The following is a 115343-nucleotide window of genomic DNA, read 5'->3' as shown; positions in this document are numbered from 1 at the left end:
TCCATTTCCCCACCAAGTGAAACTGTCATGATTAAAAGAACCAAAACACTTGCTAAAAAGATAAACCAAAAACTTAGAATCGTCATCCAAGAAGTTTTAAAAAAATAATACAAATTAAGCTTCACTTGATGGAACATATCCGTTCACCTCTTCCTTCGTTAAATAGACGAATAACTCTTGTAAACTTGCTTTACTAACGCTTAAATCACCCGTATCTGACACTTCTTCATCATATAAAACAATTGTTTTCTGGCCTAACATAGATGATTCATGAATGATATTCTTACTAGCTGCAAATTGATCAATCTCCTCTTTATTTCCAGACAAAAGAATATGCTTATCCGCTAAATCATCAGCTTTCTCATGCAACATCAGCTTGCCATCATGTAAAATGACTACCTCTTCAAAAAGTTTGCTTACCTCATCAATTAAATGTGTTGACAATATGATTAAACGAGGATTATGTTGATATGATTCCAACAATAAATCATAAAACATTGACCTAAAAGAAGCATCTAATCCAATATACGGCTCATCAAAAATAGTAATTGGAGAAAGACTGGCAAGCCCAACAATGATTCCGAGAGCTGAGTACATCCCTTTCGAAAGCGTCTTAACCTTTTGCTTTTCCTCTAATCGAAAGGATTTCCGTAAATACTTAGCATAATCCATATCCCAATTCGGATGAAATTTAGCAGAAATATTTAAGACATCTTTCACCTTAAACTTCTCGTGAAAATTATGACTCTCCATAATTAAACAAATATCCTTTGTTACTGGAAAGTGATCAAATGGCGCTTTGTCATTAATAGTCAGCCTTCCATCTGTCGCAGGAAAATGTCCGGCTAACATGCGCATAAGAGTGGTTTTCCCTGCTCCATTTTTCCCTAAAAGGCCAATGATTTTCTCTCCGTTTAGCGTTAGAGTCAAATCATCAAGGGCTTTTTTATGTGCATACCGTTTAGTTAAGTTTGTTGCTTTCATTTCCATTTTGAAACGCCTCCTTAATCCATGTAGAAAGCTGTTCTTCCTTTAATTCGATCCGCTCTGCTTCTTGTAACATAGGTTTGACATATTGATCATAAAATTGATCTTTTCGCTTTTTTAAGACAATTTGCTTGGCCTCTTCTGTCACAAACATTCCAACTCCTCGCTTTTTAAAAATAATGTGTTGATCGACCAGCAGGTTAATGCCTTTTGCTGCAGTTGCCGGATTGATTTGATAATGCTTTGCAAATTCATTTGTTGAGGGAATGCGGTCGTTGGCTTTTAATTCGTTTTCGATAATGTTAGTCTCAATCAATTCGGCAATTTGTTGAAAAATCGGTTGGTCTTCTTTAAGTCGTTCTGTCAATATCTTGTTCACCACCTAACTGGTTAGTTACTTATGTAATTAACCATACAAGAATATGGAATAAACCTCAAGCCCAATTTTAAAAGCGACAAAAATAATTTATGATGATGTGTACTAGAAATTGCGATATAGCTCTATAATGATGATCGTAAGAGTTTATGGGAGATAAATTTAGGTCAAATAGAGGAGACGATTCGCTGAGGAATTAAAGGATTTTAACTTCCAGAATTAAAAATAAGCAACTGGAATATGCCCTTTCTATCGGACGGTGAAAGCGTGAAAGAGAACTCTTTAGCAGGTATCACTTTTGCGTCCTACCGGTGAAGGGGATATATTCCAGTTGCAACTATCAGTGTATAATTCTTCTAGTTTCGTCCAGTACGAATGATTTGCTGCATCATTTCCATATTGGGATATTGGACGTCTTCATATTGCTTGCAAACTTTCTCCGTATCATATGGAACACGGACATTTGTAACAGATATACCATCAGAGATGTCGACCATAGTGTATGAAGCTTTCGGAATTCCATCAAATGGAAGACCAACACTGCCTAAATTGATTATGGTTTTTCCATTTATATGTCTGGTGTATGCTTTATGAATGTGTCCATATAAGTAAATGTCAGCTTCTGCATTTTTCATTAATTTCTGTTCAAGTTGGCCGTCAGATTGGTCTGGAAGAATGACCTCAAACAGGCTATCTGGTGTGGCATGAAAAGCATGAAAACGAACTTCACCTAGTTCGAAAGCTAACTCAGTGGGCAATTGTTCTAAGTATTCGATATCTTTTGTTTCTAATTGTTCTTTTATCCATGCTTGTTCTACTTGCATCATTTTTAGTGCTTTATCAGGTACTTCTCCTTGTTGTACACCGCGAACAACCCATTCATCAGCATTCCCCTTAATAACTTGGGCATCTAAGGATTGAACCATGTCCAGGGCACGTTTTGGCTCAGGTCCGCGATAGGCAATGTCACCTAGCACACAAATTTTGTCAACTCGTTGTTTTTGTATGTGTTGAATGACAGCGTCTAATGCGACGGCGTTTCCGTGAATATCTGAAATAAATGCTATTTTCATCTTCTATCACCTCTATGGATATCTTACGAAAAAACATTGGAAGTGCCAAGTCATAACAAAATTAATTTTTTGGAATAAAATACCTGTAAGTAAATATTGCTTGTTTTTACATTGTTAGATTAGGGAATATTGATAGAGAGGAGGGTTATTAATATGATTTCATTTATTAAAGGTGATGTTCCTCCATTTATCAAGATGGAATTAGAAACCTTATTTCAAAAATTAAGTCCCTTAATAAAAAAGAATACACAATATATTATATTTGCATTACCATTGCTTTTTATTTCGGTTTTTAATTTGATTTTCTTCTTGTTTTTTGGAGGATTTTCAAATGGTGTAATGGCGATATTGTTAGTTTATGCCTTAATGGCATCTGTTGGTTTAGCTTTATATAAAGAATCTAAGCACATTAAAAAGCAAATTCGGTCATTAGAAATAGAACACATGGTCAAGCGTATTCAAAAAAGTGAAGTGGTGAACCGTTACCAGAAAGATAATTATATTACTGTTATTAAAAATAATCCAAGACTTAGCTTGCACACTTTTATGAGCTTTTTAGCCGAAGAAAACGAAAGACAAAAAATAACCGAATAATAATAAAAATCCGGCAGGCTAAAAGAGCTTGCCGGTTTTTTATTTTATATAGTTAGGGGAATGCTTTAGATACCGCTTCAGAAATACACTTCGCGATTAGAAGATAGATAAGTGCAACTACGTCTCTAACTTCGCCTTTATATTTTATCGCGATAGGCTCGAGGAGAGATGCTGTATTGTTTTTTAAAAACTCGGTGAAAATAAGAATAGGAGCCAAATCCACAATTTAGGGCAATATTTTCTAATGTCATGGTGGTATATTTCATCTGATTAATGGCAGCAGAAATACGAATGCTTTGTGCATAATCAATTATCGTCTGCCCCACATGTTCCTTAAATAAGTGAACACTTCTCGAAACGCTTAAATGACAGTGATCAGCAACATCCTGTACTTTAAAACCAGGTGTTGTGGCATGTTGCTCAATAAAACGCATCATTCGTGTGACAACATAAGGCCTGTTCGTATTCACTTTTTTGGAGTCAAGCACTCTTTCCAGCGATACACACAAGGCTTGTAGTAAATAATGAGTGAGTTCGCTATTTCTTTCTTTATAGGGCCTGCGCTCTTCAATGATTAGGTGATGCCATAAATTCAATAATGTGTCATCCATTTCAATTTTAGAGAAGTCTGGAGAGTGTTTAAACCGTTTATCGATCCATTCTCCTTCACAGTATAAATGAAAGTCTCCACTTTTTTGTCCATCATCCACAAATAGTTCATATTGCTCCCCAGGCTTTATAATCAGAAGATCCCCTTTTTCAATCTCTCGCTTTTTCCCATTTAAAACGACTTTAGCAGTTCCATCTGTTTGCAGTCGGAATAAATAGGCGGCATAACGTGAATGATGTGAAGTATACATTCGTTGATTGTGATAAGCATATCCGCAAAAACCGATTTTCATGTAAAACACCACTTACTTTAGCAAAATAGTTCATGTATTCATTATATCATTTATGTTCAAAAAACCAATTATTATATATTATATAGTCAAATATGAAATGTGTAGGAGGAAAGAGCAATGAATGTTCTAGTATGGAATGAATATCGACATGAAAAACAAAATGAAACCGTTGCAAAAATATATCCTGAAGGGATTCACGGAGCGATTCAATCCTTTTTACAGACAGATGATATAGAAGTTAGTACTGCTACACTAGATGAGCCTAATCATGGGATAACAGATGAAAGACTAAAGGAAACAGATGTTTTAGTATGGTGGGGACATCAAGCCCACGATGAAGTAAGTGATGACATTGTGGAAAAAATTCATCAACACGTCCTACAGGGTATGGGTCTCATTATCTTACACTCTGGGCATTTTTCTAAAATATTTAAAAAGTTAATGGGAACAACATGTGACTTAAAATGGCGTGAAGCAGACGATAAAGAGCGCATGTGGGTAGTAGATCCTTCACACCCGATTGCAGAAGGAATTGGACAATATATTGAAATTGAGAAAGAAGAAATGTATGGCGAGCATTTTGATATTCCAGCACCTGATGAATTAGTATTCGTTAGCTGGTTTGAAGGCGGCGAAGTATTTCGTTCAGGCTGTACATACCAAAGAGGACATGGTCGAATTTTTTATTTTAGACCAGGACATGAAACATATCCAACATACTATCACGAAGATGTACAACGAGTGATTCAAAATGCAGTACGTTGGGTGAGTCCTGTTGATAGAACATATTCCACTTATGGTAACGCCAAACCTTTAGAAAAAATTGAGCCAAAAGAATAGAGGAGGAATTGGGAGATGAGTAACTTAAAAGTAGCAGTTATTGGATGTGGGAGTATTGCCATTCACCGTCATTTACCAGAATATGATGCAAATCCAAATGTGGATATTACTGCAGTATGTGATATTGTGGCAGATAGAGCGAAGGAAGCAGCAGAGAAATATGGGGCAAGCGCCTATACCTCTTATGAAGAAGCGATAACAGAGAGTGGTGCAGATCTTGTAAGCGTATGCACTCCAAACTACTTACATGCGCCTGTATCCATTTTTGCGGCAGAGAATGGAAAGCACGTTCTTTGTGAAAAGCCAATGGCTACTTCAGAAGAAGAGGCGGAAACCATGATTGCTGCAAGTGAAAAGGCAAATAAGAAGTTAATGATAGCACACAATCAGCGATTTGTTGCAAGTCATCAAAAAGCAAAAGAATTAATTCAAAATGGAGACTTAGGGAAAGTGTATAGCTTCCGTACGACATTTGGCCATGGTGGTCCAGAAGGCTGGAGCATTGACGGAGCAGATAGCTGGTTTTTCCGTAGAGAAGAAGCGTTTATTGGTGCACTTGGCGATTTAGGTGTACATAAAGCAGATATGATTCGCTACATTTTAGGAACGGAATTTATTGAGGTAGCATCCATGATCGAATCTTCAGCTAAAGAAAACAGTGATGTGGATGACCAAGCTGTATCTGTATTGCGCAGTCAAAATGGCATTATCGGTACATTAACGGCTAGCTGGGCATACAATGCCGGTGAGGATAATTCGACTGTTATATATGGGGAAAAAGGGATACTTCGTTTAGAAGATGATCCGAACTATAGTTTAATTGCGAGCTATACAGATGGTTCAAAGGTAAATTATGAATTAGGCCAAATTCAATCAAATGACGGTGGCGGACAAACATCTACAGGAGTTATTGATCATTTTGTTGATAGTGTCCTAAACAATTCAAAACCATTAATTGATGGGGAAGAAGGATATCGATCATTAAAGATTATTTTAGCAGCACTAGAAGCAAATGAAACAAAGAAAAATATTTCATTGTAATGGAGGGATGACAGAGTGAAATTAGGAGTATTTACTGTATTATTTGCAGAAAAAAACTTTGAAGAAATGCTTGACCATGTGAAAGCAAGCGGCCTTGATGCAGTAGAAATCGGGACAGGTGGTTATCCAGGTGATGCTCACTGTAAGATTGACGAATTGCTAGAAGATGAAAATAAACGTAAAAATTATCTACAAGCAGTGACAGACCGTAGTTTAACCATTAGTGGTTTTAGTTGTCATGGTAATCCATTAACGCCGGATCAAGCCTTTGCTGAAGAAAGTGATACGATTCTTCGTAAAACAATTAAATTAGCAGGGTTAATGGAAGTGCCTGTCGTTAATTGTTTTTCTGGAACTCCAGGCGATCATGAAGGGGCTAAATCTCCAAATTGGCCAGTAGCACCTTGGCCAGCAGAATATGCGGAAGTTCTAGAATGGCAGTGGGAAGAAAAGCTTGTCCCTTATTGGAAGGAAATTGGGGGATTAGCTGAAAAACATAACGTTAAGATTGGTATTGAATTACATGCAGGCTTTTTAGTTCACACTCCATATACGATGTTGAAACTTCGTGATAAAACAAGCCCAGCAATTGGTGCTAATTTAGATCCAAGCCATTTATGGTGGCAAGGAATTGACCCAGTAGCAGCCATCAAAATTTTAGGAAAAGAAGATGCAATTTACCATTTCCATGCGAAAGACACTTATATTGATCAAGATAATGTAAATATGTATGGGCTAACTGACATGCAGCCGTATAGCAACATCCAAACAAGGGCGTGGAGTTTCCGTTCTGTCGGCTGTGGTCATAGCTTACAAGAATGGTCAGATATGATTAGTGCATTACGTACATTTGGATATGATTATGTAGTTAGTATTGAGCATGAAGATCCACTTATGTCCATTGATGAAGGATTTAGCCGTGCGGTACAAAATTTAAAAGCTGTCAATATTAAAGAGTCGCCTGCAGAGATGTGGTGGGTGTAAAAGAAGGGAAGAGGTATTATGGCATTACGTGTTGGATTAATTGGAGCAGGAGGTATTGCCACGGATGTGCACTTACCTGCATATCACGCTGTTCCAGAACAAGTAGAGGTAGTTGCGGTTGCCGATGTGGCTTACGATAGAGCCAAACAAGTAGCGGAGGATCATCATATCGCTCAGGCTTTTGATAGTTATGAAAAAATGCTGGAGCAAGTAGATTTAGATGCAATTAGTGTATGTGTTCCTAATAAATTTCATCGAGATGCAGCAATCAGTGCCTTAAACGCTGGATGTCATGTGTTATGTGAAAAACCTCCAGCTATGAACCAGCAGGAAGCCATAGAAATGGAACAAGTTGCAAAAGAATCTGGAAAATTATTAATGTATGGATTTCATTACCGCTTCCAATCTGAGACCCAAGCAGCTAAACGTTTTATCGATGCTGGAGACTTTGGGGAGATTTATGCCGCAAGAGTGCAAGCAATCAGACGTCGTGGAATCCCTGGATGGGGAGTTTTTACGAACAAAGAATTGCAAGGTGGCGGACCATTAATTGATATCGGTGTTCATATGTTAGATACAGCACTTTACTTAATGGGATATCCTGAACCTGCTGCCGTGCTTGGCCAAACACATCAACAGCTCGGTACGAAAAAAGGGGTAGGACTATTAGGTGATTGGGATTATCAAAATTACACAGTCGAAGATATGGCTGTCGGAATGATAACTTTTAAAAATGGAGCTTCGATTACACTCGAATCTGCCTTTGCTGCAAATGTGGAGAAACGTGACACGATGCAGGTTTCTTTAATGGGAAATGAAGGAGGAGCTGACATTTTCCCATTAAAAATGTATCAAGAAAAGCATAATACATTAATTGATATTACCCCAGCATATTTACCAGAAGTAAATGCACATCAAACAGAAATTCATACTTTTGTAGAGGATTGCTTAAAAGGAAATGTAACAGATCGTTATGCCAAGCAAGGAACAAATATTCAAAAAATAATTGATGGACTTTATCAATCAGCTGCTACAGGTCAAGCGGTTCAATTTTAGACGAGTTATAAAAGAAAAATCAAATATACCTAATATTTTAAAGGAGTGTGTATGATATGGGGAAAATCGCCATTCAATTGTATTCTGTTCGTGATCATACGTCAAAAGACTTTATAGGAACACTTCGTCAATTAGGGGATATGGGATATGAAGCAGTACAATTTGCAGGTTTTTTTGATACACCAGCTGAAGAATTAAAACAAGTGATGGATGAATCAGGACTTGTAGCAGCTGGCAGTCATATGCCCTTTGACACCCTAACTGGCGAGCAATTAGATGCTTCTTTGGCCTATAACCGAACAATCGGAAATGACTTAATCATTTGTCCGATCTTGCCAGAAGAGTACCGCCAAGATGAAGCAGGTTATTACCGCGCTGCTCAAGAGTTAAATGAAATTGGACGTAAATGTAAAGAAGCAGGTTTTACTTTTGCTTATCATAATCATAATATGGAATTTTTCGATTTAGGCAACGGAAAACGAGGTTTTGATATTTTGTTTGAAGAAACAGATGCAGAATATGTAAAAATGGAATTAGATTGCTATTGGGTAACACACGGTGGATATGACCCATTACAAACAATTCGTGCCTATGATGATTTAGTTGTTTCCTTACACATTAAAGATATGTTGGAGCATGATGGAGAAAAACGCAGCATAGAAATTGGCAAGGGATCATTAGACATAAAGACATTGTGGGAAACAGGAGAATCTGTTGGTGTTGATTGGTATGTAATCGAGCAGGAGCACTTTGATGGTGATCCATTAGATAGTGCAAAAGTAAATGTAGAAAATTTAAAAGAAGTTATTGCTGAAAAAACAAAATAAGGAATAAAAAACTCGATCGTTAAGGCGGTCGAGTTTTTTATTTTTAACTGGTAAGTATACCTTATGAAGAATATTAAAGGAGATTATTATGATGAAGGGGTAACTTTTTTTATGTGAACAGACTGATTGGTAATACTTCCGATTTTAAGGTGAGTTATGTGGAAGAAAACTACGAATAGAAGTGCTCTAACGATAGTTTTTAGGACAAAAAGAACAGAAAACTGCGAATAGAAGTGCTCTAACGATAGTTTTCAGGGCAAAAAGAACAGAAAACTGCGAATAGAAGTGCTCTAACGATAGTTTTCAGGACAAAAAGAACAGAAAACTGCGAATAGAAGTGCTCTAACGATAGTTTTTAGGACAAAAAGAAAGGAAACTACGAATAGAAGTGCTCTAACGATAGTTTTTAGGACAAAAAGAACAGAAAACTGCGAATAGAAGTGCTCTAATGATAGTTTTAAAGGCAAAAAGAAAGAAAACTGCGAATAAAAGTGCCCTTACATAAAAAAACAGATCAAAACTGCTGATAGAAATGTCTATTAGCTCTACATTCAGCTCTATTAAAGTATTGCAAAAATTAATATATACATTAAATGCAAGCGATATCACAAATAAAGTGATTGATAGAATTGAATGTATAGGGTGTTGAAAAAATAATATCTGTAGAGTAGAATTATAAGTGCAAACGATTGTTCAAACTAATATAGATATATTGAGGGGGAGAATCATGGGGAAGTTTGCGTCATTTGATTTTTGGCAAAAGCTTGGAAAGGCTTTATTAGTTGTTGTAGCCGTGATGCCTGCTGCAGGTGTGATGATTTCTTTAGGAAAAGTTGTTGCTATGGCAGGCGGCGATATACAGTTCTTACTTGCAATAGGAAGGGTAATGGAAGAGCTTGGCTGGGCAATCATCGGTAACTTACATGTCCTTTTTGCCGTAGCAATAGGTGGATCATGGGCGAAAGAGCGTGCTGGCGGTGCTTTTGCTGCATTATTAGCATTCATTTTAATGAATCGTGTAACCGGTGCTATTTTTGGCGTTACCGGCGATATGGTTAACGATCCAGGTGCTGTCACCACTTCATTATTAGGCGACGAGCTTATTGTAGCCAACTACTTTACGATGATTCTAGGAGCACCTGCTTTAAACATGGGGGTATTTATTGGCATTCTCTCTGGTTTTATTGGGGCAAATGTGTTTAATAAATATTATAATTTCAGCAAATTACCGCAAGCGTTAGCTTTTTTTAATGGAAAAAGGTTTGTTCCATTTGTTGTCATTTTATGGTCCGTAATAGTTGCGATCATTCTTTCTTTTGCGTGGCCATTTATTCAAGGGCTGTTAAATGATTTTGGTCGCTGGATTGCTGGTTCAAGAGATTCTGCTCCTATATTAGCGCCATTTGTTTTTGGTACATTAGAAAGGTTATTACTTCCATTTGGTCTGCATCACATGTTAACGGTACCGATCAATTATACAGAATTAGGAGGAACGTATACGGTACTAACTGGATCCAGTTCAGGAAACATTGTTGCAGGACAAGATCCATTATGGCTTGCATGGATTTCTGATCTTAATAACCTGATCGCAGCAGGAGATGTAAACGCATATAACCAATTACTACAAGATGTTACACCTGCCCGTTTTAAAATGGGACAAATGATCTTAGGATCTGCTGGATTAATTGGTGTAGCACTTGCGATGTACCATAATGTGGACAAGGAAAAAAAGGCAAAATATAAATCAATGTTCCTATCCGCAGGTCTTGCTGTATTTTTAACAGGTGTCACAGAGCCCATTGAATTTATGTTTATGTTTGCAGCGCCATTACTTTATGTAGTCTATGCTGTTTTAGCTGGTTTAAGTTTTGCAGTAGTGGATATTATAAATTTAAGAATCCATGCTTTTGGTAATATTGAATTTCTTACAAGATTGCCAATGACTATAAATGCAGGGTTGTTGCAAGATGTTATAAACTATTTTATCGTTTGTGGTGTGTTTTTTGTTTTAAACTATACGGTTTTTTACTTTATGATTAAGAAAATGAATCTGCCTACCCCTGGCCGTGCTGGAAATTATACAGATGAAGAAAGTACAGAACAAAAGGAAGAGTCAAAAGAAGAACAAGGAGAAAAAGATGAACAAACGGTCGCTGCTCGAGTAGTCCAATTATTAGGTGGCAAGAAAAATATAGAAGATGTAGATGCTTGTATGACAAGATTACGTGTAACTGTTCATAATATGGACGAAGTAAAAGATGAAACGGAATGGAAAAAAACCGGTGCATTAGGACTTGTATTAAAGGATAAAGGAGTACAAGCCATATATGGACCAAAAGCAGATGTAATGAAATCAGAGGTGCAGGATTATTTGGGGGACTACTAAGAATGAAATTGTTAACGATTAATTGTCATTCATGGCAAGAAGATAATCAAATGGAAAAAATACAAACTTTAGCAAATACAATACATGAAAATCAATATGATGTTATTGCACTACAAGAGGTCAGCCAAAAAGAGGATGCTCCTATCATGCATAAACCTATAAAAGAAGGCAACTATGCTGCTGTTGTAGTGGAAAAACTGCATGAGTTAGGTTCCAAACAATATCAATTTTTTTGGGACTGTGCTCATATGGCTTTTGATGTGTATGAGGAAGGAATTGCTATTATTACGAAACACCCAATAGAACAAATCAAAACACATGTTTTAACGAAATCTAATGATGTGCGATTTTGGAAAACAAGAATTGGTTTACAAGCAGATATTTTGATTCAAGATAAGTTCTATTCTTTCTTTTCTTGTCACCTCGGCTGGTGGCATGATGAAGAGGAACCTGCAAAGTACCAGATGGATCAGTTAATGCATGCAGTGAACAAGGATCACCATGTCTTTTTAATGGGGGATTTTAATAATGAAGCGCAAAAACGAGCAGAAGGATACGATTATTTGACAAGCAATGGCTGGCACGATACATATACTTTAGCTGAAGAGAAGGATGAAGGTACTACCGTTTCTGGTAATATTGCGGGATGGGAAACCAACAAATCAGATAAACGGATTGATTTTATTTTCACAAACTGCGAAAATGGTGTAAGATTGTCGAATGTTATCTTTAATGGTCGGAATAAAGCGATTATTTCAGATCATTATGGGGTAGAAGTAATAATAGACAGTAAGTCATGACATGGAGGGAAAGCGGTTATGTTTAAAAAATTGTTTAAGAAAAAAGAAGTAAATACAGATTTAGTAGCACCATTAACAGGAAAAATTGTCCCGTTAGAGGAAGTACCGGACCAAGTATTCTCTCAAAAAATGATGGGAGATGGGATTGCGATCGAACCGTCTTGCAATGAAGTCGTATCTCCCATTGATGGAGAAGTAGTCGATGTGTTCAAAACAAAGCATGCGATTAGTATGCGGACAGATGGCGGTGCAGAAATACTAATCCATATGGGGTTAGAAACGGTCCAGTTAGATGGGGACGGATTTGACATTAAAGTAGATAACGGCCAAAAGGTAAAAAAAGGAGATGCGTTAGCTGCATTTGATTTGGATGCTGTATCCGAAAAAGGCTACAAAACCATTACACCAATCATTTTACTGAACGGTGATGACTTCTCTGCAACTAGCAAAATCTCCGAGCAACAAGCAGCTGCAGGACAAGATGTTCTATTTCACATCGAAAAAAAATAAAAAAATCATGTTCAAAACTCGGGTGGTCATATACCATCCGAGTTTTGTAATAGTTCATAATGGATTTATTGAGAGGTGTTTAATCATAATTTAGCTTGATACCTATCAACCCACTCCTCAACTGACATTTTGGAAACTAGTTCGCCAATTAGTTCAAATGGTATTTTCTTACGGTTTGTAAATCGAATACAGCTTTTTCCCATATTTAATTTTGTCGTCATATGCTTTGGGTATTCCTTTTGAAACCAATCAAGCAATTCTTTATCAGCATAGATCCCCATATGATATAAGGCAATATGTTTCTTTTGTGCAGCAATACTGATAAAAGGCAACGGGGTATCTTCTTTGCAATGGTATCCATTTGGGAAAGTAGCTAGTGGCACGACATAAGAAGGCATGCCATATTGCATTTCTAGTTGAAAGCCTGAAGGAATATGTTCATCGATGACCTTTTTGAGTGAAATAAAAGAATCTTTCCATTTTTTATCTACATTTTCGATATAATTATCTACTTCTGACACAATTCACCTCTCCTTTTTCCAATATATGCTTTCATGTTTGATGGTATAATACGGTAAGAATACTTACTAATAGATTTTAACATTTTTTGGGCAGATAGGGGGAAATAAGCATGCATGTAGACATGTCATTCAAGGAATTAAAGTCATATAAAGGGATCAATCCAAAGCCTAATGATTTTGATACTTACTGGGACCGAGCATTAGACGAATTGGAGAAGCAGTCACTAGAATATAAGTTGAAAAAGGCAGTTTTCTCGCCAGCATATGCCACCTGTTATCATTTATATTTTAAAGGGGTAGGAGGTGCGAAAGTACATGCAAAGTTAGTTAAGCCTTCTCCTCACATAGCTACAGGCCAAGCGGTAGTCATGTTTCATGGATATACGGTAAATAGTGGTGATTGGTTAGATAAACTCGCTTATGCTGCACAAGGAATTACTGTTATAGCACTGGATTGCAGGGGACAGGGCGGTTTATCGGAAGATAATTTATTAACCACTGGCACAACGGTACGTGGACATATTATACGAGGATTAGATGATAAAAATGCGGATTCTTTATATTATCGGCAGGTATTTTTGGATACAGTACAAACGGTGAGAATTTTAAAAACTATAGAAGGAGTAGATCCTGATAGAATCGGAGTATATGGTCAATCACAGGGTGGAGCATTAGCGATAGCATGCGCTGCATTAGAGCCTTCTATTAAACATGTATATGCTGTATATCCGTTTTTATCTGACTATGAGCGAGTATGGCATATGGATATCCATAACACGGCATATAAAGAGATTCGATATTTTTTCCGTTGTTTTGATCCAACTCATCAAAACCATCAGAAAATTTTTATGAAGTTGGGCTACATTGATATTCAACATTTAGCAGATCGAATCCAAGCAAGTGTGGAATGGGTAATAGCGATGCGTGATGTCATGTGTCCCCCATCCACACAATTTGCTGTCTATAATAAGATTAGATCTACTAAAAATATGCTCATTTACCATGAATTTGATCATGAACATTTGCCGAATCAAGTAGACCATTCATACCAGCAATTTGTCGATAAGTTGTAGATCTTTTTATGATGAAAGCCTCACGTTACTTTTTTAATTTTAGCTGTTTATGTTAGCTAATATAACGAAAACATAGATTTCCATGTCTAAACATTTATAATGATAATGAGTCATATTTACCAGGTAATATGTCATATTTTATACAAGATAGACTGATTTAGATATATGAGGAGCGTGGGGCTAGTGGTCAATAGATTATTTACTAAGAAGAGGAATAAGCAGGATGTTCAGTTTATATTATCAAAGGTAGCCGAAGGGGATTTAAGTATTCGATTATCGAATGTAGCTTCTTCTAATGATAATCATTCAACTAATGGGATGATACGAAAGACAATCGCTGGATTAAAAAATCTAATCAATATGGTGAGTAAATCATCGACAAAGGTTCATGATCGTGTTCTTGTTATATCTGATAAATCACAAAATATCACCTATTCTATTCATTCTATCAACGAAACATTGAATGAGTTAACACAAGGGATTCAACATTCGGCAGAAGAATCTACGTTGATTGCAGAAGAAATGAACGGTATCCATCAATTTGCGGAAGAATTAGTCGATCAAAATGACAATATTATGAGTTCCAGTCAATCTGTGAAGGCGGCTGTTCATAATGGACGTGATTCTGTAAAGGAATCCGTTGATATGATGAGTAAGTTAGAAAGCGAAAGTAAAAATAATGAAATCGGGATGAATCAGTTATTAGATGCATCTCAAGAGATTTCAACTATTTCCAATGTGATAAGAGATATCGCAGAACAGACAAATTTACTAGCATTGAACGCAAACATTGAAGCAGCCAGGGCAGGAGAGCATGGTAAAGGTTTCTCTGTTGTAGCGGGTGAAGTTGGAAAGTTAGCTTCACAATCCAAACAGGCGACAGAAAAAATTGAAGCACTGGTATCTAGTCTATTAGATGAAATTAATCACACATCTAATAGGACGAATGCTGTTTTAGAATTGGTGCAAAAAGGGTCTGATAGTATTTCAAATTCTAACAAAGCATTTGATGTAGTGGAAGAAGAATTAACACAAATTCAATCACAGATAAAACGTACAAATAATGAAGGAGTTAAATTATCAGAAAGCACGGAAAAAATTACCGATTCACTCAATCATACGACAGCTATTATAGAAGAAATTTCTGCTGGGAGTGATGCCATTTTAACGTCTGTCAATGAGCAACAAACGAATATAGATGGAATGAACCAATCTATACAGGAAACAGTAGAGTATACGAATACGTTATCAGCTGTCGTTTCTCAATTTAAACTCCCTGATGCGAGTAGTACTCACACTCATCAAAATAAAATTGAAATGCTGTTAGAGCAAGCTTTAACAGTTCGCGGTATTATGATGAACATGATTCAATCAGAAGATCATCAAGAAATATTAAATTGGAATGACAAAAAAGAAAAAGCAGAACAACAACTTCGTGAAAGTATAAAAAATATGAGGGAAATTTCCTTATCTCAACAGGATCAAGTTTATTTAGATCAATTTGAACAGGCTTGGGATCATTTTAGTGAAATAAAAGATGTAAATGCTGAATTAATGTTAGAAGGAAAATTTGAACAAGCTCGTTATAACCTAGTGAATAAGGGACGTGAAAACTTTAAATACGTTTTAGACGAGGTGACTAGTTGGCTGGACTAATCATTTACATTTAATCGTTGTCTAAATTAGTTTAATATTAAAATTACATATAAAGACAACGAAAGGAGCTTGCTGGTGGATATTAAACATTTGCAGTATTTTATTGAAGTAACGAATACAACAAATTTCACGCAAGCAGCAGATAATTTATATATTACTCAACCTGCCCTGAGTAGAATTATTAAGTCTTTAGAAGATGAATTGGGTGTTTCATTATTTATTCGCTCTCGAAAAAAAATACTTTTAACTGACGCTGGTGAAGTATTATATAAATATGCATCTATTATTACAGAGCAAATCGAAAGCTTAGAAATGGAATTGGAACAACTCCAAACATTAAAGACAGGTCATATACGTATAGGACTTCCAACAGTTGTTAATTCGTTCTTTTTTTCAGAACTGATTGCAGCTTTTCATCGGGAATATCCAGCTGTCACTTTTCAGTTAGAAGAAAATGGATCAAGAATAGTAGAAGAGAAAATCTCTAATGGAAGTCTTGATTGTGGTGTCGTTGTGCTAACTAATAGCCAGAACATGTTCGATTATTATACATTCGTAAAAGAAACGCTGACACTTGTTGTGCCAACTAGTCACCCATTTGCAGGAAAGAAACAAATATCGCTAAAAGAGTTAAAAGATCAATCTTTTATAATGTTTAATCAAGATTTTGAATTACGAAACCGGATTATGAATGCATGCAAGGAAATAGGTTTTCATCCTAAGATTATATCAGAGACGTCACAATTAGATTTTATCGAAGAAATGGTAGCATCTAATGTTGGAGTAACCCTTTTGCCGGAAAGTACGAGCAAGGAATTAACGAGTAAGATCACAACAGTTCCCGTCGTACACCCTGTTATAGAATGGAACCTTGCTTTTATATGGAAAAAAGACTCTTATTTATCACAAACAAATAAAAAATTTATAGCTTTTGCAAAAGAAAAATTGCTACATAGCAGCTCCTAAATGGGCAAAATTCAGGTAGTTCCTAACTCACCACCTGAATTTTGCCCATTTTTTGCTTTATCAGCTATTCCTGTGAGGAAAATGAGAATTTATATCGTGTTACCGATGAAGTGAATTCGACGTAGATGCCACGATTAGGAAGATAGATAAGTGCAACTACGGCTCTGCTGTCGCCAAAGGCTCAGCAATCACCGAGTTTTCTTTGTGTTCGCTTCCATGTATTTTTGTTATGAAGAGGATAATGGATCGGTATTGTACTTGTGAAGATAGCGAGGATTATAATGAAATTGTAAGCAATTTAAGACATTACTATATGTAAATAATAGGAGTGACCTCATATGGAAGCAAAAAAAATGAAAGATACTCGTGTTGTACAAACCGATCAAGTATTAATAAACGATTTAAATAATTACCATTCATTATTTGGTGGTGTATTAATGAAGAAAATGGATGCGTGTGCGACACTTTCCGCTAGAAGGCATTCTCGAATAAAAGAATGTGTCACAGCCTCAACAGATTCTGTTCATTTTCTTGAGCCTATTCGCCAAAGTGATTCTGTATGTATTGAGTCCTTTGTTACTTATACAGGAAAAAGTTCTATGGAAATTTTTTGTAAAGTTATTGCAGAAGATTTGGAAACTGGTGATAGAAGGTTTGCTGCTACTGCATTTTTTACCTTTGTTGCATTAGGAGCTGATAAACGGCCAGTGAAAGTTCCAGTCGTGTTACCTGAATCAGACGAAGAAAAGTATTTGCATGAAACAGGTGGAGAAAGGATTAAAATTCGTAATGTAAAAAGGGAGCAAAATATTGACCTTAAATCAAAGCTTTCTTTAAGTAAACCTTGGGATTAATATTTAAAAGGAGCGATATCATGATTATTTCAACTAATATACAAGAGTTGTATCAGGCGAAACATGCCATTAACCAATTAAAATCAGAAAACCCTATATCATATCAAAAATTTATCCATGCCATTCAATTAACGAGACAGTTACAATATGGATTTCAATACATGGGTTGCTTGTTAAATGGTGACGACCCTAGTAACTTCAGTCCCACGGATCAGGATAGTTATGTATTAACGATCTATGAACAAGAAATAAATAAACTGAAATACGACCGAGATTTTGATGCTGTCAAGCGGCTCTTAGAAAGTCATAAACATGTTAGCTATGATTATATTTGTAAATTAATATTAGGGGAACAACCTGAGATGTTGGCAGGACCAGCTGTAGTCCGTTAACTCAACACTCTAGAAACAGTCAAATCGAAGCAGATTTGGCTGTTTTTTATTAATTAGCGTTTGATATGGACCTTGACTTTTATAAGTTGTTAGAATTTAAAAAAAGATGATTAAGATGTATGAAGCGCTTGTCATTATGTATTATTCCGTTTAGAATCAAAACTATCTTAGAAGGAAATTGCAGACTATATTTATTTAAATGTTAGTTATCGTATAAGATTTTATATTTAAAAGCGTATAGGATAAAACACATTTATCTTGGAAAGTTGGATAGGAGTGGGTAGAAGTTGAATGTTAAAATAAATAGAAGGAATTTGTTCCATGTTATGAGCAAAAACGCAGATGCCCATATGGAAAGAATCAAGCAATACATTGAGCAAATGGGAGACGCTTTTTTGGAAGAGTCGTCGAAGCCGAACTTATCATTTGAGTTGTATCGACAATTTAGGAAAAATGGAGATCGTCAAGGATATGAGGATGTTTATTTTGAAAGAAGAAAGCGATTAACAACATTTGGCTTGTTAGCTTACCTCTATCCGAATGAACGAAAATATGTAAGCGCATTAGAAGAAGAGATATGGCAAGTGTGTAATGAGTTCACGTGGTGCCTGCCAGCTCATATTAATCCATCATTAGAAGAACAATCATTTGAAGAATATAAAAAAGGCTCATATCTTCCATATACCGTTGATTTATTTGCATCAGAAACTGCATTCACTTTGGCTGAAATGACGTATTTATTTGCAGATCTTATGGATCCTTTTTTAATAGACAAGGTGAAGATAGAAGTAGATCGAAGAGTCTTAACCAATTTTTTAAAAAATGGACCTTTTCATTGGGAGACAGCAACACATAATTGGTCTGCAGTATGCGCTGGTTCGATTGGTATGGCATGCCTATATATTGAAGAGGATAAGGATCGTCAAGAGGAGATTCTGACACGTGTTTTTCATGCGTTAAAGTACTATTTACAGGGGTTTGAAGCGGATGGAGCTTGTACAGAGGGATATGGCTATTGGCAATACGGATTCGGTTATTTTGTGTATTTTTCAGATCTTTTAGCGGTAACTTCCAATGAACAAGTCAACCTCTTAAACCAAGATAAAGTAAAACAAATTGCCTTATTTCAGCAAAGAATTTTTCTAGCAGATGATGTGGTCATTCATTATTCTGATGCCCCGTCTAATAGAGTAAAACCTATGTTAGGTTTTACACACCGTCTTCAAAAATATTTCTCCGAAGTACAAGTGCCGAGAGTCTCTATTGCTCAAGAGGAGATCATTGATCATTGCGGGAGATGGGCACCTGCATTTCGTGAGTTAATATGGTATGACACCACGTTAAAAGAACAGGGTTGGTCTGCCACTACTAATTACTTTGCAGACTCTTCTATTTTTATATCAAGAAGAAGATGGAAGGATAAGCCGTTTTCCTTCTCGGCAAAAGGAGGACATAACGATGAACCTCACAACCATAACGATGTAGGTCATTTCATTTTATTTGGAGGAAATCAGCTTTTCTTGAGGGATTTAGGAGCGGGGCAGTATAATAGAAATTATTTTAGTGATAAAAGATATGAATTTATATGCAACAGTGCAAGAGGTCATTCAATCCCGATCATTAATCATGCTGTCCAACCCCCTGGTAAGGAGTATGCTGCAACAGAGGTATTAATGGAGGAGTCAGAAAAGGCAGAAACATTTAGTTTAAACCTTGATCAAGCTTATAACGATCCAACGTTAAAACAATTCAAACGAACATTCTACTGGAGTAAAGATGGAGAACCAGAACTGATCATGAAAGATACATTTCAATTTACTAATAAACCTATACAAATCGTGGAGCAGTTTGTGATGGAGACGATGCCATATAAAATAGAGGAAGATTTCATCGCATTTTTTGGAGAGGGTGCAACATTACGAATAGTATTTGATAAAGAGACAGTAACGCCTGTGATAGAGGAAATAATGTATAAAAATCATCAAGGGGAGGACGAACCTTTCTTACTCCTAAAATTTGAACTGCAACAACAAGATTTCATACATATAGCATTCTGTTTCCAATTTATCGAATAAAGGGGATGTACTTAATGAATCAAATAGAAAGGATTAAAAAAATACGATTTCCTTATTTAAAATGGAATTATTTAATCTAGTTCCATACGTCCAATATTTTCACTATTAACAAGTCTCAGTAATGAAAACTGGGACTTATTTCTTTTTATTAGTAAAAATGAATCAAGCTAGATGCTATAATAGACTGTATGAAGATTGTCAGTAGGAGGAAAAATTATGGCGGATATCGCTTCTGTTATTTTATTAATTATCGTTTTAATCATTCTATTTATTCCAGCAGTATTTATGCTATTCGGATTTTTTGTAGATCGAAATCAGAAGAGACATGCTGTTCTGAGAAATTATCCCCTTATTGGAAGAGTTCGTTATTTTTTAGAAAGCATTGGCCCCGAATTAAGACAATACCTTTTTACAGAGGATGAAACAGGGAAGCCATTTTCTAGAAAGGATTATCAGGATATTGTGATTCCTGCGAAATATAAGAATCGTTTGTTAGGTTTTGGTTCGAAGCGGGATTTTGATCAACCTGGTTATTACATAAAAAATACGATGTTTCCCAAATTAGAAAATGAATTATCGATTGAACATCAACCATCAGTGAAAACGAAAGTCTATCATATTGAAAAAGAAAATTTATTCTCACGTAAAGAGCATCGCAAGGGCAAAAAGGTATCTCCTTATTTATTAGGAGAGAAGAATGAGGTAGTCATTGGAGAAAAAACAAATCATCCTTTTCATGTGAAAGGCTTGGTAGGGATGTCAGGCATGAGCTATGGTGCATTAGGTGATAGAGCAATCACTGCATTATCGATTGGGCTTGGACGTGCAGGTGGAACGTGGATGAACACCGGAGAAGGTGGTATTTCCGATTATCATTTGAAAGGGAATGTTGATTTAATAATGCAAATTGGCCCCGCATTGTATGGGGTACGTACTAAAAACGGGGAAATGTCATGGGAAGAATTAAAAAAGAAAGCATCGGTTGAACAAGTAAAAGCATTTGAACTAAAGCTCGCTCAAGGTGCTAAAACAAGAGGTGGTCATTTAGAAGCGGCTAAGGTAACAGAAGAAGTTGCTCGTAACCGTAACATTGAACCATTTCAGGAAAGTGACAGTCCAAACCGTTTTCGAGAGTTTAACGATGTTTATGGAATGCTGGATTTTATTGAAAAAATTCGGGATGTGGCAGAAAAACCAGTAGGTATTAAAATCGTTGTTGGACAAGAGAATGATGTACAGGAATTAGCTAATGCGATGAAAGAAACAGGGAAAAAACCTGATTTTATTTCAGTTGATGGTGGAGAAGGCGGGACAGGTGCAACTTATCAAGAATTAACAGATAGTGTTGGACTGCCTATTAAATCCGCTATTCCGATTTTACATCAAGCACTCATTCAAGCAGGGGTTCGAGAAGATGTTAAAATTATTGCATCCGGCAAGTTATTTACGCCAGACCGTATCGCCTTTGTTTTAGCACTTGGAGCAGATTTAGTGCAGCTTGCAAGAGCATTTATGATCACAACAGGATGTATCATGGCACAAGTTTGCCATACTAATCATTGCCCGGTTGGAGTCGCAACGACAAATCCTAAACTCCAACAAGCTTTAAATATTGAAGAAAAGTCCTATCGTGTCACGAATTATGTCATTTCTATCAGAGAAGGTTTGTATAATCTCTCAGCAGCAGCAGGACTTGAGTCTCCCACTCAATTAAAAGAAAAGCATGTAGCTTATAAAGATTTATATGATGTAGTGTATGAAAATCATCTGATGACAAATCAAAAATAGTTTAATATATTAATAATCATGAAAAAGATGGCGCTCTTGTTTCTAAAGAGGCCATCTTTTATATTATGAAAACTGATTATAATGTATCATTTCTGTTCTTTCAATTTTTGTTTTGGGTGCCTTATTCTCAGCTGGATAACCAAGACCAATAATAGCTAAAACTCTCCGATCATCGGGAATGGATAACGTTCGGCGTGCATGATTTTCTCTGCGCTCTGATTCTTCTGGGTCTTCTGCATGATAGACAGCACCGAATGCTCCGCCTAATCCCAGATTGACGGCTTCTAGCCATAAGTATCCTGATGCTATGGAGCTGTCTTGCAGCCAATACTTGCTAATATCAGGCCGGCCAGTAATAGCTATCCCAGCTTGTGCGTCTTTTATCCATGGCATAAATGGTGTCGTATCTCCCAATTCCTTTAATAACTGCTTATCGGTAACCACTATGATATCTTTTGAAGGCAGGTTATTTCCGGTTGGTGCAAAATAAGCAGCTTCCACAACCTTCTGCAATACTTCTTGTTTAATAGGTGTTGGTTTATATTTTGTTATTTCACGTCGGTGCTGAATAGCTTCTAAGACTTCCATTTTCCATCCTCCTTCTCCTTTTTCTATATATTAACATATAAGGAAAAGAAGCCGAATCTATAGCTCTTTATTATGACTGTTTTCAAAAAGGTTGTTGCTTATTTAGGAGTGCTTATATCTTCCTCATTTTTGACACTGCTATAACAAGCTCCGCCAACACACTTCGCTTTCCGCGGGCACCGCTTCAGCTTCCTCGGCAGCAAAGTACGCTACCTGCGGGAACTTCAGCTGGTGCTGTTCCAGCTGGAGTCTACGTATGTTGTCTCCGCTAGTAGTGTGGATCTGATTTTCGAAAGTTTGATCCTCATAGAATCGACGTATTATGAATTTTTTTACTGGATCAGAAAACTATACCACCAGTGGGGGATGAATACCCTCCTACTGATGGAAGTCTCACTTTATTTATTCATATGTCCCAATGATTTCGATGGCCTCTTCCACGAGAGACATATCGATAATTTTATCAAAGTCTAAATCTCCTTTAATGGCACCATTTTGATCATAAAATTCGTACTGATTTTTTACATCTTCTTCAAAAATTCTTCCATCTGGATTTAGTCCAGTAACCCCTACTTCTGTCCAGAGCTCTTTATCTTTTAAAGCAGTATGATTTGCCATAATAGAAATGATTTCGTCTTGATTTCCTGTTCCTTTTATAAAGACATCATGATAATCGCGTACACCTTTTAAATAAGCTGCCATAAATCGAACAGCCACATCTCTTCTATCTGTTAAAAACTTAGGAGATCCTAGTACCATGGCAATTTGTGCTTCCGGTGCATAGTCCGTGGTGTCACCAAATCTACGATGAATTCCTTGATTTTCTCCTTGTGTAATTAATGGTTCGATTTGTAAGGCTAGATCAATTTGTTTATTTCCCATAGCTGACATCATATTGCTGAAGTCAGACATTAAGACAAACTCTACCTCTTCAGGTGAGACTCCCGCATGATCTAGCATTTGGTTGAAAATATAATCATCTACTGCATTTTTAGTGGATACTGCTATCTTTTTTCCTTTCACATCTTCATAATCTGTTATTTCATCCTGCAGATCGTCTCTTACAACAAAGGAAAAGTAGGAACTTCCTTGATTGTTATGTCCTTTGTCTGCAATAAACCGAACATCAATCCCTTGCGCAATCGAATTGAAGAAAGATGCCGAAGAAATTCCACCTGCAACGTCTACTTCTCCTGAGGCAACAGCAGGTAGCATTTCATCACTGTTACCAAATGTAGCAAATTCGACTTCAATATTATACTCATCAAAATAACCTTTATCTTTTGCAATATAAAAACCAGCACCAGATGCAGAGCCATCTTCTGCAATGACCACCTTGGCTGTTTCCTCTAGAGCGGTTAGGCCATCATCACTTTGATTGGAGTTATTGGTCCCTGAGGATTGACAAGCAGCCATGAAGCTAAAACAACTTAACAGTATAAAGATTGTCATCACTTTATTCATCTTAAAACCTCCTTTAAAAATGTTTAATTGTCTGAGCGAGTTTGTTTCACTTCGTTTTGTAAATGATCCCATATATTTAAAAAGGTGTCTGTCATTACGGGATCTGAGCGAACTTTTTCTATTGTTCGCGGTCTTTTCATATCAATTGTAATGTCTTTTACAATTCGTCCTGGTTGTGAGCTCATGAGTAAAATGCGATCACTTAGAAGTAGTGCTTCGTCGATACTATGTGTGATAAATAAGACGGTCTTTCTTGTCTCTTGCCAAATGGTTAATAACTCTTCCTGTAAAATAAACTTATTTTGTTCATCAAGTGCGGCAAAGGGTTCATCCATCAATAAAATTTCAGGATCATTAGCAAAGGCACGAGCGATGCTGACTCTCTGCTTCATTCCACCAGATAGTTCCTTCGGATATAGTCGGCGAAATTTCGTTAATCCGACTTTTTTTAAGTATTGATTAGTACGTTCTTTTATATAAAATTTTGGCAGATGACGCATTTTTAACCCGAACGCCACATTTTCTTCCACTGTTAACCATGGGATGACACCACTTTCTTGAAAGATCATAGACTGTAGTGGACGGTTTTTAGGAGAGCTTTGGATTTCTACATGACCAGTGCTAGGCTTTTCGATATTGGCTAAAATTCGGAGTAACGTGGTTTTTCCACATCCACTAGGTCCTAAAAGACAAACAAATTCACCTTCTTCAATGGACAAAGTAATGTCTTCTAGTGCATCAATAAATCGGTTTCCTCGAATAAATCGCTTTGATAAATGTTCTAACAGAATTTTCGACATGAATACCCCCCCTGATTCTACCCTATTTCCAAGGCAATAATTTTCGTTCGAGTCCACGTAAGACAAGAGAGAAAAAGTAGCCAAAAAATGAAATTAGAATTAACCCAACATACATTTCAGGTAGCAAGAATGCTTTATAGTTCATCCAAATTAAGTAGCCTATTCCTGACGTTGCTCCAATCATTTCAGCTGCTACAATGGTTAATAAAGCAATAGCCTGCCCCATTTGAATCCCTTCTAACATAACGGGGAGGGAACCCGGTAAAGCAATTTTAAAGAAGAAATCTTTAGCATTAGCTTGATAGTTTTTAGCTATATCTACATAAATTTGGTCAATGTTGGCAACTCCAGCTGCTGTATTAATCGCAACAGGAAAAAAGACACTGATGGCGATGGTTACCATTTTGGAAAATTCACCAATCCCGAATAAAATGAGAATAATAGGCAGCATAGCTAATGTTGGAATAGGCATGAAGATCATAATAATTGGGGAAAAAGTATATTTCATAAATTTGTACATCCCCATTAATAATCCAATACAAATAGCTGGTATAACCCCTAATAAAAAACCGAATAAAATCCGAGTTAGACTTACTGTTATATGTTTAAATAATTCTCCTGATTCTGCCATATCCCATAATGTTTGCAGAATTAAAGTAGGCGGAGGGAAAAATCGAGAGTCTAAAATATTCATTTGTGAGAAAATTTCCCATAATAGTAATAAGCATAATGGGGAAGAAATGGTGATGATTTTTTGCGTATTAAATCGATGATGCATAATAACTCCCCCTTTCTGTAAAACCCAATTGGAAAATATGGATAGGTATTTCTATTTGTAGAATATGCATCCGCCTATATAGGTGTGCATCTATAAAAAGAGACTTCCATCAATGGGGGTTTTATGGATGATTGTTCACCGTGATAAAATGGGGCGTTTGTGGATATAAAAAAGCATGTGGAGGGATCCACATGCTTAGGTATATAAGGAGCTTACAGATTGTTGTTCATATAATCGAATAATTCCTTCTGCTACAATTGGTGCAACAGATAATTGTGTGATTTTTTCGATTTTTTGATTTTCGGCTAATGGAATCGTGTTCGTGACAATCAGCTCTGATAAATCAGAGGATGCTATTCGTTCAACTGCTTGTTCTGATAAAACGGGGTGTGTCGTACATGCATACACTTTTTTTGATCCATGCTCAAACAAAGCTCTGGCACTTGACTCAATTCGGCTGCCTGTGTCAATAATATCGTCTAAAATAACTGCCGTTTTATCAGCAACATCTCCTACTATGCTAATAGTAGAAGCATTTTCATTTGGGCCGCGCCGGTCTACAATAGCAATCGGTGCTTTTAATTGATCTGCTAATCTTCTCGCACGTGAAACACTGCTGTGATCAGGTGCCACCACTACGACATCCTCAAGATATTTTTCTAAAAGATAATCTCCAATGGTATAGATAGCCGTAATCGGATCGACTGGTATGTTGAAGAAACCTTGTGCCTGAGGTGCGTGAAGGTCAATCGAGATTAACCTAGTTGCACCAGCCTTTTGTATCAAATCCGCAACAAGTTTTGCTGTAATGGGTTCACGGGCTCGTGATTTACGGTCTTGACGTGCATAACCATAATATGGCATGACAACATTAATGGAACGAGCAGAAGCTCGCTTTAAAGCATCGATCATGATTAGCAACTCCATCATATGATCTTCAACTGGTTTACAAGTAGATTGAATGACGAAAACATCACAACCACGAATACTTTCTTCAATATTTATTTGAACTTCCCCGTCACTAAACGTTTTTACAGATGATTTCCCTAGCTCAATTCCAATATGATTGGCGATTTCTTCCGCTAAAGCAATATTGGAACTTAAGGAAAAAACTTTCAATTTTGTATTATGGTAACTGCTATTCAAGCAAAAGACCTCCTAATTATGTATTCTCTTACTTAAATTATCGCAAAAACATAATAGGGACACAAGTTATCTTGCTCGAATTTGATCAATTAATGTCAAAATTTGCTTTGTTTGTTCAAATAATAGATGTTGACTTTTATCCATACATTCCTGTAAAGTTAGGGGTTTGTTCACAATAGAGAAGCATCCAGCAAATTTTTCTCTTAACTTTTCATTTCGCTCTCCAAGACTACCTGATAAAAGGATAGTCGGTACTTGATGTTGATTAGCAAGTTCTGCAACGAATCCTGGTGCTTTCCCAAAAAGTGTCTGCTCATCACTTTGTCCCTCGCCAGTGAATACCAAATCAGCTTCCTTTATGGCTTCCTCTAAATGAATAGCTTTAGCTATTAAGGAGGCACCTGATTCTAACTTAGCTTGTAAGGCCAAAAATGCAAAGCCTAACCCTCCCGCAGCACCAGCTCCGGGTACATTTTGCAAGGATTGATTAAGTTCACTTTCTATTTTGGTAGCGAAATAAGATAAAGCGTCGTCAAATTGTTGAATTTGTTGATTCGTTGCACCTTTTTGAGGTCCGTAAATGGCACTTGCACCTTTTGGTCCACATAATGGGTTGTCGACATCGCACGCTATGCGAATATCTGCATCGAAAAGTCGAGAGTCTAAGTGGGTGATATCTATCGAATCCAGTTGTAACAAGTCTTTTCCATATGGTCCAATTTGATTTCCATCCTTGTCAAAAGCCTTTAATCCTAATGCTTGAAGCATACCTAGTCCTCCATCATTCGTCGCACTTCCTCCTAAACCAATGATAAAAGATGTACATCCTTGATCTAAGGTATCTAGAATTGCTTCACCCATTCCGTATGTAGTGGTTAAATCTGGATTACGTTTGTCATCAGGCACTTGATATAAACCTGCATGCAGTGCTGTTTCGATAATCGCAACTTTATTATCTAATATAGCATAGTAAGTAGAAATTTGATCACCTAATGGACCAGCAGTTGTAAGCTCCATTTTTTTTCCGTTCGTTGCAGATAAAATGGCAGCAATCGTACCTTCTCCGCCGTCTGCCATCGGCTTTGTGGAAATGTTCGCATCTCTTATATCAAGAATGGCTTCTTTGATAGTTGATGCAACTTCATTTGCAGATAAACTTCCTTTATAAGAGTCAGGGGCAACAACAATGTTCATTTTTTCTCCTCCAAATTCTTTCTTTTTCTAAATATGTATGTACATAAATTATACTCGAGAAAACGGTATCAAACAACTAGAGACATCACTCTATTTCCTTTAGATTAGTGCTAGAACTTGCTCAGGAAAATACACTTCGCTTTCCGCGCGCATGGCAAGCACATTACAGTCATTAGATTGGTAAATGATTCGTACCAGTTTTATGTCGAATAATTTATTAACTGTGTCGTAAACCGACGAGGGATTCAGAGTGAAACAAAAAAAAGAAAGGGAGCAGGGCTCCCTTTCTTTTCATTTGTCCTTTTGATAGGTAAGGACTTGTAAAGTGTGAAGTGATATTGGCTTGTATAGTCACTTTATCCTTGAGATTGGACAAAGTTTTGACGCAATTTTAGTGACTTTCTCATTTCTAGTAAAATAATGGTGAAAGCAATATGTCCATAAACTAAATTGGCTAAGAAGAAGATCCATAAGTAATTTTCACTTGGTGCAATGCCTACTGTTACATACTTAATAAATGTAAACCATGCGGCAAAGACAAAGGGAATTTGCATCAAAGCTGTCTTTTTCCAATTATCTCCCCATAAAACAAAGGGTGTGACACTAAATATCAATAAAAATATTAACAGGATATCCATATAGCTCACCTCAATAATTTTTGGAAGTGTTTACATTATTATAACATAACGTTCAAAAATTTGTAACAATTTATTCATTTTTTGTTCATATTTTTAAAGGTTAATGAAAGAGGGGAGGTATTCAGCACTTGGCTTGATAAAGAAAAACTTGGCTTATCGCCAAGTCTTAATGGCGAAAGCCTTAGTTTTACTTATACTATCAACCATAATATTTTATACTTTCTGATAGTACAAAAAAACCATGAAGCAAAATTTTGCTTCATGGTTTTAAAATGATGAATTAACCTGTGTTACGCAGACCTGCAGCAACACCATTAATGGTTAGTAGTGCTTCCATTAATAATTCTTCTTGTTTTTTACCTTCTTCTTCTTCATTGCGAAGTTGAGAAACAAGTTGAACCTGTAATTGATTTAATGGATCTACAATTGGGTTACGTAAACGAACAGATTCTTTAATATTTTGTTTATGGTCTAATAATTCTTCTTGCCCAGTAATTTGCAGCAAAATATCTTTGGTTACGTTGTATTCCGCTTCAATTTGCGAGAAAATACGTTGACCGATTTCAGGGTCTTTTACCATATTGGCATATTCTCTTGCTGTGGCAAGGTCAGCTTTTGTTAAAGCCATTTGTAAGTTATTAATAGTTGCCTCAAAGAATGGCCAATGCTTGTACATATTTTGTAACAAGTCTAAGTTTCCTGTTTCCTCAATATAAGTCTTGAAGCCAGTTCCAGCAGCATACCATGCAGGTAAAAGTTGTCTGCTTTGTGTCCATGCAAACACCCAAGGGATAGCACGTAAATCTTCAAAGTGATCGCTGCCTTTACGCTTCATTGGGCGTGAACCAATATTTAAGTCACCTAGTTCATGAAGAGGTGTTGCTTGATTAAAGTATTTAATAAAGCCAGGATCATCAAATACTAGTGATTGATATTTTTTCAATGCGTATTCAGAAATAACGCCCATCGCTTCTTCTTCTTCTTTCGTTGGCTGCATACCTTCAGTATTTTGCTGTGAATTTTGATCATTCAGACCCATAATACCAGTAAGCAGGGTAGATGTTGCTTGTTCAAGACTACGGTAAGCAATATCTTCTAATAAATAGCGAGAAGATAGTACTTCACCCTGCTCTGTAATTTTGACACCGTCACCTAAAGTTACTGAAGGCTGTGATAATAGACTAGAGTATAATGGTCCACCACCACGTCCTAGTGATCCACCTCGTCCGTGGAAATATTTTAATTTCACGCCATAGCTTGAAGCAATATCATGGATATCTTGCTGTGCTTTGTAAAGCTCCCAGTTTGCCGTAATATTTCCACCATCTTTACTACTATCTGAATAGCCAAGCATGATTTCTTGTAAGTCTCCGCGAGCTTCTAGGTGCTTACGATATAATGGAATATCGAATAACTGCTTAATCATCTCTGGTCCATTTTTTAAGTCATCAATGGTTTCAAGAAGAGGAGCTACATGAATGCGACTCATTACTGTACCATCAGGATACACGCGATAAAGCCCAGCTTCTTTTGCTAACACTAATACTTCTAGCAAATCACTTACAGCGTCTGTCATACTAATTAAGTATACTTCAATTGCACGAAGCCCAAATGTATCTTGAGCATTTCTGATCATTCGGAAGGTATCAATTACTTCTTGTGTTTCAGGTGAAAACTCATCATAGATGGATATGAGTGGACGAGGATTTTCTAATACACTCATTAATGTTTTTACCTTGTTCTCCTCTGATTGCCCCTTATAGTCATCCGCAATACTTACTTGATGGAAAATTTCTGTAAGTGCTGATTCATGTTCACCACTGTGGTTACGGATATCTAAGGATGCTAAATGGAATCCGAATAAATCTACTTGGCGAATTACCTTGCGTAATAATTTAATTGGATTATGTTGTGGATGATGCTTTGTCATGCTTTCACGAATAAGGTTTAAGTCATCTAACAGATCTTCTGCTTTATCATAACCACGTTCATCATCTTGCTCTGTAAAAGCTAGCTTTTTCAAAATAAGAGAAAGTTTTACTCGGTATACTTCATCATCTTTATGCCAGCCATTTTCTTGTAATGCATTTCTATCTTGCTCAATAGAATCTAAAAGTTCATCACTCACTTTAATTTTAGAAGTGGAGTGGCTTAACTGATCCTTTAATGCATTCAACGCTTCTTTATATTTCTTAAGTACAAGTTGACGGTGACGCTTTAATGTTTCGAAAGTTGTTGTTGCTTTCACATTCGGGTTACCATCGCGATCTCCACCAACCCAAGAGCCAAAACGTAGGAAAGATGGAATATTCCAACGCTGGTTATAGTTTTCATATAGTAAATCTTCTAAGTCGTCATGAATTCTTGGTAAAATATCGAATAATATACGATCAAAGTAATATAGACCGTTAGAAACCTCTTTCATAACTGAAGGTTTTTTCTGTCTGATTTCTTGTGTTTGCCATAAGATCGTGATTTCATTAGCAATTCGTTCTTTAATTATTTTCTTTTCATAGCGTGTATATGCATAATCCCAAGAAGTTAAAAGTTTCGCAATACGTTTATGAATTTGTAAAATCGATCTTCTTGTTGCCTCTGTTGGGTGTGCAGTAATAATTAACTCTAATGAAAGCTTTTCTAAGAGCTCTGTGATTTGCTCTGGTGTAACATTATTGTCAATTAATTGTTTGACACCTGCCTCTAATGAGCCTGGTTGAATAATATTAGTATCTTGTGCCTGGTACTCACGACGTCTGCGTGTACGGTAATTTTGCTCCGCAATGTTTAATAGGTGCAAGTGAATAGAGAAAGCACGAATAACATTTTGGCGAAGACCAGGTTCTAAATCACTAATAGCATTTTTTATATCTGTATTTGTTTCAAGTTCATTTGTTTCACGCAATTCTTTAGATAGACTTCTTATTTTTTTGACAGTGTCTAATAACTGGTCTCCACCTTCATGTAATAAAACGTCATCTAGAATTTTGGTTAAATAGTCCACATCTTTTAATAAAGAAACATTTGATTTTTCGTCAGAAATTGCTCCCATTTATCCCACTTCCTTTCGAAAATTTCAACATATATAGAAAATGTTTCTTTCCATATATTTTTACTAATAAATTGTTGATCATGTTAAAGAAGTCATTAAAAATTGCTTAATGGTCATACAACTGTCTTATGGTTGGAATTGGATAGAGGATTGTGACTTCGATTAAACTATCCTAATATAAATATAGGAATCGTTTGAAAATTTTGAAAAGACTTCAGCATATGTTTAGGTCCAATGTTAATCATAACATGAAATTGTCGAAATGAATAATTTTTATGTCTTTTATATGCTAATGGACTTGACAAAGTCATGTATAATTTGAAGAAGATTTAAATACTTTGCAGGCACCCAATAATATATTTTACGGTAATGTTGGATTTTTCGCAAATTTTTATAGTTAAAAAGGCAGGGGGAAGCAGTCATGACTTATATTTCAGGTGTTCTTCCAGCAGTAAGAAAAATGAAGGATTTTGAAAAAGTAATGGACCATCCGCATAGCGAGTTGTGTATTATATTAGAATCTAGAATTTCTCAACTTCATCAGATCGTAAAATTGGTGAAGAAAAAAGAAAAAAAAATATTTGTGCATGCAGATTTAATTAATGGATTAAAAGTAGATCAGTATGGCATGGAATATTTAATACGAGTGCTTAAAGTTGATGGTATTATTTCCACCAGAGCCAATGCTATTTCCATGGCGAAAAAGAATAATATTGTTGCTATTCAACGGTTATTTGCCATTGATAGCTCTGCTTTAGAGAAAAATATCGAGTTAGTAGAAAAATCAAAACCAGATTATATAGAAGTTTTACCTGGTATTTTACCCTCTGTTATTCAAGAAGTAGTAGAACGTACTGGGATTCCAGTTATAGCTGGAGGTTTTATTCGATCAGCTCAAGAGGTTCAAGCCGCTTTAGACAGTGGTGCTATTGCCATTACTACCTCCAATCCGGAGTTATGGAACAACAACTAATGTTTGACAGCGTTTTTACATTGTTGTATCCTAGCTATTAACAAGTTAAAAAATGTGTCGGAGAGATGGAGTCCACACAGCAATTTTCGTGCTTTTCATTAGAAGAAGTGCGTCTATTCGCTGTGTGTTTTTTTTGTATTAAAAGAAAACGTATTATGATCTATAAATACAAGTAAGATAAATAAACAAAAGGGTACTCTATAAATTAAGAGGTGGATACGTTATGGAAAAGTATATTTTATCAATTGATCAAGGAACAACTAGTTCAAGAGCAATTATTTTTAATGAAAATGGAGAAATCGTGAAAGTTGCACAAAAAGAATTTGAACAATTTTTTCCTAAACCTGGCTGGGTAGAGCATGATGCAAATGAAATATGGACATCTGTTTTAGCTTGTATTACCGACGTGTTAAGAATGGCTGATATTTCACCGTCACAAATATCAGGAATTGGTATTACTAATCAACGTGAAACTGCAGTGGTTTGGGACAAAGAAACTGGGAAGCCTATATATAAAGCGATTGTATGGCAGTCTCGACAAACAGAAGATATTTGTCGAGAGATGCGTGAGGCAGAGTATCAAGATACATTCCGGAAGAAAACGGGGTTACTAGTAGATGCTTATTTCTCGGGAACAAAAGTAAAATGGATCTTAGATCATGTAGAAGGTGCTCGTGAAAAAGCAGATCAAGGTCAATTATTATTTGGAACGATTGATACATGGCTGATTTATAAATTAACAGGCGGAAAAGTGCATGTTACCGATTACTCGAATGCGTCTCGAACGCTTATGTATAATATTTACGAATTAAAATGGGACGAAGAGCTGCTAAAAATTTTAGGCGTTCCTAAAAGCATGCTTCCTGAAGTCAAATCATCATCAGAAGTTTATGGAGAAACAGTTGATTATCATTTCTTCGGAGAGAATGTACCAATTGCAGGAGCAGCAGGAGATCAGCAAGCAGCACTGTTTGGACAGGCGTGTTTTGAAAAAGGAATGGTTAAAAATACTTATGGCACAGGCTGTTTTATGTTAATGCATACAGGAGAAAATCCGGTTCGCTCGGACCATGGCTTATTAACAACTTTAGCATGTGGTGTTGATGGGAAAGTGGAATATGCCCTAGAAGGCAGCATATTTGTAGCTGGTTCTGCCATCCAATGGCTAAGAGATGGATTACAAATGTTTAATGATGCTAAAGAGACGGAAGCATATGCGACAAGGGTAGAATCGACTGAGGGTACTTATATAGTACCAGCCTTTGTAGGTTTAGGGACTCCTTACTGGGATAGTGATGCAAGAGGTGCAGTATTTGGCTTAACAAGAGGAACTTCGAAAGAGCATTTCATTCGTGCCACATTAGAGTCCATTGCTTATCAAACAAAAGATGTACTTAGCGCCATGGTAGAGGATTCAGGTATTGAAGTGAAGTCTTTAAGAGTCGATGGAGGTGCGGTTGCGAATAACTTCTTAATGCAATTCCAAAGCGATATTCTAGATGTCCCAGTAGAAAGGCCTGAAGTAATTGAAACAACAGCTTCCGGTGCTGCTTATTTAGCAGGTTTAGCGGTAGGCTTCTGGGATAGCAGAGAAAATATTCGAGAACAATGGAAAATGAATCAACAGTTTTCAAGTGAAATGGATCAAGCAACGAGAGAAAAATTATATAAAGGCTGGAAGAAAGCAGTTGAAGCAACAAGAGCTTTTAAATAATGGAGATATAAAAGTTGTAACCAAATCAAATGAAGGGGGACCATCCATGACATTCTCAAGTTTAAATAGAAAACAAACGTTGGAGCAAATGGAATCATTGGATATGATTATAATCGGTGGAGGTATTACTGGTGCAGGAATTGCATTAGACGCAGTATTAAGAGGTTTAAAAGTAGCCGTAATAGAAATGCAGGATTTTGCAGCTGGAACTTCTAGCAGGTCTACGAAATTAGTGCATGGAGGATTACGTTACTTAAAACAATTCGAGGTGAAAATGGTTGCAGAAGTGGGGAAAGAGCGTGAAATCGTTTATGAAAACGGCCCACACGTGACTACACCAGAGTGGATGATGCTGCCTTTCTACAAAGAGGGTACATTTGGACCATTATCTACGAACCTTGGTTTAAGAGTTTATGACTATCTTGCAGGGGTAAAAAAATCAGAACGCAGAAAAATGTTTGATCGTCAAGAAGCACTTAAGCGAGAACCATTATTGAAAAGCGATGGTCTGAGAGGTGCTGGTTACTATGTTGAATATAAAACAGATGATGCAAGGCTGACAATAGAGGTTATGAAAAAGGCTGTAGAAAATGGAGCTTTAGCATTAAATTATGCAAAAGTAACCGACCTTTTATATGATCAGAATCGAGTATCAGGAGTTAAAGTAGAAGATCAGTTAACGAAAGAAGAGCATGAACTCCGTGCTAAATATGTAGTGAATGCAGCAGGCCCATGGGTTGATACAATACGAGAAAAGGATCATTCCAAAAAAGGGAAGACATTACAATTAACGAAAGGGATTCATCTGGTGTTTGACCATAAGCGTTTTCCGTTGGAGCAAGCGATTTATTTTGATACACCTGATGGACGAATGGTTTTCGCTATACCAAGAGATGGAAAAACTTATGTGGGGACAACAGATACGGTCTATCAAGGGAATATTGCTCATCCAACCATGACAGAGTCGGATCGAGATTATGTATTAAATGCCATTGATTTTATGTTTCCTGATATCCAAATTACAGCTGATGATGTAGAATCCAGCTGGGCTGGTTTACGTCCACTGATTCATGAAGAAGGCAAGGACCCATCTGAAATTTCTCGTAGAGATGAAATCTTTGAGTCTCACTCGGGGCTTATTTCGATAGCTGGTGGTAAATTAACAGGTTACCGCAAAATGGCTGAACATGTTGTGAATTTTGTAGCAGATAAAATGATCCGTTCAGAGCAAAAAGTTTTCTATCCAAGCGATACGAAACATTTGCCATTATCCGGTGGAGATGTAGGAGGTTCTAAAGGTTTTGTATCATACGTTGACGAGCAAATTGAAAATGGGAAAAAGTTAGGTCTTGAACAAGCCATTGCAAGACAGTTAGTAAAACGCTATGGCTCGAATACGCCTATTGTCTATGATTACTATCAGCAAGCTAGCAAAAGTGAGTCCACAACTAATCCCGTTACAGAAGCGATCTTACGTTATGGTATTGAACATGAAGCAGTTTGTAAGCCTGTTGACTTTTTCATTCGAAGAACCGGGGCACTATTCTTTGACATTGAGTGGGTGAAAAAAGAAAAAGATTCGGTCATCTCATTTATGCAAGAACAATTTGGTTGGACAGATGAACAGACAGAGCAACATACAGAAGAATTGGATCAGTTGTTATATGAAGCTGTTCATCCTGTAAAAGAATCATAATTATAAGCCGTGGGATATATAATGTCTCACGGCTGTTTTTTATAGAGTGACTCGAAAACTGAAAAAAGTGGCTCGAATGTATTCATTAGTGACTCGATAAAGCAAGAAAACTAAATCAACCTTACAGTTCATGAGAATATGTTTGGAAAAATGTACTTATTTTTTATAGAATGATAGGAAAGGTTAAATAATGAGGTGACTTACGATGAAAAAGGTGATCAATCATCCAGACCATGTTGTAGAGGAAATGATTCAAGGTATTGTCACAGCACAAAATGAATCTTTGAAAAGGCTGCCAAAAACAAATGTGATTACAAGAAGCGATGCACCTATTCAAGGAAAAGTAGGCCTTGTGAGTGGTGGAGGCAGTGGTCATGAGCCAGCACATGCTGGGTATGTTGGAAAAGGAATGCTTGATGCAGCAGTTGTAGGAGAAGTGTTCACTTCCCCAACTCCAGATCAAGTATTGGAAGCTATTAAAGCGGTTGATAGCGGTGCGGGTGTGTTGTTAATCATAAAAAATTATACAGGCGATGTAATGAATTTTGAGATGGCGGCAGAAATGGCCGAAATGGAAGGAATTCAAGTAGAAAAAGTGGTTGTAAATGATGATGTTGCCGTAGAAGACAGCACTTTTACGACAGGACGTCGTGGCATTGCAGGAACCATTTTTGTTCATAAAATATCTGGTGCATTAGCTGAGCAAGGTGCTTCCTTAAAAGAAGTAAAGCGAATAGCAGACAAAACGATAGAAAATGTTCGTTCCATGGGTGTAGCATTATCTTCCTGTACGGTTCCCGCTGCTGGCAAACCAAGTTTTTCGTTAGCAGAGAATGAAATGGAAATTGGTATCGGTATCCATGGTGAGGCGGGCATTGAAAGGATTCCAATGCAAGAGGCGGATAAAATTGTAAATATTTTAATGGAGAAAATTCTACAGGACATCGATTATGTCAAAAGTGATGCAGCTGTCTTGATCAATGGATTAGGAGCTACACCAGAGATGGAGCTATACCTTGTTAGTCGCCAAGTTCAGCAATTGTTACAAGATAAAGAGATTGAAACTTATAAAACTTGGGTAGGAGAATATATGACATCATTAGAAATGGCGGGTTTTTCCATTACATTATTGAAATTAGATGAAGAGTTAAAGCAAGGTCTCAAAGCTGCATCACAGACGTTGGCTTTTCCAGTATCATACGACAAATAGTGAAAAGGGGATGTATATGAGCATAATAACGGTAGAGCAAGCAATTGCATGGATGAAAAAAATTAATGAAAAAATGCAAGAAAATAAGGATCAGCTGACTGCTTTAGATCAGGCAATCGGTGATGGAGATCATGGTATTAACATGGCCCGTGGATTTGAAGCGGTTGTAGAAAAAATTGAGGATACAGATTATGATTCTGTTTCAGATGTGTTTAAAAGTGCTGCGATGACATTAATGGCAAAAGTAGGTGGAGCATCTGGTCCATTGTATGGAACCGCCTTTTTAAAAATGTCGGTGACAACACAGGGGAAAGAGGTAGGATCTTCGCAATTCCAGCAGGCAATTCGTGCAGCAAGTGCTGGAATTCAATCAAGAGGTCAAGCAGATTTTGGTGAAAAGACATTATATGATGTATGGTATCAAGTTGCGGATTTTTTAGAGGAAGAAGTGGTTGATCAGTGGGGAGGCATTGTAGAAGTCTGCCAAGCTACCATTGAAGACACGAGGGAAATGATAGCAACAAAAGGTCGTGCATCCTATCTGAAAGAACGATCGATTGGAAAAGTGGATCCAGGCTCGATGTCTTCTTTTTATATATTTGAATCTTTGGCTGATGTATTAGATTGGAGTTATAGCTAATGTCAGGAAAAGTAGGAATCGTTATCGTCTCACATAGTGTCAAGATTGCGGAAGGGGTATATGATTTAATTGCACAAGTGATGGAAAACGTTCCGGTAGCCACTGCAGGCGGTACAGATGACGGGGAAATTGGAACAAGTATGGAAAAGATTCAGCAAGCTATGAAGGCAGCTGACCAAGGGGCTGGAGTCTTATTTTTTTATGATTTAGGCAGTGCGAAAATGAGAACAGAAATGGTATTGGAAGTAAATGATATAGAGAATGCTTATATAGCAGAAAGAGTGCCACTTGTAGAAGGCACTTATCTAGCTGCAGTAGAATCAAATATGGGCAAATCTATCGAACAAATCAAAGAAGCAATAATGAAATATCAATTACCTCATATGTAAGCAAAAACCCTGCATTTTTTTACAACATGCAGGGTTTACTTATGGTCTTATGTCAAATCAAATGTTCTTTATAATCAGAAATGTTCCAATACTAACAAATTTATAATTTAATCATTTTTCCTTCACTGCTCCATTCAACGCCTAAGTCGTTTGGCAGACACGATTGCTCGTAACATTCCTTTAATGTTTCCTCAAGTCCTGAAACGGTTGTTAGTTTTTCCTCTTCGTGATAAGAAATCCATTGTTTTGGAAAAGTTGGGATATCTGGTACTGATTCGTGCATAGCATAAATGGCATTAACGTGGGCACTTGCAGCCTCTGGTCCGCAGTAAATTTGCGTATCGTTATTTTGGATGGCATTCACCATCACACCAAGTTTTGCTAGTTTATTTTGTTCAGGGTCTGCATATTCTTTTTCTTCTCCATCTTTCCATTTTGCCACAATAGCATCTCTTTCTTCTGGATGATAAGTAACGACAGCATCCTCAAACTCTAACTTATATTTTGGCCGGTGATTATTTTCTACGGCATGTGCAGCTAAGTAGATTATTTCTACTTCATTTTTGGTTAGAAGATGAACGGCACATGTATCAAAAGTTTCAATTGGATTTGCTCGGTATAACTCTGCTGATAATTGATCGATTTCTGCACTTCTATCAATCGAATCACCACTTAAATACAGCATGTGATGAAGGAAGTGAGCGGTTGCGTTATTCGCTACACTATCAAAGATTCTATCGCCATTAGGGCTGAATTTTTTCCCTGCCCAGCTGGAACGATTAAAGTAATCAGCTGTACGCGGCCATAATATCAAACTTTTCATTCGGACAGGTCGGCCAAATTTCCCTGTTAAAATATCGTTCTTTAATTCTTGTACAGAATCGGCAAATGACCAATTAAATCCTATTGCTAAAAGTTTTCCTGTACGATCACGAGTATCGATCATTTCTTGTAAATGACCTTTATCAGCAGTAGCTGGCTTTTCACATAAGACGTGGCTACCCTTTTCCATCGCTAGACAGGATTGATCCTTATGTAAATGAATAGGTGTTGAAATAATGGCTAAATCTGCATGATGTTTTTGATAGAACGCTTCCAATGAATCATAAATGGGAATCTTTTTGTCTAATATTTCTTGATAATAACGGGATCGTTCAGGCGCAATGTCTACTAACCCTTCAACGTATGCGTTTTCATTCCCATCAGATAATAACTCTTGTAAGTAGCTATTTCCATAGCCACCCATTCCTACTAAGACAATCGAAACTTCATTTGACATGAAAAAATCTCCTCACTTTTGCTTTTAATGAAATGAATCCTTTATAATAGCAATATATCATAACTTCCTATTTTTCGCAGTAACAAAAATTTTTTACATCAAAAAGTGAATGAGCGGGGAATCTATCATGTTAAAGGATATGAATCTAGAACCATTAGGTATAAAATTATATGAAAGTAAGCATTTAGCTGGAGACCATGTAGAGGATCATCACCATCATATTTATCAACTGTTATATGCATTAGAGGGTGCAGGTGAGATCATTATTAATGGAGAAGCACAACGGTTTGATCAGGATCACTTAGCATTCATCACACCAGAAACTCCTCATGCAATTAAATCAGAAAAAAAACTTACCGTTCTTGTATTAGCGTTTGACCAGAGAGTGATTGACGGTACTATAAATGATTCTCTATTTCAAACTTATTTTACAGAAACAAAATTAGTAGGATTAAATCCATTTGATAGCAGTGAAATGAGACAGCTGTTACGAACGATGCTATACGAGCAATCACATAAGTCTGATTTGCAAGGAATGGCTTTAAGAATTTATTTATCTCAGTTGCTTTTGTTAATTGCAAGAAGTGATACGCAGCAGGATGCAGTGGATGCGAATACTTTGCGTGCAGAACGGTTAAAAAAGTATATTGATTCCCATTATTTTGATTGGATACATGCAGAAGATTTAGCAGCACGCCTTGGGATGAGCGCACGACATATGAACAATATTTTTAAAGAAAGCTATCATATGACTCCGATTCAATATTTAACAGAAGTTCGGATTGGATTAGCCAAAAAGCTTTTAGCTGAAACAGATAAAGACATTGCATCGGTCTGCTTTGAGGTTGGTTTTGAATCCCTATCCACCTTTTATCGTGCGTTTAAAAATATTACCTCTATTTCTCCTCATAAATATCGAACGACCCATCAGAAATATAATATTTAATTTATTTCCGATTTTAAGAAATTCGTTCTTAGATTAATAAGACGAATTTTTTTTATTGGGTTATGCTATGTTTAACTTAAATCAAGGAAGGTGTAAACAAACATGGCAGAACATAAAATTGGTATTATTATGAATGGTGTAACAGGACGAATGGGAACTAACCAACACTTAATTCGTTCTATCAAAGCGATTAGAGAACAAGGCGGAGTAACCTTGAAAAACGAAGATACATTAATGCCTGATCCAATATTAGTAGGTCGAAATGAGAAGAAATTGAAAGCGTTGGCAGAGGCGCATGGTATTGAACGTTATTCTACTGATTTAGAAGCTGCACTGGCAGATGACTATAATGAAATTTATTTTGATTCCCAAACAACAGTAAGACGTGCAGAGAGTATTAAACAAGCAATTTCTGCTGGGAAACATATTTATTGTGAAAAGCCGACAGCTACAAATTTAGAAGGATCAGTGGAACTAGCAAAACTAGCTAAAGAAGCTGGTGTGAAAAATGGTGTCGTGCAAGATAAATTATTCTTACCTGGTCTTCTAAAATTAAAGAGATTAATAGATTCCGGATTCTTTGGCGAAATGTTGTCTGTACGTATGGAATTTGGATATTGGGTATTTGAAGGAGATTGGCAAGAGGGTCAGCGTCCTTCATGGAACTACCGCGCAGAAGACGGTGGCGGTATCATCGTTGATATGTTCGCCCACTGGCGTTATGTAATTGATAATCTATTTGGAAATGTGAAATCAGTTTCTTGCTTAGGTGCGACACATATTCCCGAACGTATCGATGAAAATGGAGAAAAATATAAAGCAACAGCTGATGATGCAGCATATGGTACGTTTGAGTTAGAAAATGGTGTCATTGTTCAAGCGAACTCTTCTTGGGCTGTAAGAGTAAATCGTGATGACTTATTAACGATTCAAGTAGATGGAACAGAAGGTAGTGCAGTAGCTGGTCTTCGTGATTGTAAGGTACAACATCGCGTTAATACACCAAAACCGACTTGGAATCCTGATATTGAAAATCCATTTGATTTTCAATATCAGTGGCAAGAGGTTCCTGGAAACCAAGAATTCGACAATGGTTTTAAAGTACAGTGGGAGCTTTTCTTGAAGCATGTCTTTGCAGATGAGGAATTCCCTTGGGATTTATTAGAAGGGGCGAAAGGTACACAGCTATCTGATTTAGGATTAAAATCTTGGGCAGAAAGACGTTGGGTAGACGTACCAGAAATTAAATTGTAAGGAGGCTAATCGTATGGCGAAGCTGATTTTACCAAATAAAGATCGTAAATTATATAGCTATGAAGCACAAAATTATACACCTTTTGATATTCCAACAGATAAGCCTTTCGAGAAAAGAACAGCTTTCTCTGCAGCACATGTCGTTTGTGATCCGTTATCAGATGCGGATCCAACGACAAATGCTCAAATTGATTGGGATAAAACAATGGAATATCGTCATTATTTGTGGTCATTAGGCTTGTCTGTTGCAGAAGCAATGGATACTGCTCAACGCGGAATGGGACTTAGTTGGGATGGGGCAAAAGAACTGATTTCTCGTTCGATCAAAGAAGCTAAAGCAGTGGGCGGAGATATGGCGAGCGGTATAGGAACAGACCACCTTGAACCAACACCAGATGTTACTTTAGAAGATGTGGAAAAAGCATATGAAGAGCAGGTTTCATTTGTAGAGGGCGAAGGTGGAAAAATTATCATGATGGCTAGCCGAGCGCTTGCAGCATGTGCCAAAGGCCCTGAAGATTATCAACGTGTATATAATAAAATTTTACAAAACGTCTCTCAACCTGTCATCTTACACTGGCTTGGAGACATGTTTGACCCAGCGTTAAAAGGTTATTGGGGTCATGATGATATTGACGAGGCAATGGAAGTTTGTTTGCAAATTATTCGTGACAATGAAGATAAAGTGGATGGGATTAAAATTTCATTGTTGGATGATCAAAAAGAAATTGATATGCGTCGTTTACTTCCTGACAGTGTTCGCATGTATACAGGGGATGATTTTAATTATCCTCATTTAATCAAAGGGGATGAAAAAGGATACAGCCATGCTTTATTAGGAATATTTGATGCAATTGCACCAGCTGCAGCAGCTGCGATGCATGCGCTAGATGCGGGAGATATGGAAAAGTATGATAGATTATTAGAAAAAACGGTTCCTCTATCTCGTCATATTTTCCAAAAACCGACGTTTTCTTATAAAACAGGTGTCGTTTTTATGGCATATTTGAATGGTCACCAAGATCATTTCCGAATGATCGGCGGAAAAGAAGGCGCGCGTTCGATTACACATCTATCAGACTTGTTTGTGATGGCAGATGAAGCGGGATTATTACGTTATCCTGATCTAGCAACAGAGAGAATGAAAAAAGTGCTAGAGCTAGCAGGAATTGAGCAGGAGGGACGTTAATGGCTGATGAAAAACTGATGAGCAGGTTAAGCTTAAATCAAATAACGACAGACCAGTGGAATCTACAAGAAGCAGTGGATGGGTGTTTAAGACATGAGGTTCCATGGATTTCGGTTTGGCGTCATAAAATAAAAGAAATTGGTTTAAAGCAAAGTAAAAAAATTATTCAAGATTCGGGATTAAAGGTATCTAGTATTTGTCGAGGTGGTATGTTCCCCGCTGCGACAAAAAAGGAATTAGCCGAAAGAATTGATGATAATAAACGAGCAATTGAAGAGGCTGCAGAGTTAGGAACGGATACATTAGTATTGGTTTGCGGGCCAAGTGCTGATCGTGATATTGATACAGCTAGAAAACAAGTAGAGAATGGAATTGCTGAACTTGTTCCATATGCGAAAGATTATGGGGTGAAATTAGCTATTGAACCTCTTCACCCAATGTTTGCTGCCGATCGTTCGGTGATTAATACATTAGAACAGGCATCAAACATTGCGGAGAAGCATCAACCAGATGAAGTAGGTGTTATTGTCGATGTCTACCATGTTTGGTGGGATCCGAATTTGTATCTAGAAATCGAGCGGGCTGAAGGTAGAATTCTAGGATTCCATGTTTCGGATTGGAAAGTGCCAATGCCGGATATGTTTAAAGGTCGTGCTATGATGGGAGAAGGTGTGATAGAAATCAATCGTATGCGTAAAGCGGTTGAAGCAGCAGGCTATCACGGACCAATAGAAGTAGAAATCATTAATCAAGCGTTATGGGATGCAAATCCTAATGATGTTTTAAAACAAGTGAAAGAAAGCTATGCTAAACATGTTTAAAGGGAAGGAAAGAGTGTGTCGATACGGCACACTCTTAGTTTTGCTTAGTCTTTTCTTAAAAATTGTTGCTTTTAAAAATAACTCCCTTGTAAAAAAGCTATAAACTAAGCATTAACTATATCATGACTTTTATCATTCTTCCTTAAATGAGTGTTAGTCCAGTGCAGCGGAAAAACACTCCCTTTCTGGGGGCACGGCTTCAACTTTTCTATATTCAGAACAAAACTATCAGCGAAGGCAGAATACGGAGACTCCTGTGGGACAGCGAGAGCTGAAGATTCACTTGGTAAAGTGTTTTTCTTTACCAAGTTAGCTAAAGCCGAGCCCGACGGCATAGAAAACACTACGAAAGCGATTTTTGCTTGAGTAGATGTTGCACTTGTGCCCTTGGGTGAAAGCGCAGTATTCTGCCGGAGCGAATGATAGCACACATCTTAAATTAGAATGGAAGGAATCTACACCAAGACAAATTTTCACCAGTTCGCTGTTTTGTTCACTGTGACATAAAACAACAAACACTATGAAAAGCGTCTTTTTAAAAGTTGGTAAAATTAGAGGGAGATTTACTTTTCTTATATATAATGGTAGGTTATTAATAGGAATATAGTATGGTATGGAGGAGATTGCACTGAGATTAAATTCAGATTCTATTGCTGTTTACATAACGATAGCTTTAGGGTTATCTGTGTGTTTCGGTGGAGTATGGGTAGCGAAAAGTTATTTGTCTGGACAGACAGTATTTAATGATCGGAATATTCAATATTATGAGTCTGAAGCGCACGCTACCAAATCAGCAGAGAACATAGACTCTATAAAACAATTGGATCAAGCCTTTTTTAAAGAACAGGAATCGGAAGAGGAAGAAGTTTTAGAGGAAGACGAAAGTGAAGAAGAGTCGGCACAAACAACAGAAATGGAGAGCGAACCTTCTCCGGTTCAAGAGAGTACAACTTCCAACTCAAATCTGTCGGAACAAACATCATCTAATCCATCGACCGTTGAACAAGATAATCAAGCGGACAATAGTACACAAGGTTCGGAGAGTAGGGATGAAAATAATCAATCTACTACCACGCATGAACTTAAAAACACTGATGAAGAGACGGGTGATGATTCTTCCACAAAAAAAGAACCAAACGATAGCGGTAGTAACGTAGAAAAGGAGAAACCTTCTGCTGATGAAGAAGAAGAAACAGAAGAGGAAGAAGCAGTAGAAGAAAGCGAGGAAAATACAGAGGAAGAAATATCAGACGAAGAGAACGGTAGTGATGACAATACAACCGTTAATGATGATTCTGAAGTAGATGAGGATTCAGGTTCTACAGATGACCAAGAACAAACTGATCCTGAGAGCACTGAAGAACCACAACCAGACGAATCAAACAGTGAACCTGCAGAAGAAGACATCGTTGATGCTGATGACACGACGGAAGATGATGATAATCTAACAGAATCCATTGAGGAATAAGTCATAGACTAGATTAAAATAGTAGGATAGGATTATTTTTGCATTATTCTTATTTTTCTAGTTTTAACTGTTATCTGTCAGGGAATCAAATAAACACTTAACATGACAAGCTATTTGAGAGGTGAGTTGGATTTGGGTCGGAGAAAGATAAGTTTCGCACTTATATTTTTTATTTGCTTTATCACTTTTCCTTCCATCATAGAGGCATCGGAAAAAGAGTATGAGGTAGGAGTATCGAATCTATTACTTCGTTCAGAACCCTCAAGTAATGCTAGTATAGTAGGACAACTAGATGTCAGTGATAAAATCAAAGTATTTGATGAATCGTATGGCTGGTTTCAAACTTATTGGAATGGAGAGGAAGTGTGGGTAGCCTCGCAATTTTTAGTTGAATCAAGCTCAACGCAAACCCGCCCATTTACTGCAAGTCAAAATATAACCGTTAACGCGTCTGGAGTACGCATTCGATCAGGTCCAGGAATTGATTATCGTATTTTAGGATTTACGTCGATCGGAAAAGAATTTGATTTACTTGATAAAAGTGGAGGTTGGGTAAAAGTAAGGATGAATGCGAATCAGACTGGCTGGATTGCTTCTTGGTTGACAAATGAAAATAGTTCCAAAACAGAGGATGCTAACAGTACATCAACTGCTTCACCCCCCTCGAATCAAGATACTTCTAATCAGCAAGCTTTACAGAATGGATCATTGCAAGGATACAACATCGTTCTTGATCCTGGTCATGGCGGGAAAGATCCTGGTGCTATTGGTATAGGTGGCGTATACGAAAAAGACCTTATCATGGAGGTCGTGGATGATATAGCAAGTAAGCTGCGCCAAGCGGGGGCCACCGTTTTATTAACAAGAAGCAATGATGCTTATGTCGAACATCAAGCTAGGGTTCAGGTTAGTGAAGCATATCAGACACATGCCTTTATTAGCTTGCATTTTAATGCAGATCCTCTATCTACCATTCATGGCATTAGCACACATTTTTATGGAGACGACAATCGAAATCTCGCCTATACTTTACAAAATGCACTTGCTCAAAATGTAAACTTGCATAGCCGTGGAGTTATGAATGACAGCTTTTATGTGTTAAGGAATAATAGCAAACCATCTGTGTTATTAGAGATGGGTTATATCACAAATATGAATGATTTATTAACCATTCGTACAGCAAATTATCGTCAACAGCTTGCAAAGGGCATTACTAAAGGTTTAATCGATTATTTTCATTAATGGATATAGAACGCCTATTAAAAAAATTTTTATTTTATGATTCTCGTTTTGAAACTGCCGTGAGAGAGTCTCTATCGGCAATTTTTAGCTATAACTAGAATGGAAACTACTGAGAGAGAGGTTCTAACAGCAGTTTTTAGCTATAACTAGAATGGAAACTACTGTAAGAGAGGTTCTAACAGCAGTTTTTAGCTATAACTAGAATGGAAACTGCCGTAAGAGAGGTTCTAACAGTAAATTCGAGCGATGACTTAGCATATAACGTTCGTGAAAAAAACTTGTATCAACGCTTTCCATACACTTATAGAAAACAGTCATAAGAAAAAAACCACGGAAATACAATCCGTGGTTTTTTAATTGCTTGAATGTTGAGGGTGGTTAGCAGACACCATATCAAGTTGAGCTGCACTAGCGTTAGCGCTTACTTGCTTTGCCGTTTTACAGCCAGGGATTACCGTCGTAACAGCATCATGTTTTAAGCACCAGGCTAGAGCCCAGCTAGCCATATCTACATTATTTGGTACCTCATGTCTCTTAATTTCCTCGACCAGTCGAAGTGATCGATCCGTCTTTTCTTTATCGTGTCTTGAGCGGACATCACTTGAGTTAAAAGTAGAACCAGGTTTGTACTTGCCGCTTAAATAACCGCTAGCTAGTGGAACTCTAGCTAATACACCAAGATCTTGTTCTATGGTGGATGGATAAATTTTCTCCTCTGGGGCACGATCTAACCGGTTATATACGACCTGAATTACTTCAGCACCGACTTCAGATGCTTTTTCTGTTTGGGAACTATCTGCATTGCCTGCTAGTGATATGCCAAGGTGACGAATTTTACCTGCTTGCTTTTGTTTATCAAGCATCGTCCATAACTCATCGTTATTAAACTCTTCATCTGTACAGGAATGTGCTTGATAGATATCAATATAATCTGTTTGCAATGATTTTAAAGAAGCGTCCAATTGCTTTAAAACTTCCGCAGCGGACCAGTGCCTTGTTCTATCAAAGTTGTCATGAAATTGATGTCCAAATTTTGTGGCAACAATCCAATCCTCTCGCTGATGACGATTTAAATAATTTCCGATAAATTGCTCTGATAAATGATCACCATAACACTCGGCTGTATCGATCAAGTTAATTCCTTCCGCTTGTGCTTGGTTTAAAATGTCATCAACTTCCTTTTGCTTAAAGTTTTTCCCCCACTCACCTCCAAATTGCCAAGTACCAACACCAACAACAGAAACATTTAAATTTGTAGAACCTAAACGACGATACTTCAAATTGGTCACCTCTTCTCCATGGTTTGCCACGGTGAACAATCGCCCGTAAGCCCCTACTTCTAGACTTAGAATAATGAAAGAAACATAAGTGGGGGATAACGGACGCTAGCACCCTGATAAGTTTCGCTAACCATCAGTGGGAGGAAGAACTCCTTCCACTGATGGAAGTCTCTCTTATATATTATTCTACGTATTCTCTATCATTAGATCAAAACATTTGCTGGATGTTAGGAGATATTTATTCACTTTATAATGTTATGTAATGCTGTTGAAATATAGTATAAGTAATCAAACGAAATCCCATTTTTATAAAGAGAAACATGTTTTTCTTAGTTGTCACATTATAGTCATAAACATTTGAACTAAATGTGAAATCATGAACAAACTTATTTAAAATGTATATTTACATGTTATGATATAAGTGTAATAAAGATAAATTATTTCACAAAATTATGTGAATTTTTGAACAAACAAAAGGAGTGAAGATAATGTTTGTAGATTTTCTAAGAAAAAATGTTGTAGTGGCTGGAGTGTTAGCATTTCTTCGTATTTATATCGGTTATCAATGGATGACAGCTGGATGGGGTAAGATTACAGGTGGAACCTTTGATGCAGGGGGATTTATTCAAGGAGCAATAGGTAAGGCTACTGAAGAACATCCAACGGTACAAGGTTGGTGGGCAGCCTTTTTAGAAAAAGTAGCATTACCAGGTGCAGATCTGTTTACCTTTTTAGTAATGTGGGGTGAGTTTTTAGTCGGTATTGCATTAATATTAGGGATTTTTACAAATTTTGCTGCACTAATGGGTATTCTCATGAACTTTGCCTTTTTATTCAGCGGTACCATTAGCACCAATGGACAAATGATATTATTAACCCTATTCTTATTGGTTGCAGGTTATAACGCGGGGAGATTTGGGATAGATCGATATGTGATACCATTAGTAAGAAAAATCGCTAAGTACAAAACAAAAAATTATACCAAAACAGCTGAATTACATTAGATCTAACCCCGCTATCCTTTCATAGGAGGCGGGAATTTTTTTGACAAAAAAAGGCACCCTTACAGGTATAAGGGTGCAAAGGGGGACAATCTATTTTGAATCAAAATACTGTACATGTATTCACATCTCGATGTGAGATATGAACAGTATATGTACACAACAAGTAATGTTGTAACCGTTTACAGTATATAATTTTTAGAGAGTGATTTCAATAGGTCTAAAGTACCATTTTAAAGAAATTTAAAATAATAATTACAAAAGCTTGAGAATAAAGTTTAAATAAAGGGTTTTGATTCTATTAAAAACACTTAATTCCTTTCTTGTGGAGGGATTCCATGCGTCGGTTTCCGTACAGGTTACATCAACATAAGAAACTCATTTTAAAATTAATTATATGTATCATCCTTTTTTGTGTGGTTATCTTCTTGATTCAACGTATTTTTTCTACGGAAAGACAAGTTGAAAATGTGGTAACAAACTTTTACCAATATGAACAAAAAGGTGACTTTGCAAATTCGTGGGAACTTTTTCACTCATTTATGCAAGAAAGGTTTTCTAAGGGTAACTATATGCAGGACAAAGCACACGTGTTCATGAATCATTTTGGTGTAGAAACATTCGATTTTTATATACAGGAGATTGTCGAGTTGGAGTCATGGAAAATGAATGAGGATTCTCAAGCACTATCTCCGGTGTATCGTGCTGAGATCGTACAATCTTATGATAGTAAGTACGGTTATTTAGAAATTCACCACCCCATCTATGTAGCAGAAGAAAGTGGTCAATGGCGAATTTTATGGGATTATAATCACTGAAAGATACATGTATGTTAAAAAAGAGTGGAATCTTCCTAGTTGAATTTCATAGTAGCTATCAGTATAATGTAACTAACTACCATACTAGTATAAAAGAAGGTGTTTATGTTGGTCTCACAGACACAGCGTTCAAGAGGGTCATCACGAGATTATGTTTATGGCATGATTAAAGGCCAAATTATGAATGGAGAGATTGCCCCAGGGACTAAATTATCAGAAAAAGAAATCTCAGAAAAATTAAATGTAAGCAGAACTCCTGTACGTGAGGCATTTTTACAGTTGAACCAGGAGGAATTATTGGGGGTATACCCTCAAATTGGAACCATTGTTACCAAAATTGATTTAAAATTAGTGGAAGAAGGGAGATTTGTAAGAGAAAACATAGAAAGAGCTATTGTTCGTGATGCAGCAACCGAAATGGACAAGGAAAATTTATTACAGTTAGAAACAAACTTAACGCTACAAGACTTTTCTCTAGAAAAAGGTTCTTTTAAACGATTATTTGAATTAGATGATGAGTTTCACCAATTATTATATAGAGGATGTGGAAAAATCAGAACTTGGGATATGGTCAAAAGAATGAATATTCAATTTGACCGTTTACGTTTATTAAGGTTAGCAGTAAATCATGACTGGCACCATATCGTGGGTCAACATCGAAAAATATTTGACGCAGTTGCGGCAAGTGATCCAGATAAAGCTGAAGAAGCAACATTAGAGCATTTAAAATTAGTGAATGTAGAAAAAGAAGCATTGAGAAAAGAAAATCCAGACTTTTTTGTTTAAATCGAAATAGTGGCCTAATTTTCTATTATTTTTTCACTCTGTACCATACAAGTATACAACGACGCAAAGCGGTTATCCAGCACATTATTATCAATAAACAGGTTTGCAAGATGAACACCAAATATAAATCTACTAATAAAGGAAAGGGAGTGATAGATTTTGAGAATGGTATTCCGATGGTTTGGTGAAGGGAATGATAGTGTTTCATTATCAGAAATTAAACAGATACCTGGGGTTGAAGGAATAGTATGGGCTCTACATGATATTCCCGCTGGGGAAGTGTGGCCACTTGAAAGAATAAAAGAGGTAAAAAAACAAGCAGATGAGTATGGTTTTCATATAGAAGTTGTTGAAAGTGTAAACATTCATGAATCAATAAAGCTTGGAACAAAGGAAAGAGACCATTTTATAGCGAATTATATACAAACAATAAAAAACCTAGCAGCAGTTGGAGCAAAAGTTATTTGCTATAACTTTATGCCTGTATTTGATTGGGTACGAACAGATCTTTTTGGCAAGTTGTCAGACCAATCGACTGCCCTTTTTTATGAAAAAGCAAAAGTAGAAAATATGGATCCGATCGAACTCGTAGAAAAAATTGCGACAAATCCTACTTATACGATGCCTGGCTGGGAGCCGGAGCGCTTGGATACGTTAAAAGAATTGTTTGCGACATACCAATCCATCACAGAAAAGGATTTAATGGATCATCTACAGTATTTTTTAGAAAAAGTTATACCTGTTTGTGAAGCACATGATATCAAGCTCGCCATTCACCCAGACGATCCACCATGGCCTGTTTTTGGCTTGCCACGAATTGTGACTACCCAAAAGCAATTACAAGAGATTATGAATTTAGTAGATAGTCCATATAACGGGATTACCTTATGCTCTGGAGCACTGGGTGTAAGAGAGGATAATGATATTGTTGCAATGATCCAGCAATTTCAAGATCGTATCCCTTTTGCACATATTCGAAATGTGGAGTTAAGGGAAAACGGAGATTTTATCGAAACATCTCATCGAACGGAGGATGGCTCGATTCCGATTGACCAAATTATCAAAGCTTATCATGATATTGATTTTCAAGGCTATGTAAGACCTGACCATGGAAGACACATATGGAACGAATCGTGCAGGCCAGGCTATGGCTTATATGACCGTGCTCTGGGTATTATGTATTTATGGGGACTATGGGACGCTTATCAACAATTAAATGGAAAGGATGAAAGCAATGTTACCAATACATTCGAATTTGAAAAATAAGGTAGCCGTCGTGACGGGTGGAGGCGGTGTGCTTTGTGGAGAAATGGCAAAAGAGTTAGCACGTCAAGAAATGAAAGTAGCGATTTTAAATCGTACTTACGAAAAAGCAGAAAAAGTGGCCAATGAGATAAAGGAGAACGGAGGAGAAGCTTTAGCCATTGCATGTGACGTGTTAGATCAACAAGCCGTAAAAGCAGCAGAAGAGCAAGTGTTTCAAGCTTACGGTCCTTGTGATGTCTTGGTTAATGGCGCGGGCGGAAACCACCCTGATGGAGGTACGACAAATGAGGTTTTTCAAAAAAATGACATCGATAATGATGAGGTGCGTTCCTTTTTTGATATGACAACAGAAGGTTTTTCCTCTGTCTTTAATTTGAATTTTATCGGTTCGCTCATTCCTACTCAAATTTTTGCCAAAAGAATGGTAGAAAGAAAAACAACTGTGATTAATATTTCTTCGATGAGTGCACCAAGTCCGATGACTAAAGTACCTGCATATAGTGCCGCAAAGGCAGCAATCAATAATTTTACGCAATGGTTAGCCGTACATATGGCAGAAGCGAATGTACGTGTCAATGCCATCGCACCGGGCTTTTTCTTAACCGAACAAAACCGTTCCTTACTAACAAAAGAAGATGGTTCTCCAACTCCACGTATGCAAAAAATTGTCGACCATACACCAATGCGTCGTTTAGGTTCTCCAGAGGATCTTCTTGGCACATTGTTATGGTTAGTGGATGAAGAAGCAAGCGGGTTTGTTACCGGAACCTGTATACCTGTTGATGGTGGATTTATGTCATATAGTGGTGTCTAATATAAAAGATGTTTTAAGAGGAGGATACGATGTCAGTACTGAATCAAATGATAGATACTGGAGTTGTTGCGGTTATGCGCAAGACAACACCAGATACGATTATCCCTATAGCGAAAGCGTTAAGTAAAGGCGGTGTCAAAGCACTAGAAATTACGGTAGAAACACCGAAAGTTTTAACTTTGATTGAGAAAGTAAAGGACGAGCTAGGCGAAGAAGTACAGGTAGGAGCGGGGACTGTGTTAGACGCAGAAACGGCTCGTGCCGCACTTATGGCAGGTGCCTCTTTTGTTTTTTCCCCAACTGTAAGAAAAGAAACGATTGAAATGACCAAACGATATGGAGCAGTTTCTGTCGCAGGTGCTTTTACACCGACAGAGATTTTAACAGCTTACGAGCATGGTGCGGATATGATTAAAGTATTTCCAGCAAGTGTAGTGGGACCTCGTTTTTTCAAAGATGTGAAAGGTCCGCTGCCACATATTCCGTTAATGCCAACAGGTGGTATTGATGTAGATAATACGGCTGATTATATCCAAGCTGGAGCTGTCGCAGTAGGTGCTGGCAGTACACTAGTTCAAGCTGCAGACGAGATCACAGAAGCTTATTTGCAACAATTAGAACAAAAAGCAACGAAATTTGTAGAAGCTGTGAAGTTTGCTAGAAACTGATGATACGAATGTGTAGATTCGTACAAATTACTGAACCCTCGCTTTTAAAATGGGGTTTTTTGTCGTTAGATCCATTAATAGATTTAAAAACAACTTAAATATCAGAATTTGCACCTTAAAAAAATGAAGAAAATAATAAGATAGTACAGATTTTTATATCTTTAATAAGACAAAATTTTACTACAATAGTAAATGTAAGCGTTTTATTTAATTGTATATTCAGAAAGGGGAGGAAATATTATTGAAATGGTAGGATTATGATGTCAAAAAAGACATGGCTTCTTTCATATGAAATAAAAAAGAGGAGGATTTATTTGAAAAATAATAAGGTTGGAAAAATACTCTATTTTTTGTTCATGATCATGCTAGTTTTTTCTGCCGTACTAAGTGTCCAGGCAACACCTTCTTCGCAATCAACCGAAACGGATACCACCACGATTACCTCGCCTAACGGGAAAATTAATTTAGGCTTTCATCTTACGGATAGCGGGGAGCCGAGTTATCAACTTTCTTACAACGACATTAACATTATTAATCCCTCAAATTTAGGATTTACTTTTAAAGAGGAACTTCCATTAAAAAATAATTTTGAAATCATAAAAACAACTACAGATACTTTTCATGAAACTTGGGAGCCTGTATGGGGTGAAAAAAGTGAAATTAAAAACCATTACAATGAATTAACGGTATACTTACAGGAAAGGGAAACGCCAAAGCGAAAAATGAATCTCATCTTCAGAGTTTTTGATGATGGCATTGGTTTTAGATATGTTTTACCAGAGAAGGATGGTTTCAATAGTAATCAAATCGAAATTATGTCAGAGGATACAGAATTTCAATTTGCAAATAATAATACGTCTTGGTGGATACCAAATGACTGGGATAGCTATGAATATAATTACACAGAAACTCCTCTAAGTGAGGTCCAAGAAGTTAGCACTCCTTTTACGATGAAAACCCCGGAAGGAATTCATCTTACCGTACATGAGGCTGCTTTAATCGATTACGCTGGAATGGCCTTAAAAGCAGTTGATGGGAAGGGCAATACGCTCGAAAGCTATTTAGCACCATGGCCAGATGGTGTAAAGGTGAAAAAAGACACGTTCCCAATTGAAACGCCATGGAGAACAATTGAAATCGGGGAAGATGCTGGAGATCTTGTGGAATCAGATATGATTTTAAATCTAAATGAACCATCAAAGCTAGAAGATACCTCATGGATTGAGCCACTAAAATATGTTGGCGTTTGGTGGGAGATGATAAGTGGGAAATCCACTTGGGCATCTGGCGAAAGGCATGGGGCCACAACGGAAAACGCTAAGCGATACATTGACTTTGCGAATGACTATCTAGATACGGAAAATCAGAATATTGGCCTTTTAGTAGAAGGCTGGAACATAGGCTGGGATGGTAATTGGATAGATAATGGTGATGAATTTAGTTTTACGGAATCGTACCCTGACTATGATCTAGAGGAAGTCGTTCAGTACGCCACAGATCGTAACGTATCTTATATTATGCATAATGAAACATCTGGAGATATCCTTAACTACGAGGAGCAGATGGATGATGCCTATAGTATGTATCAAGACTTAGGCATTCATGCGATTAAGAGTGGATATGTTGCCGACCATGGTATTCATAACCCAGAGGGTCAGAAACACCATGGCCAATATATGGTGAATCACTATAATAATGCAGTAAAAAAAGCAGCTGATTATCAAATTATGATTAATACACATGAACCGATTAAATCGACAGGCCTTGAACGTACTTATCCAAATTGGATGAGTCGTGAAGGAGTAATGGGAATGGAATATGCTGCTTTTGGTGACGAAAATAATCCGCCAGAACATGACACAATCCTTCCATTTACTAGAATGATGGCTGGACCAATCGATTTCACACCTGGAATATTTGATGTTGAGATATCTCATGCCGATACAAGAGTTCATTCCACACGTGCTAAGCAGCTGGCATTATATGTGACTATTTCAACTGGAACACAGATGGCTGCCGATTTCCCTGAAAACTATAAGGATGAAGATGGGAACATCCTGCCAGAATTTAAGTTTATTAAAGATGTCCCAGTAACATGGGATGATATTATGGTACCGAATGCTGAAATTGGTGATTATGCTACCATTGTAAGACGCAGTGATGAAGAGTGGTATGTAGGAAGTATTACAGATGAAAATGGAAGAGACTTGGAAGTACCACTTGACTTCTTGGATGAAGGGAAAAAATATGTAGCAGAAATTTATTCTGATGCAGCGGACACTGATTTGGAAACGAATCCAACAGCTGTTTCGATCAATAAAGTAATTGTAAAGTCACAGGATACATTAACAGCTTCGCTTGCTGCTGGTGGAGGGCAAGCGGTTAGAATATATCCAGCATCGAAAAAAGAGATTGCAAAACTGCCAAATTACAAGGATCCAAGAGTGAAAGTTTCCTATTCAGATGTGCCTGAAGCTATACAATCAAATGATGAATTTGAAGTGAAGGTTCATGTTAGAAATAAAGGAAATGATATTGTTGGTGAAAAAATTGAACTACAAATCGATGGCGAAACAGTAGCTGAAAATTTTGTAAGGGTAGATCCTAAAAGCACGAAAGAAGTTAGTTTAACCTATCATAAACTATTTGAGCCTAGAGATTACCAAGTTCAAGTAAATGATCTAAAACCAATGCAAGTAACAGTAAATGAGAAGGAACCAACATTTGAATTTTATAACCTGGATGTAATAGTAGAAGATCAAACGATTACAGCAAGAGCCGATGTTGTTAATCTAGGAACCTATGCAGGAGAAATAGAGGTTCCATTTTATGTAGATGGAAAAGTTGTAATCAAGGAAACCATAGAAGTACCTGCCCAAGCTGGCGGTGCTAGTAAAGAAGTCGTGATGACGTATCAGCCTGAAGAATCGGTTGGTGTATACGAAGTTTCTATTGGCGATTTAAATCCTAAAACGATAGGATTACCTTCTATTGAAATGGCAGGAGAATGGTTGTTCCAAAAAGGAGATCATTCTAGCTGGAAAGACGCGGATTTTGACGACACTAAATGGGAAATCGTCACATTACCAGCAAGCTGGGAGGATCACTCTAATTATACAGAAGACAATGTATATGGCTGGTACAGAAAAACGGTTAAGATTCCTGCGGAGTGGGAAGGTCATTCCTTGAAAGTAAGGTTAGGAAGAATTGATGATGTCGATAAAACGTACTTAAACGGGGAGTTAATTGGTCAATCTGGAACATTCCCAACAGGCGAAGGTGGGGAAGGAATGACTACAGCATGGGATTGGGATAGAGAATATGTCATTCCAGCAGAAGCGATACAGTATGGGGAGGAAAATGTACTGAGTATTAGGGTTTTCGATGCTTCAGGTGGAGGTGGGTTATATAAAGGTCCAATTGATCCACTAGAGATATTTGTAGAAGGTGAAGAACAGCCATATGTAGAGGTACCTGGCTATGATGATCCAATGAATAAACTAGTGAACGGAGATTTCGAGAATGGAACAACGGGTTGGACTTTAACAGGTAGTGGCCTTGGCGGTGTAGATGCGAATGATGCATATGAAGGAAGCAAATATTGGATTTGGTATGATGATGCCTATACAGCAAAGGTCTATCAGCAGGTAACCGAGCTGGAAAACGGTACGTATACAGTCAGTGCCATGGTGAAACAAAATAATGGCATACCTGAAATAAGCAGAATGGAACTAACAGGTCACGGAGGCGACCCTGTATATACGAATATTGAGCATGGGGATGAGTATACGCAAATAACGGAAACTGTTGAAGTCACGAATGGTACTCTAGAAATTGCTTTCTACCAAGAAGCATTAGATGAAGCGAATTTACAGATTGATAATGTCACATTAACATTGGTAGATTAATGAATTACTAGATGTATAAAGACACTCCAAATTTGATATTGATTTGGAGTGTCTTTTTTTTAATTTTAAAATTTTGCAACTTTAGTTCATTTTGGACAAAAGTGTGTTATAATACATTTGTACGATGATAAAAATAGGAGGAGTTCTTGTGAAAACAAATTGGAAATACTTAATGCAAATTTTTTGCTCCTTTTTTAAAATAGGGCCAGTTACTTTTGGTGGCGGTTATGCCATGATCCCAATGATTGAGCGTGAAGTGGTGGAAAGGCGTAAATGGGTGAAAACGAAAGACGTTTCCGAAATATTTGCGATTGCAGAATCCGTGCCAGGAGCGATTGCGATTAATTCGGCTACGTTTATAGGGTTTCGATTAGCAGGTGTTAGAGGAGCCATTGCAGCGATGACAGGTGTTTTAATACCAACATTTTTAATTGTCGTTGCTTTAAGCATCTTATTTTTATTTGTAAAAGATAATCCATATGTTGAGTCAGCATTTGTTGCTATTCGGGCTTCTATTGTCGCACTTATTTTGTTTGCAGCATATAAAATTGGTTTAACGGCAGTATACGATAAAACAACTGTAGTCATTACAGCGTTTACTGTGGGGATTTTGTTTTTCTTACACCTTCATCCTGTTCTCATAATTCTTAGTGGGATTGGAGTTGGAGTATTGGTTGTCAAAATAAAAGATTGGTTTGGAATTGTAACACGGTTAGAAAAAGATGAAGAAATAAAAACAAACGAGTAATTACTACAAACAAGGGGGACAAAAATTGATGGTATTGTTAGAACTATTTTGGACATTTTTAATGATCGGCTTTGTTTCATTTGGCGGCGGTTATGCGATGATTCCAGTGATTGAGATGGAAGTTTCTAACCATGGTTGGATGACTACACAAGAATTTACAGATGTGATTGCGATAGCTGGGATGTCACCTGGACCAATCGCAACAAATAGTGCGATCTTTGTTGGGTATCAAACAGCAGGCATATATGGAGCGATCGTTTCCGCTTTAGGCATGGTTATTCCATCTTTGCTCATCATTTTAATAATTGCTTCTTTCTTTTTCCGCTTTAATGAACTGCGGTTAGTAAAATCCGCCTTTTATGGTCTTCGTCCAATTATTACTGGTTTAATTATTTATGCTGCATTACGTTTTGCTATTACGAATAATGTGGTTGGATCCATCTCTTGGCAAAGTCTGAGCTTAGCTATGATCTTTGGGCTTTCCTTTTTTGCATTAATTAAACTGCGTCTGCACCCTATTTATGTAATACTTATTTCAGGGATTACGGGTGTCGTGCTATACTAGAAAAAGCCGTGATAGGAAAAATCAAGAGGCAATGATAGAGAGGTGGTTGGTTTGGAAACCAACATGCATGATGATATGGAATATATAGCCGAGCTTGTTCAGATGCTTATAAAGTGACGGTAACTTATCTGAACTCCATCAATCATATATTATATTGTACTTCTGCAAGCCCTGCTATAAATCCTTTATATTTGAATGAAAACCATTGGCTGAATGAAATGAAAGAATATAAATATGAGCAAAATCATCCAATTATAAGAAAAACAGCGCTTGAGGAATATTTTATTCTTTTATATGTGTATAAGGATGATCAATATAAAGGAATGTTTGTAGTAGGGCCTATTCTTTATTATCCCATCTCTCGAAATATTGCTAAAGGGTTAGCGAATGATCATTCGGTTTATGTGAAAACATCCAAAATACTAGATCATTATAATCGATTGTCCCTTTTATCACATGATACAACAGTATTAATGGGCAAATTACTTTATTTCTTAGTGTTTCAGAAAAAAGTGTCAAACATTGAGTTATATGATAGCAAATATATTAATGGTAACGTTGACAAAATAATATCAACGATTGAATTAGCTGCTTCTAACAGAAGGCAAGACCAAGATTTTCATCCTCCATTCTCTCTTGAACGAGAGGTATTTCAGTGTATCAAAGAGGGAAGAAAAGAAGATTTATTGAAACACCATCAAATTAGACATAAATTAAGACCAGCGGTGTTAGCTAAGAATAGCTATGTCCGAAATAAGAAGAATTTTGCTATTTCTGCTATAACTCTTGCAACTCGATCTGCCATTGATGGAGGAATAAATCATGAATTAGCAAAGACTTTGAGTGATGAAATGATTGTTAAAGTAGAAGAAGCAAAGACTGCTAATCAAGTAATCCATTTACATGTCCAAGCATTGGAAACCTTTGCAGAATATGTGTATCATCATAAACGAAATAAATATTCAAAATTATTGAAAGATTGTTTAGATTATATTTATATGTATATATATGAAGAGTTGAGTTTAACTGAATTGGCAGAGTTTGTGAATGTCTCACCTGGTTATATCTCTACACAATTTAAAAAAGAAGTTGGCATGCCTGTCTCTCATTATATACAAAAAGAAAAAGTAGAAGAAGCTAAAAAATTAATGTCATTCACAAACCAAAGCTTAACGGAAATATCTCAGAAGTTACAATTTACCGATCAAAGTTATTTCACCAAAATATTTAAAAAATATACCAATATCACGCCAAAACAATATAAAAATCAGCAGGCTATACATTTATAAGAAAAGCGAGGTTTTATCCATGGATGAAAAACAAAATCAGAAATGCTGTTGTAGTGCAAGCAGGGAAAGTATTTCTCATAAAAGTACGGAAAGTACAATCGAATTACAGGATATAAAAAAAGCAGATAATGAAAACGAAGATATGGTCTTATTAGATGGCGGTCCTTTTCTAATGGGAACAGAAGATGATGAAGGTTTTAAAACGGATGGAGAAGGTCCTATTAAAGAAGTGGAAGTAAAACCTTTTTATATTGACCGACATACGGTAACGAATCAACAGTTTAAACAGTTTGTAGACGAAACAGGCTATGAGACAGAGGCGGAAAAATTTGGTTGGTCATTTGTCTTCTATCAATTTATCGATCCGAATATAAAGGAAAAGGTGCAGCAAGTACCAGGCACTCCGTGGTGGTTTGCGGTAGAAAGAGCATACTGGTATCAACCAGATGGAGTTGGTTCTAGTATAGAGGATAGGTTAAATCATCCTGTTATTCATGTATCATGGAACGATGCGGTTGCCTATTGTAAATGGGCAGGAAAAAGGTTACCTACTGAAGCGGAATGGGAATATGCAGCAAGAGGTGGTTTAGTACAAAAACGATATCCTTGGGGAGATGAGTTAACGCCAAATGGAGAACATTACTGCAATATTTGGCAAGGGGAATTTCCACGAACTAATACAAAAGATGATGGTTATGTAGGTACTGCACCTGTAAAATCATTCCCTCCTAATGGATACGGTCTTTACAATGTTTCAGGAAATGTTTGGGAATGGTGTTCGGATCACTTTACGATTGATAGAACCGGGCAATTAGATCAGGACTTTGTTCAAGGAGATGTATCGAAAGTAATGAGAGGTGGGTCTTACCTTTGCCATAAGTCCTATTGCAACCGCTATCGTGTAGCTGCTCGCAGCTCTAATACAGCTGATAGTTCATCTGGCAATATAGGTTTCCGTTGTGTAAAAGATGTTTAGATTATGATTAGAAATTGTCTTTGTGTATCTTTGTAAAGACTAATAACGGATACACAGAGACTTCTTTTTATTACTTAATAATGGAAGCGCATACATAACTTGTACCCTCTGTAGACAAAACAATATTAGTAGGAGGCCATCTCATGAACAAAGTTTTAAGTAAACTTGATTATTGGACAAGTCATATTATGATTCGTCCCAAGTTGTTAATTACTTTTTATCTAGTAAGTTTTATCCCCATTCTGCTAGTATCTTTCTTTTTTTACAAGACTTCCACTCATACTTTAAAGGATGAATTAGGAGCATATATGGTAGAAACATCAAGGCAAGTAGACTTACGATTAGATGCTTTCATAGAAGAAATGGAGTATTTATCCATGAGTATTCATCATGATCAAAAGGTGCAAAGGTTCCTTAATTTGAAAGATCAAACGGACGAAAACTCTCTTCATATGCAATTAGATTTGAGAGATCTTCTATCTACTACGGTGGATTACAGAGATAATTTGTGGTCCGTTTTTGTCGTAAATGACCACGGCAGTATTATTTATTATAGTAAATCCAACGCTAATCCTCTCTTTTCTAGTTGGTGGAGTGCTGTAGAGTTAGATGATGCCTTTTTGACTGAAGATCCTATCTATCAACAAATTGTTAAAGAAAAAGATTTCTCATTGTATCCACCTCATGCGGCTAAATATACCAATAATCAAAAAGTGGTAACTTTTGGCGGAAGATTATATCAGTTAACGAAAGAAAAGGGGACTCTATTATTTAATTTTGATCCTCAATATATTTCGAAAATGAGTGATATGGTTCAAATTGGGGATACCGGTTTTGTTACTTTTCTATCTGAAAATGGTAAGCCTTTATTTGAAAACAAAAATATATCAGATGATTTATTGGATGAGCTGACAGGTTTGAAAATTCATAATAAAGATAGTGGGTATGGCGTTTTTTATTTAAATAATCAAGAGATGCTGATTTCATTTAACACCTCAGAAAAAACAGGGTGGAAAATCGTAAGTGTCGTTCCATTTCATGAAGTATCAGGAAAAATAAATGATGTTCGCAATAGTATTTATATCATAGCTGTTTCCGCCATATTACTGGTGATTGTAATTTCTAAATATCTAAGTCAATTAATCTCAAACCCATTAATTCAACTTCAAAAATATATGGTCAAAGCAGAAACTGGAGATCTTTCGGTAAGAGTTCCGGTTTTTAGAAGTGACGAGTTCGGAGTACTTACAAATACTTTTAATCGAATGCTGGAAAATTTAGAGCAATTAAAAGATAAAGTGTATGCATCCAAAATTCGAGAAATGAAATTAAGTTTACTTCATCGGGAATCAGAACTGAAAGCACTGCAAATGCAAATTAATCCTCACTTTTTGTACAACACGTTAAACACAATGAAGTGTATAGGTGATATTAAAGGAGTTGAAGAAGTGGCAGAAATGAGTGGCTCCTTATCTGATATGTTTAACTATAGTATTGACGATGAGAAATACAAGACACTCGAAGAAGAAATAAACCATGTTAAAGCATATCTTCGCATTATTCAGATTCGATTCCCAAATAAAATACAATATGATTTCGAGTGTCCCAGTCATTTAATGGAAGAGTATATTTTGAAATTAATACTGCAGCCTTTAGTTGAGAATGCAGTGGAACACGGTATTATTCCAAGTGGTAAAAGTGGAAATATTACGATTTCGGTATATGAAAAAAACGATGAGTTTTTAATTATTAAAGTGACAGATGATGGAATCGGTATACCGTCAGATAAGCTCGAATGTATTCAAAGCAGACTTACTGGTCAAGAACACACAAATGTTGAGCAAGAGGATATGTCAAATAGCATTGGTTTACATAATGTTCACCAAAGGTTGCTATTTAATTATGAAGGAAAAAGTGAATTGTTTATTGATAGCAAAAAAGGACATGGAACGATGATAGAATTAAAAATCCCAATGGATGACTAAAGGAGCGATGTTTATGTTTAATCTGTTAGTGGTTGAAGATGAGTATTGGATGAGCGAGGGTTTGTGCAATATTATTCATAATTTGAACAATGAGTTTGTGGTCACAGATGTAGCTCAAAATGGGGAGGAAGCTCTTGATAAAATCAGCCATAAGCATTTTGATGTGATCATAACGGATATACGTATGCCGATTATGGACGGTTTAGACCTAATTGAGAAGATGAAAGAACTAAAGTATAACCAACCAGTCATAATTATAACTGGTCATAGCGAATTTGAATATGCAAGAAGAGCATTTAGGCTTGGGGCAATAGATTACTTACTAAAACCCATTAAAAGTGACGAATTAAAAGAGGTATTGGAAAACTTAAAGTCCCAGCATTTAAAATCTATCGATATGCAAAAGAATATGATAGATCAAAGTCAGGAAGGGAAAAATGATGGAGTACATATTATTAAGTATACCTTAGATTTAATTAATAGTAAGTACATGGAAGATCTATCTTTATCAGAAATCGCAGATGATGTTGGTTTTAACGGATCTTATCTTAGCAGATTATTTAAGATGGAGACAGGTAAAGGGTTTGTACAGTATTTGCGAGAAGTAAGAATACAACATGCGAAAGATATGCTCACGAAAACAGAAAGTACGATTGAGAATATTTCGAAAGAGGTTGGCTTTCAAAGTGAAAAACATTTTAGAAGAATATTTAAGAAGGATTTAGGCTTAACACCAAGTGATTATAGAGAGTTACAACAATGTAAAAAATAGTTCCGTTAAAGTAAAAAAATGAGTCTTATATCAAAACAAGAAAGCGATTACAATTAAAGTGTATCCGGATACAAGATATAAATAAGTCAATAATCGTAATTTCATTTCCAATTTAAAAGGAGGTCATGAATTTGAAAAAAAAATGGCTCGGTTTAACAGTCAGTTTGCTGTCATTAATAGTATTTTTATTCGCATGTAACAGTAATAATGAAACCATTAAAGAAACAGGAAATGCTAATGAAGGAGCTCAAGAGGAGAATGATGAAGATGGAATCACTTTAAGAGTAATGGATTGGAGTGATTCTACGAGATATCTTAGAGAAGAGTTTCATGAACAATTTATGGAAAAGTATCCTGAGGTAACGAATATTGAATATACAACACTAACACAACAACAATTTACAGATACCATCCTTAATGCTATTAGGAGTGGGGATGCACCAGACATATTTCCAGTTCCATTAGGCTTTAGTTTACCTGTTCTTGTTGATGATGGTTGGTTTCAACCACTTGAACCAATAGTAGAGGACGGCTTTTTTGACATATTTAGGGAAGGGACATTTCAGGAAGGCATAAACATGGTTGATGAAACCATTTACTCTATTCCTCAACAGACGGCTCAACCAACGGCTATGGTGTTTTATAATAAAGAGTTGTTTGAAAAAGCAGGTTTAGACCCTGAGCAACCTCCTAAAACATATGAAGAGTTTCGAGAATATGCACGTAAGATTACAGAAGCTGGTAATGGCGAGTTTTATGGTTTGATAGAAGGTGGAAAGCAGTCTAATCGATTCAAGTTTGCTATCCAAGAGTGGGGTTCATTAAATGGTGCTGGTTTAGCAGATAATTCTCCAGTTAGTAAATTAACAGGAGAGGCTCCTTACCATACAGAGGCAGTTACTGACATTTTTGATTTATTCGCAGGGTTAGCTGATGATGGAAGTATTCATCCGCGAACGTCTAGTCTGACAGCACCTGAAGCTAGACAAATCTTTGCTAATGGTGAAGCAGGTTTTATCATTCAAGGAGCATGGAATATTGGAGTTTGGAATGCTAATAACCCAGAGTTAGATTATGGCATGATGACCCCTCCTGTATCTGATGACGGAAGACAAGGTTCGATTGATTCTGTAGCTCAGGGTGGATTTGGAGTATATGCTGAAACCGATCATCCAGATTTAGCAGCAAAGTATTTAGAAGAGCTATATGGCGGTGATTTTTATCAGCACAAGGTTGTCGAAAATCAGCACAATTATTCCCCTGTGGCTGGTGTTATTGAAGAAGCTGCAACAGGTGAATTTTTAGAATTTTATGAGTTGTTCAATGAAATCCTTGTACATGGACCTGTACCAGAATCAGAAAATCCTGATGTTACCAAAGCACTTGGAGAATATGTAGATGTCACACCTTCGGCAGCTGAAATAATGCAAGGAGTAGCTATCTCTGGTCTGCGAGACTATGAACCTATGTTACAAGATTTGTCTGAACAGACAGATGCAGCTCTGGAAAAAGCAATAACGGAAGCTCAAGATAAAGGGGCAGACGTTGGTATGGAAGACTTTATATTTCCAGATTGGGATCCAATGAAAAATTACAAGAAATAAATAAAAGTTAATGTGGCGGGCGCAAGTTACCTGCCACATTAATACAAAGGAGGCTCAATATGGCAAACGCAAATATTACAGCAGGCAAACAACAAACTTCTAGCTTAAGAAAAAAGCGGAATAGATATATTATGTTTTGGTGTTGGTTATTTGTTTTACCTAATATCATATTATTTACTTTATTTCAGGCATGGCCAATTGTAACTAGCTGGTACTATGCGATGTCAGATTGGTCAGGTTTAAGCTCACAAATTGAATTTGTAGGGTTAGCAAATTTTCAAGAATTAATCAATGATAAATATTTCTGGAATGCTTATAAAAATGTATTTATTTTTACATTCGGAAGTGTTCCATTTCAACTTATGTTAGGTTTACTGTTTGCAGTTATCTTAAATAACCCAAAGCTGAAATTTGCTAGTATTTATAGAACTTTAATATTTTTGCCCGTAATTACTAGTGCATCTATTATCGGTATTGTAATGGGCTTCATTTGGAGTACTGATGGCGGAGTTAACTATTTATTAATGCAATTAGGAATATTAGATGTTCCGATTGACTTTTTAGGTAGTATGAAGTGGGCAATGCCTACAGTTATTATGGTTTCAGTTTGGATGAGTACCGGTATCAATATGATATTTTGGCTGGCAGGTTTACAAGGTATCCCGAAAGAACTGTATGAAGCAGCGTACATTGATGGTGCAGGGCATTTTAAAACGTTCTTCTCTATCACCTTGCCATTGCTCATACCAATTGGTGCAGTCATCTTACTTTTTAATGTAGCATTTTCGCTAAGAGTATTTGATTTAATTAAAACATTAACAGATGGCGGACCTTTCTTCGCTACTGATGTTGTTTCTACTTACATTTATAGTGCTGCTTTTGCAGGAGAAATAGGCCAGCCGCGAATGGGATATGGATCAGCTGCAGGTGTATTTTTCGGCTTTACCATTATCTTTTTAATGCTAATTATCCAATATCTAAGATCTAAAGCAAAAGCAAATCGATATGTTTAAATGCCACATAAACAAAGGAGTGATACGATGAATAATAGTTTTCTTATAAGAAATTCAGGATCAATATCTAGGTTTATCACCCATATTATTTTAATTGGTGTTTGTTTTATTTGGATGTATCCATTTTTATGGATGGTCTCCTCTTCATTTAAAACAGATGCTGAATTCTTTGAAAACGGTTTAAGTATTATACCAAATTCTTTTAATATGTCTAACATTATTAGAGCATGGGAGACGGCTAATTTTAGCCAATATTTCCTTAATACTTTTATTATTACATTTAGTGTAGTTCTAATCGTTCTTGCCTCCACATCTGCATGTGGATATGCACTTGGTAGATTTTCGTTTCCTGGTAAAAAAGTTATTTATGTATTGTTAGTTTGTAGTATGTTCATCCCGCTTGAGTTTTCTATAATACCAATCGTTGCGCTTATTAATGCATTAGGTTTATCCAATACAATGATTGGTGTTATTTTGGCTGAATCTGGCGGTGGTCATGTCATGTTGGTGCTGATGTTCGCAAGTTATTTTGCGCAAATTCCAAAAGAGATGGAAGAATCAGCGACTATGGATGGTTGTGGCTTTTTAAGAACCTTTGTTCATGTCATGCTCCCATTAGCAAAACCTATTATAGGAAGTGCCGTCATCATGCAGGTAATCTTTACATGGAATTCGTTCTTATTACCTTTAATCCTTACACTAAGTAACCCAAGTATCCGTCCGCTATCCGTTGGTTTATATGCGTTTAAGGGCGAAAATGTAGTGGATTGGACCGGGATTGCAGCAGGTGCAACGATTTCTGTTTTACCTGTTATCATCATCTTTATTGTATTACAAAAATATTTTGTTGAAGGTATCTCAGGTGCTGTTAAAGGTTAAGGGGGTAAAGGATGAAAGCAATTGTGATTTTGTTGGATACATTGAATCGTCATATGTTAGAAACTTACAACGACCAGGCATGGACGAAGACACCTAATATTTCTAGATTGGCGAAAAAGTCTTTTGTATTTGATAATCATTGGGCTGGCTCTTTGCCTTGTATGCCTGCTCGCAGAGACTTTATGACAGGAAGAATGGATTTTTTAGAACGTGGATGGGGAGGCTTAGAGCCTTTTGATATTACGCTTACGAAACAGTTGCGGGAAAAGGTTATATTTTCTCATATCGTAACCGATCATTATCACTATTTTTCAACTGGTGGTGAAAATTACTGCCAATCCTTTCATACATGGGATTTTCATCGGGGACAAGAAGGTGACCCATGGGTTTCAAAAGTTCAAAGTCCTGATTTGCCTGATGAATTTTTAGGACGGGCTCTAGATCAACATGAAAAAAACCAAAGCAAATTTCTAGAAGAAAAAGATTACCCCGGGCCAAAAACAATTCAAGCAGCTTGTAATTGGCTGAAGGAAAATGAATCTGCAGATGATTACTTTTTAATGGTCGAAGCATTTGATCCGCATGAACCATTTGATTGTCCAGATGATTATTTAGATTTATATCAAGATCAATATGAAGGTCCTAGGTTTAATTGGCCTAAATATTCTAAAGTAAATGAACCTCCAGAAGCGATGGATCATATCCAAAAGAGGTATGCCGCAACACTGACGATGATCGATCATTGGCTAGGAAAATTATTAGATGAGATGGATCGACAAAACCTTTGGGATGACACATTAGTACTCTTTACAACGGATCATGGCTTACTGCTTGGTGAACATGAATGGACAGGGAAAAATATCATGCACGTCTATAATGAAATTGCTCATTTACCTTTGATGGTTCACGTTCCTAAAGAAGAAGGGAATGGGGAGCATATTTCTGCTATTACTCAAAATATAGACTTAATGCCAACCATATTAGATTATTTTAATGTCCCTATTCCGTCCAAAGTACAAGGGAATAGTTTACTAAAGTTAATTGAAAGGAAAAAAGAAAAAATTAGAGATTATGCACTATATGGGATGTTCGGAATGACTGTCAATATCACGGATGGAAAATACACTTATTTAAGAGCACCTGCACGTGAAGATAACTATCCTTGTCATGTTTATACAGCAATGCCAACTACTTTTCGAAGTTTCCATGGTCAGCGATTAATAGAACAAATCGAAATGGGAAGATTTCTTGACCATACAAACTATCCTGTATTTAAGTTTCCGTATAGTGTGAAAGGCGAATCTTTTCAAATGGCTGCACACATAAAAGAAAATCATCTGTTTGATATTGAGGCTGATTACGAACAACGTAACCCTATAAAGGACGAAGAGCTAGAAAATCGATATGCGGAAAAACTAATACAAGCAATGTCAGAATTAAAGGCTCCTAAAGAACAGTTTACTAGGTTAGGTTTAGTAAATATCAGTGAGAGAAGTGATAGGAATGAATAGACCTAATATTTTGCTCATCACAACAGACTCTCAAAGATGCGATACATTAGGATGTATGGGAAGTGAATTTGCCTATTCCCCACACTTAGACAAACTAGCTAAAGAGGGTGTCATGTTTGAACAAGCCCATACATCTTCCCCAGTATGTGCTGTTGCCAGAAGTAGCCTTATAACGGGATTACATTCCCCAGTACATGGATGTATAGAAAATGGATTAAATCGGTATAATCACTTTCCTACTTTAACAGATCATTTAAAGGATGCTGGCTACCATAATATTATGGTTGGAAAAACGCATTTTGGTCCAGTACCTGAATCATTTGATGTGAAACATGTCGTAACAGAAAAAATGATCAATGCTAATGATTGTTATGCCGAACATATCAGAAGACATGGATATAGCAGAGTGAGCGATCACCCTAATTCAATACCTGAAGAATTGTTCATGGAATCATTTTTAGTTGACAAAACAATAGAAGAAATCACCAATTGTACAGAGAATGGGGACGCGCCTTTTTTTGCATTTTGTTCGATGGTTAGCCCTCATGAACCAATAGATCCACCTGGAAAATGGGCAACTTTTTATGACGAAGTTGATTTACCTGAAATAAATTACTCTGAAGGTGAGATAGCTGACTTCCCAGAACAAATGAAAAAACTACTGGGATTTACTGATTATGCAGCAGATCAACCTCCAAAAACAGATGTAAAATTACAAAATTTATTTGAAGCACGTGGTGCAATCTATCATGAAGAGATTCGTGATGAAGTTAATAAGCTAAGAAAATTGTATTATGGTTTGTCTTCATACTGTGACGATCAAATTGGAAGACTAATTCAATTTATAAATGATGCCAATTTACGAGAAGATACTTTAATTATCTTTTCAACGGATCACGGGTTGCAATTATTTGATCATGGTTTTAACGATAAACATAACTATTATGATGCTTCTTGGCGTGTACCGTTCATCATGAGTATGCCTGGTACACTGCCTCAAGGAGAAACGCGACAATTCGCTTCATGGAATGATATACCTACATCCATATTAGGAGCTGCAGGTTTACAAAGTGATTCTATGCAAGGCTTTGATTTATTTACTGCACTGGAAAAAGGTGAGCCATCACCACGGAAATGTGCAGTAGGGACACTTTTTAAATCAGCAGCTTTAGCAACCGAAAATTGGAAATTAGAGTATTATTTTGATGAATCAGAACCTAGGTTGTTTGATCGGAAATACGACCCATTAGAACGAAAAAACATATATCATAATCCAGAGTTGTCTGATATAAGAGATGAGCTTGTTAAGGCGTTATTAACATGGCGTGCTGACATCATGGATTTGCATATGTATCATGAAGCAGCAAAGGCATTCACTAAGCAGATAGAACCAAGGAAAAAAATAGAACAAAAAAAGCCACCACACAAGAGAAGGCAGTTGGCTCCTGTAGCTACGAGAGTGACATCTGCTGTTAGTGCAATTAAGGGTTCGGATTCTGAAGAACGACTAAATCAGCATGCTTTAAAAATAGACTCCTTATATAACAGAGATAAGGTTATGAAAGAGGGGAAAATATGAAAGCTAAAAACATTATTTTCATCACGACAGATCAGCAGCGAGCGGATACTATGAATAGCAAAGAATACTATACTCCCAATTTAAATCAGTTTGCAGAAGACAGCATTCAATTTTCAGACCATATTTGTACATCTGCTCAATGTGCTCCTTCTCGAGCAACTTGGATGACAGGTAAATATCCACATGAAGTTGGTGTTAATGTAATCGGGCATAAGCTTGATCCGGATGATGATAACATCGCTAAAGAGTTTAATAAGGGTGGATATGAAACGGTTTACTTTGGTAAATGGCATCTTGGGGGAGCCCCTAAAGATTATGGTTTTCAAGTAACAGATTATCGAACAGATGATGCGGATTTTTGGGGTGCAAATGAAAAACCTAATTATTTAAGTCATAGAGATGCTTTAACAACTGCTCAGACTTTAAATTATTTAGAGGATTATCAAGGTGACAATTCTTTCTTTATGCATGTTTCTTGGTATCTTCCACATCCCAATAATCCTCATTATGTGGAAAAGGGTCCTTTCGAAAATGTGGACGCATTTCATGAAACATATAATAAAGAGGAGATACCTGTACCTGAAAGTTATTATGCAGATGATTTGTCAACTAAACCTGAACATCAAAGGAAAAGAGCGATGTCTAGAGAATCTAAACTAACAGAGGATATAGTCAAATCAGATGGCGAAAAATACCGGAAGTTGACCTCATTAATGGATCGGAATTTAGGAAAAATACTAGAGAAATTAAAAGAAAAAAATCTACTAGATAATACGATGATTGTTTTTTCATCAGATCATGGTGACATGCAAGGAGCACATAGATTAAGGCTGAAAGGGGTTTTGCCTTATAAAGAACTCTATCATATTCCATTAATTGTTCATCTGCCTTGGTTAAATTCTAAGAGAAAGGTAATTAGTGATTTGACATCTAATGCTTCTTTGGCTGGTACATTGCTTGATGCTGCTAATTTACCAGTTCCAGAAGGGTTTTATCCATCATTGCTGCCATTATTAGAAAAAGACGAGGAAGAAGAGGAGTCCTATGTTTTTATAGAGCACTACAAAGCATACTGGGGACAGCATCCATTTAGAGGTATTCAGTCCAAAAAATATAAATACGTGTATTACTATGATGATGATGTGGAAGAAATGTATGACTTACAAATAGACCCTAATGAAATTCATAATGTTTACGAAAAACAAGAATATCAATCCGTTAAGAAAAAATTAAGAGAAAAATTAGATGAATGGTGGGAAGATACAGGAGCTTTAACAAAAGAACCGATTATTGATACGGAATCCAATTGGGGAAAAGCTACTTCTAAAATTTCCAAATAAAACCTGGAAGTTTGTCGGAGAAGAAGGGAGAGTAGCGTTTAATTTATGACAAAGCCATCTCAAAAACCGAATATAGTTTGGATTTCTTTAGAGGATACTAGTCCGAGATTTGGATGCTATGGTGATTCATTAGCTAGAACACCAAACATAGACAAATTAGCAAACGAAGGCAGAACATATAAAAATGCATTTTCAACGTCTGGAGTGTGCGCACCGAGTCGATCAGCGATTATAACAGGTATGTATCAAACTTCCATTGGGACCCATCATATGCGTACAGAACATACGAACGAATACACTCCAGAAATGCCAACCCCATATTATGCTGTTCCGCCAGCTTATGTTAAAACATTTACAGAATATTTACGTGCAGAGGGCTATTTTTGTACGAATAATTTCAAGACAGATTATCAGTTTGAGTCACCTTTAACAGCTTGGGACGAGGATGGGATGGATGCTCATTGGCGGCATCGAGAACCGGGTCAACCTTTTTTCTCTGTTTTTAACCCAATGTTAACACATGAAAGTGGTATGTGGGGCGATATGGTTAGAAAGCATATATACAATGAAGAAGAGACTGATCGACCACTTATAACGGATCCAGATGAAGTGGAGTTGCCTCCATATTTACCAGATACTTCAAAGACAAGAAAGGCTCTTGCTAAACATTATGATAATCTTGCTGAAGTGGATGAGTATGTAGGAAAAATTCTTGATCAATTAGAGGAAGATGGATTGGCAGATAATACTATTGTGTTTTTGTGGAGTGATCATGGAGAAGGTCTTCCTAGAGCGAAACGCTGGCCTTATGATGCAGGTATAAGAGTTCCTCTTATTGTGCGCTGGCCTGGGGTTATAGAAAAAGGTAAAGTTAGTGAACAATTAGTTAGTATGATCGATTTGGGACCAACCATATTGTCTGTAGCTGGAGTGAAGAGCCCATATCACTTTCAAGGACAGTCTTTTCTAGGTGAACAGTCAAAACAAAGAAATTATGTGTTTGCTACAAGAGATCGTCATGACCAAGCCTATGATAAAGTTAGGGCAGTAAGAGACAACCAGTTCAAATATATTAGAAATTATTATCCAGAAAAGCCTTATCTTTTATGGACATCTTTTAGCCACCAACATCCAGCATTTCAAGAGTTATGGCGATTAAAGCTTGCCGGGCAACTTGAACAAGAGCAAGAATTATTGATGCAAAATCAACGTCCTCCAGAAGAACTGTATGATTGCAAAGCTGATCCTTATGAAATGAATAATTTGGCGGATGATCCTCACTATCAAAAGGAATTAGAGCGTCTGCGATCAGAGTTGGATAGTTGGTGCAGAGATTATGATAAATGGGGAGACGTATCTGAAGAACAAATGGTTAAGTCAATGTGGCCAGATGGAGTTCAACCAAAAACGGCAGAACCTATCTTTATTCCTATTAACAGCGAAAAACCAGGTATGGAACCGTCCTATAGTAATACATTCCAAGAACCGACGGCCATTATGCTGCATTCTGCTACAGAAGGAGCATCTATTGCTTATACAACAGAAGAAGGACAAGATCCACATTGGAAACTGTATACAGGTCCGATTATAGTAAATCAAGCGGATGTCGTGATTCGCGCTAAAGCAGTTAGAATCGGTTATCAAGATAGTAATGAGGTTAAAGGGGTATTTACAGTTCGATGAGGTTTTTATTTGTCTTATGTTAATAAGGTACAAGGGGATAGCTTTTCCTATGTACCTTATCAATACTTATCTTGCTGATAAATGGGAACGAGGTTTGTTTAATTTTCAGGGTTATTTTTAAATTGTTTGGGTGTTACTCCAGTATATTTTTTAAATGTTTTGGTGAAATAACTTTGATCATGAAAATTTAGTAATGTAGAAACTTTTAATAAGGAATAATCCGTAAATGTTAATAAAGTTTTGGCTTCCTCAATTTTTGCTAGTTGTATATATTCACGTATTGTTTGACCAACTTCTTGTTTAAAGAGTTTTGATAAATAATTAGGATGTAAGTTAACTTTCTCAGCTAGATCATGAAGAGTGATTGGTTCATAAAGGTTAGCGAAAATATAGTTCAGACAAAGGTTAATAGGTTTCGAAAAGTTTTGTTGTTTCTTTTTATACACTCGGTCGGCAAATTCAGATACGGCATCTTCAATAAATGCGTCCACATCATTGATATTATTAAGCTCTTCTAAGTTTTGAATATATAAATCACTCAATGTGTAGGCAATTTCATGATGCAATCCACCTTTCATTGCTGAACGTGTGGCAAAGGCAATAATAACAATGCCGAGGTTCTTTTTATGTCTTAAGAGACTATTTTTAGATAAGGTACCAATTTGTCCAGTTTCAGGTGATGACCTAAGGTATTCTATGGCTTCGACTTTTTTTCCTTCTTGTATGGATTGAAGCATTCTTTTTTCATGCATTTCATCATGGTGTAAAGAAATATCTTGTCTGCCTTTAGATATGGATAAATGAGGATCTTCTATTTCTTTTACTTTATCTACTAATTCTTTATTTTTTTGTATCACATCACTAGCATCTATTTTTTTCTGATAAATCATATAGTATAAATGCATGCCAGCATAAATGGCCTTCATATTACTGAGAACTGGAAGAGATAAATAATATTGGATAAATTCATCTTGCTTTTGATGTCTGATGTTCAAATCAGCAATTAATGATTTAACCGTTTGTTCTGATGGCTCTGAAGCAATGGATGGCCCTATTATAAATAACCCTTCATTTTGTATGGTTAAACAAATAAAATTTTCTAAGTAATGAGTTGTTCTTAGGATTGGAAAGGGATGGTCCTCATGACTATTAAATAGCTCGTTTAGCAATGTTTGTTTAGATTCGTACATTGGATTATGTCTATAACTAGAAGTAAACTCATAAACCATATCCCCCTTGTTATTCATATAAAGAATAGGGATTTGAAAGGTCTCATACATCAGCTTGCCTACAAATTCAAAGTCATTTGTATGAGAGTTATGCATCGTTTTACACCTCTCCTATTGTTCGAAATTTAATGAATATTATAAATGTACTATAAATATTAAAATAATACAAAAACAACCTTGCAATATTAATATTTCAGTAAACGATTTAAAATCTTGAAATGAAGAACTAGCAAAAAGCAAGTTTACTAGTTTAAAAACAATTATTTACTAATTATAAAATAAAAGGAGATGACTAAAAATGAGAGTATTATTTTTAGATTTAGATTCTGTCAGCCCAAGACATTTAGGGTGCTATGGATATCACCGTAACACTTCACCTAATATCGATAGAATTGCTGAAAAAGGGGTGCGCTTTAATAACTATTATACCTCTGATGCACCTTGCGCCCCTTCTAGAACAGCATTAATGTCTGGACAGTTTGGGATTCGCAATGGCTTAGTAGGGCATGGTGGAACAGCAGGTGATATGAATGCGGAAGGACTTGATCGTCAAATATTTGGGAACTTATCTACAGGTGGTTCGCTGCCTTCCTTCCTACAGCTTGGAGCTGGACTTAATACGGCATTAATTAGTCCATTTCCTCAGCGACATTCTACGTTTAATTTTTATGCTGGTTTTAATGAAATATATAATACTGGCGGATTTGGCATGGAATCAGCAGAACAAGTTACGCCAGTTGCAAAAGAATGGTTAGAAAACAATGCGAACAACGATGATTGGTTTCTATATATAAACTATTGGGATGCACATACACCTTATCGGGCTCCAGAAAGTTTCGGCAACCCATTTGCTGATGCACCGCTGCCAGAATGGGCTAACGAAGATACGTTGGAAAAGCATAAGGAGGCAGTTGGTCCTCATTCTGTTCATGAATTAGAAATTGATCATAGAGGCATGACTTATACCAATGATACTGGTGATCAATTCCCTAGAAGTCCAGGTGAAATTAAAAATATGGATGATATGAGAAAAATGATTGATGGATATGATTGTGGTATTAGATATGTGGACGATAATATTGGTCATTTATTTGAAGTACTTGAACAGCAAGGAATCTTAGAAGACACGATCATTATCATTTCAGCAGATCATGGCGAGAATATGGGTCAATTAGGAATTTATGGTGAGCACGGAACAGCAGATGACGGAACTTGCCGTATTCCAATGATCATACAATGGCCAGGTATGCAGCAAGGAATAGTAGATGATGGATTACATTATCATCTAGATTTACCTGTTACATTAGCTGAATTGCTAGATTTGCCAGCTTCTCCTGATTGGGATGGAAGAAGTTTTGCTCCAACATTAACAGATGGCGAAGATACTGGCCGGGATTATGTCGTTATTTCCCAATGTGCTCATGTTGCGCAACGAAGTGTTCGTTTTGGTGACTGGTTGTATATGAGAACCTATCATGACGGGTATCACTTATTCGATAAGGAAATGCTATTTAATTTAGCAGAAGATCCTAGAGAAGAAAATAATCTGGCGAAAAAACATAAAGAGAAATGCATGGAAGGAGCTTACTATTTACAGGAATGGCATGATGAGATGATGTTTAGAACAGGTGACGATGTGGATCCTTTATGGACGGTGATCAAAGAGGGCGGTCCATTCCATGCTAAAGGCTTTTTAAAGAATTATGGAAAAAGACTAATTGAAACAGGAAGAGAAGAACAATTTAAACAATTGAAAGAGAAGCATCCTAGTGAGTTTCCAGAAGAGGAAGACACATCAAGAGCAGAATTCAAACAAGTTATGATGGCTAATCTGTTTAAAGCTAATAAATAATGAGCTGTTCAGAAAAGAGATAGATAGAAAAGTCTAATTATATGACCCTATAAAGCAGACATTCTAAAGAAGTCTGCTTTATAGGGTATTTTTAATGCATAATGTAGAAAATTAATCGTTTTCAGTTTAGTGAATGATATTACCAAAAAGTAAATATATATACCATTTTTATATTTTAAATATAGTATTATACTTTGTAACCGATATCAAAGAAGGAGGTCATATAAAATTACAAACCGTAAAATTTGGTAGATCATAAGAAGAAAGGGGAAATAGATAATGAGTAGTTTACCTAACGAATCTAATCAAAATAGTACAAATCAACCAGTTGTAGAGAAAGCAGGCATCAAAACTTCCATACAATATGGTGTGGGGAATTTTGGATTAAATTTATTTTTTATGATTATATCTTCGTATTTACTTTATTTTTATACCGATGTTTTTGGTATCTCAGCAGCTGCTGCAGGAACCTTATTTTTAATTACTAGAATTTTAGATGCTGTAACGGATGTTGGAGCAGGTGTTGTGGTCGATGCAACAAAATCTAAGTGGGGGAAATTTAGGCCTTATATTTTGTTTGGGGCTGTACCATTAGCAGTTTCAGGTGTGTTATGTTTTACTGTTCCTAGCTTTGGAGATATTGGCATGTTAGTGTATGCGTATTCAACATACATTTTCTTTGGTCTGATGTACACGGTTGTTAATATCCCGTATAGCTCCATGATGACTGTGATTTCTCAAGATTACCAAGAGAGATCTACTATATCGTCGATTAAAGTCGTGTTTGGTACGGCAGCAACGCTGATTGCGACTAGTGCGACATTACCATTAGTGCAATTATTCCCAACTGAAGCTACAGGCTTTTTCATGGTTTCTATGATGTTTGCTATCGTCGCTATTATTACGTTATTAACAACCTTTTATGGCACAAAGAGTTTAGGGGAGAGAGAAAAGCAATTAGAGATTAAAAATAAAGAAAAACATGCCTTTAAAACCAAGCTGAAAGTTATTGGAACTAATGCACCATTACTTTTAATCTTAATATTGGTAGTCACGAACATGATTTCATTCACTGTTCAAAATGGAGCAATGCTGTATTTCTTTAAATACAACTATGGAAATGCAGGAATGTTTCCTATTTACTCTTTAGTTAATTTGTCCATTACTTCCTTATTTGTTTTATTAAGTCCAATGTTTGTCAAATGGATGGGCAAAAGAAATCTAGTCATTTTTAGTCAAATAGTAATGATAGTTGGTTTGGGAGGACTATACTTCTTCCATTCCAGTGTATTATCTGTTTTTACTTATGGAAGCATTTTCGCCATTGGTATGGGATTGTCAAGACCGTTATTATGGGCAATGATTCCAGATACAGTAGAGTATGGCCAATGGAAAACAGGTATAAGAGCAGAAGGTTTAGTGTACTCCAGTTTTATATTTACTCAAAAATTAGGCATGGCATTAGGTGGAGCTCTTTCCGGTATGATCTTAAGTGCTACAGGTTATGTAGCAAATACCACTCAAACTCCTGAAGCCTTGCATGGAATTCTAATTTCTGTAACTATTGTACCTATTATAACTTCTATTATTGCTATTATATCCATCTATTTTTACAAATTAGATAAAGATAAATTCAAAGAAATTTTAGCAGATCTAAAAAGACAAGAAGCATAAATTTTTTAAGGGGAGAATCTATATATGGCAACAAAACAACCACATATTATAATATTTAATCCAGATCAATGGCGTGGAGATGTGATGGGGCATTTAGGCAATCCAGCAGCTGTTACGCCAAATCTTGATAAAATGGTAGAGCAAGATGGCGTTTCATTTGAACAGGCATTTTGCCAGAATCCAGTTTGTACACCAAGCAGATGCTCCTTTATGAGTGGCTGGTATCCACACATTAAAGGGAATAGAACAATCTTTCATATGATGCAGCCAGAAGATCCAGTATTATTACGCACTTTAAAGGAACAGGGTTATTTTGTATGGTGGGGCGGAAAAAATGACTTAATTCCGAATGATGCTAATTTTGATGAATATTGTGATGTGAAATACACACCAAATCAAGATACAAAGAAATTAATGGCTGCCATGAATGATGATTGGAGAGGAGATCCAGATAGTCCAGACTATTATTCTTTTTATGGTGGCAAAGTTGAAGAAGGACATGGCTTAGAAGGGTTTGCTAATTATGATTGGGACTATATTCATGGGGCTATAGAGCAAATTAAAAATGTTCCAGAGGATCAACCATTATGTATCTATTTACCATTAATGTATCCGCATCCACCTTATGTCGTAGAGGAACCATGGTTTAGTATGATCGACAGAGAAAAACTGCCAGAAAGAGTGAAGCCGCCTGAAAATTTTGAAGGAAAACCTAGCATGTTAAAAGGGATTGCTGATATTCAGAACATGGAATCGTGGCCTGAAGAGAAATGGGATGAGCTAAGAGCTACTTACTATGGCATGTGTGCAAGGGTGGATCATCAATTTGGATTAGTGATGGATGCCTTAAAAGAGGCGGGTATCTATGATGATACAGCTGTCTTCTTCTTCTCAGATCATGGGGATTATACTGGAGATTTCAACATAGTGGAAAAAAATCAAAATACTTTCGAAGACTCGCTAACGAGAGTGCCATTTGTGGTAAAGCCACCAGCTGATATACCGGCTAAACCAGGTAAAAGAGAGGCACTAGTGGAATTAATTGATTTCCCAGCAACAGTGGAAGATATAGTGGGTATTGAGCCTGGTCATACGCACTTTGGAAAATCGCTGCTTCCCATAATAGCAGAGGAAAATCGAGAACATCGTGATGCTGTTTTTTCTGAAGGAGGCAGATTGCAAGGAGAAAAACATTGTATGGAATTAGAAGCAACTGATCAACAAAAGCCTGGAGCATTGTACTATCCACGCTTGAGTCTCCAACGCAGTGAAGGGCCAGAACACACTAAAGCTGTTATGTGCCGAACAAAAGATTACAAATACGTGCATCGATTATATGAAGAAGATGAATTATATGATTTAAATAAAGACCCGCAAGAAGTCCATAATCGAATTAACGATCCAAGTTTGACAGATGTGTTGACTGAATTAAAAGAACGATTGTTAACCTTTCATCTTTCTACTTCTGATGTTGTCCGGCATAAGCCAGATGCAAGATTTTAATATAATTTTAATGAGAGACCACCTATATTGGGTGGTCTTTACTATTGACTTTTAGATTTTTGTAACACTTTTATTATTTTTGGTTAAAAGTATGGTATGATTTATTTAATAGAAATTACCTAGATGGTAACAGGCTGAATGAAATTTGCTTTATATGGGAGGAATCATATGAAGTTTTATAAAAAGAGAAAAATGTATACGAAAATGACTTTATGGATATTTGTTTTATGTGCCATTATTATTATTCCTATTTCCTTATTATTATCCAAGCAATTCTCTAAGTATGCTTTTTCGGAGATCAATCATTTTACGAGAAGTGAGTTGACTAATTCTACGGAGAGCATCCAATTTTTGTTGGATAGAATGGAAGCGTATTCATTGCGTATTTATGTAGATGAACGTATTCAAAATTACTTGGAATTAGACGAACACAACGGTGGGGAGCTATGGAAATCATATAAAAGTGTCACCAATTATTTATTAGATGAACCGTTTATTCATACCGTCTATTTGATTAATGAACAAACTGGAGTTGTCTTTGATTCAAAGCAAGGGATGTTCTTGCAAGAGGAATTTGATGATCAACATATGCTTGAATTGATTGATTCTGGTAATTATAAAAGATTGACATACTTCCATCATAAAAGAGAAGATAAAAATTATTTAGCCATGATTGTGGAAGCTGAACATTATGATGGTTCTATGGTGACTTTACTAGATACAGACATGATGGAGGCATACTTATTTCAAAATAATCAAGATAACGAAAATACTACAGTGCTTCTAACTGATCAAAATGGACAACTATTGTTAGGGGATGACAGCTGGAATCATCATCGTAGTAATATATCAGATATGGCGAGTCATAATCAAGGGCAATATAACATGGAAATAGATGATAAAACTTGGTCGATCAATTATGTCACAATGGATACTTTCGGTTGGAAATTATATTACTTGACGGAAATAGGACCATGGCAGCAATCGATAACTAATTTTCAAAGAAATATTGTGTATGCATCAATTGTTATATTATTAATGATTGGCATAATCGTATTTTGGTTATCCAGAAAAACTTATAGACCGTTTACTCAATTAGCAGAGAGTATTGAAGACAAGATTCATCGATACGTCGATCGAGATAAAAAAACAAATCAAGAAGAACATAAAATGTTATATGAGAGCTTTGATTCATTAATTAAAACTTTAAATGAAATGAGTAATTCGATTAGGAAACATAAACATTTAATTAAAGAGGAGAATTTAAGACAGTGGATTCTTCAAGGCTATTTAAATGAATCGATAAGAAAGTATATTTCAGAAGAGACCCATTTATTGAATGATGAAACTTTAATGTTATTGGTTGTTCGAATAGAAAGATACCCATTATTTTTAGAAAAGTATAATTTGACAACTAGAAAAGCAATGAAATATGCGATTGGTAATATCATAGAGCACACATTTCAGCAAAAACGAACGATAGAGTTTGCTGATTTTGGCGGAGACCATATGGTGCTATTATTTGGTAATGATAATTTAAATAAATCTAACTTAATGGAACAACTTCAGATTGCGAAAAATCAAATATCTAAATGGTTGAATTTAAATGTAACAATTGCCATTAGTGATCCAAAAGAAACCGATGGCAACTTGAAATCGACTTATCAAGAAATTTACAATTTATCAACATTAAAATTTATCACAGGTAAAGACAAAATTTACGAGGAATCGGATGCTGAGAAATATGTAACCATGATGAATCCTGTAAAAGACAAAGTGCAAGATTTTTTATGTCAATCCATACAAATTGGAAATAAAAATAAAGTAAATGAAATATTGGACCAAATATTTTCAGAATTGCAATTAATGCATCCAAACGAGTGTAAATTCCATTTAATCAATATGATCTATTCTTTGATGAAATCGTTTAATCAACTGACATTTTTCAAAAGCTTTGATGGGATCGAAAAACAGATAGAAAACTATGCTACTCTAACTGAAGCTAGGGAATGGCTAGAAACTGAAATAAATCATATTATGAGTGATTTAGAGGAATTAAGAGTTTCAGATCGGAAGTCAGAGCTAGTAGATGAGATGAGAGAGTATATCAATTTACACATTCATGATCCAATGTTAACGGTTAATCAAGTGGCGGATCATTTATCTTTATCTGTAAGTTATATCAGACAAGTCTTTAAAGAAGTGACGAAAGAAACGATTTCGGATTATATTTTAACAAATAGGATCAATAGAGTGAAAGAAATGCTTCAAACGACAGATTGGTTAATCGCTGATATTGCGGAACGTTCTGGTTTTCAAACAAAGAGCAATTTTTATACAGTATTTAAAAAAGCAGTAGGAATGACTCCGTCTGAATATCGTCAATTAGATGAAGAAATACAAAATCCAAAAGTAAATAAAAGCAATTTTTAACGACATATAACCAGTGATTTATATTATCACTGGTTATTCAATTTCGTTGACATGTTATAAGCGTTTTGTCTGATGTATAGTGGAAAAGCCTATTATATCAATAGTTTGAAGACAGTGTTAAAATGAAAACCTCAAAATCAGAACTTCCAAAACAGCGGTTTTAACACTCTATTATTACATATAGAACTTTACCAAAATGAGATGGATCGATTACATTTAAGTTGCAAGAACAAAAATCCTAAAAATGAAAGGGGTTACAAAATGGAAAGAAAAATTTTAAAGTGGGGTATTATTTTTATTCTATCTTTATTGTTGATGGTTACTGGATGTCAAAGTGATTCTTCTACAAATGAAGAAAAACAAAAGAGTGCTAACGGAGAAGGAGAACAAAATCAGGAAGAAGAAGTAACATTGAAATTATGGTGGCCTGGTCAAAACTATGTAGCAGATGCGATAAGTGGAATCGTAGAGGATTTTGAAAATGAAAATCCCAATATTAACATTGAATATGAAGCAGTACCGTGGGGGGAATATTTCCAAAAACTTTCTGTTGGCTATGCAGGTGGTAATGCTCCAGATATTCATGGATTAGGTTATGGGCAGCTGATGTATACAGTAGTACAAGAACAATATGCTGATTTAAATCAATTTATAGAACAGGATAATTGGGATGGAAAAGAAGATATTTTTCCAGATATTTTAGAGAGTGGTCAATGGAATGGTGGACAATATGGCCTTTTATTTCCAGACATTCGTGTATTATTCTATCGAAAGGATTATTTTGAAGAAGCAGGCCTGGATCCTGAACAACCGCCGCAAACTGTAGAAGAACTTTATGAATATGCACGTCAATTAGCTATTATAGACGAAAGTGGTACTACAACTCGTGGTGGAATAGATATTCCAGTGCAAAATGGAGAACAAGCATTTTATTCCTTACTTTTATTACATGACCAAGCACATATGTATGAAGAAAATGGTGATCCTCTGTACGATTCAGATACTTCAAAACAACTACTAAGTGATCTAGTAGATTTATACAACGATGGAGCAATTATTCCATCGAATAATTTACAATTAGAAGGCTCTCCTTTCCAGAATGGACAATCAGCTATGGCATTTACTTCACCACAGATTGTGGAAGCAATGGGAGATTCTATTGACTTAGAAAATATCGGTTGGACTTTACCTCCAGAAGGGCCAAATGGTACACAGACATCTTTATCGATGGGTACTTTTGTGGCCATGAATGATAGTACAGAATATCAGGAAGAAGCATGGGAATTTATTAAATTTTGGTTTGAACCTGACAATCTATTGAAATTTTCAGAAGAAGCAGGTTATCTCATTCCAAGGAAATCCATGGAAGAAGAATTTAAGAATTTATCTCCTTATAATGAAGTGGTATTTGAAGCAATGAAAGACTCAGGTGGCTTTAGAGCATCAGAACATTGGAATTTAAATGTGGAACATTTAAGGTTAGCGCTTGAAGAAGCTTATTCAGATGTAAGGGAACCAGGAGAATCCTTAGAATTTCAGGCAGATCAAGTTAGACAAGAGTTAGGTTTAGAATAAATAGATTGGGGCTGTCGCATAAGGTTAGTTTACGTATCTAAACAAGTTCAGCAAATGGAATATACGAGACTCCTGCGGGAAATCGGACAGCTGAAGCCCCCACAGTGAGCGTTTTTTGCTCACGAGGAGGCTGAAGCGTTGCCCGCGGAAAGCGAGTATATTCCAGTTGCGTGTACAGTGAGCCTGCTTTTGAGACAGCTCTAACTTCTAAATGGGGGATTCACATGAAAAGTAAATGGAATAGTATCGTACCATATATTTTGATCAGTCCTTATGCCATTATCTATTTGGTATTTGTACTGATACCTTTAATTTGGGTGTTCTATTTGAGTTTTACAAATCAAAATATTTTTAGTGCAGGTGAATGGATAGGAATAGGCAATTATCAAAAAGCATTTAGTGATAATGCCTTCCTGCTTTCCATTCGAAATACAAGCTTTTACTGGTTGTTCACCGTATTGCCGAGCATGATTATTGGATTAGTATTAGCGGTGTTTATGAATACGAAAATTAAATTAGCTCCTGTATTTAGAGCGATCATTTATTTACCAGCTGTTATGTCAGGGGTTGCCGTCTCTATGACATGGATTTGGCTGTACAGTCCAATTGGAGGTCCCATATATTCCTTTTTACAATCATTTGGTTTAAGTAGTAAAGACTTACTGAAAGACCCTGCAACAGCTTTACCAGCAGTAATTGTTGTAGGAATTTGGATATCTATTGGATTTAGTATGATTATATATACGGCAGGATTGCAAGGGATACCGAATGAACTGTATGAAGCGGCAAGTATTGATGGTGCTACATCCATTAGGAAATTCTTTCAAATTACAATACCATTATTAAGACCTATTACCTTTTTTATCTTTATTATGACAACGATCGCATCCTTCCAAGTGTTTGATATTGTTTATGTTATGACAGGAGGAGGACCAGCCAACCGAACGACGACGATTGTAAATGAAATCGTAAGAAGGGGCTTTGAGGATTTTGAAATGGGGTATGCTGCTACTTTAGCTATCTTCTTATTAATCATTGTATTTGTATTTACATTGGTTAACTATATATTCACTCCAAAAGAAAATGATCTAAATTAAAGGGGGTTAACAGAGATGTTAAACAACAGAAAAAGCAAAATGATTGCCTATATCCTTTTAATCATTGCATCGATTATTATGATTTTACCATTTTTATTCATTATTTTTACCTCTTTAAAAGGTGATACAGAATTTGTATCAGGTCAATTTACTTTTTTACCAAAAGCATGGCAGTTTGAAAATTATGTAGCAGCCATGCAGACGGCTGCTTGGGGAACCTATTTTAAAAATTCGTTCATTGTTACCTTTTTCGGGGTTGGAGCAAGTATAGTTGTAAGTCTATTAGCAGGATACACGTTTGCCAGAATGAACTTTAAAGGAAAGAATGTTATCTTTATTATTCTATTATTAGGGCTTATGGTACCACCTCAAGCAGTAATTATCCCGCAATTTATTATCATGAAGCATATTCCTTTATTTGGAGGTAATGATTTATTTGGCATGGGCGGAAATGGATGGTTAAATACGTATTACGCTTTAATCATTCCTCAAGTAGCAGCACCTGTTGGTGTATTCTTGTCTCGTCAATTTTATCAATATTTTCCAAAATCTCTTGATGAAGCGGCCTATATGGATGGAGCAGGTCCAATTAGAACATTCATATCCGTATATTTACCGCTTAGTGGTCCGGTTATTGCAGCATTTGGTATTTTGAAAACGGTTCATATTTGGAATGACTTTTTTCACCCGCTTATTTATACCAATACTGCTGAAATGCGAACGGTTCAGTTAGGTTTACAGGCTTTCCAAGGGGAATTTGGCATAGAATTTAATTTATTAATGGCTGCAACACTTGTTGTATCTATTCCGCTAATTATCATGTTTTTTGTATTCCAAAAACATTTCGTGCAAAGTTTACTGTCATCAAGTGTGAAGGGATAACAGGAGGTTTAAATATGGAAAATAAGAAGAAACCAAATATTATTATATTCAATGTTGATCAGTGGCGAGGAGATTTACTAGGTCATATGGGTAACCCCGCTGCCGTTACTCCTCATTTAGACAAAATCGTTGAAACAGATGCTGTTTCTTTCCGAAATGCTTTTTGTCAAAATCCTGTCTGCACACCTAGTCGTTGTTCGTTTATGAGCGGTTGGTATCCCCATGTACGTGGACATCGTACCATGTATCACATGATGCAAAAGGATGAGCCAGTATTACTGAAAACGTTAAAAGAAGCTGGCTATTATGTTTGGTGGGGAGGAAGAAATGATTTAGTACCTGCTGAAAATGGTTTTGATGATTATTGCAATGAAAAATATGAGCCCCGACGAGAAACAAAAAATTATTTTGGTAACGATTTAAGACGTGGCAATCCTGAAGATGACACCTATTATTCTTTTTATGTCGGTGAGATTGAAAAAGAAGAAGGAGAATCTCATTATCATGATCCTGATTGGGAAAATGTAATGGGAGCGATTGATTTTATTAAGAATCCGCCAGCTGATAAACCGATGTGTATGTATTTGCCATTATTATATCCACATGTTCCATTTGGGGTAGAATCACCATGGTATGAAATGATTGACCGTGACAAAATGCCAGAACGAATCAAGGAGCCAGACTCTTGGGATAACAAACCAAGTATGCTTGCCGGATTATATGAAAAAATGAATTTAAGTACATGGAGTGAAAAAAGGTGGGCGGAACTAAGAGCAACTTATTATGCGATGTGTACAAGAGTAGATCATCAATTTGGAATGCTTGTTGAGGCACTAAAAGAACAAGGACTTTATGAGGATACAGCAATCTTTTTCTTTTCTGATCATGGAGAATTCGCAGGAGATTATGGAGTAGTAGAAAAAGCACAGAACGTTTTTCAAGATTGTTTAACGAAGGTACCATTTATTATTAAACCACCTAGTTCCGTAGACATCGAGCCGGGAGTTCGTGATAGTTTAGTAGAGTTAGTCGATTTTACTGCCACCGTTGAGGATCTAACAGAGGTAGAGCCTAATCATTTTCACTTCGGGAAGTCATTAGTACCAATAATGAAAGGGGAAAAACAAAGGCATCGAGATGCTGTGTTTTCAGAAGGCGGCAGGCTGAAAGAAGAAATTCATTGTAATGAAGACGGTCCGATGAATAGAAATCCCTCTGATCTTTATTGGCCAAGAGGAGAAATGCAAAGAAGTCAAGGGCCTGAGCATACCAAAGCAACTATGGTAAGAACAGAAAAATACAAGTATATCCGAAGGTTGGATGAAAAAGACGAACTGTATGATTTAGAAGCAGATCCCGAAGAAACAATCAATTTGATTGATGACGCAAGTTACAAAGAAATAGTGATCAAGCTAAAAGAAAGAATGCTAACATTTTATCAAGAAACATGTGATGTGGTGCCATTAGTTCAAAATAAAAGATTCTAAAATATTAATTGGAGTGGTATTAAGATGAAAGCAATCATGGTCATGTTTGATTCGTTAAATCGTCATATGCTGCCACCGTATGGATGTGATTGGGTTCATGCTCCCAATTTTCAACGGTTAGCTGATAAAACGGTTACCTTTGATAACGCATATGCAGGAAGTTTACCTTGTATGCCAGCACGAAGAGATTTGCATACAGGACGTTATAACTTTTTACATCGCAGCTGGGGGCCCCTTGAGCCATTTGATCATTCGATGCCGGAAATACTAAAAAATAATGGTGTTTATACGCATTTAGTGTCCGACCACCAACATTATTGGGAGGACGGTGGAGCAACCTATCATACTAGATACAGCTCTTGGGAAAGTTTTAGAGGGCAGGAAGGAGATCCGTGGAAAGGGCATGTGAAAGATCCGGACCTACCAGAGACAGAAGTACCAGAAATGAAGGAGTTTCCTTTGTTCCGACAAGATGTCATCAATAGAGAATATTACAAAGAGGAAGAACAGCATCCACAAGCCATGACATTTCAAGCTGGATTAGAGTTTATAGATAAAAATAAGGATGAGGATCAATGGTTTTTGCAATTAGAAACATTTGATCCCCATGAGCCGTTTACATCTTATAAAAAATATAAAGAGTTATATCCTCATGAATATGATGGAAAACAGTTTGATTGGCCACCTTATTATTTTGTAAGAGAAGGTGAGGAAACTGTCGAGCATGGAAAATATGAATATGCTGCATTGTTAAGTATGTGTGATCATTATCTAGGTAAAGTGCTTGATATGATGGATGAAAACGATATGTGGGAAGACACGATGTTAATTGTCAATACAGATCATGGTTATTTGCTAGGTGAGCATGGGTGGTGGTCCAAAGCTATTATGCCTGTTTATCAAGAGATTGCTCATATTCCAATGTTTATGTGGGATCCAAGGTATAAAGAAGAAGGGCAACGCAATGAAGAAATAGTGCAATTAATAGACATTGCTCCCACATTATTAGATTTTTTTGATGTGGAAATTCCAAAAGAAATGACAGGGAGCCCAATCGGAGATCTGTTTAAGGAAGAGAAAAAAAATACTGCAAAAGATGCTGCCTTATTTGGATTTCATGGCGGGCATGTCAACATAGTAGACAAAAATTATGTATATATGAGAGGACCTGTCTTACCACAAAATAAACCTCTATATGAATATACCTTAATGCCAACACATATGCGACAAATGTTTTCTGTAAATGAATTAACGGACATTGAGTTAGAAGATCGCTTTTCTTTTACACGTAGAGCCAAAGTGATGAAAATGGAAGCGGGAAGAGGTTTTGTAAATCCGTTCCAATATGGCTCAAAATTATACGATATTGTGAATGATCCTGGACAACATAACGAAATAGAAGATGCAGAAGTAGAGCAAAAATTGATTAAAAAAATGGCAGAGATCATGAGAAAGCATGAGGCACCAGAGGAACAATATGAGCGATTAGGCATACCAAAAGAGGGTGATATTAGTATCGATGATTTACAAGATCAACATCAACAAATGAAACAAGCAGCAAAAATAGAGGTCTTGGAATCATACTCCTGGACAAAATCTGCGCAAAATAAAGTTCGTGCATTGCTAAACACAACTCCAGAAAAGGAAAGAGCAAACATATTGAAGAAATTGGAACATTTTGTACAAAATTCTTTTAATGAGGAAATAGATGGTGGGCTCATTCATTCTTTTGTTGAGCAAACTTTTGAGAAAAAAGAAAAAGATAAATTATTATATTTCATTAATCTTGCTGGTAGAACTCATTAAGAAATCAATAAAGGAAAGTTGTAGTGATGATAGCTGCAACTTTCCTTAAAAAATAACATAAAAATACTATAAATATTAAAAAAACACCATTAATCTTTTGAATAATACATTAAGATATTATTATAAGTAAACGCTTTATTCAAAAGAAACGGAGGATGAAATATGACAAGAGATATTCGCCAATTAATAGAACAAATGACTTTAGAAGAAAAAGTAGGCATGTGTTCTGGTTTAGATTTTTGGTTTTTAAAAGGTGTAGAACGTCTGGGCATTCCATCGATTATGGTAACAGATGGACCGCATGGTTTGCGTAAACAAGCGGAAGATGCAGACCACTTAGGATTAAGTAATAGTGTACCTGCGACATGCTTTCCTTCTGCTGTAGGTCTTGCAAGTTCTTGGGATCGTAAGTTAATTGAAAAAGTTGGGATCGCATTAGGGGAAGAAGCACAAGCAGAGAATGTAGGAGTTTTACTAGGGCCTGGTGCTAATATTAAGCGTTCTCCGTTATGTGGTAGAAACTTCGAATATTTTTCTGAGGATCCATATCTATCTTCAGAGATGGCAGCTAATCATATTAAAGGTATACAAAGCCAAGGAGTAGGTACATCGCTGAAACACTTTGCAGCAAACAATCAAGAGCACCGTCGTATGTCTACAAATGCTGTAGTAGATGAACGTACGTTGAGAGAAATCTATCTCGCAAGCTTTGAACAGGCAGTGAAAAAGGCAGAACCTTGGACGGTGATGTGTTCGTACAATAAAGTAAATGGAGAGTTTGCAGCAGAAAGTAAAAATTTATTAACAGATATTTTAAGAGATGAATGGGGATTTGAAGGTTTTGTAGTCTCTGATTGGGGAGCTGTTAATGAGCGAGTGGACGGTTTAGAAGCTGGTCTTGAACTTGAAATGCCATCAAGCTATGGCTTAGGAGATAACAAAATTCTAGCAGCAGTAAAATCTGGTAAACTCTCAGAAGTAAAGCTAGATCGTGCAGTACAACGATTATTACGCATCATTTTCATGGCAGTAGATTATCAAAAGGAAGATGCTAGTTATGATAAGAAAGAGCATCACCAACTAGCAAAACAAGTGGCAAGTGAAGGCATGGTTCTTCTGAAAAATGATCGAGATGTGCTTCCACTTTCCGAGGATAACGATATTGCTGTTATCGGTGCCCTTGCTAAAAAGCCGAGATATCAAGGCGGGGGAAGTTCTCACATCAATCCTACTCAGCTTGATGATATTTATGAAGAAATGAAGCGAACTGCTTCGGGTGAATCTAATATTGCTTATGCTCAAGGCTATGACTTAGATAGTGATAAAGTGGATGATCAATTAGTAGAAGAAGCAAAGCGTGCAGCTACTCAATCTGACGCTGCTGTATTATTTATAGGATTACCGGATCGTTACGAGTCAGAAGGATACGATCGTGTTCACTTAGATATTCCAGAAAACCAACGACAATTAATCGAAGAAGTTGCCAAAGTGCAGCCAAACGTAATTGTCGTATTGAGTAATGGTGCACCAATAGAAATGCCTTGGTTAGATAAAGCGAAAGCCGTTCTAGAAGGATATCTTGGGGGCCAAGCACTAGGTGGTGCGATTACAGATATTTTATTCGGCAATGTAAATCCAAGCGGAAAGTTAGCAGAAACCTTCCCAATCAAATTAAGCGATAATCCGTCTTATTTAAATTTCCCAGGAGAAGGAGATACAGTGGAATATAAAGAGGGGATTTTTGTAGGCTATCGTTACTATGATACAAAAGAAGTAGAGCCACTATTTCCATTTGGGTATGGTTTAAGCTATACCACATTTGAATATAGTGATTTATCCATTAGCCAAAAAGACTTACAAGATACAGACACTGTAACTGTAAAAGTAACAGTTAAAAATACTGGAGAAGTTGCTGGAAAAGAAGTCGTACAGTTATATGTGAAAGATGTAGATAGCAGTGTGATCAGACCAGAAAAAGAATTAAAAGGTTTTGAAAAAGTGGCATTACAGCCAGGTGAGGCAAAAGAAGTTTCCTTTACATTAGATAAACGCGCCTTTGCTTACTATAATGTGGAGTTACAAGATTGGCATGTGGAAACAGGAGATTTTGAAATCCTAATCGGAAAGTCTTCACAAGATATAGTCCTAAAAGATTCTATTCATGTTACATCAACTGTTCCCGTACAACAAACGATTCATCGTAATACTACAGTAGGAGATCTTTTAGCCAATCCAGATATTGCTTCTTTAGCGAAAGAATTATTACAAGAAGCAAATAAACATAATCCACTAATGGATGCGGCAGCTGATAGTGAAGAATCTTCGGAAATGATGGAAGCGATGATGAAATATCTCCCGTTACGTGCACTAGCTAACTTCAGCGGGGGCCATTTTACCGAAGAGATGTTACAAGATATGATTGATCAATTAAACGAGGCGCAGAAACAAAAAGTGTTGTCTTAACAGCAAACAAAGTCGCAGTGACAGGCTGCGGCTTTATTTGCATAGATCATCATTTAGTTTAAAATAAAGCTCTTTTCACATTGTTTTGTGTTACCTTGCCAAACTGCGACATAAGCCTTAAAAAAAGCTCTGAATACCGCTCCAGAAATATACTTCGCTTTCCGGGGGCACGGCTTCAGCTTCCTCGGCAGCAAGCTGCCTGCGGGATCTTCAGCTCGCGCTGTTCCCCCAGGAGTCTACGTATATTTCTTCCGCTTGTGAGTAGTAAGAAAAATGTATTTTTTCTCACTAAAAACGAGCACCCATCCAAGCTGCGGAAAAATACGAGACTCCTGTGGGAAAGGAACAGTCTGAAGACCCCTCGGGCGAGCGGTTTTTGCTCGTGAGGAGGCTAAAGCGTTCCCCACGGAAAGCGAGTGGTTTTCCGCAGCGACGATTAAGCACTCATCGTGAAACGAGTTTTCAAAGTTACGTCGTGTGCAGTTAGCCTTATTATAAAAAGCAAAAATCTTTTAGAAACAGCTAAAATAAAAGAGGTGAGTATACCATGATAAAATATAAGAAAAACAAAAATGGTCCTGTTTTAGGTTTTTCGATGGAATCTGGAGTTACGTTAATAGAGCAAGACGGTTTGTATTTTAAAGATTTAAATAAAAGCGGTGACTTAGAGCCATATAAAGATTGGCGTTTGTCTGCTGAAGAGCGAGCAAAGGATTTAGCATCTAAATTATCGATCGAAGAGATTGCTGGTTTGATGCTGTATAGCCGTCATCAATCGATTCCAGCTGCAACAAGGGGACCATTTGTTAGTACATATGATGGCAAAACGTTTGATGAGAGTGACGCTAAGGCTTGGGAGTTATCCGATCAGCAAAAGGAGTTTTTGGTAAAAGATCACCTTAGACACGTGTTAGTCACAACAGTGGAAACTCCTGAAACAGCAGCAAAATGGAACAATCATGTACAAGCATTAGTAGAGGGTATCGGTCATGGGATACCAGCCAACAACAGTTCAGATCCACGACATGGAAGTGACTCTAGTAAAGAGTTTAATGAAGGAGCAGGTGGACATATTTCGATGTGGCCAGAAAGTTTAGGTCTTGCAGCAACCTTCTCTCCAGAAACCGTACAAAAATTTGGCGAAATCGCGGCAAAAGAATATCGAGCGCTAGGATTAACAACGGCTTTATCTCCACAAATTGATATCGCTACAGATCCAAGGTGGTATCGATTTAATGGCACATTTGGGGAAGATCCGCATCTTTCAACAGATCTAGGTAGAGCATATATTGACGGATTTCAGACATCAGAAGCAGAAAAAGAGATTGCAGACGGCTGGGGTTATGACAGTGTTAACGCTATGGTCAAACATTGGCCAGGTGGTGGATCCGGTGAAGGAGGCCGTGATGCCCATTGGGGATTTGGTAAATATGCGGTTTATCCAGGAAACAATTTCGAAGAGCATATGAAACCCTTCACAGAAGGAGCCTTTCAGCTAAAAGGAAAAACAAAAGAAGCTTCAGCTGTCATGCCGTATTATACGATTTCTTATGATCAGGATCAACAAAACCATGAAAATGTAGGTAACTCCTACAATAAGCACTTAATTCATGATTTACTGCAAAATACTTATGCTTATGAAGGGGTTGTGTGCACGGATTGGCTTATTACAGGTGATGAGCCAGAGACTGTTGACCTTTTTGCAGGTAAACCTTGGGGAGTCGAGGATTTAACGGTGGCCGAACGTCATTATAAGCTGCTCATGGCTGGTGTCGATCAATTTGGAGGAAATAACGAAATGGAACCAGTGTTAGAAGCATATAAAATGGGAGTTCAAGAACATGGAGAAGCATTCATGCGTCAACGAATGGAGCGCTCTGCTGTAAAGTTATTAAAAAATATTTTCCGTACAGGGCTTTTTGAAAATCCATATTTAGATGCAGCAGAAAGTGCGCGAACTGTTGGAACTCCAACATATATGAAGGAAGGATTTCAGGCACAATTACAATCGATTGTCATGTTGAAAAATAAAAATGATGTGCTTCCATTAGCGAAAGGCTTAACGGTTTATATTCCTAAACGTTATTTCCCAGAGCAAATCGATTGGTTCGGCAATAAAGTTCCAGATAAAACGGAGCATTCCATTAATGTAGATCTCGTTCAACAGTATTTTCATGTAACAGATAACCCCGAAGAAGCAGATTTTGCGCTGGTTTGTGTAGAAGGACCTGATTCGGGAAGCGGTTATAGTAAAGAAGATCGTGAAACTGGCGGATCTGGATATATGCCAATTAGTTTACAATACCATGATTACACAGCAACAACTGCCCGAAAGGAAAGTCTGGCAGGGGATAATCGTGAAGTATTAAACCGTTCTTATAAAGGAAACACAGTCCAAACCAAGAACAAATCAGATTTAGATTTAATATTACAAACCAAAAAGAAAATGAAGGATAAACCAGTAATCGTCTCTATGTTACTCTCTAATCCAGCAGTGGTATCGGAGTTTGAGAATGAAATAGATGGATTATTTGTTCAATTTGGTGTTCAAGATCAAGCACTATTGGACACGATTACAGGAGAATCGGAACCATCTGGATTGTTACCTATGCAAATGCCAAAAGATATGGAAACGGTAGAAAAACAATATGAAGATATGCCACATGATATGGCATGTCATATCGATACAGAAGGAAATAAATATGACTTTGCCTATGGACTTAATTGGCAAGGTGTCATAGAGGATGAGAGAACGAAAAGGTATAAAAAATAGGTAATCTCATCAGTTTATGAACTATTTAAATTCTCTTTCCTTTATCACTAATGTTTAACCACGTGTTATAATAAATAGAAATATTAGGAATAGGGAGAGAACATTGTGTTTCGGCAATTTTTGCAGCAGACATCCAATAAATATATTGGAATGAAACAAATTTATCACTATATTCATCAAGATGGTCCCATTACAAAATCAAAATTAAAAGAGCTTACTGGCATGACCCAAACAACAGTTACTCGACATCTCGAAGCCTTAATAGAAGAAGGTTTTATTCGGGTTGGACAATATGAAGAATCTTCCGGTGGCAGACCTCCTGCATTATATGAGGTAGAACCAAAGACAGGATTTATAATAGGGATTGATATTTCACGAATTAGATCGACGATTACGTTAATGGATTTGACTTTCCAGCAAGTAGATAGTTATTCGTTCTCCATGACAGAGACACATACTCCTGATAAGACCATTACATTATTAAAAGAGAAAGCGCAACATTTTATGAAAAAGTATCATATATCTCAACAAGACCTTCTTGGAATCGGAGTTGGTACGGTTGGTCCGTTAGATAGAGAAAAGGGTTTAATCCTTAGACCAGAAGCCTTTATTGCTTCAGGTTGGAAAAATGTTCCGATTGTTGAAGAGCTGGAAAAGACCTTTGATACCAAGGTGGTATTGGAAAATGGGGCAAATGTAGCGACATTGCATGAATATATAAAAGACCCCGTTCAGAACCAAACGATTCTTTATAGTATTAGTGGTCGCGGTTTACGTTGCGGTGTTCTTACAGACGGACATATTATGCAAAATAAAACAGGGGATGCCAGTTCTTTTGGAGATATGATATTGGATATACATAATGGTAAATCCCTAACTTCTCTTATTTCTTATGATTTTTTATTAGAAGAAATGGGGAAAAGGATGACAGATAACAACAGTATATCCTTTTTGGAGGATTGGGATCAACTGGATAAAATGAATCAATTGGATCGTTTTTTTCAAGCTTTGCAAAAAGGGGATCCAGTTCTGCAAGATATTGTGCTTCAATCTGCCTACAGTTATGGGGTTGGTTTAGCCAATATGATTAACGTATTGCACCCGGAGCAAGTCGTATTAAATAGTGAGCTAATCAAAAGGTATCCTGATTATTTTGAAAAAGTCGTCCAGACTGCTAAACAGTTTATAAACTCAACAGAGCGTCAACTGATCCATTTTAAAAAAGCAAACCGAATGGAAAATTCCATTACCATAGGCGCTGCCGCCTTAATTTTTCAGTCTTACTTTTGATATGAGGAATCAATAAGTATGGTAAGATTAGTTTGACATACACAGATCAGCAACTGGAATATTCAATACTCCTGTCGGATAGCAAATATATGCCAGTTGCGTTGCTAGAGAGTTTATCTGTTAACTTTTTTAAATGTTGGTTTATTACACACTAGAACAAAACTGCGACGTAAGCCTTAAAAAAGGTCTGAATACCGCTCCAGAAATATACTTCGCTTTCCGGGGGCACGGCTTCAGCTTCCTCGGCAGCAAGCTGCCTGCGGGATCTTCAGCTCGCGCTGTTCCCCCAGGAGTCTACGTATATTTCTTCCGCTTGTAAGCAGTAAGAAAATGTATTTTTTCTCACTAAAAACGAGCACCCATCCAAGCTGCGGAAAAATACGAGACTCCTGTGGGAAAGGAACAGTCTGAAGACCCCTCGGGCGAGCGGTTTTTGCTCGTGAGGAGGCTGAAGCGTTCCCCACGGCAAAGAAGACACTGCGAAAGCGACCGAAGGAAGCTTGAGTAGATGTCGCACTTGTGCCCTAGGGTGAAAGAGAGTGTTTTTCCGCAGCGTCGGTTAAGCACTCATCATAAAGTGAGTGGGATGAACACTTTTTAAAGTTACTACGCAGTTTAAAGCTATTTTGTAATGAGGTTTAATTTAAATAGTCTTATGAAATAAAAATCAACTTATGACCCAATTATTTGTAATGTTGATCACTTTTATTTAATAAAGCTCCCACTTCACTTTTTTAGCTTCTTTTAGTCGTTTGTTGACATTATTCCAGTTGACTACATTCCACCAGTTTTTAATATAGGTGGCTTTATCGTTTTTGTACTGCAAATAATAAGCATGCTCCCATACATCTAGTACTAATAAAGGAATGGTATCAGGCAATTGAAACAATTGATGTTTTTCAAAAGATTGTACGGCTAATCTTCCACTTCTAGGCTCCCACAACAAAACAGCCCAGCCATTACCCTCAACAGAATTTGCTGTATCCGAAAATAACTCCTTGAATTTTTGCCAAGAACCAAAATCTTTTTCGATTTGATGTAATAGTTCACCTGACGGCTTTTTCTTTGAGTTTGGTGTCATATTATCCCAAAAAATGGTATGCAAAAAATGCCCTGATCCATGAAAGGCTTGCTCTCTTAACCAGTGTTTAATTGGGTTTTTGGATTTTTTACTTGTATACAATGCTTTTTCCGCTTCATTTAATCCGTCTACATAAGATTGATGATGTTCATCATGATGCAGACGCATAATCGTTTCACTTATATATGGTTCCAATGCGTCATACGCATAAGGCAGGGGCGGCAGCTTATGTTTGCCGTATGGAACACTATTCTCCTTTTGTTGTCTGCTGTCGTAATATTGAATTTCGTTTAAAATATGTTCTCCTTCTGCTCTTACATTTTGTACTTCCATGTCTTCTGTTTCTAGATAATCCGTACTTAACAGGTCTTGGATCTTTTGCTGCCATACCTCTAATTGGTGGATCCATTCGTTTTGTTCGTATTCTGGCATGTCATGATCACGAATAATGTTTTTAACGTCATCTCCCCATGCAATCAAACTTTCCAAATATTGTTTGTTATGAATATCCATATCTATCACCTCGATGTATAACATATGCCCAACATTAGCAACAGGTGTATAAAGAAAAAGCTAGCATAGGGAGTTTTCCACTATACTAGCTTTCTGTTTTTTTAGTTCACTTCTAACTGGATATTATGTACACTTGTTTGAAAAAACTTCTCGACATTAAAAGCAGCTATTCCCATGACAGTTGAATGTTCTTTTAATTTAGCTGCATTAAACTGTACATCATCTTTATTAAAGCCGATCGTATTTTTTTCTATTCGTTTTTCAATGGCAGGGAGGATATAGGCAGACGCTGCAATGATGGAATTACCGATCACGACTTGTTCGGGATTAAAAATATGAATAATATTGGTAATTCCTACGCCAATATAATCGCCGAGATCCTCGAATAAAGAAATAACCTGTTCATTACCGTTATCAGCTTCAGACACTAATTCCTTAATCGATTGATGTTCCAATCCTAATTGAGCTGCTTTATCTAAAAGGACTTGCTCAGAAGCATATAATTCCCAGCATCCTTGGTTACCACAACGACAGTGTTTACCATCTTTCTCGATCGTCATATGACCTAGCTCTCCGGAAAATCCTCGTAATCCTTTATACAGCTTTCCGTCCAATATTAGACCAACACCAATCCCAATGCTGATACTAGCATATACTAACTCATTGGATTTTTGCCCAACACCGAAGACTTTTTCCCCATATGCCCCAGCATTTGCTTCATTTTCCACGGTAATAGGTACTTGATACTTCTCGAATAACATTTGCTGTAGAGCTACTTTTTTCCAGCCAAGGTTTGGCGCTAATAAAATTTCCCCATCATTTGTTACCACACCTGGTACACCGATACCAATACCTACTATTCCATATTCAGAGTCAGGAGCTTTATCATGTAATTCATCAATGAGAGAATAAAGAATCATTAAAACTCCTTCTAATGACGGGTCATCAAAATGTACTCTTTTCTCTTGTTTAATATTTCCTTTGAGATCTGTTAAAACACCTAAAACGCTTTTGACACCTAGATCAATAGAAATAGTAAAACCAGCTGATTCATTTAAGAACAACATAACTGGCCGTCTTCCGCCACTAGATTTTCCTGTGCCTGACTCATGGATTAATTTTTCATCTATTAATTCACTCACAAGTGAGGATACTGTTCCCTTATTTAAGCCAGTGACTTGTGCAATACTTGCTCTTGAAATAGGGTAATGCTCCTTAATGGTTTCTAGTACTAGTGCTTTGTTTTCTTTTTTGACAACGTGTTGATTCCATGTTTGACTCACGTAATTCACTCACTCTCTCTATTTGTATACGGATTCAGTTAACCATAGTTTATCATAAGAACAAAAATAATTCTATATTCTTTGTTTATTCGGTAGACAAACTTAGTGAGAGTTGCTATAATGATAACGGATTCAATAATTTAGAGAACAGGCATGGAGGTATAAACAAATGACATGGTTTGAAAACGTTGACAAAATTAAATTTGAAGGACCTAAATCAAATAATCCACTGGCATTTAAATTCTATAATCCAGAAGAAAAAATAAACGGAAAAACAATGGAAGAATTTTTACGATTTGGTGTGGCTTATTGGCATACATTCACAGAAGACTTATCCGATCCATTTGGAGTAGGAACAGCGATTCGTAACTGGGATAAGTACGACGGCATGGATCGTGCGAAAGCAAGAGTAGAAGCTGCATTCGAATTTTTTGAAAAAATCGGTGCGAAATACTTTTGTTTCCATGATGTAGATATTGCGCCAGAAGGGGATTCTTTAAGAGAAACCTATCAAAACTTAGATACGATCGTGGACATGATCAAGAATTATAAAAAAGATAGTGATGTAAAATTACTATGGAACACAGCGAATAACTTTACGAATCCTCGCTTCGTTCACGGTGCAGCTTCCTCTAGTAATGCAGATGCTTTTGCTTATGCTGCAGCAAAAGTGAAAAAGCAATTAGAAATTGGTAAAGAACTAGGCGGTGAGAATTATGTATTCTGGGGCGGTCGTGAAGGTTATGAAACACTGCTAAACACGGATTTAAAATTAGAACAAGATAACCTTGGCCGTTTCTTCCATATGGCAGTAGATTATGCAAAAGAAATTGGTTTCGATGCACAATTCTTAATCGAACCGAAACCAAAAGAGCCAACGACTCATCAATATGACTTTGACGCACAGTCTACCCATGCATTCTTACTAAAATATGGTTTAGAAGATCATTTTAAATTAAACATTGAAGCAAACCACGCTACATTAGCTGGACATACATTTGAACATGAATTACGTTATGCACGTGTAAATGGCATTTTAGGCTCTGTGGATGCTAACCAAGGAGATCCATTACTAGGATGGGATACAGATGAATTCCCTGCAGATATCTATTCTACTACTCTAGCAATGTATGAAATTATTAAAAATGGCGGTTTAGGATCTGGTGGTTTAAACTTTGATGCTAAAGTACGCCGCGGTTCATTTGAACAAAATGATTTATTCCACGCACATATTGCCGGAATGGACCATTTTGCAGTAGGCTATAAAGTAGCAAGTCAGTTAGCAGAAGACCAAGTATTTGAAAAAATCATCGATGACCGCTATGCAAGCTTTAAAGAAGGTATTGGAAAAGATATCGTGGAAGGTAAGGCAGACTTTAAATCACTAGAACAACATGCACTAAACTTAGGGGAAGTAGAAAACAAATCAGGCCGCCTAGAACTGATTAAAGCAACGATCAATCAGTACCTGTTAAACGCGTATGCAGGAAAATAAGACAAAAAGCGAGGGGATGCTATGAGTTATGTAATCGGTGTCGACCTTGGCACAAGTGCTGTCAAGCTATTGCTAGTTAATAAATCCGGCGAGGTAGTCGAAGAAATTTCAAAGGACTACCCACTGATCCAAGAAAAAACAGGTTATTCCGAACAAAGACCAGAAGACTGGGTTGAACAAACAATAGCCGGACTAAAAGATCTAGTAGATCAATTTGACGGATCTGTCTCCGAAATTGAGGGCATGAGTTTTTCCGGACAAATGCACGGACTCGTTCTGCTTGACGAAAACAACGAAGTCCTGCGCAATGCCATACTCTGGAACGATACCCGTACAACCAAGCAATGCCAAACGATTTATGAAAAAATTGGCAAAGAAAAGTTTATTGAGATAACCAAAAACCTAGCGTTAGAAGGTTTTACCTTACCTAAAATTTTATGGGTAAAAGAAAATGAACCAGAGCTTTTTGCCAAGGCAAAGACCTTCGTTTTACCAAAAGACTATTTACGTTATCGTTTAACAGAAGCGTTGCATATGGAATATTCTGATGCAGCCGGTACTAGTTTGTTAGACATTCATGCGAAGGAGTGGAGTAACGAGATTTGTGACTTATTGGACTTAGATGTGTCAATATGTCCTCCACTAGTAAACTCTCATGATAATGTTGGCAAGATAACAGAACGTGTAGCAGAGGCAACTGGTTTATCTGCTAATACAGATGTATTTGCGGGTGGAGCTGATAATGCTTGTGGTGCGATTGGTTCTGGTATATTATCTGAAGGGAAAACGTTTGCTAGTATTGGAACATCTGGTGTTGTGCTTTCTTATGAGTCAACAGGAGATAAAGATTATAAAGGGAAAGTGCACTATTTTAACCATGGGGAAGAGGATGCCTATTATGCTATGGGGGTTACCTTATCAGCTGGGTACAGCTTGTCATGGTTTAAGGATACCTTTGCCAAAGATCAAGATTTTCAGGAGTTATTAGAAGGAGTCGGAGATGTTCCGGTCGGTTCCAATGGACTGCTATTTACTCCATATCTTGTGGGGGAAAGAACTCCGCATGCTGATTCCCAAATACGTGGAAGCTTTATCGGAATGGACAGCTCACATACCATAAAGGAATTTGCACGTGCTGTATTAGAAGGGATTACGTTCTCTCTTCATGAATCCATTGCTATTTTCAGGGAAAATGGCAAAAACATTGATACCGTGTATTCGATCGGTGGAGGTGCTAAAAATGCGGATTGGCTGCAAATCCAAGCAGATATTTTTAATGCGACGATTGTAAAATTAAAGAGTGAACAGGGACCTGGTATGGGGGCTGCTATGCTAGCTGCATATGGATCTGGGTGGTACGCTTCGTTAAAAGAAGGGGCGGATACAATTTTAGAAGACGCAGAAACATATGAGCCTATCCCAGAAAATGTAGAGAAATACCAAAACTTATTTCGACTTTATCAGGAAGTCTATCATCAAACAGAATCGATTAATCAAGGATTGATGGCATTTAGAAACTAGTTGAGTTAGAAATCAAATTAGTACAATGAAGTACTAATTTGATTTCTTTTGTTGAAATTTACCAGGTGGCATATGGTAATATTGCTTAAATATTTGTGAGAAATGTTTAACACTAGTGTATCCAACTTTCTCAGCGATGTCATAAATTTTGGCATGAGGATATATTTTAAGAAACTTTGCTGCTTGTTCCATTCGAACACGAGTTAGAAATTTTATATAAGATTCCCCTGCATTTTTGTGAAAGCTATTACTTAAGTAACTAGAAGTTACACCAACTTCATCAGCAAGAAGTGATAGGCTAAGCGGCTCACCATAATGAGTATATATATATCGTTTGGCTTGTGAGATAATATCCTGCTGAGTATCTTTAGTTGAAGGTGAGACCATAAATAATTTTATAATCGATTGAAATAAGTCAATAATTTCCTCTTTTGTTAAAGTTTTTTGCGAATCTGGAATCTTAAGCCTTTTTAATGCTTGGTCCTCAAATTTTTCATAAGTATTATCTAATGAGACTATCTTTTTAATAAGATAATAGCCGTATCGGTATACAGAAAGTTTACTAGTATCACTCATTAAATCTATATATTCTTTGCATGCCGTAGCATAAATCCTTTCATTATTGTTTAAATAACCAGAAATAATATCATTGATGTTTTGATTTAATACATCACTGAATAGCTGTAGATCAACTTCGTGTTCATCATATAAGTAAAGATTATCACCACCATCTTTCAATTTGCTTAACCAAGCGGTTTTAGCTAAATTATAAGATGACTGCAGTTGTAAAATATCAGTGACACGTCGTCCCACAGAACTTGTCATGGTAAGGTTTGTATATTTTTGCAATGCATTGGAAACAGTAACATGAATATGTGATATAAGATCTTCTAGTTGCCTTTCTTCTCCTGTTAAAAGGATAATCGTTCGATGAAATTCATCTGCTGCAATTTTCCCCATGTTTTGATCTTCCACTGTTTCTTTAGCTATTCTATTTAAGATATAATGATAGATTGGAATATCTTTATATGGAACGTTTTGATCCAAAATGTGTTCTCCATCTAGGGACATAATCATAATAACACCTGTATTTGCCATTAGATTGACTTTCCATTTTGAAACCACTGGCTCTAATGCATTTAATTCTAAATGGTTCCCGGTAATGATTGCTTTCAGGTAGGTCCGAATGATGTGCTGCTTTGAATCTTCTGATAATAGTTGTATCGTTTTATATTCCGAAGCTTGATCTCTTTCACTTATCAATTCCCTAGTAATTTTATCTATTGCTGAAAACAGCTCTTCCATAATAAGTGGTTTTAACAAATACTCTTTCACACCATATGCAATCGCTTCTTGGGCTAGATGAAATTCATTATATCCTGATAAGATCATTATTTTTTGATTGGGGTTCTTCTCTTTTACTACACGGCACAACTCCAATCCATCCATAGTAGGCATTTTGATATCCGTTAATATCAAATCAAAATGTATATTCTCATATTTTTCACAGGCCACTTTGCCGTCTTCTGCAAGTGCTGTGACTTCCCAATCAGGATGTAATTCAGGAATTTTTATTTTTAGAAAGTCTCTTGTTAGTTTTTCATCATCAACGACCATAACTTTATACATCATATCCTTCCCCTCTTAAAAACGCTTTGGCAGATGAATACAGACACTCATCCCTTTACCTGGTTCACTATCCATAGAAAGCCCATAAGCATTTCCGTACTTCATTTTGATTCTGCGATGAACATTCAACATACCAATTCCTAATCCTTTTCCTTCCCAATGTGCAGTTTCATCCCTATTTGTAGATTCCGGTAGCTGTTTTCGGAATGCGTTTAATTCTTCGTTCTTCATCCCTTTTCCATCATCTTTAATAAAAAATTGTATTTCCTTTTCGTTTTCTTCACTGTACATATATATAGTTGTTTTTTCTCTTTGATTTTCAGAGCCGTGAATAACCGCATTTTCAACAATAGGTTGAAATAATAAAGCTGGGATTTTATAGTTCATCCATTTTGGATCGATATCTATTTCATAATCTAACTTTCCTTCAAAACGACTGGATTGGATATTAAGGTAAGCATATAATAAATCCAATTCACGTTCTAGCGGGATTTCAGTTTCCCATAATGTAATATTTTGCAAGATTTTACTCAGTTGATTGATGTGTTCTATTCCTTTTTCTTGCTCTCCACTTTGAATGAGTATACTTATCATATTCAGTGTATTTAAGATGAAATGTGGCTTAATTTGATTTGATAATACATTCATTTGAGCTTCTTTCTGCAAATACTTAGCTTCATAGACTTCCTTTACTAGTTTCGTATTTTCTTCTAACATATTTTTTATTTCACTTACCATTTCGTTAAAAGAAGATCCTAAATATCCGATTTCATCATTTCTGTTTGTCGGAAACTGAACAGAAAGGTTCCCTTGATTAATTTTTCGCATTAAACGAACAATCTCAAAAAGCGGTTTCAAAAATGTTCGAACAAAGAAAAATAAAATGATTAGCGCTAAAAGTGCAGAAACTAATGCTAATAGGAAAGCTACATTTCGAGTCTGTGCAGCATTTTTATTTAATTCTTGAACAGAATTGACCGCCACAATCGTCCAATCAGAACGAGATAATGTGGTGGAATTAATAAGAAATGATTCTTCCTCCATATTATAAGTGATATACTCTTCGTCAGTATGTTGTATTGCTTCGGCAAAGGGGACTTCTGGTTGTTTCATATTTGAAAATACAATGTTTTGGTTCTGATCGATGATAAAAATTCCGCCCTCAGTACCCATATCTATTTTATCTACCATTTGTTGAATGCCTCTATAATTAGCATCCACTTTAATGACACCAAGGGTTTCCATCGTATTATTTATACTGCGTAATTGTTTGACAATGGAAAATACTTTGGTTTTTGGGTTATTGACCAACTGCTCCTCATGGGTAGATACAAATATAGGTTTTTGTGTGGATAATGCTTCTTGATACCAACGATATTGATTAGGATTGACAGTACTATCAATACTAGATCGATATCGTTGACTTGAATATATTTCTGTCCCTGAAAGGATAAATACTTGTAATATATCTTTTCTCGGAGTAATCATCATTTCTGCTAAATAATCTTCAATCGTTCGCCTTTTTTGTAATTGTTGTAGCGCTGATAATTCACTGTCTTGTTCTAAAGCCTTCATCATATTCTCATTAAAATAGGGTGCATGTGATAGTCGAAAAAGTTCGTTCAGATATGAATCGACATTAAATGAAAATTGCTCAATAATTTGTTGTACTTTATCAGCTGATTGCTCCTCAAAGTCTTTGGTGTATTGAAAATAGGAAAGGATAGATACCACAGAAACAGAACCTAACAAGAGAAGAGCGGTGATGGTTAATAATTTTAATTGAATACTCCAATCTCTGTACTTCTTCAATAAGACACTCCTCTCTTTATGAGTGTAAGAAGACCCCCCACTGATGGAAGACTCACTTTATCACGGTGAACAACCGTCCGTAAGCCCCACTTGAAAACTTAGAATAATGAAAGAAGTAGAAGTGGGGGATAACGGATGCTAGCACCCTGATAAGTTTCGCTAACCACCAGTGGGGGCGAATAACCCCCACTGATGGAAGTCTCACTTTATATGACAATAGTAACATCTTTTGGCTGTAAAAAAATATGTAATGTTGCAAAGTGCAAAAAATCGAACCCTCATCTAAAAACTAAGGTATTTGCCCAGTGGATAACTTAAGATAACATTAAAAGTGTAATAATCACATTGATTACTAAAGGAGGAAAAGTATGACAAGATTTATGATGTACATGACATTTATCAGTTTGCTATTCTTTGGCATTGTAGGTTGTTCAGAAGGAAACAGCACTAATTCAACATCTGATAATGATTCAGAGGGCGGCGAGGATGTAGAAAATCAAGAAGATGTTAGCTTGAAACTATTTACTGGAAAAGTGGAAACGGTTGATTTGATGGATGAACTTATTGCCGATTTTGAAAGCGCTAACCCTAATATTCAGGTGGAACAAGAGTATGCCAACGATGCTAGTAACGTAATGAAGGTGAAATTTGCTTCAGGTGACGTACCTGACATCACAACGGTTATTACGCAAGATTATATGGATCAAGACAGGTATATTGATTTGTCAGACGAGTCTTATTGGGATCGAATACTACCATCTATAAAAGAATTGAACACGGATATTAAAACAGGAAACACTTTTTCCGTTGCTACAAATGTGACAATGGCGGGTATTTTTTATAATAAAGAAATATTTGCAGAACTTGGTTTAGAAGAGGCTCAAACTTGGGATGAATTTGTAAGCAATCTAGAAACTATCAAAGAAGAAAAGCCAGATGTGACACCATTATTTTTACCTGGAAAAGAAGTTTGGAGTTTAGGACATTTGGTTGAATTTATGGCACATGGAGAGATAAAACAAGAATTAGGTATTAGTGATTCAAGAAAAGCGTTTATTGAAAATGAGAAAGAAAAATTAGGCTTTTCTGATCCTGAAGGTCCAATGGCTATTTTTGCCGAACGCTTAATGGAATTGCAGGATAAAGGACTGATTAATGAGGATGCTTTAACTGCATCGTATGACAATCAAAAGGACGCTTTTGTGACTGGTAATGCAGCTATGATTAGTCAAGGGATGTGGGTAATGGGAGAATTGCTAGATATAGACCCTGAAGTTGCTGGCAGAATTGGTTTTAGTCCATATCCACCATTAAAAGAAGGTTCTAAACCAGTGGTATTATCAGCAGAGGATTCTAAATATGCGATCACTTCAGCCTCAGAACATCCTGAAGAAGCGAAAAAGTTTTTAGAGTTTCTTATGAAAGATGAAAATGTGAAGAAATACAGTGAAGCGATTAAATCTCCTCCTTCTTTTACGGATGTAGACGCTGATTGGGGACCGATTAAAGATGAAACAAATGCCGTTCTTGAAAGCGCTGTAAATATACAATTTACCGATTGGCCATCTGGTTTTTCAGGTGATGATAATGGACGAATGGTACAAGAACTGCTCGCAGGAAAATATGACGGATCAGATTTAACAGAGTTTGCACAAGAGTATGCGGAAACATGGAATAAGGCTTGGGAATCTACACAATAGTAGGATGACAAATGGTTGATAAGCGTAACGTATCCCAATGAAAAAAAGAGGCCGTAAAATATGATAGATGATCTTTCGGTCTCTTTCGCTTTTTTCTAGACGATAAGTAATGTTGTAAAGAAAAACGAAGACTTCGACATCACAACTTGAGCAGGCGGTCAAGTTTGTTTTAGGGGGAAGTAGAGTATGTATAGTTTATTAAATAGGATAAATACTCGATTACATTTATTTATGACTGTTCCCGCTGCTTTGTTATACGGTATATTTTTCATTTACCCACTTATACAAGGTATTGGAATAAGTATGACAGATTCCAATGGCGTAACAGAGCCAAATTTTATAGGATTACAAAATTTTATCGAATTTTTTAATGATGATAGAGCAAAAGGTGCTCTAATGAATACGATTTATTTTGCAGTGGGAAGCGCGCCGTTATTAAATATTTTCGGGTTAGCTTATGCATTATTTCTTGACCAAAATATTCGAGGTAGAACTTTTATTCGAACCATAGTGTATATGCCAGCTGTTATCAGCCCTCTAATTATGGGGTATATATGGTATTTTATTATGCAGCCGCAACGAGGCTTTTTGTATCACGTACTAGAAAGTATGCACTTAGGGTTTTTAAACGGAAATTGGTTAGCGGACAGTTCCACAGCACTTAATGTGATTATCATGGTTAATGTTTGGCAATTTGTGGGGATGACGATGATTATTTATCTAGCTGGTCTGCAAGGGATTCCAGGAGAGTTATATGAAGCAAGTAAGATTGACGGCGCTGGATACTTGGCAAGACTTCGTTATGTCACCATACCAATGTTATATCCTGCTATCAAAATCAATGTGGTGACCAATATTATTGGTTCTTTGGCGGTTTTTGAGATCATTATGGCTATGACGGAAGGTGGCCCCGGTTATGCAACGGAGTCTATGAGTATCTTTATCATGCGTATGATGTATGGAAGCTTTACAGGTTATTCAACGGCTGTTGCATTGATAATGTTTGTGGTAATCGTTATTCCTGTTTTTATATTTCTTAGAGCAACTAAATCAAAAGAAATGGAAATGTGAGGGATTACAATGAAAAAAGTATCTATATTAGCCATTAAATATATCGTGTATGGAGTCATGGTCGCTATCTCTATTGTTCCGTTTTATATTTTATTTTATTTATCTGTTAATTCACCATCACGCTCCTACTTTGAAAGCATGAATTTGCTTCCGGATTGGCAGTTTTATAATTATATGGAAGCATGGAAACAATCAAATATCGGCTTATCCATTTTCAATTCTATTGTTATTACGGTCGGTGCTTTAGTATTACTAGTTTTGTTGGCGAGTGCAGCAGGGTATTCTATTGCACGTTTTCCAAATGTTTTTAACCGTACTGTTTTTATTGTATTGCTTCTGTGCATGATGATTCCGGCAATTATTGTAACAGTACCTTTATATACGTTAATGAAAGATATAGGTGGTATCAATAGCCGTTGGGCGATGACATTACTGCAAACTTCAACAATGCTGCCTTTTGCGGTATTTCTTTACACAAGTTTTATTAAATCCATCCCTAAAGAGATTGAAGAGTCTGCTATTATCGATGGATGTACTCATTTCACTGCGTTTTGGAGAGTCACCTTTCATTTCCTGAAACCGGTAAACTCGTCCGTCGTGATCTTAGCTGGTATGCGTATTTGGAACAACTATGACCAGGCTATTTTCTTCTTACAGGATTCTTCCGTCCGTACTATTCCGTTAGCGGTAAGTGCATTTTTTCAAAAATATGGAGCCGATTGGAATTTAATGGCTGCCGCTTCTATGATCGGTTTATTGCCTGCTGTGTTGTTGTTTTTATTTTTCCAAAAGTCATTTGTTAAAGGGATTACGACTGGTGCCATAAAAGGCTAGAAAGGATGATGATAAATGATTACTCAAACTAGAATAGATGATTTTCACCCTTCTAAGGCTCAATTTTCGTTTGAAGATAGGATTTCATTTTTAATAAAAGTAAGAAGGCATCATCAACAAGTTTTAGCTAAATTAAGAATTTATTACTTACATGAACTAATTGAGGAACAAGAAATGAATCTGTCAGAGAATAATGTAGAAGAAATTGTTTTAACACGTAAAAAACTTCTTCCGGGAGGATATGGAGCTGTGCTGGAACTCTGGAATGCTTCCGAAGAATTAGTTTGTACAGCCCAAACGGCTTTTGATGTAGTGAATCACTGGAGCGAAGCCCCACGATATGGATTTTTATCTGACTTTCATCCAGGTCAGTTAGGAAAAACGGATGATATAGACTTTCTAAATTCCCATCATATTAATGTCGTTCAATTTTATGATTGGATGTATAGACATGATCAACTCTTACATCCTGATAAAAGGCAGTATACGGATCCAATGGAAAGAGAATTGTCACTTGATGTAGTGCAAGAGAAAATAAAATTAGCACATGAAAAAGGAATGAAAACAATGGCATATGGAGCCATGTATGCTAGTTTAAAAGACTTCTATGAGGAGCATAAAGAATGGGCACTATATCAAAATGATGGTCTCCCATATACACTAGCCGATACATTTTATATTATGGATATCTCAGAAGATTCTCCTTGGAATAATGTGATTATACCTGAATTAAAACAAGTAATAGAATGGGGGTTTGATGGGATTCATTTAGACCAGTATGGTTTTCCGAAAAAAGCACTACGTAGAAAAGATGGTAGGAAAGAAATCGTAGATCTATCAGAGTGTTTTACTCCATTTATTAATCGAACGGTAACAGCATTAAAACAAGCAAATGAAGAAGCTGGTCTGATTTTTAATAATGTTAGCAACTTTCCTACATATGCAACTGCTCAGTCAGATCAAGACCTAGTGTATATAGAAGTATGGTCACCAATTAATAGTTTTCGTGATTTAAAATTATTAATGGATGAAGCAAAAAGTTATGCGGATTATAAGCAAGTCATTTTGGCTGCATACTTAGGTCCATTTAATCCTAATAGTGAAACATTCGATCAAGTTAAAGCTGAAAATGGCGCTTTAACTACTATGGCTACTATTTTTGCAAACGGGGGTTTTCATCTATTGATTGGAGAACACTATAACGTCTTAACTGAAGGATACTATCCTAACTATGGAGAAATGAGTCTATCATTTCGACAAGAAATTAAACATTATTACGATTTTATTGTTCGTTATCACGATTTACTTTATAACAAAGAGCTTATTGATCTGTCCTTCACCCATACGGGAGGGTATGTCAGTGAAATAGGTCGAGATAATGAGTATGAGTTTGAGTGTGGGGATGTGGTATTTGCCCCTCATGGCCATCTTGGTACCGTTTGGACCATAATTAAAGAGAATGATAAGTATTTAGTCATTCATTTCATCAATTTATGTGGTTTCAATAACGATGGATGGAATGAAGTGAAGGAATCCCGTCCAAATCGTATAGAAGGTATTTCAGCAAAAGTCTTAATGAATGAACAGCTTGGTGGTGTTTATTGGGCTAGTCCTGATGAGAAAGATATTTCACCACAATCACTCGAGACAAAACGTGTAAGAGGAACAAATGGCTATGTTTATGAAGTAGTATTACCTAGCTTAGACGTGTGGTCTATGATTTATTTTGTAAAAGCGTAATGTTTGATTATATAGGGGCTATGGAATAATGCCCCTTTAAAACTTTGCACTAAAATGAAAGCGAATTCATTGGAGGGGGTGATTTTACTAGATTCATTCATTTTTTGTCTGCTGTCATAAAGTGTCTGATTAAATGAAAAAGGAGGAAGTAATGTGAAAAAGCTGTTAATGAGTTTACTAATTGTCATTTTGATTCATCCCATTCTTTTAGATGTTCAGCCAGTACAGCAGGTAAAGGCAAATTCTGATGATTTCATCCAGCGTGTGTATACCGACAATGCAATGTATGATCCAGGTAGTCCGGTGAATATTACAGTGGAATTACAAAACAATGGATCATCAGATTGGACAGGTGAAATTCACCTTTTGATCAATCACTTGGAGAGCGAAGTTTATTCAGACTACACCACAGTAACAGTGAATGCAGAATCAGAAACAACGGCCACCTTCACTTGGACAGCCCCACCAGAAAATTTTAAAGGTTACTTTGTAGAAGTATCAGCAGGTAGTGATAAAGGTTATACAGCTGTTGATGTATCAACCGATTGGACGAGATATCCTCGTTATGGATTCATGGATTATTATAAAGAGGAAGAACCTTATGCTGAAGTGAGAAGCAGAGTCCAACAAACGGTACAAGATTATCATACGAACGCATTTCAATTATATGATTGGATGTGGCGTCACGATAATCTCATCAAAAGAACGGACGGCACTATAGATTCCTATTGGGAAGACTGGGATGGTAATCTAATTTACTGGGATACAATCAACAATCTTATTGACGCCATTCATGATCAAAATGGTGCGGCAATGCCTTATACTATGAGCTATGCAGCCTATGAGGGTTACGAGCAACGTGCAGTGAGTCCAGAGTGGGGTATTTACGAAGATCAAAATAATGATAGTCAAGTTGGTTTTAATTTCGGTGATGATGATCCTTATACGAATTTATGGTTATTTGATCCTTCTAATATAGATTGGCAAGGCCATATGTATGATGAATACTTTGATGCTATTAATACAGCAGGTTTTGACGGTATCCATCTGGATCAACTGGGTGAGCGTAATAATGTGTATGATTATGATGGAAACTTAGTTGATCTAGAAAGCACATTTTCTAATTTTGTTAATAACTTACAAACAGATCTTGAGAATAATAATTATGGGGATAAAATCGTTACTTTTAATATAGTGAATGGCGCTAGAGATGGTTGGGCTGCAAATGATGTCCTTCAGAATGCCGATACAGATTTTGATTACAGTGAGATATGGGAAGATGCTCCGACTTATTATGATTTAGCAGATTATGTTACGCATGCTCGTAAAGAAAACGGTGGCAAAGCCATGGTGTTGGCAGCTTACCTTAATCATGAGGAAAACCCGGGCGATCGATATGAAGCAGAAGATGCAACTTTAACAAATGTAGGAACAAATGACAACCATTCTAATTATACGGGAAGCGGGTTTGTTGATCAGTTCGGTGAAACGGGTGATGCCGTTGAATTTAATATTTCAGTCCCAGAAAACGGGAAATACAGTTTAGTTTTTCGATATGCTAACGATACAGGATCTCCTGCAACGCGAAGTGTTTATGTTGATGGGAATGAAGTGGAACAATTGGAGCACATAAGTCATGGAAGTTGGGATAAATGGAATTTAGGAGCATATTCCGTTGTGGAGCTGGATTCAGGATCACATACTGTTCGTATTCAAGTAGATGAAGAGGATGAAGGTTATATAAATTTGGATAGCTTAACACTTGGAACGTTTGATGAAGAAGCCGTTCGTTTGGCTAATGCTGCAATGGCCTCTAGCGGAGCCTTTCATATTGAAATGGGTGAAGGAGATCAAATGCTTGGTCATCCATATTTTCCAAACCACAATAAACAAATGAGATCCTCTTTAAAAGAAGCTATGAAACATCATTATAATTTTATTACCGCATATGAAAATTTACTTTTTGATCCAGAGGTAATTCCAAATGACACAGGGGAACAATTTATCGATATAGCTGGAGAAGACATCAGTGGTGATGCTAAAGAAGATACGATTTGGTACAGCCTAAAGCGCACAACAGATTATAATATGGTCCATTTAATTAACTTGACAAATAATAATGAGACAGAATGGAGATATAGTAAAAATGAGCCAGCATTAAAACAGAATCTAGATACAAAAGTATATATAGGTGACCAGGAAACAATACACAATGTTTATTTGGCATCACCTGATATTTATGGAGGAAAAACGGAAGAAATTTCTTTTACAACAGGAAGAGATGAAAACGGTAAGTATGTATCATTTACTGTTCCATCCCTTAAGTATTGGGACATGATTTATATGAAACGTACTTTTGATGAGCCTGGTTATCATGTGTATGAAGCAGAAGAAGAACTCTTAACGAATGTGAATGTTAATAATAATCATTCAGGTTATACGGGAAATGGGTTTGTGGATCAATTTGCTGAAGAGAACGATGGTGTTTCATTTGTTGTCGCAGAGGCGCAAATAGGAAGTAATACATTAAAGTTTAAATATAGTAATGGAGGAAGTGATGCAACAAGAGATGTATTTTTAGACGGAGAATACGCAGGCACCATTTCATTTACAAACACTGGCGGATGGGATCAATGGGCCTATGCGGGTCTACCTGTTGATCTTACGGATGGGTATCATACCGTTGTTTTATGGTATACAGGGAATAATCAGGCCGCTATTAATTTAGATCACCTTAAATTAGAATAGCTTACCTAACTACAAAAATTGCATAGGAGTCACAGAAGTCACGTTGTAACCAGACAATTTCCAGAATAAACAGAGAAAATGTTTTTTCTATCTGAATAAAGAGGATTTTGTCCCAAAATAGCGAATACTTTTATATAGTATTCGCTATTTATAGTTAGGAGGACTCTTACATGATACACAAAAGCTTACCTAAGATTTGGTATGGAGGCGATTATAATCCAGAACAATGGGGAGAAAAGGAATGGTCCGAAGATATTCGGATGTTTAAGCTAGCAGGGATTGACGTAGCAACTATTAATGTTTTCTCTTGGGCTTTGAATCAGCCGAGTGAAAATACATATAATTTTGAATGGTTAGATGCGACGATTGAACGTTTATATCAAGACGGTATCTATATTTGTCTAGCTACAAGTACGGCAGCACATCCCGCATGGATGGCAAAGCGATACCCTGATGTTCGTCGTGTTACATTTGATGGTAGAAAACGACAGTTTGGCGGACGACATAACTCTTGTCCGAATAGTCCAACGTATCGAACATATGCAGAGCGGATGGCACAACAGTTAGGGGAGCGTTATAAAAATCATCCTGCAGTCCTAATTTGGCATGTTTCGAATGAATATGGAGGTTATTGCTATTGTGAAAACTGTCAAAAGGCGTTTCGTGTCTGGTTAAAAGATAGGTATGGTTCATTAGAGGCTGTTAATGAAGCTTGGAATACCAGGTTCTGGGGACATACTTTCTATGAATGGGATGAGATTGTAGCTCCGAATGGTTTAAGTGAGGAATGGAAAAACGGTCAAAATACAAATTTTCAAGGGATTTCGTTAGATTATCGAAGATTTCAATCCGATAGTTTACTGGATGTCTTTAAGTTAGAACGTGATGCGTTAAAACATCACACACCTGATATTCCGGTAACGACCAATTTAATGGGGCTTTATCCAGAACTGGATTATTTTAAATGGGGAAAGGAAATGGATGTTGTTTCATGGGATAACTACCCATCGATTGACACTCCGGTAAGTATGACAGCCATGACCCATGATCTGATGCGAGGATTGAAAAGTGGGCAACCGTTTATGTTAATGGAGCAAACACCGAGCCAGCAAAATTGGCAGCCATATAATGCCTTGAAACGACCTGGTGTGATGCGATTATGGAGTTATCAAGCCGTAGCGCATGGAGCTGATACGGTGATGTTTTTTCAGCTGCGTCGTTCTAGAGGTGCTACAGAAAAATATCATGGTGCAGTGATTGAGCACGTTGGGCATGAGCATACGAGAGTATTTCAAGAATGTGCCCAGCTTGGTAAGGAATTAGCTTCTCTTGGTGATCAAGTTCTCGATAGTCGCGTTAAGGCGAAGGTGGGGATTGTCTTTGATTGGGAAAACCGATGGGCGATCCAATTATCAAGTGGACCTTCGATCTCTTTAGATTATGTGAAGGAAGTACACAAATATTACGATGCTTTTTATCAGAAGAACATTCCTGTTGATATGATTAGTGTGGATGAAGATTTAAGCCAATATGATATTGTCGTTGCACCTGTTCTCTATATGGTGAAGGAAGGCTATGCAGATCGATTAAAGCAGTTTGTAAAAAATGGCGGTACTTTTGTCACTACCTTTTTTAGCGGTATCGTTGATGAGCGGGACCTTGTTACTTTAGGAGGATATCCTGGAGAATTGCGGGACTTAGTTGGCATATGGGCAGAGGAAATCGATGCGTTACACCCTTCTCATTACAATGAAATCAAATTTGAAAACGCTTATGGTTCTTTAAATGGTGAATATAAGTGTAATATCTTGTTTGATTTAATTCATGCAGAAGGTGCAGAAGTGTTAGCAACATATGGATCTGATTTTTATCAAGGCATGCCAGTATTGACCAAAAATGCATATGGAGAAGGCAATGCTTACTACGTTGCTTCCAGTCCCGATCAACCTTTTGTTCAGGATTTTGTGGAAACAATTACTGCTGATAAAGGTATAAAAGGTGAGTTCGTGTCAGCAAAAGGGGTGGAAGTAATAGCTCGTGAAAAATTCGGGGAAAAATATCTATTTGTGATGAATCATAATACGGAGACATCAAGCTTTGAATTAGGAGAAACCGTTATGGTTGATCAGATTACAAATGAAACATACAACGGAACAGCTCAAATAAAAAGTAAAGATGTGCTCATTTTAAAAGAAATGAATTAACTACGTGTGGAGGAGAAAGTGATGAGACTAAGGGAAAATCGAAAATTATTATTTATTGGAGATTCTGTTACAGATTGTGACCGTGCAAAACCAGAAGGAGAAGGGCTATTTCAAGCATTAGGAACTGGCTATGTTTCGATTGTGGATGCTTTTTTGCAAGCCACTTATCCTGAGTTAGGGATTCGAGTAGTCAACAAAGGCATATCAGGAAATACTGTTCGTGACTTAAAAGCAAGATGGGGAGAAGATGTCATCAGCCAAAATCCGGATTGGCTAAGCATTATGATTGGTATCAATGATGTTTGGCGTCAATTTGATTCTCCTTTTATTAAGGAGAGGCATGTATATATTGATGAATATGAAGAAACACTGACACAATTAGTAAAAGAAACCAAACAACAAGTGGAAGAGATCGTTTTAATGACTCCATACTATATTGAAACAAATGAGAACGATTTGATGCGCAATAAAATGGATCAGTATGGGAAGGTTGTAGAAAGTGTAGCACAAAAAGAAGATTGTCTATTTATTGATACACAAGCTGCCTTTAATCAAGTCCAGGAAAACTTATATGCAGCAGCGATTGCCTGGGACCGTGTACATCCTAATGCAACAGGGCACACGATCTTAGCCAAAGCCTTTTTAAATAAAGTAGGCTTTGATTGGACAAAATAAAGATCAGTTATACAGGGAGAGAACCATAGAATTGTTCTATGGTTCTTTTTTTGTTTATTTCAGAAAGTCTGTTTTCTAAAAGATGGCTGCCAATTACAATAAACAGCATTGCATAATATCCATAAACTACGACATAACTTTTGAAAACTCGTTTCACGATGAGTGCTTAATCCGACGCTGTGAAAAAATACTCGCTTTCCGGGGGCAGCACCTCAGCCCTCCTCGCTCACGAAACCTGTTCGCTGTGGGGTCTTCGGAAGCTGCTCTTCGAGGCCACTGAAAAACTGTGCTGTTTTGAGTGAAAAAGAA

Annotated in this window: 90 protein-coding genes (1 of these 90 running past the window's edge); 69 read left to right on the top strand and 21 right to left on the bottom strand. The window is 36.7% G+C overall.

What is annotated here, in order from left to right; genetic code table 11:
* The 4 genes from GHD00_RS10055 to GHD00_RS10040 form a co-directional block, all read right to left on the bottom strand.
* Positions 1-137, bottom strand: the start of a protein-coding gene (locus GHD00_RS10055; protein WP_163538034.1) for a hypothetical protein. 580 nt of this gene lie to the left of the window's left edge; 137 of the gene's 717 nt are visible here — the first part of the coding sequence; it begins with the start codon at positions 135-137; its stop codon lies beyond the left edge, outside the window.
* A complete protein-coding gene (locus GHD00_RS10050) occupies positions 115-990 on the bottom strand; it encodes an ATP-binding cassette domain-containing protein (RefSeq protein ID WP_163538033.1) in 876 nt (291 codons plus the stop codon). The genes GHD00_RS10055 and GHD00_RS10050 overlap by 23 nt, the downstream gene beginning before the upstream one ends.
* Entirely contained in the window at positions 962-1354 is a 393-nt protein-coding gene (locus tag GHD00_RS10045) for a GntR family transcriptional regulator (protein WP_163538032.1), read from the bottom strand. The genes GHD00_RS10050 and GHD00_RS10045 overlap by 29 nt, the downstream gene beginning before the upstream one ends.
* A 365-nt stretch (positions 1355-1719) precedes the next feature.
* Entirely contained in the window at positions 1720-2436 is a 717-nt protein-coding gene (locus GHD00_RS10040; protein ID WP_163538031.1) for a metallophosphoesterase family protein, read from the bottom strand.
* Between the two features lie 153 nt (positions 2437-2589).
* On the opposite strand from GHD00_RS10040, the gene GHD00_RS10035 reads away from it, so the two are divergent.
* Entirely contained in the window at positions 2590-3030 is a 441-nt protein-coding gene (locus tag GHD00_RS10035; protein WP_163538030.1) for a DUF5392 family protein, read from the top strand.
* A gap of 137 nt (positions 3031-3167) precedes the next feature.
* Here the strand turns inward: GHD00_RS10035 and GHD00_RS10030 are convergent, their stop codons facing one another.
* Positions 3168-3932 (bottom strand): AraC family transcriptional regulator, encoded by a 765-nt coding sequence (locus GHD00_RS10030; RefSeq protein WP_163538029.1) that lies wholly within the window; start codon positions 3930-3932, stop codon positions 3168-3170.
* A 117-nt stretch (positions 3933-4049) separates the two neighbouring features.
* Here GHD00_RS10030 and GHD00_RS10025 point away from each other — a divergent pair, with 117 nt between their 5' ends.
* The 8 genes from GHD00_RS10025 to GHD00_RS09990 all read left to right on the top strand — a co-directional run bounded on the left by GHD00_RS10025 (position 4050) and on the right by GHD00_RS09990 (position 12376).
* The gene (locus GHD00_RS10025; RefSeq protein ID WP_163538028.1) at positions 4050-4772 is read left to right on the top strand and encodes a ThuA domain-containing protein; all 723 of its coding nucleotides are present in this window, start codon (positions 4050-4052) and stop codon (positions 4770-4772) included.
* A gap of 15 nt (positions 4773-4787) precedes the next feature.
* Complete coding sequence (locus tag GHD00_RS10020; RefSeq protein WP_163538027.1) at positions 4788-5813, top strand: Gfo/Idh/MocA family protein; 1026 nt, start codon at positions 4788-4790, stop codon at positions 5811-5813.
* 15 nt (positions 5814-5828) lie between these two features.
* Positions 5829-6797 carry a sugar phosphate isomerase/epimerase family protein gene (locus GHD00_RS10015; protein ID WP_163538026.1) on the top strand — a complete coding sequence of 323 codons (969 nt, stop codon included), beginning with the start codon at positions 5829-5831 and terminating at the stop codon, positions 6795-6797.
* A gap of 18 nt (positions 6798-6815) precedes the next feature.
* Positions 6816-7853, top strand: a complete 1038-nt coding sequence (locus tag GHD00_RS10010) for a Gfo/Idh/MocA family protein (RefSeq protein WP_163538025.1) — start codon at positions 6816-6818, stop codon at positions 7851-7853.
* A gap of 56 nt (positions 7854-7909) precedes the next feature.
* Entirely contained in the window at positions 7910-8680 is a 771-nt protein-coding gene (locus GHD00_RS10005) for a sugar phosphate isomerase/epimerase family protein (protein ID WP_163538024.1), read from the top strand.
* Between the two features lie 727 nt (positions 8681-9407).
* Positions 9408-11066, top strand: coding sequence for a PTS transporter subunit IIBC (locus GHD00_RS10000; RefSeq protein WP_163538023.1), 1659 nt, complete (start codon positions 9408-9410; stop codon positions 11064-11066).
* Between the two features lie 2 nt (positions 11067-11068).
* A complete protein-coding gene (locus GHD00_RS09995; protein ID WP_163538022.1) occupies positions 11069-11866 on the top strand; it encodes an endonuclease/exonuclease/phosphatase family protein in 798 nt (265 codons plus the stop codon).
* 18 nt (positions 11867-11884) lie between these two features.
* Positions 11885-12376, top strand: a complete 492-nt coding sequence (locus GHD00_RS09990) for a PTS sugar transporter subunit IIA (RefSeq protein WP_163538021.1) — start codon at positions 11885-11887, stop codon at positions 12374-12376.
* Positions 12377-12459: 83 nt separating this feature from the next.
* On the opposite strand, the gene GHD00_RS09985 is transcribed toward GHD00_RS09990, so the two are convergent.
* Entirely contained in the window at positions 12460-12897 is a 438-nt protein-coding gene (locus GHD00_RS09985; RefSeq protein ID WP_163538020.1) for a DUF1801 domain-containing protein, read from the bottom strand.
* Between the two features lie 110 nt (positions 12898-13007).
* On the opposite strand from GHD00_RS09985, the gene GHD00_RS09980 reads away from it, so the two are divergent.
* The 7 genes from GHD00_RS09980 (at position 13008) to GHD00_RS09950 (ending at position 21701) form a co-directional block, all read left to right on the top strand.
* A complete protein-coding gene (locus GHD00_RS09980) occupies positions 13008-13970 on the top strand; it encodes an acetylxylan esterase (RefSeq protein ID WP_163538019.1) in 963 nt (320 codons plus the stop codon).
* Positions 13971-14153: 183 nt separating this feature from the next.
* Positions 14154-15626 carry a methyl-accepting chemotaxis protein gene (locus GHD00_RS09975; protein WP_163538018.1) on the top strand — a complete coding sequence of 491 codons (1473 nt, stop codon included), beginning with the start codon at positions 14154-14156 and terminating at the stop codon, positions 15624-15626.
* A 75-nt stretch (positions 15627-15701) separates the two neighbouring features.
* Positions 15702-16592 (top strand): LysR family transcriptional regulator, encoded by an 891-nt coding sequence (locus GHD00_RS09970; protein ID WP_163538017.1) that lies wholly within the window; start codon positions 15702-15704, stop codon positions 16590-16592.
* 338 nt (positions 16593-16930) lie between these two features.
* Positions 16931-17446 carry an acyl-CoA thioesterase gene (locus GHD00_RS09965; protein ID WP_163538016.1) on the top strand — a complete coding sequence of 172 codons (516 nt, stop codon included), beginning with the start codon at positions 16931-16933 and terminating at the stop codon, positions 17444-17446.
* Positions 17447-17466: 20 nt separating this feature from the next.
* On the top strand, positions 17467-17838 hold the full coding sequence (locus GHD00_RS09960) for a hypothetical protein (RefSeq protein WP_163538015.1): 372 nt from the start codon (positions 17467-17469) through the stop codon (positions 17836-17838).
* Positions 17839-18125: 287 nt separating this feature from the next.
* Entirely contained in the window at positions 18126-19913 is a 1788-nt protein-coding gene (locus GHD00_RS09955; RefSeq protein ID WP_163538014.1) for a heparinase II/III family protein, read from the top strand.
* A gap of 216 nt (positions 19914-20129) precedes the next feature.
* Positions 20130-21701 carry an FMN-binding glutamate synthase family protein gene (locus GHD00_RS09950; RefSeq protein ID WP_163538013.1) on the top strand — a complete coding sequence of 524 codons (1572 nt, stop codon included), beginning with the start codon at positions 20130-20132 and terminating at the stop codon, positions 21699-21701.
* Between the two features lie 63 nt (positions 21702-21764).
* Here the strand turns inward: GHD00_RS09950 and GHD00_RS09945 are convergent, their stop codons facing one another.
* The 8 genes from GHD00_RS09945 to ppc all read right to left on the bottom strand — a co-directional run bounded on the left by GHD00_RS09945 (position 21765) and on the right by ppc (position 31358).
* Positions 21765-22289, bottom strand: a complete 525-nt coding sequence (locus tag GHD00_RS09945) for a nitroreductase family protein (RefSeq protein ID WP_163538012.1) — start codon at positions 22287-22289, stop codon at positions 21765-21767.
* A 402-nt stretch (positions 22290-22691) separates the two neighbouring features.
* A complete protein-coding gene (locus tag GHD00_RS09940; protein WP_481810385.1) occupies positions 22692-23705 on the bottom strand; it encodes an ABC transporter substrate-binding protein in 1014 nt (337 codons plus the stop codon).
* A gap of 71 nt (positions 23706-23776) precedes the next feature.
* The gene (locus GHD00_RS09935; RefSeq protein ID WP_163538010.1) at positions 23777-24553 is read right to left on the bottom strand and encodes an ABC transporter ATP-binding protein; all 777 of its coding nucleotides are present in this window, start codon (positions 24551-24553) and stop codon (positions 23777-23779) included.
* A 22-nt stretch (positions 24554-24575) separates the two neighbouring features.
* Positions 24576-25331 carry an ABC transporter permease gene (locus tag GHD00_RS09930; protein ID WP_163538009.1) on the bottom strand — a complete coding sequence of 252 codons (756 nt, stop codon included), beginning with the start codon at positions 25329-25331 and terminating at the stop codon, positions 24576-24578.
* Between the two features lie 195 nt (positions 25332-25526).
* Positions 25527-26477: a ribose-phosphate diphosphokinase gene (locus GHD00_RS09925; protein ID WP_163538008.1), complete on the bottom strand. Its 951-nt coding sequence runs from the start codon at positions 26475-26477 to the stop codon at positions 25527-25529.
* A 66-nt stretch (positions 26478-26543) separates the two neighbouring features.
* Entirely contained in the window at positions 26544-27671 is a 1128-nt protein-coding gene (locus GHD00_RS09920) for a glycerate kinase (protein WP_163538007.1), read from the bottom strand.
* A 356-nt stretch (positions 27672-28027) separates the two neighbouring features.
* A complete protein-coding gene (locus tag GHD00_RS09915; RefSeq protein ID WP_163538006.1) occupies positions 28028-28309 on the bottom strand; it encodes a spore morphogenesis/germination protein YwcE in 282 nt (93 codons plus the stop codon).
* 280 nt (positions 28310-28589) lie between these two features.
* Positions 28590-31358 (bottom strand): phosphoenolpyruvate carboxylase, encoded by a 2769-nt coding sequence (ppc, locus tag GHD00_RS09910; protein WP_163538005.1) that lies wholly within the window; start codon positions 31356-31358, stop codon positions 28590-28592.
* 421 nt (positions 31359-31779) lie between these two features.
* On the opposite strand from ppc, the gene GHD00_RS09905 reads away from it, so the two are divergent.
* The 6 genes from GHD00_RS09905 (at position 31780) to dhaM (ending at position 37980) form a co-directional block, all read left to right on the top strand.
* Positions 31780-32331: a glycerol-3-phosphate responsive antiterminator gene (locus tag GHD00_RS09905; protein ID WP_163538004.1), complete on the top strand. Its 552-nt coding sequence runs from the start codon at positions 31780-31782 to the stop codon at positions 32329-32331.
* A gap of 223 nt (positions 32332-32554) precedes the next feature.
* On the top strand, positions 32555-34045 hold the full coding sequence (gene glpK, locus GHD00_RS09900) for a glycerol kinase GlpK (RefSeq protein ID WP_163538003.1): 1491 nt from the start codon (positions 32555-32557) through the stop codon (positions 34043-34045).
* Between the two features lie 46 nt (positions 34046-34091).
* The gene (locus GHD00_RS09895) at positions 34092-35741 is read left to right on the top strand and encodes a glycerol-3-phosphate dehydrogenase/oxidase (RefSeq protein WP_163538045.1); all 1650 of its coding nucleotides are present in this window, start codon (positions 34092-34094) and stop codon (positions 35739-35741) included.
* Between the two features lie 205 nt (positions 35742-35946).
* Positions 35947-36951: a dihydroxyacetone kinase subunit DhaK gene (gene dhaK / locus GHD00_RS09890; RefSeq protein WP_163538002.1), complete on the top strand. Its 1005-nt coding sequence runs from the start codon at positions 35947-35949 to the stop codon at positions 36949-36951.
* A 16-nt stretch (positions 36952-36967) separates the two neighbouring features.
* Complete coding sequence (gene dhaL / locus GHD00_RS09885; protein WP_163538001.1) at positions 36968-37591, top strand: dihydroxyacetone kinase subunit DhaL; 624 nt, start codon at positions 36968-36970, stop codon at positions 37589-37591.
* Positions 37591-37980 (top strand): dihydroxyacetone kinase phosphoryl donor subunit DhaM, encoded by a 390-nt coding sequence (dhaM, locus tag GHD00_RS09880; protein ID WP_163538000.1) that lies wholly within the window; start codon positions 37591-37593, stop codon positions 37978-37980. The genes dhaL and dhaM overlap by 1 nt, the downstream gene beginning before the upstream one ends.
* A 100-nt stretch (positions 37981-38080) precedes the next feature.
* Here the strand turns inward: dhaM and GHD00_RS09875 are convergent, their stop codons facing one another.
* Positions 38081-39259 carry a Gfo/Idh/MocA family protein gene (locus GHD00_RS09875; protein WP_163537999.1) on the bottom strand — a complete coding sequence of 393 codons (1179 nt, stop codon included), beginning with the start codon at positions 39257-39259 and terminating at the stop codon, positions 38081-38083.
* Between the two features lie 127 nt (positions 39260-39386).
* On the opposite strand from GHD00_RS09875, the gene GHD00_RS09870 reads away from it, so the two are divergent.
* From GHD00_RS09870 to GHD00_RS09845, 6 genes are all read left to right on the top strand, one after another.
* The gene (locus GHD00_RS09870; protein WP_205600737.1) at positions 39387-40205 is read left to right on the top strand and encodes an AraC family transcriptional regulator; all 819 of its coding nucleotides are present in this window, start codon (positions 39387-39389) and stop codon (positions 40203-40205) included.
* A gap of 102 nt (positions 40206-40307) precedes the next feature.
* A complete protein-coding gene (locus GHD00_RS09865; RefSeq protein WP_163537998.1) occupies positions 40308-41459 on the top strand; it encodes a Gfo/Idh/MocA family protein in 1152 nt (383 codons plus the stop codon).
* A gap of 13 nt (positions 41460-41472) precedes the next feature.
* Complete coding sequence (locus GHD00_RS09860; protein ID WP_163537997.1) at positions 41473-42648, top strand: dihydrodipicolinate synthase family protein; 1176 nt, start codon at positions 41473-41475, stop codon at positions 42646-42648.
* Positions 42648-43469 (top strand): sugar phosphate isomerase/epimerase family protein, encoded by an 822-nt coding sequence (locus tag GHD00_RS09855; RefSeq protein ID WP_163537996.1) that lies wholly within the window; start codon positions 42648-42650, stop codon positions 43467-43469. The genes GHD00_RS09860 and GHD00_RS09855 overlap by 1 nt, the downstream gene beginning before the upstream one ends.
* Positions 43470-44082: 613 nt before the next feature.
* Positions 44083-44937, top strand: coding sequence for a hypothetical protein (locus GHD00_RS09850; protein WP_163537995.1), 855 nt, complete (start codon positions 44083-44085; stop codon positions 44935-44937).
* A gap of 132 nt (positions 44938-45069) precedes the next feature.
* Positions 45070-46179, top strand: coding sequence for an N-acetylmuramoyl-L-alanine amidase family protein (locus GHD00_RS09845; RefSeq protein ID WP_163537994.1), 1110 nt, complete (start codon positions 45070-45072; stop codon positions 46177-46179).
* Between the two features lie 353 nt (positions 46180-46532).
* On the opposite strand, the gene GHD00_RS09840 is transcribed toward GHD00_RS09845, so the two are convergent.
* Positions 46533-47459 carry an aldo/keto reductase gene (locus tag GHD00_RS09840; protein WP_163537993.1) on the bottom strand — a complete coding sequence of 309 codons (927 nt, stop codon included), beginning with the start codon at positions 47457-47459 and terminating at the stop codon, positions 46533-46535.
* A 488-nt stretch (positions 47460-47947) separates the two neighbouring features.
* Between GHD00_RS09840 and GHD00_RS09835 the strand changes: the two genes are divergently transcribed.
* The 20 genes from GHD00_RS09835 (at position 47948) to GHD00_RS09740 (ending at position 72664) form a co-directional block, all read left to right on the top strand.
* Positions 47948-48463 (top strand): DoxX family protein, encoded by a 516-nt coding sequence (locus GHD00_RS09835; RefSeq protein WP_163537992.1) that lies wholly within the window; start codon positions 47948-47950, stop codon positions 48461-48463.
* Positions 48464-48798: 335 nt separating this feature from the next.
* Positions 48799-49278: a hypothetical protein gene (locus tag GHD00_RS09830; protein ID WP_163537991.1), complete on the top strand. Its 480-nt coding sequence runs from the start codon at positions 48799-48801 to the stop codon at positions 49276-49278.
* A gap of 105 nt (positions 49279-49383) precedes the next feature.
* Positions 49384-50064: a GntR family transcriptional regulator gene (locus GHD00_RS09825; protein ID WP_240468659.1), complete on the top strand. Its 681-nt coding sequence runs from the start codon at positions 49384-49386 to the stop codon at positions 50062-50064.
* A 159-nt stretch (positions 50065-50223) separates the two neighbouring features.
* Positions 50224-51330 (top strand): mannonate dehydratase, encoded by a 1107-nt coding sequence (uxuA, locus tag GHD00_RS09820; protein ID WP_163537990.1) that lies wholly within the window; start codon positions 50224-50226, stop codon positions 51328-51330.
* Positions 51299-52144: an SDR family oxidoreductase gene (locus tag GHD00_RS09815; protein WP_163537989.1), complete on the top strand. Its 846-nt coding sequence runs from the start codon at positions 51299-51301 to the stop codon at positions 52142-52144. The genes uxuA and GHD00_RS09815 overlap by 32 nt, the downstream gene beginning before the upstream one ends.
* A 29-nt stretch (positions 52145-52173) precedes the next feature.
* Positions 52174-52812: a bifunctional 4-hydroxy-2-oxoglutarate aldolase/2-dehydro-3-deoxy-phosphogluconate aldolase gene (locus GHD00_RS09810; protein ID WP_163537988.1), complete on the top strand. Its 639-nt coding sequence runs from the start codon at positions 52174-52176 to the stop codon at positions 52810-52812.
* A gap of 314 nt (positions 52813-53126) precedes the next feature.
* Positions 53127-56720: a glycoside hydrolase family 97 N-terminal domain-containing protein gene (locus GHD00_RS09805; RefSeq protein ID WP_163537987.1), complete on the top strand. Its 3594-nt coding sequence runs from the start codon at positions 53127-53129 to the stop codon at positions 56718-56720.
* A 148-nt stretch (positions 56721-56868) separates the two neighbouring features.
* Positions 56869-57468: a chromate transporter gene (locus GHD00_RS09800; RefSeq protein WP_163537986.1), complete on the top strand. Its 600-nt coding sequence runs from the start codon at positions 56869-56871 to the stop codon at positions 57466-57468.
* A gap of 28 nt (positions 57469-57496) precedes the next feature.
* Positions 57497-58033 (top strand): chromate transporter, encoded by a 537-nt coding sequence (locus tag GHD00_RS09795; protein WP_163538042.1) that lies wholly within the window; start codon positions 57497-57499, stop codon positions 58031-58033.
* 218 nt (positions 58034-58251) lie between these two features.
* Positions 58252-59322, top strand: a complete 1071-nt coding sequence (locus GHD00_RS09790) for a helix-turn-helix domain-containing protein (RefSeq protein ID WP_163537985.1) — start codon at positions 58252-58254, stop codon at positions 59320-59322.
* Positions 59323-59341: 19 nt separating this feature from the next.
* Complete coding sequence (locus GHD00_RS09785; protein WP_163537984.1) at positions 59342-60298, top strand: formylglycine-generating enzyme family protein; 957 nt, start codon at positions 59342-59344, stop codon at positions 60296-60298.
* Positions 60299-60441: 143 nt separating this feature from the next.
* Positions 60442-62283 (top strand): sensor histidine kinase, encoded by a 1842-nt coding sequence (locus GHD00_RS09780; protein ID WP_163537983.1) that lies wholly within the window; start codon positions 60442-60444, stop codon positions 62281-62283.
* Between the two features lie 13 nt (positions 62284-62296).
* Positions 62297-63055, top strand: coding sequence for a response regulator transcription factor (locus GHD00_RS09775; RefSeq protein ID WP_163537982.1), 759 nt, complete (start codon positions 62297-62299; stop codon positions 63053-63055).
* 131 nt (positions 63056-63186) lie between these two features.
* The gene (locus GHD00_RS09770) at positions 63187-64659 is read left to right on the top strand and encodes an ABC transporter substrate-binding protein (RefSeq protein ID WP_163537981.1); all 1473 of its coding nucleotides are present in this window, start codon (positions 63187-63189) and stop codon (positions 64657-64659) included.
* Between the two features lie 59 nt (positions 64660-64718).
* Positions 64719-65672: a carbohydrate ABC transporter permease gene (locus GHD00_RS09765; protein ID WP_163537980.1), complete on the top strand. Its 954-nt coding sequence runs from the start codon at positions 64719-64721 to the stop codon at positions 65670-65672.
* Positions 65673-65699: 27 nt separating this feature from the next.
* The gene (locus GHD00_RS09760; RefSeq protein WP_163537979.1) at positions 65700-66551 is read left to right on the top strand and encodes a carbohydrate ABC transporter permease; all 852 of its coding nucleotides are present in this window, start codon (positions 65700-65702) and stop codon (positions 66549-66551) included.
* 11 nt (positions 66552-66562) lie between these two features.
* Positions 66563-68062, top strand: a complete 1500-nt coding sequence (locus GHD00_RS09755; protein ID WP_163537978.1) for a sulfatase — start codon at positions 66563-66565, stop codon at positions 68060-68062.
* Positions 68055-69641, top strand: a complete 1587-nt coding sequence (locus tag GHD00_RS09750; RefSeq protein ID WP_163537977.1) for a sulfatase family protein — start codon at positions 68055-68057, stop codon at positions 69639-69641. Before GHD00_RS09755 ends, GHD00_RS09750 begins: the two co-directional genes overlap by 8 nt.
* Positions 69638-70981 carry a sulfatase family protein gene (locus GHD00_RS09745; RefSeq protein WP_163537976.1) on the top strand — a complete coding sequence of 448 codons (1344 nt, stop codon included), beginning with the start codon at positions 69638-69640 and terminating at the stop codon, positions 70979-70981. The genes GHD00_RS09750 and GHD00_RS09745 overlap by 4 nt, the downstream gene beginning before the upstream one ends.
* A 45-nt stretch (positions 70982-71026) precedes the next feature.
* Positions 71027-72664, top strand: a complete 1638-nt coding sequence (locus tag GHD00_RS09740) for a sulfatase family protein (protein WP_163537975.1) — start codon at positions 71027-71029, stop codon at positions 72662-72664.
* 98 nt (positions 72665-72762) lie between these two features.
* Here GHD00_RS09740 and GHD00_RS09735 read toward each other — a convergent pair whose 3' ends face one another.
* Positions 72763-73989: an AraC family transcriptional regulator gene (locus GHD00_RS09735; RefSeq protein ID WP_163537974.1), complete on the bottom strand. Its 1227-nt coding sequence runs from the start codon at positions 73987-73989 to the stop codon at positions 72763-72765.
* 202 nt (positions 73990-74191) lie between these two features.
* Here GHD00_RS09735 and GHD00_RS09730 point away from each other — a divergent pair, with 202 nt between their 5' ends.
* The 12 genes from GHD00_RS09730 (at position 74192) to GHD00_RS09675 (ending at position 94728) form a co-directional block, all read left to right on the top strand.
* Entirely contained in the window at positions 74192-75745 is a 1554-nt protein-coding gene (locus GHD00_RS09730) for a sulfatase family protein (RefSeq protein WP_163537973.1), read from the top strand.
* 279 nt (positions 75746-76024) lie between these two features.
* Positions 76025-77419, top strand: a complete 1395-nt coding sequence (locus GHD00_RS09725; RefSeq protein WP_163537972.1) for a glycoside-pentoside-hexuronide (GPH):cation symporter — start codon at positions 76025-76027, stop codon at positions 77417-77419.
* A 24-nt stretch (positions 77420-77443) separates the two neighbouring features.
* Positions 77444-78922, top strand: a complete 1479-nt coding sequence (locus GHD00_RS09720) for a sulfatase family protein (RefSeq protein WP_163537971.1) — start codon at positions 77444-77446, stop codon at positions 78920-78922.
* A 168-nt stretch (positions 78923-79090) separates the two neighbouring features.
* Positions 79091-81355: an AraC family transcriptional regulator gene (locus GHD00_RS09715; RefSeq protein ID WP_163537970.1), complete on the top strand. Its 2265-nt coding sequence runs from the start codon at positions 79091-79093 to the stop codon at positions 81353-81355.
* Positions 81356-81616: 261 nt separating this feature from the next.
* Positions 81617-82930, top strand: coding sequence for an ABC transporter substrate-binding protein (locus GHD00_RS09710; protein WP_163537969.1), 1314 nt, complete (start codon positions 81617-81619; stop codon positions 82928-82930).
* Positions 82931-83154: 224 nt separating this feature from the next.
* Positions 83155-84027, top strand: a complete 873-nt coding sequence (locus tag GHD00_RS09705) for a carbohydrate ABC transporter permease (protein WP_163537968.1) — start codon at positions 83155-83157, stop codon at positions 84025-84027.
* Between the two features lie 15 nt (positions 84028-84042).
* Positions 84043-84909 carry a carbohydrate ABC transporter permease gene (locus GHD00_RS09700; RefSeq protein WP_205600736.1) on the top strand — a complete coding sequence of 289 codons (867 nt, stop codon included), beginning with the start codon at positions 84043-84045 and terminating at the stop codon, positions 84907-84909.
* 14 nt (positions 84910-84923) lie between these two features.
* A complete protein-coding gene (locus GHD00_RS09695; protein WP_163537967.1) occupies positions 84924-86396 on the top strand; it encodes a sulfatase family protein in 1473 nt (490 codons plus the stop codon).
* A 24-nt stretch (positions 86397-86420) separates the two neighbouring features.
* Positions 86421-88202, top strand: coding sequence for a sulfatase (locus tag GHD00_RS09690; RefSeq protein WP_163537966.1), 1782 nt, complete (start codon positions 86421-86423; stop codon positions 88200-88202).
* Positions 88203-88364: 162 nt separating this feature from the next.
* Positions 88365-90665 (top strand): glycoside hydrolase family 3 C-terminal domain-containing protein, encoded by a 2301-nt coding sequence (locus GHD00_RS09685; RefSeq protein ID WP_163537965.1) that lies wholly within the window; start codon positions 88365-88367, stop codon positions 90663-90665.
* A 547-nt stretch (positions 90666-91212) separates the two neighbouring features.
* Positions 91213-93438, top strand: coding sequence for a glycoside hydrolase family 3 protein (locus GHD00_RS09680; RefSeq protein WP_163537964.1), 2226 nt, complete (start codon positions 91213-91215; stop codon positions 93436-93438).
* 105 nt (positions 93439-93543) lie between these two features.
* The gene (locus GHD00_RS09675) at positions 93544-94728 is read left to right on the top strand and encodes an ROK family transcriptional regulator (RefSeq protein WP_163537963.1); all 1185 of its coding nucleotides are present in this window, start codon (positions 93544-93546) and stop codon (positions 94726-94728) included.
* A gap of 709 nt (positions 94729-95437) precedes the next feature.
* Here GHD00_RS09675 and GHD00_RS09670 read toward each other — a convergent pair.
* Together GHD00_RS09670 and GHD00_RS09665 are read right to left on the bottom strand one after the other, a co-directional pair.
* Complete coding sequence (locus GHD00_RS09670) at positions 95438-96322, bottom strand: superoxide dismutase (protein ID WP_163537962.1); 885 nt, start codon at positions 96320-96322, stop codon at positions 95438-95440.
* Positions 96323-96423: 101 nt separating this feature from the next.
* Positions 96424-97605, bottom strand: coding sequence for an ROK family transcriptional regulator (locus tag GHD00_RS09665; protein WP_163537961.1), 1182 nt, complete (start codon positions 97603-97605; stop codon positions 96424-96426).
* Positions 97606-97774: 169 nt separating this feature from the next.
* On the opposite strand from GHD00_RS09665, the gene xylA reads away from it, so the two are divergent.
* Both xylA and xylB read left to right on the top strand, forming a co-directional pair.
* Positions 97775-99100 (top strand): xylose isomerase, encoded by a 1326-nt coding sequence (gene xylA, locus GHD00_RS09660; protein WP_163537960.1) that lies wholly within the window; start codon positions 97775-97777, stop codon positions 99098-99100.
* A gap of 21 nt (positions 99101-99121) precedes the next feature.
* A complete protein-coding gene (xylB, locus tag GHD00_RS09655) occupies positions 99122-100621 on the top strand; it encodes a xylulokinase (protein WP_163537959.1) in 1500 nt (499 codons plus the stop codon).
* 33 nt (positions 100622-100654) lie between these two features.
* On the opposite strand, the gene GHD00_RS09650 is transcribed toward xylB, so the two are convergent.
* Both GHD00_RS09650 and GHD00_RS09645 read right to left on the bottom strand, forming a co-directional pair.
* Entirely contained in the window at positions 100655-102253 is a 1599-nt protein-coding gene (locus GHD00_RS09650) for a response regulator transcription factor (RefSeq protein ID WP_163537958.1), read from the bottom strand.
* A gap of 12 nt (positions 102254-102265) precedes the next feature.
* Positions 102266-104062, bottom strand: coding sequence for a cache domain-containing sensor histidine kinase (locus GHD00_RS09645; protein ID WP_163537957.1), 1797 nt, complete (start codon positions 104060-104062; stop codon positions 102266-102268).
* Positions 104063-104430: 368 nt separating this feature from the next.
* Here GHD00_RS09645 and GHD00_RS09640 point away from each other — a divergent pair, with 368 nt between their 5' ends.
* From GHD00_RS09640 to GHD00_RS09610, 7 genes are all read left to right on the top strand, one after another.
* Complete coding sequence (locus GHD00_RS09640) at positions 104431-105762, top strand: ABC transporter substrate-binding protein (RefSeq protein WP_163537956.1); 1332 nt, start codon at positions 104431-104433, stop codon at positions 105760-105762.
* Between the two features lie 186 nt (positions 105763-105948).
* On the top strand, positions 105949-106833 hold the full coding sequence (locus tag GHD00_RS09635; RefSeq protein WP_163537955.1) for a carbohydrate ABC transporter permease: 885 nt from the start codon (positions 105949-105951) through the stop codon (positions 106831-106833).
* A 9-nt stretch (positions 106834-106842) separates the two neighbouring features.
* Positions 106843-107667: a carbohydrate ABC transporter permease gene (locus GHD00_RS09630; protein WP_163537954.1), complete on the top strand. Its 825-nt coding sequence runs from the start codon at positions 106843-106845 to the stop codon at positions 107665-107667.
* Between the two features lie 15 nt (positions 107668-107682).
* The gene (locus GHD00_RS09625) at positions 107683-109407 is read left to right on the top strand and encodes a glycoside hydrolase family 66 protein (RefSeq protein ID WP_163537953.1); all 1725 of its coding nucleotides are present in this window, start codon (positions 107683-107685) and stop codon (positions 109405-109407) included.
* Positions 109408-109560: 153 nt separating this feature from the next.
* Positions 109561-112155, top strand: coding sequence for a glycoside hydrolase family 66 protein (locus tag GHD00_RS09620; protein ID WP_163537952.1), 2595 nt, complete (start codon positions 109561-109563; stop codon positions 112153-112155).
* Positions 112156-112325: 170 nt separating this feature from the next.
* Positions 112326-114359: a beta-galactosidase gene (locus tag GHD00_RS09615; RefSeq protein ID WP_163537951.1), complete on the top strand. Its 2034-nt coding sequence runs from the start codon at positions 112326-112328 to the stop codon at positions 114357-114359.
* A 21-nt stretch (positions 114360-114380) separates the two neighbouring features.
* Positions 114381-115034 carry an SGNH/GDSL hydrolase family protein gene (locus tag GHD00_RS09610; protein ID WP_163537950.1) on the top strand — a complete coding sequence of 218 codons (654 nt, stop codon included), beginning with the start codon at positions 114381-114383 and terminating at the stop codon, positions 115032-115034.
* Positions 115035-115343: the final 309 nt, after the last annotated feature.

This window comes from Gracilibacillus sp. YIM 98692, from assembly GCF_010993965.1.
In the GTDB taxonomy this organism is placed as follows: domain Bacteria; phylum Bacillota; class Bacilli; order Bacillales; family Amphibacillaceae; genus Gracilibacillus.
The sequence above is the reverse complement of the archived record's forward strand: the minus strand, read 5'-3'. Positions and strand labels throughout refer to the sequence as shown.

Coding starts and splice junctions, on each gene's coding strand:
- GHD00_RS10050 (WP_163538033.1), bottom strand. CDS start 990: ATGGAAATGAAAGCAACAAACTTAACTAAACGGTATGCACATAAAAAA.
- GHD00_RS10040 (WP_163538031.1), bottom strand. CDS start 2,436: ATGAAAATAGCATTTATTTCAGATATTCACGGAAACGCCGTCGCATTA.
- GHD00_RS10035 (WP_163538030.1), top strand. CDS start 2,590: ATGATTTCATTTATTAAAGGTGATGTTCCTCCATTTATCAAGATGGAA.
- GHD00_RS10030 (WP_163538029.1), bottom strand. CDS start 3,932: ATGAAAATCGGTTTTTGCGGATATGCTTATCACAATCAACGAATGTAT.
- GHD00_RS10025 (WP_163538028.1), top strand. CDS start 4,050: ATGAATGTTCTAGTATGGAATGAATATCGACATGAAAAACAAAATGAA.
- GHD00_RS10020 (WP_163538027.1), top strand. CDS start 4,788: ATGAGTAACTTAAAAGTAGCAGTTATTGGATGTGGGAGTATTGCCATT.
- GHD00_RS10010 (WP_163538025.1), top strand. CDS start 6,816: ATGGCATTACGTGTTGGATTAATTGGAGCAGGAGGTATTGCCACGGAT.
- GHD00_RS10005 (WP_163538024.1), top strand. CDS start 7,910: ATGGGGAAAATCGCCATTCAATTGTATTCTGTTCGTGATCATACGTCA.
- GHD00_RS10000 (WP_163538023.1), top strand. CDS start 9,408: ATGGGGAAGTTTGCGTCATTTGATTTTTGGCAAAAGCTTGGAAAGGCT.
- GHD00_RS09995 (WP_163538022.1), top strand. CDS start 11,069: ATGAAATTGTTAACGATTAATTGTCATTCATGGCAAGAAGATAATCAA.
- GHD00_RS09990 (WP_163538021.1), top strand. CDS start 11,885: ATGTTTAAAAAATTGTTTAAGAAAAAAGAAGTAAATACAGATTTAGTA.
- GHD00_RS09980 (WP_163538019.1), top strand. CDS start 13,008: ATGCATGTAGACATGTCATTCAAGGAATTAAAGTCATATAAAGGGATC.
- GHD00_RS09965 (WP_163538016.1), top strand. CDS start 16,931: ATGGAAGCAAAAAAAATGAAAGATACTCGTGTTGTACAAACCGATCAA.
- GHD00_RS09960 (WP_163538015.1), top strand. CDS start 17,467: ATGATTATTTCAACTAATATACAAGAGTTGTATCAGGCGAAACATGCC.
- GHD00_RS09950 (WP_163538013.1), top strand. CDS start 20,130: ATGGCGGATATCGCTTCTGTTATTTTATTAATTATCGTTTTAATCATT.
- GHD00_RS09945 (WP_163538012.1), bottom strand. CDS start 22,289: ATGGAAGTCTTAGAAGCTATTCAGCACCGACGTGAAATAACAAAATAT.
- GHD00_RS09940 (WP_481810385.1), bottom strand. CDS start 23,705: ATGGCTGCTTGTCAATCCTCAGGGACCAATAACTCCAATCAAAGTGAT.
- GHD00_RS09935 (WP_163538010.1), bottom strand. CDS start 24,553: ATGTCGAAAATTCTGTTAGAACATTTATCAAAGCGATTTATTCGAGGA.
- GHD00_RS09930 (WP_163538009.1), bottom strand. CDS start 25,331: ATGCATCATCGATTTAATACGCAAAAAATCATCACCATTTCTTCCCCA.
- GHD00_RS09920 (WP_163538007.1), bottom strand. CDS start 27,671: ATGAACATTGTTGTTGCCCCTGACTCTTATAAAGGAAGTTTATCTGCA.
- GHD00_RS09915 (WP_163538006.1), bottom strand. CDS start 28,309: ATGGATATCCTGTTAATATTTTTATTGATATTTAGTGTCACACCCTTT.
- ppc (WP_163538005.1), bottom strand. CDS start 31,358: ATGGGAGCAATTTCTGACGAAAAATCAAATGTTTCTTTATTAAAAGAT.
- GHD00_RS09905 (WP_163538004.1), top strand. CDS start 31,780: ATGACTTATATTTCAGGTGTTCTTCCAGCAGTAAGAAAAATGAAGGAT.
- glpK (WP_163538003.1), top strand. CDS start 32,555: ATGGAAAAGTATATTTTATCAATTGATCAAGGAACAACTAGTTCAAGA.
- GHD00_RS09895 (WP_163538045.1), top strand. CDS start 34,092: ATGACATTCTCAAGTTTAAATAGAAAACAAACGTTGGAGCAAATGGAA.
- dhaK (WP_163538002.1), top strand. CDS start 35,947: ATGAAAAAGGTGATCAATCATCCAGACCATGTTGTAGAGGAAATGATT.
- dhaL (WP_163538001.1), top strand. CDS start 36,968: ATGAGCATAATAACGGTAGAGCAAGCAATTGCATGGATGAAAAAAATT.
- dhaM (WP_163538000.1), top strand. CDS start 37,591: ATGTCAGGAAAAGTAGGAATCGTTATCGTCTCACATAGTGTCAAGATT.
- GHD00_RS09875 (WP_163537999.1), bottom strand. CDS start 39,259: ATGTCAAATGAAGTTTCGATTGTCTTAGTAGGAATGGGTGGCTATGGA.
- GHD00_RS09870 (WP_205600737.1), top strand. CDS start 39,387: ATGTTAAAGGATATGAATCTAGAACCATTAGGTATAAAATTATATGAA.
- GHD00_RS09865 (WP_163537998.1), top strand. CDS start 40,308: ATGGCAGAACATAAAATTGGTATTATTATGAATGGTGTAACAGGACGA.
- GHD00_RS09860 (WP_163537997.1), top strand. CDS start 41,473: ATGGCGAAGCTGATTTTACCAAATAAAGATCGTAAATTATATAGCTAT.
- GHD00_RS09855 (WP_163537996.1), top strand. CDS start 42,648: ATGGCTGATGAAAAACTGATGAGCAGGTTAAGCTTAAATCAAATAACG.
- GHD00_RS09850 (WP_163537995.1), top strand. CDS start 44,083: ATGGAGGAGATTGCACTGAGATTAAATTCAGATTCTATTGCTGTTTAC.
- GHD00_RS09835 (WP_163537992.1), top strand. CDS start 47,948: ATGTTTGTAGATTTTCTAAGAAAAAATGTTGTAGTGGCTGGAGTGTTA.
- GHD00_RS09830 (WP_163537991.1), top strand. CDS start 48,799: ATGCGTCGGTTTCCGTACAGGTTACATCAACATAAGAAACTCATTTTA.
- GHD00_RS09825 (WP_240468659.1), top strand. CDS start 49,384: ATGTTGGTCTCACAGACACAGCGTTCAAGAGGGTCATCACGAGATTAT.
- GHD00_RS09815 (WP_163537989.1), top strand. CDS start 51,299: ATGTTACCAATACATTCGAATTTGAAAAATAAGGTAGCCGTCGTGACG.
- GHD00_RS09810 (WP_163537988.1), top strand. CDS start 52,174: ATGTCAGTACTGAATCAAATGATAGATACTGGAGTTGTTGCGGTTATG.
- GHD00_RS09795 (WP_163538042.1), top strand. CDS start 57,497: ATGGTATTGTTAGAACTATTTTGGACATTTTTAATGATCGGCTTTGTT.
- GHD00_RS09790 (WP_163537985.1), top strand. CDS start 58,252: ATGAAAGAATATAAATATGAGCAAAATCATCCAATTATAAGAAAAACA.
- GHD00_RS09785 (WP_163537984.1), top strand. CDS start 59,342: ATGGATGAAAAACAAAATCAGAAATGCTGTTGTAGTGCAAGCAGGGAA.
- GHD00_RS09780 (WP_163537983.1), top strand. CDS start 60,442: ATGAACAAAGTTTTAAGTAAACTTGATTATTGGACAAGTCATATTATG.
- GHD00_RS09775 (WP_163537982.1), top strand. CDS start 62,297: ATGTTTAATCTGTTAGTGGTTGAAGATGAGTATTGGATGAGCGAGGGT.
- GHD00_RS09765 (WP_163537980.1), top strand. CDS start 64,719: ATGGCAAACGCAAATATTACAGCAGGCAAACAACAAACTTCTAGCTTA.
- GHD00_RS09760 (WP_163537979.1), top strand. CDS start 65,700: ATGAATAATAGTTTTCTTATAAGAAATTCAGGATCAATATCTAGGTTT.
- GHD00_RS09755 (WP_163537978.1), top strand. CDS start 66,563: ATGAAAGCAATTGTGATTTTGTTGGATACATTGAATCGTCATATGTTA.
- GHD00_RS09750 (WP_163537977.1), top strand. CDS start 68,055: ATGAATAGACCTAATATTTTGCTCATCACAACAGACTCTCAAAGATGC.
- GHD00_RS09745 (WP_163537976.1), top strand. CDS start 69,638: ATGAAAGCTAAAAACATTATTTTCATCACGACAGATCAGCAGCGAGCG.
- GHD00_RS09740 (WP_163537975.1), top strand. CDS start 71,027: ATGACAAAGCCATCTCAAAAACCGAATATAGTTTGGATTTCTTTAGAG.
- GHD00_RS09735 (WP_163537974.1), bottom strand. CDS start 73,989: ATGCATAACTCTCATACAAATGACTTTGAATTTGTAGGCAAGCTGATG.
- GHD00_RS09730 (WP_163537973.1), top strand. CDS start 74,192: ATGAGAGTATTATTTTTAGATTTAGATTCTGTCAGCCCAAGACATTTA.
- GHD00_RS09725 (WP_163537972.1), top strand. CDS start 76,025: ATGAGTAGTTTACCTAACGAATCTAATCAAAATAGTACAAATCAACCA.
- GHD00_RS09720 (WP_163537971.1), top strand. CDS start 77,444: ATGGCAACAAAACAACCACATATTATAATATTTAATCCAGATCAATGG.
- GHD00_RS09715 (WP_163537970.1), top strand. CDS start 79,091: ATGAAGTTTTATAAAAAGAGAAAAATGTATACGAAAATGACTTTATGG.
- GHD00_RS09710 (WP_163537969.1), top strand. CDS start 81,617: ATGGAAAGAAAAATTTTAAAGTGGGGTATTATTTTTATTCTATCTTTA.
- GHD00_RS09705 (WP_163537968.1), top strand. CDS start 83,155: ATGAAAAGTAAATGGAATAGTATCGTACCATATATTTTGATCAGTCCT.
- GHD00_RS09700 (WP_205600736.1), top strand. CDS start 84,043: ATGTTAAACAACAGAAAAAGCAAAATGATTGCCTATATCCTTTTAATC.
- GHD00_RS09695 (WP_163537967.1), top strand. CDS start 84,924: ATGGAAAATAAGAAGAAACCAAATATTATTATATTCAATGTTGATCAG.
- GHD00_RS09690 (WP_163537966.1), top strand. CDS start 86,421: ATGAAAGCAATCATGGTCATGTTTGATTCGTTAAATCGTCATATGCTG.
- GHD00_RS09685 (WP_163537965.1), top strand. CDS start 88,365: ATGACAAGAGATATTCGCCAATTAATAGAACAAATGACTTTAGAAGAA.
- GHD00_RS09680 (WP_163537964.1), top strand. CDS start 91,213: ATGATAAAATATAAGAAAAACAAAAATGGTCCTGTTTTAGGTTTTTCG.
- GHD00_RS09670 (WP_163537962.1), bottom strand. CDS start 96,322: ATGGATATTCATAACAAACAATATTTGGAAAGTTTGATTGCATGGGGA.
- xylA (WP_163537960.1), top strand. CDS start 97,775: ATGACATGGTTTGAAAACGTTGACAAAATTAAATTTGAAGGACCTAAA.
- xylB (WP_163537959.1), top strand. CDS start 99,122: ATGAGTTATGTAATCGGTGTCGACCTTGGCACAAGTGCTGTCAAGCTA.
- GHD00_RS09650 (WP_163537958.1), bottom strand. CDS start 102,253: ATGATGTATAAAGTTATGGTCGTTGATGATGAAAAACTAACAAGAGAC.
- GHD00_RS09640 (WP_163537956.1), top strand. CDS start 104,431: ATGACAAGATTTATGATGTACATGACATTTATCAGTTTGCTATTCTTT.
- GHD00_RS09635 (WP_163537955.1), top strand. CDS start 105,949: ATGTATAGTTTATTAAATAGGATAAATACTCGATTACATTTATTTATG.
- GHD00_RS09630 (WP_163537954.1), top strand. CDS start 106,843: ATGAAAAAAGTATCTATATTAGCCATTAAATATATCGTGTATGGAGTC.
- GHD00_RS09625 (WP_163537953.1), top strand. CDS start 107,683: ATGATTACTCAAACTAGAATAGATGATTTTCACCCTTCTAAGGCTCAA.
- GHD00_RS09615 (WP_163537951.1), top strand. CDS start 112,326: ATGATACACAAAAGCTTACCTAAGATTTGGTATGGAGGCGATTATAAT.
- GHD00_RS09610 (WP_163537950.1), top strand. CDS start 114,381: ATGAGACTAAGGGAAAATCGAAAATTATTATTTATTGGAGATTCTGTT.